The organism is Burkholderia sp. MSHR3999 (assembly GCF_000833595.1).
In the GTDB taxonomy this organism is placed as follows: Bacteria; Pseudomonadota; Gammaproteobacteria; order Burkholderiales; family Burkholderiaceae; genus Burkholderia; species Burkholderia ubonensis.
The window spans coordinates 1240561-1355903 of the sequence record NZ_JRFO01000001.1; the positions used below are offsets into that span (position 1 = coordinate 1240561).

Annotated in this window: 102 protein-coding genes, 3 tRNA genes and 2 pseudogenes (2 of these 107 only partly in view); 61 read left to right on the forward strand and 46 right to left on the reverse strand. The window is 67.8% G+C overall.

Annotation, left to right across the window (positions count from 1 at the left end; translation table 11 throughout):
* Positions 1-251: the 5' portion of an MFS transporter gene (locus KY49_RS05960; RefSeq protein ID WP_042583772.1), read on the reverse strand. The gene continues 1000 nt to the left of window position 1, outside the view; 251 of the gene's 1251 nt are visible here — the first part of the coding sequence; the start codon lies at positions 249-251; the stop codon falls past the left edge of the window.
* A 398-nt stretch (positions 252-649) separates the two neighbouring features.
* On the opposite strand from KY49_RS05960, the gene KY49_RS05965 reads away from it, so the two are divergent.
* Positions 650-2317 (forward strand): methyl-accepting chemotaxis protein, encoded by a 1668-nt coding sequence (locus KY49_RS05965; RefSeq protein WP_042583773.1) that lies wholly within the window; start codon positions 650-652, stop codon positions 2315-2317.
* A gap of 62 nt (positions 2318-2379) precedes the next feature.
* Here KY49_RS05965 and KY49_RS05970 read toward each other — a convergent pair whose 3' ends face one another.
* The 4 genes from KY49_RS05970 to KY49_RS05985 are packed head-to-tail and all read right to left on the reverse strand — an operon-like array spanning position 2380 to position 7328.
* The gene (locus KY49_RS05970) at positions 2380-3258 is read right to left on the reverse strand and encodes an efflux RND transporter periplasmic adaptor subunit (protein ID WP_042583774.1); all 879 of its coding nucleotides are present in this window, start codon (positions 3256-3258) and stop codon (positions 2380-2382) included.
* 12 nt (positions 3259-3270) lie between these two features.
* Positions 3271-3474, reverse strand: a complete 204-nt coding sequence (locus tag KY49_RS05975) for a DUF1656 domain-containing protein (RefSeq protein WP_010092591.1) — start codon at positions 3472-3474, stop codon at positions 3271-3273.
* A complete protein-coding gene (locus KY49_RS05980; RefSeq protein ID WP_042583775.1) occupies positions 3471-5675 on the reverse strand; it encodes an FUSC family protein in 2205 nt (734 codons plus the stop codon). The genes KY49_RS05975 and KY49_RS05980 overlap by 4 nt, the downstream gene beginning before the upstream one ends.
* 15 nt (positions 5676-5690) lie before the next feature.
* Entirely contained in the window at positions 5691-7328 is a 1638-nt protein-coding gene (locus tag KY49_RS05985; protein ID WP_082062303.1) for an efflux transporter outer membrane subunit, read from the reverse strand.
* A 157-nt stretch (positions 7329-7485) separates the two neighbouring features.
* On the opposite strand from KY49_RS05985, the gene KY49_RS05990 reads away from it, so the two are divergent.
* Both KY49_RS05990 and KY49_RS38050 read left to right on the forward strand, forming a co-directional pair.
* Positions 7486-8427, forward strand: a complete 942-nt coding sequence (locus KY49_RS05990; RefSeq protein WP_042583777.1) for a LysR family transcriptional regulator — start codon at positions 7486-7488, stop codon at positions 8425-8427.
* A gap of 119 nt (positions 8428-8546) precedes the next feature.
* Positions 8547-8702, forward strand: coding sequence for a hypothetical protein (locus KY49_RS38050; protein ID WP_010092586.1), 156 nt, complete (start codon positions 8547-8549; stop codon positions 8700-8702).
* A 14-nt stretch (positions 8703-8716) separates the two neighbouring features.
* On the opposite strand, the gene KY49_RS05995 is transcribed toward KY49_RS38050, so the two are convergent.
* Genes KY49_RS05995 through wrbA form a run of 4 tightly spaced genes read right to left on the reverse strand, consistent with a single transcriptional unit; the run spans position 8717 to position 12054 of the window.
* Positions 8717-9574, reverse strand: coding sequence for a metallophosphoesterase (locus tag KY49_RS05995; protein ID WP_042583778.1), 858 nt, complete (start codon positions 9572-9574; stop codon positions 8717-8719).
* A gap of 25 nt (positions 9575-9599) precedes the next feature.
* Positions 9600-11021 (reverse strand): FAD-binding oxidoreductase, encoded by a 1422-nt coding sequence (locus KY49_RS06000; RefSeq protein ID WP_042583779.1) that lies wholly within the window; start codon positions 11019-11021, stop codon positions 9600-9602.
* Between the two features lie 20 nt (positions 11022-11041).
* The gene (locus KY49_RS06005; RefSeq protein WP_042583780.1) at positions 11042-11443 is read right to left on the reverse strand and encodes a DUF2069 domain-containing protein; all 402 of its coding nucleotides are present in this window, start codon (positions 11441-11443) and stop codon (positions 11042-11044) included.
* Positions 11440-12054 carry an NAD(P)H:quinone oxidoreductase gene (gene wrbA, locus KY49_RS06010; protein ID WP_042583781.1) on the reverse strand — a complete coding sequence of 205 codons (615 nt, stop codon included), beginning with the start codon at positions 12052-12054 and terminating at the stop codon, positions 11440-11442. Before wrbA ends, KY49_RS06005 begins: the two co-directional genes overlap by 4 nt.
* A gap of 149 nt (positions 12055-12203) precedes the next feature.
* Here wrbA and KY49_RS06015 point away from each other — a divergent pair, with 149 nt between their 5' ends.
* Positions 12204-13532, forward strand: coding sequence for a YihY family inner membrane protein (locus KY49_RS06015; RefSeq protein WP_042583782.1), 1329 nt, complete (start codon positions 12204-12206; stop codon positions 13530-13532).
* Positions 13533-13539: 7 nt separating this feature from the next.
* Here KY49_RS06015 and KY49_RS06020 read toward each other — a convergent pair whose 3' ends face one another.
* Positions 13540-13857, reverse strand: coding sequence for an Mpo1-like protein (locus KY49_RS06020; protein WP_042583783.1), 318 nt, complete (start codon positions 13855-13857; stop codon positions 13540-13542).
* A gap of 148 nt (positions 13858-14005) precedes the next feature.
* Between KY49_RS06020 and KY49_RS06025 the strand changes: the two genes are divergently transcribed.
* The 3 genes from KY49_RS06025 (at position 14006) to aroC (ending at position 17798) form a co-directional block, all read left to right on the forward strand.
* Positions 14006-14470: a CBS domain-containing protein gene (locus KY49_RS06025; protein ID WP_042583784.1), complete on the forward strand. Its 465-nt coding sequence runs from the start codon at positions 14006-14008 to the stop codon at positions 14468-14470.
* 143 nt (positions 14471-14613) lie between these two features.
* On the forward strand, positions 14614-16548 hold the full coding sequence (locus tag KY49_RS06030) for an MFS transporter (protein ID WP_042583785.1): 1935 nt from the start codon (positions 14614-14616) through the stop codon (positions 16546-16548).
* 149 nt (positions 16549-16697) lie between these two features.
* Positions 16698-17798 carry a chorismate synthase gene (aroC, locus tag KY49_RS06035; RefSeq protein WP_042583786.1) on the forward strand — a complete coding sequence of 367 codons (1101 nt, stop codon included), beginning with the start codon at positions 16698-16700 and terminating at the stop codon, positions 17796-17798.
* Positions 17799-17927: 129 nt separating this feature from the next.
* Here the strand turns inward: aroC and KY49_RS06040 are convergent, their stop codons facing one another.
* Positions 17928-19601 (reverse strand): electron transfer flavoprotein-ubiquinone oxidoreductase, encoded by a 1674-nt coding sequence (locus KY49_RS06040; RefSeq protein WP_042583787.1) that lies wholly within the window; start codon positions 19599-19601, stop codon positions 17928-17930.
* A gap of 177 nt (positions 19602-19778) precedes the next feature.
* On the opposite strand from KY49_RS06040, the gene KY49_RS06045 reads away from it, so the two are divergent.
* Entirely contained in the window at positions 19779-20555 is a 777-nt protein-coding gene (locus KY49_RS06045) for an SDR family oxidoreductase (RefSeq protein ID WP_042583788.1), read from the forward strand.
* Positions 20556-20603: 48 nt separating this feature from the next.
* Positions 20604-21035, forward strand: coding sequence for an acyl-CoA thioesterase (locus KY49_RS06050; RefSeq protein ID WP_042584580.1), 432 nt, complete (start codon positions 20604-20606; stop codon positions 21033-21035).
* Between the two features lie 33 nt (positions 21036-21068).
* On the opposite strand, the gene KY49_RS06055 is transcribed toward KY49_RS06050, so the two are convergent.
* Positions 21069-21614, reverse strand: coding sequence for a PAS and helix-turn-helix domain-containing protein (locus KY49_RS06055; RefSeq protein WP_042583789.1), 546 nt, complete (start codon positions 21612-21614; stop codon positions 21069-21071).
* A gap of 227 nt (positions 21615-21841) precedes the next feature.
* On the opposite strand from KY49_RS06055, the gene KY49_RS06060 reads away from it, so the two are divergent.
* Both KY49_RS06060 and KY49_RS06065 read left to right on the forward strand, forming a co-directional pair.
* A complete protein-coding gene (locus KY49_RS06060) occupies positions 21842-22546 on the forward strand; it encodes a CoA transferase subunit A (protein ID WP_042583790.1) in 705 nt (234 codons plus the stop codon).
* Position 22547: 1 nt separating this feature from the next.
* A complete protein-coding gene (locus tag KY49_RS06065; RefSeq protein ID WP_042583791.1) occupies positions 22548-23189 on the forward strand; it encodes a CoA transferase subunit B in 642 nt (213 codons plus the stop codon).
* Between the two features lie 101 nt (positions 23190-23290).
* Here the strand turns inward: KY49_RS06065 and KY49_RS06070 are convergent, their stop codons facing one another.
* Genes KY49_RS06070 through KY49_RS06080 form a run of 3 tightly spaced genes read right to left on the reverse strand, consistent with a single transcriptional unit; the run spans position 23291 to position 25609 of the window.
* On the reverse strand, positions 23291-24007 hold the full coding sequence (locus tag KY49_RS06070) for an SDR family oxidoreductase (RefSeq protein WP_042583792.1): 717 nt from the start codon (positions 24005-24007) through the stop codon (positions 23291-23293).
* 32 nt (positions 24008-24039) lie between these two features.
* The gene (locus KY49_RS06075) at positions 24040-25053 is read right to left on the reverse strand and encodes a polysaccharide deacetylase family protein (protein WP_042583793.1); all 1014 of its coding nucleotides are present in this window, start codon (positions 25051-25053) and stop codon (positions 24040-24042) included.
* Between the two features lie 10 nt (positions 25054-25063).
* Positions 25064-25609, reverse strand: a complete 546-nt coding sequence (locus tag KY49_RS06080; RefSeq protein WP_042583794.1) for an ester cyclase — start codon at positions 25607-25609, stop codon at positions 25064-25066.
* Positions 25610-25746: 137 nt separating this feature from the next.
* Between KY49_RS06080 and KY49_RS06085 the strand changes: the two genes are divergently transcribed.
* The 13 genes from KY49_RS06085 to KY49_RS06145 all read left to right on the forward strand — a co-directional run bounded on the left by KY49_RS06085 (position 25747) and on the right by KY49_RS06145 (position 38742).
* Entirely contained in the window at positions 25747-26655 is a 909-nt protein-coding gene (locus KY49_RS06085; protein ID WP_042583795.1) for a LysR family transcriptional regulator, read from the forward strand.
* Positions 26656-26805: 150 nt separating this feature from the next.
* Positions 26806-27711, forward strand: coding sequence for an alpha/beta fold hydrolase (locus tag KY49_RS06090; protein ID WP_042583796.1), 906 nt, complete (start codon positions 26806-26808; stop codon positions 27709-27711).
* A gap of 66 nt (positions 27712-27777) precedes the next feature.
* Positions 27778-28131, forward strand: coding sequence for a RidA family protein (locus KY49_RS06095; RefSeq protein ID WP_042583797.1), 354 nt, complete (start codon positions 27778-27780; stop codon positions 28129-28131).
* Positions 28132-28179: 48 nt separating this feature from the next.
* On the forward strand, positions 28180-30417 hold the full coding sequence (locus KY49_RS06100) for a RelA/SpoT family protein (protein ID WP_042584581.1): 2238 nt from the start codon (positions 28180-28182) through the stop codon (positions 30415-30417).
* 88 nt (positions 30418-30505) lie between these two features.
* Positions 30506-30582: transfer RNA gene (locus KY49_RS06105), tRNA-Val, on the forward strand.
* 267 nt (positions 30583-30849) lie between these two features.
* Positions 30850-32757, forward strand: a complete 1908-nt coding sequence (gene thrS, locus KY49_RS06110; RefSeq protein WP_010092560.1) for a threonine--tRNA ligase — start codon at positions 30850-30852, stop codon at positions 32755-32757.
* Between the two features lie 49 nt (positions 32758-32806).
* Complete coding sequence (gene infC / locus KY49_RS06115; RefSeq protein ID WP_071734130.1) at positions 32807-33331, forward strand: translation initiation factor IF-3; 525 nt, start codon at positions 32807-32809, stop codon at positions 33329-33331.
* A gap of 190 nt (positions 33332-33521) precedes the next feature.
* On the forward strand, positions 33522-33719 hold the full coding sequence (gene rpmI, locus KY49_RS06120) for a 50S ribosomal protein L35 (protein ID WP_004191477.1): 198 nt from the start codon (positions 33522-33524) through the stop codon (positions 33717-33719).
* A gap of 30 nt (positions 33720-33749) precedes the next feature.
* Positions 33750-34109, forward strand: coding sequence for a 50S ribosomal protein L20 (rplT, locus tag KY49_RS06125; protein WP_004192938.1), 360 nt, complete (start codon positions 33750-33752; stop codon positions 34107-34109).
* Positions 34110-34258: 149 nt separating this feature from the next.
* Positions 34259-35272, forward strand: coding sequence for a phenylalanine--tRNA ligase subunit alpha (pheS, locus tag KY49_RS06130; protein WP_042583798.1), 1014 nt, complete (start codon positions 34259-34261; stop codon positions 35270-35272).
* A gap of 84 nt (positions 35273-35356) precedes the next feature.
* A complete protein-coding gene (gene pheT, locus KY49_RS06135) occupies positions 35357-37786 on the forward strand; it encodes a phenylalanine--tRNA ligase subunit beta (RefSeq protein WP_042583799.1) in 2430 nt (809 codons plus the stop codon).
* Positions 37787-37870: 84 nt separating this feature from the next.
* A complete protein-coding gene (locus KY49_RS06140) occupies positions 37871-38272 on the forward strand; it encodes an integration host factor subunit alpha (protein ID WP_042583800.1) in 402 nt (133 codons plus the stop codon).
* Between the two features lie 47 nt (positions 38273-38319).
* Positions 38320-38742, forward strand: coding sequence for a MerR family transcriptional regulator (locus KY49_RS06145; protein ID WP_042583801.1), 423 nt, complete (start codon positions 38320-38322; stop codon positions 38740-38742).
* Between the two features lie 77 nt (positions 38743-38819).
* On the opposite strand, the gene KY49_RS06150 is transcribed toward KY49_RS06145, so the two are convergent.
* A complete protein-coding gene (locus tag KY49_RS06150; RefSeq protein WP_042583802.1) occupies positions 38820-41033 on the reverse strand; it encodes a hypothetical protein in 2214 nt (737 codons plus the stop codon).
* Between the two features lie 310 nt (positions 41034-41343).
* Here KY49_RS06150 and KY49_RS06155 point away from each other — a divergent pair.
* The 3 genes from KY49_RS06155 (at position 41344) to KY49_RS06165 (ending at position 43834) form a co-directional block, all read left to right on the forward strand.
* Positions 41344-41420, forward strand: a tRNA-Pro gene (locus KY49_RS06155).
* A 360-nt stretch (positions 41421-41780) separates the two neighbouring features.
* Positions 41781-42992, forward strand: coding sequence for an outer membrane protein assembly factor BamC (gene bamC / locus KY49_RS06160; RefSeq protein WP_042583803.1), 1212 nt, complete (start codon positions 41781-41783; stop codon positions 42990-42992).
* A 551-nt stretch (positions 42993-43543) separates the two neighbouring features.
* A complete protein-coding gene (locus KY49_RS06165) occupies positions 43544-43834 on the forward strand; it encodes a putative quinol monooxygenase (protein WP_042583804.1) in 291 nt (96 codons plus the stop codon).
* A gap of 34 nt (positions 43835-43868) precedes the next feature.
* Here KY49_RS06165 and KY49_RS06170 read toward each other — a convergent pair whose 3' ends face one another.
* From KY49_RS06170 to KY49_RS06180, 3 genes are all read right to left on the reverse strand, one after another.
* Entirely contained in the window at positions 43869-44126 is a 258-nt protein-coding gene (locus KY49_RS06170) for a hypothetical protein (protein WP_042583805.1), read from the reverse strand.
* 138 nt (positions 44127-44264) lie between these two features.
* Complete coding sequence (locus tag KY49_RS06175) at positions 44265-44534, reverse strand: hypothetical protein (protein ID WP_042583806.1); 270 nt, start codon at positions 44532-44534, stop codon at positions 44265-44267.
* Between the two features lie 214 nt (positions 44535-44748).
* Positions 44749-45465, reverse strand: a complete 717-nt coding sequence (locus KY49_RS06180) for a YdcF family protein (RefSeq protein ID WP_042583807.1) — start codon at positions 45463-45465, stop codon at positions 44749-44751.
* Positions 45466-45623: 158 nt separating this feature from the next.
* On the opposite strand from KY49_RS06180, the gene KY49_RS06185 reads away from it, so the two are divergent.
* Entirely contained in the window at positions 45624-45941 is a 318-nt protein-coding gene (locus KY49_RS06185) for a hypothetical protein (RefSeq protein WP_010092548.1), read from the forward strand.
* 189 nt (positions 45942-46130) lie between these two features.
* Here the strand turns inward: KY49_RS06185 and KY49_RS06190 are convergent, their stop codons facing one another.
* Complete coding sequence (locus KY49_RS06190; protein WP_042583808.1) at positions 46131-46379, reverse strand: hypothetical protein; 249 nt, start codon at positions 46377-46379, stop codon at positions 46131-46133.
* A gap of 200 nt (positions 46380-46579) precedes the next feature.
* Positions 46580-46975 (reverse strand): annotated as a pseudogene (locus tag KY49_RS06195) (transposase); the annotation flags it as partial.
* A gap of 411 nt (positions 46976-47386) precedes the next feature.
* On the opposite strand from KY49_RS06195, the gene KY49_RS06200 reads away from it, so the two are divergent.
* The 9 genes from KY49_RS06200 to truB all read left to right on the forward strand — a co-directional run bounded on the left by KY49_RS06200 (position 47387) and on the right by truB (position 59288).
* Positions 47387-48289: a LysR family transcriptional regulator gene (locus tag KY49_RS06200; RefSeq protein ID WP_042583809.1), complete on the forward strand. Its 903-nt coding sequence runs from the start codon at positions 47387-47389 to the stop codon at positions 48287-48289.
* A 79-nt stretch (positions 48290-48368) separates the two neighbouring features.
* Positions 48369-49571 carry a pyridoxal phosphate-dependent aminotransferase gene (locus KY49_RS06205; protein ID WP_042583810.1) on the forward strand — a complete coding sequence of 401 codons (1203 nt, stop codon included), beginning with the start codon at positions 48369-48371 and terminating at the stop codon, positions 49569-49571.
* A gap of 272 nt (positions 49572-49843) precedes the next feature.
* The gene (gene scpB, locus KY49_RS06210; RefSeq protein ID WP_042583811.1) at positions 49844-50869 is read left to right on the forward strand and encodes an SMC-Scp complex subunit ScpB; all 1026 of its coding nucleotides are present in this window, start codon (positions 49844-49846) and stop codon (positions 50867-50869) included.
* 60 nt (positions 50870-50929) lie between these two features.
* Positions 50930-52609, forward strand: coding sequence for a 23S rRNA pseudouridine(2605) synthase RluB (gene rluB, locus KY49_RS06215; protein ID WP_042583812.1), 1680 nt, complete (start codon positions 50930-50932; stop codon positions 52607-52609).
* A 291-nt stretch (positions 52610-52900) separates the two neighbouring features.
* Positions 52901-53359 (forward strand): ribosome maturation factor RimP, encoded by a 459-nt coding sequence (gene rimP / locus KY49_RS06220; protein WP_010092540.1) that lies wholly within the window; start codon positions 52901-52903, stop codon positions 53357-53359.
* Positions 53359-54834, forward strand: a complete 1476-nt coding sequence (gene nusA / locus KY49_RS06225) for a transcription termination factor NusA (RefSeq protein ID WP_042583813.1) — start codon at positions 53359-53361, stop codon at positions 54832-54834. The genes rimP and nusA overlap by 1 nt, the downstream gene beginning before the upstream one ends.
* Positions 54835-54925: 91 nt before the next feature.
* Positions 54926-57832, forward strand: a complete 2907-nt coding sequence (infB, locus tag KY49_RS06230; protein ID WP_042583814.1) for a translation initiation factor IF-2 — start codon at positions 54926-54928, stop codon at positions 57830-57832.
* Positions 57833-57943: 111 nt separating this feature from the next.
* A complete protein-coding gene (gene rbfA, locus KY49_RS06235) occupies positions 57944-58342 on the forward strand; it encodes a 30S ribosome-binding factor RbfA (protein WP_042583815.1) in 399 nt (132 codons plus the stop codon).
* Between the two features lie 13 nt (positions 58343-58355).
* Positions 58356-59288, forward strand: a complete 933-nt coding sequence (gene truB, locus KY49_RS06240) for a tRNA pseudouridine(55) synthase TruB (protein ID WP_042583816.1) — start codon at positions 58356-58358, stop codon at positions 59286-59288.
* Positions 59289-59383: 95 nt separating this feature from the next.
* Here the strand turns inward: truB and KY49_RS06245 are convergent, their stop codons facing one another.
* The 4 genes from KY49_RS06245 to KY49_RS06260 all read right to left on the reverse strand — a co-directional run bounded on the left by KY49_RS06245 (position 59384) and on the right by KY49_RS06260 (position 64344).
* Positions 59384-60943, reverse strand: coding sequence for a DHA2 family efflux MFS transporter permease subunit (locus KY49_RS06245; RefSeq protein WP_042583817.1), 1560 nt, complete (start codon positions 60941-60943; stop codon positions 59384-59386).
* A gap of 28 nt (positions 60944-60971) precedes the next feature.
* Entirely contained in the window at positions 60972-62195 is a 1224-nt protein-coding gene (locus tag KY49_RS06250) for an HlyD family secretion protein (RefSeq protein WP_042583818.1), read from the reverse strand.
* 52 nt (positions 62196-62247) lie between these two features.
* The gene (locus KY49_RS06255; protein WP_042583819.1) at positions 62248-63762 is read right to left on the reverse strand and encodes an efflux transporter outer membrane subunit; all 1515 of its coding nucleotides are present in this window, start codon (positions 63760-63762) and stop codon (positions 62248-62250) included.
* An 84-nt stretch (positions 63763-63846) separates the two neighbouring features.
* Positions 63847-64344 (reverse strand): MarR family winged helix-turn-helix transcriptional regulator, encoded by a 498-nt coding sequence (locus KY49_RS06260; protein ID WP_042583820.1) that lies wholly within the window; start codon positions 64342-64344, stop codon positions 63847-63849.
* A 318-nt stretch (positions 64345-64662) separates the two neighbouring features.
* Between KY49_RS06260 and typA the strand changes: the two genes are divergently transcribed.
* The 6 genes from typA to KY49_RS06290 all read left to right on the forward strand — a co-directional run bounded on the left by typA (position 64663) and on the right by KY49_RS06290 (position 74352).
* On the forward strand, positions 64663-66489 hold the full coding sequence (typA, locus tag KY49_RS06265) for a translational GTPase TypA (RefSeq protein ID WP_042583821.1): 1827 nt from the start codon (positions 64663-64665) through the stop codon (positions 66487-66489).
* Positions 66490-66808: 319 nt separating this feature from the next.
* Positions 66809-69673, forward strand: a complete 2865-nt coding sequence (locus KY49_RS06270; protein ID WP_042583822.1) for a 2-oxoglutarate dehydrogenase E1 component — start codon at positions 66809-66811, stop codon at positions 69671-69673.
* Positions 69674-69806: 133 nt separating this feature from the next.
* On the forward strand, positions 69807-71084 hold the full coding sequence (gene odhB, locus KY49_RS06275; RefSeq protein ID WP_010092529.1) for a 2-oxoglutarate dehydrogenase complex dihydrolipoyllysine-residue succinyltransferase: 1278 nt from the start codon (positions 69807-69809) through the stop codon (positions 71082-71084).
* Positions 71085-71166: 82 nt separating this feature from the next.
* Positions 71167-72597: a dihydrolipoyl dehydrogenase gene (lpdA, locus tag KY49_RS06280; protein WP_010092528.1), complete on the forward strand. Its 1431-nt coding sequence runs from the start codon at positions 71167-71169 to the stop codon at positions 72595-72597.
* A 100-nt stretch (positions 72598-72697) separates the two neighbouring features.
* The gene (gene zapE / locus KY49_RS06285) at positions 72698-73795 is read left to right on the forward strand and encodes a cell division protein ZapE (RefSeq protein WP_042583823.1); all 1098 of its coding nucleotides are present in this window, start codon (positions 72698-72700) and stop codon (positions 73793-73795) included.
* A gap of 155 nt (positions 73796-73950) precedes the next feature.
* Positions 73951-74352 (forward strand): transposase, encoded by a 402-nt coding sequence (locus tag KY49_RS06290; RefSeq protein WP_042583824.1) that lies wholly within the window; start codon positions 73951-73953, stop codon positions 74350-74352.
* A gap of 107 nt (positions 74353-74459) precedes the next feature.
* On the opposite strand, the gene KY49_RS06295 is transcribed toward KY49_RS06290, so the two are convergent.
* The 4 genes from KY49_RS06295 to KY49_RS06310 all read right to left on the reverse strand — a co-directional run bounded on the left by KY49_RS06295 (position 74460) and on the right by KY49_RS06310 (position 79823).
* Positions 74460-74921, reverse strand: coding sequence for a DUF2147 domain-containing protein (locus KY49_RS06295; protein ID WP_042583825.1), 462 nt, complete (start codon positions 74919-74921; stop codon positions 74460-74462).
* 167 nt (positions 74922-75088) lie between these two features.
* On the reverse strand, positions 75089-76777 hold the full coding sequence (locus tag KY49_RS06300) for a ShlB/FhaC/HecB family hemolysin secretion/activation protein (RefSeq protein ID WP_042583826.1): 1689 nt from the start codon (positions 76775-76777) through the stop codon (positions 75089-75091).
* Positions 76778-76915: 138 nt separating this feature from the next.
* Entirely contained in the window at positions 76916-78187 is a 1272-nt protein-coding gene (locus KY49_RS06305) for a collagen-like triple helix repeat-containing protein (protein ID WP_042583827.1), read from the reverse strand.
* A gap of 43 nt (positions 78188-78230) precedes the next feature.
* The gene (locus KY49_RS06310) at positions 78231-79823 is read right to left on the reverse strand and encodes a collagen-like triple helix repeat-containing protein (protein ID WP_042583828.1); all 1593 of its coding nucleotides are present in this window, start codon (positions 79821-79823) and stop codon (positions 78231-78233) included.
* A 638-nt stretch (positions 79824-80461) separates the two neighbouring features.
* Here KY49_RS06310 and KY49_RS06315 point away from each other — a divergent pair.
* The 14 genes from KY49_RS06315 to KY49_RS06380 all read left to right on the forward strand — a co-directional run bounded on the left by KY49_RS06315 (position 80462) and on the right by KY49_RS06380 (position 94344).
* Positions 80462-80659, forward strand: a complete 198-nt coding sequence (locus KY49_RS06315; protein ID WP_306170140.1) for a Flp family type IVb pilin — start codon at positions 80462-80464, stop codon at positions 80657-80659.
* Positions 80660-80735: 76 nt separating this feature from the next.
* Positions 80736-81236, forward strand: a complete 501-nt coding sequence (locus KY49_RS06320; protein ID WP_042583829.1) for an A24 family peptidase — start codon at positions 80736-80738, stop codon at positions 81234-81236.
* Positions 81233-81703 (forward strand): TadE/TadG family type IV pilus assembly protein, encoded by a 471-nt coding sequence (locus KY49_RS06325; RefSeq protein ID WP_042583830.1) that lies wholly within the window; start codon positions 81233-81235, stop codon positions 81701-81703. The genes KY49_RS06320 and KY49_RS06325 overlap by 4 nt, the downstream gene beginning before the upstream one ends.
* 95 nt (positions 81704-81798) lie before the next feature.
* On the forward strand, positions 81799-82701 hold the full coding sequence (cpaB, locus tag KY49_RS06330; protein WP_042583831.1) for a Flp pilus assembly protein CpaB: 903 nt from the start codon (positions 81799-81801) through the stop codon (positions 82699-82701).
* 48 nt (positions 82702-82749) lie between these two features.
* A complete protein-coding gene (locus tag KY49_RS06335; protein ID WP_042583832.1) occupies positions 82750-84183 on the forward strand; it encodes a type II and III secretion system protein family protein in 1434 nt (477 codons plus the stop codon).
* A gap of 45 nt (positions 84184-84228) precedes the next feature.
* On the forward strand, positions 84229-85530 hold the full coding sequence (locus KY49_RS06340; protein ID WP_042583833.1) for a fimbrial protein: 1302 nt from the start codon (positions 84229-84231) through the stop codon (positions 85528-85530).
* 3 nt (positions 85531-85533) lie between these two features.
* Positions 85534-86889, forward strand: a complete 1356-nt coding sequence (locus KY49_RS06345; protein ID WP_042583834.1) for a CpaF family protein — start codon at positions 85534-85536, stop codon at positions 86887-86889.
* Positions 86882-87895, forward strand: a complete 1014-nt coding sequence (locus KY49_RS06350) for a type II secretion system F family protein (protein WP_042583835.1) — start codon at positions 86882-86884, stop codon at positions 87893-87895. Before KY49_RS06345 ends, KY49_RS06350 begins: the two co-directional genes overlap by 8 nt.
* A 4-nt stretch (positions 87896-87899) precedes the next feature.
* On the forward strand, positions 87900-88913 hold the full coding sequence (locus tag KY49_RS06355; RefSeq protein ID WP_042583836.1) for a type II secretion system F family protein: 1014 nt from the start codon (positions 87900-87902) through the stop codon (positions 88911-88913).
* A 34-nt stretch (positions 88914-88947) separates the two neighbouring features.
* Positions 88948-89823: a tetratricopeptide repeat protein gene (locus tag KY49_RS06360; protein WP_042584582.1), complete on the forward strand. Its 876-nt coding sequence runs from the start codon at positions 88948-88950 to the stop codon at positions 89821-89823.
* Between the two features lie 22 nt (positions 89824-89845).
* The gene (locus KY49_RS06365) at positions 89846-90202 is read left to right on the forward strand and encodes a DUF3613 domain-containing protein (protein WP_042583837.1); all 357 of its coding nucleotides are present in this window, start codon (positions 89846-89848) and stop codon (positions 90200-90202) included.
* A gap of 7 nt (positions 90203-90209) precedes the next feature.
* On the forward strand, positions 90210-92174 hold the full coding sequence (locus KY49_RS06370; protein WP_082062305.1) for a TadG family pilus assembly protein: 1965 nt from the start codon (positions 90210-90212) through the stop codon (positions 92172-92174).
* Between the two features lie 15 nt (positions 92175-92189).
* Positions 92190-93581, forward strand: a complete 1392-nt coding sequence (locus KY49_RS06375; RefSeq protein WP_010096289.1) for a sigma 54-interacting transcriptional regulator — start codon at positions 92190-92192, stop codon at positions 93579-93581.
* Positions 93582-93636: 55 nt separating this feature from the next.
* The gene (locus KY49_RS06380; RefSeq protein ID WP_042583839.1) at positions 93637-94344 is read left to right on the forward strand and encodes a DUF2968 domain-containing protein; all 708 of its coding nucleotides are present in this window, start codon (positions 93637-93639) and stop codon (positions 94342-94344) included.
* Between the two features lie 104 nt (positions 94345-94448).
* Here the strand turns inward: KY49_RS06380 and hfq are convergent, their stop codons facing one another.
* Positions 94449-95024, reverse strand: coding sequence for an RNA chaperone Hfq (hfq, locus tag KY49_RS06385; RefSeq protein WP_042583840.1), 576 nt, complete (start codon positions 95022-95024; stop codon positions 94449-94451).
* Positions 95025-95317: 293 nt separating this feature from the next.
* Between hfq and KY49_RS06390 the strand changes: the two genes are divergently transcribed.
* Positions 95318-95599 (forward strand): PXPV repeat protein, encoded by a 282-nt coding sequence (locus tag KY49_RS06390; RefSeq protein ID WP_042583841.1) that lies wholly within the window; start codon positions 95318-95320, stop codon positions 95597-95599.
* 36 nt (positions 95600-95635) lie between these two features.
* Here the strand turns inward: KY49_RS06390 and KY49_RS35190 are convergent.
* The 4 genes and pseudogenes from KY49_RS35190 to KY49_RS06405 all read right to left on the reverse strand — a co-directional run.
* Positions 95636-95827, reverse strand: a pseudogene (locus tag KY49_RS35190) (DUF1571 domain-containing protein); the annotation flags it as partial.
* 47 nt (positions 95828-95874) lie between these two features.
* On the reverse strand, positions 95875-97629 hold the full coding sequence (locus tag KY49_RS06395) for an AMP-binding protein (protein ID WP_042583842.1): 1755 nt from the start codon (positions 97627-97629) through the stop codon (positions 95875-95877).
* A gap of 85 nt (positions 97630-97714) precedes the next feature.
* The gene (locus KY49_RS06400; RefSeq protein ID WP_042583843.1) at positions 97715-98545 is read right to left on the reverse strand and encodes a TetR/AcrR family transcriptional regulator; all 831 of its coding nucleotides are present in this window, start codon (positions 98543-98545) and stop codon (positions 97715-97717) included.
* Between the two features lie 216 nt (positions 98546-98761).
* Complete coding sequence (locus KY49_RS06405; RefSeq protein WP_042584583.1) at positions 98762-99982, reverse strand: MFS transporter; 1221 nt, start codon at positions 99980-99982, stop codon at positions 98762-98764.
* A 245-nt stretch (positions 99983-100227) separates the two neighbouring features.
* Between KY49_RS06405 and KY49_RS06410 the strand changes: the two genes are divergently transcribed.
* The 3 genes from KY49_RS06410 to KY49_RS06420 all read left to right on the forward strand — a co-directional run bounded on the left by KY49_RS06410 (position 100228) and on the right by KY49_RS06420 (position 103259).
* Positions 100228-100770, forward strand: coding sequence for a GNAT family N-acetyltransferase (locus KY49_RS06410; protein WP_042583844.1), 543 nt, complete (start codon positions 100228-100230; stop codon positions 100768-100770).
* A 124-nt stretch (positions 100771-100894) separates the two neighbouring features.
* Positions 100895-101521 carry a ParB-like protein gene (locus KY49_RS06415; protein WP_042583845.1) on the forward strand — a complete coding sequence of 209 codons (627 nt, stop codon included), beginning with the start codon at positions 100895-100897 and terminating at the stop codon, positions 101519-101521.
* Positions 101522-101531: 10 nt separating this feature from the next.
* A complete protein-coding gene (locus KY49_RS06420) occupies positions 101532-103259 on the forward strand; it encodes a SulP family inorganic anion transporter (protein WP_042583846.1) in 1728 nt (575 codons plus the stop codon).
* Positions 103260-103264: 5 nt separating this feature from the next.
* Here the strand turns inward: KY49_RS06420 and KY49_RS06425 are convergent, their stop codons facing one another.
* The 12 genes from KY49_RS06425 to KY49_RS06480 form a co-directional block, all read right to left on the reverse strand.
* Positions 103265-104326, reverse strand: a complete 1062-nt coding sequence (locus KY49_RS06425; RefSeq protein ID WP_042583847.1) for a hypothetical protein — start codon at positions 104324-104326, stop codon at positions 103265-103267.
* Between the two features lie 46 nt (positions 104327-104372).
* The gene (gene zwf, locus KY49_RS06430) at positions 104373-105860 is read right to left on the reverse strand and encodes a glucose-6-phosphate dehydrogenase (protein WP_042583848.1); all 1488 of its coding nucleotides are present in this window, start codon (positions 105858-105860) and stop codon (positions 104373-104375) included.
* Positions 105857-106795, reverse strand: coding sequence for a carbohydrate kinase family protein (locus KY49_RS06435; protein WP_042583849.1), 939 nt, complete (start codon positions 106793-106795; stop codon positions 105857-105859). The genes zwf and KY49_RS06435 overlap by 4 nt, the downstream gene beginning before the upstream one ends.
* Positions 106796-106913: 118 nt before the next feature.
* On the reverse strand, positions 106914-107858 hold the full coding sequence (locus KY49_RS06440; RefSeq protein WP_010088973.1) for an ABC transporter substrate-binding protein: 945 nt from the start codon (positions 107856-107858) through the stop codon (positions 106914-106916).
* A 78-nt stretch (positions 107859-107936) separates the two neighbouring features.
* Positions 107937-108974, reverse strand: a complete 1038-nt coding sequence (locus tag KY49_RS06445) for an ABC transporter permease subunit (protein WP_042583850.1) — start codon at positions 108972-108974, stop codon at positions 107937-107939.
* A gap of 41 nt (positions 108975-109015) precedes the next feature.
* The gene (locus tag KY49_RS06450) at positions 109016-110569 is read right to left on the reverse strand and encodes a sugar ABC transporter ATP-binding protein (protein ID WP_042583851.1); all 1554 of its coding nucleotides are present in this window, start codon (positions 110567-110569) and stop codon (positions 109016-109018) included.
* Complete coding sequence (locus tag KY49_RS06455) at positions 110556-111806, reverse strand: ROK family protein (protein WP_042583852.1); 1251 nt, start codon at positions 111804-111806, stop codon at positions 110556-110558. Before KY49_RS06455 ends, KY49_RS06450 begins: the two co-directional genes overlap by 14 nt.
* 311 nt (positions 111807-112117) lie before the next feature.
* Positions 112118-112204: transfer RNA gene (locus tag KY49_RS06460), tRNA-Leu, on the reverse strand.
* Between the two features lie 82 nt (positions 112205-112286).
* On the reverse strand, positions 112287-113099 hold the full coding sequence (locus KY49_RS06465; RefSeq protein WP_042583853.1) for an ABC transporter ATP-binding protein: 813 nt from the start codon (positions 113097-113099) through the stop codon (positions 112287-112289).
* Positions 113092-114156, reverse strand: a complete 1065-nt coding sequence (locus KY49_RS06470; RefSeq protein WP_042583854.1) for a FecCD family ABC transporter permease — start codon at positions 114154-114156, stop codon at positions 113092-113094. Before KY49_RS06470 ends, KY49_RS06465 begins: the two co-directional genes overlap by 8 nt.
* On the reverse strand, positions 114153-115118 hold the full coding sequence (locus KY49_RS06475; RefSeq protein ID WP_230380773.1) for an alpha/beta hydrolase: 966 nt from the start codon (positions 115116-115118) through the stop codon (positions 114153-114155). Before KY49_RS06475 ends, KY49_RS06470 begins: the two co-directional genes overlap by 4 nt.
* A gap of 1 nt (position 115119) precedes the next feature.
* A protein-coding gene (locus tag KY49_RS06480; protein ID WP_042583855.1) for an ABC transporter substrate-binding protein crosses the window boundary here: on the reverse strand, positions 115120-115343 show its final stretch. 898 nt of this gene lie beyond the right edge of the window; 224 of the gene's 1122 nt are visible here — the last part of the coding sequence; the start codon falls outside the window, past its right edge; it ends in the stop codon at positions 115120-115122.

Below are 115343 nucleotides of genomic sequence, written 5' to 3' on the forward strand. Positions count from 1 at the left end.
AGCGACGCGGTGATCTGGTAGGTCAGCGTGATCAGGCCGATCTGCGCGAACGACAGCGCGAACTGGCTCTTGAGCATCGGATAGATCGCGACGATCAGCGACTGGATCATGTCGTTGAGCAGGTGCGAGAAGCTGATCGCGCCGAGCACCGGATAGACGGTGCGGGCCGCGGGGGCGGCAGGCGCCGCGTGCGGCAAGGGGGCGGCCGGCGCGGCCTGGCCGGCGGCGCGCGTGTCGAGGCTGGTTTCCATGTGAGCTGAGCGGGTTGGGGTAGCGGGACGCGCTCGGTGCGGACGGCGCGTTTGGATCGTTGCAGCGTCAAGCGAGTGTAATGTGGCGCGTTGTGAATGTCCGGCCAAGTTTTGTCGCAAATCAGACATCGAGGGGCGCATTGCCGCTCGCGCGCCTTTTTGGCCGGGTATAACGCTGGCGGTGTGCGCCGTGTCGGGCTGGGTCGTGCCGGATGCGCGTTTCACCGGACTCAAGGAATGCCGCCGGCTGCCGTAGAACCGACGAAACAACCAGACGGGCGCGCCGCCCCGGACGCCGGCCACGAGCCGCGCCGGGGCGGACGCGCGGGCGCGACAGCCATCGCGGTGAAGCCGGACCCGACCTTTCCGGCAGCGTGATCAAAATGGGGACTCTATCGATGAATGCAGCTTCACTGCGTCCGCAGGCGGGCGCTCCTGTCGACGCGCCGGGCGACGGCGCCAAGCGTGCCGCCCGGCGTGCGCGCCAACCCTGGAGCGTCAAGGCGACGCTGCGCGCCGCGTTCGCGGTGCTGCTGGCCGGCACGCTCGCGATCGGAGTGTTTTCGCTCGCGCAGATCAGCCGCCTGAACGGCTCGATCGCGTCGGTCTACGAGCAGGGGCACGTCGCGAGCCGTGCGGCGCAGGAAGTGCGGGCCGAAGTGCTGCGGGCGAGCCGCGCGCAGAAGATGCTGCTGACCGCGACGACCGCGAAGGAGCGCGACGAGCTCGGCGCCGAGATCGACGCGGGGCTCGCGTCGATCGGCAAGGCGCTCGGCGCGCTGCAGCGCGACGCGGACCCGGCCGACGCGGACGATTCGGCGCGGCTGCGCGCGTTCGCGTCGGCGGTCGGCGGCTGGAGCGGCCATCTGCGCGATTTCGTCACGCTGGTGCGCGCGCAGCCGCTCGACCTGTCGCAGATGAACTGGCAGGTCGGCACGCAGGACGTGTCGCTGCTCGTCGAGACGGGCAAGCTCGAGAAGCTCGTCGCCGAGCTCGTGAAGACGCGCGGCGCGAAATCGAAGGCGACGCTCGATGCGTCGTCGACGATCTTCTCGTCGTCGTTTGCGATGATCGCGGCGTCGACCGTCGCGCTGATCGCGCTCGCGATCGTGATCGCCGAGCGGGTCGTGCGCCGCCTCGTCGCGCAGCTCGGCGGCGAGCCCGCGTACGCGAAGGCGATTGCCGCGGACATCGCGCGGGGCGACCTGACGAAGTCGATCGCGCTCGACAGGCGCGACCGCGACAGCATGGTCCGCGCGCTGTCCGACATGCAGGCCGGGCTCGCGACGACGGTCTCCGAGATCGCCGTCAGCGCCGAGGCGATCGCGGCCGCGTCCGGCGAGATCTCGATGGGCAACCTCGACCTGTCGCAGCGCACCGAGCAGCAGGCGGTCGCGCTCGAGAAGACCGCGGCCAGCATGGAGCAGCTGACGTCGACGGTGCGCCAGAACGCGGAGAACGCGCGGCAGGCGAGCGCGCTCGCGGAGAACGCGTCGACGGTCGCGGAGGCGGGCGGCGAGGTGGTCAACCGGGTCGTCGCGACGATGAGCGAGATCGACGAGAGCGCGAAGAGCATCCGCGACATCATCGGCGTGATCGAGGGCATCGCGTTCCAGACCAATATCCTCGCGCTGAACGCGGCGGTCGAGGCGGCGCGTGCCGGCGAGCAGGGGCGCGGCTTCTCGGTGGTGGCGGGCGAGGTGCGCTCGCTCGCGCAGCGCGCGGCGACCGCGGCGAAGGAAATCCGCGCGCTGATCGGCGCGTCGGTCGAGCGCGTCGCGAACGGCGCGGCGCTCGCGCACGACGCGGGCCGCACGATGGGCGACGTGGTGCGCGCGGTGAAGCGCGTGACCGACATCATCGGCGAGATTTCGGCCGCGTCGAGCGAGCAGAGCGCGGGCATCGACGAGATCGGCCGCGCGGTCACGCAGATGGACGCCGGCACCCAGCAGAACGCGGCGCTCGTCGAGCAGGCCGCCGCCGCGGCGCGCGCGCTCGACGATCAGGCGCAGGCGCTGAAGGCGCTGGTCGGGCGCTTCCGGTTCACGGCGCCTGCCGGCGCCTGACGCGCGCGGCACGCGCCGGCAGGGGATTGCGGCGGCCCGGCGGCCCGGCGGGCCGCCGCGCGTTACGACTTCTTCTTCTGCTTGTCCGGATCGATGATGACCGTGCAGGTCGTGCCGGCCGACAGCAGCACGCCGTCGGGCACTTCGTCGATCTTGATCCGCACCGGCACGCGCTGCGCGAGGCGCACCCAGTTGAAGGTCGGGTTCACGTCGGCGACGAGGTCGCGGCTTTGCGGATTGTCGCGGTCGAAGATGCCGCGCGAGATGCTCTCGACGTGGCCCTTCAGCACGCCGCCGCTCATCAGCCGCATTTCGGCCGGCGCCCCGACGGTCACGCGCGGCAGCTTGGTTTCCTCGAAATAGCCGTAGACCCAGAACGACTGGCTGTCGACGATCGCGAGCTTGGCCTGGCCGGCCACCGCGTAGTTGCCCTTGAACGTCTGCAGGTTCGTGATGTAGCCGTCGACCGGCGCGACGACGCGCGTGCGCTCGAGATTGAGCTTCGCGGCATCGAGCGCGGCGAGCGCCTGCTGGTACTGCGCGTCGGCGCTCGTCGCGCTGTGCGCGGCGTTCTCGCGGTTTTCCTTCGACACGACGAGCGCGTCGAGGTCCGCGCGGCGGGCCGCGTCGTCGCGGCGCATCTGCAGTTCCGCGCGGCGGGCGGCGACGGCCGCCTGCGCCTGCTCGACCGCGATCTGGTAGTGCGACGGGTCGATCTGCATGATCAGGTCGCCTTTCTTCACGAGCTGGTTGTCGTGCACCGGCAGCTCGACGATCGCGCCCGACACGTCCGGCGCGACGTTGACGATCTCGGCGCGCACGCGCCCGTCGCGCGTCCACGGATCATCCATGTAGTGCACCCACAAAGAGCGCCCGATCAGTATCGCGACGATGAAGATGATGGCCGTCGCGACGAAGCCGAAGAGTTTTCGCAGGATCATGATGGTTGTGGTTCAACGGTAAACGGCGAGGCTCAGCCCGCCGCAGATGCAGACGAGAAGGCAGGCCCGGAACAGCGACGGGTGCCAGACGAGACGGTAGAGCCCGGTATAGGCGAGCAGCCGGTCGACGGCCCACGTCGCCAGCGCGCCGATGACGAACATCAGCACGACCGTGGGCATGTAGGCATCGAGGATGGCGAGTTCACGCGGCATCATGACGAGGTTCCTTGTTGGGGGGCGCGGCCGCGGTTCAGCGACGCGAGCGGCGATTCGGGATCGAGCAGCGCGGTGCGCACGAAATGCAGGTGGCTCAGGATGCGCTGCAGCCGGTGGCGTTCGTCGCGCGGCGGCGCGAGCGCGATCAGCGCGGCGAGCGCCTGCCGGGTCGCGTCGATCGCCGCGTTGGTGGCCGCGAGCGTCGCGTCGAAGCGGTCCGCGGCCGGTTTCTCGAACAGCGCGGAGAGGGTGTCGCGCATCGTGTCGATCGCGCTGCGCCACGGCGTTTCCGGCGCGTAGTGCGGGGCGGCCGGCAGCGCCGCGAGTTCGTCGCGCAGGTCGATCGCCGCGTTGCCGGCCTCGAGTACCGCGAACATCCAGCGCAGCGCGTCGCGCTGCACGTCCGGCTGATCGGCCGACAGCGTGTGCGCCTGGTACATCAGGTCGCGCGCGCCGCTCTCGAAGCGGGTGCGCAGGCCGGCGAGGCGTGCATGGCAAGCCGCGACGGCCTGGTGCCGCAGGTCCGCGAACAGGCGCTTCTTCAGCCACGGCGCGGTCGGCGGGAACAGCACCGCGAACGCGATCGCCGACGCGAGCATCGACAGCACGAGCGCGAGCGCGTCGTTCATGAAGCTCGACGGGTCGTAATGCGTGATGCTGTCCGGGCCGGCAAGGAAACAGAAGAAGATCAGGTAGCCCATGCCGTAGCCCGCGAGCTTCGGCTTCAGCGTCATATAAATGCCGATCGCGAGCAGCGGTGCGAGCGCCGCGCACAGCAGGACGAAGCCGTCGATCCGCGGGTAGATCCCGAACATCAGCAGAAAACCCGTGCAGACCGCGAGCGCCGTGCCGATAGCCATTTGCGCGGACATCGCGGTCGGGCGCGGCGTCGACGACGCGAGTGCGCAGGTCGCCGCTGCCGTCAGCACCAGCGTGACGCCGTTCGGCCAGGCGCTCTCGATCCAGAACCAGCCGAGCGCCAGGATCACCGTCGCGGTGCGGATGCCCGCGATCACGGCGGCCGTCAGATTGGTGCGCGGCTCGTAGCGCTCGATCCAGCGTTCGCGCTCGTGCGTCGCGGTCGCGAGCGACGCATAGGTCGCCGCATACGCCTGCAGGTCGGTGATGAAGCGGTACAGCAGTTCGGCGGCCGTGTCGAAGTCGAGCAGCGGGAAGTCGGGTTGCGTTTCGAGTTCCGCGCGCGTTGCGCGGATGCGGCGCGGCAGCGCATCGCGCCACGCGAGCAGTTGCTCGGCCGAGTGCGCGGCGTCGGCCGACGTGCGCACGGGGCCGCCGTTACGCATGAGCAGCGGTGCGATCTCGCGGAAATACGGTTCGATCGCAGCGATCGCGGCCTGCGCACCGGCAGCGTGCAGCCGGTTCATCAGCTGGTGCAGCGCGTGAAAGCGGCTCGATGCGCTCATGAACTCGCTGTTCAGCCGCGCGAGACGGCCGCTGCGCATGCGCGTGTCGGGATCCTCGAACACGGCCATGCTGCGCGCGGCCTCGAATCCGACCACGTCGGCGACGAAGCGGGTATGGATGGTTTCGATGTGCGCGCGGTCGAGCTGACCGGACAGCGCCGACGCGACGTAGTCGACGAAACTTCCGAAGCGCTTGCGTACCGTCGTGCGCATCTGCTCGCCCGTGTACTGCGGAAACACGAGCGCGCTGACGACGCCGGCCGACACGATCCCGACGATTACCTCGGAGACGCGCGTCATTGCGCTCATGAATGCGCCGTCCGGGTGTTGCGATGCGGGCAGGCCGATCAGCGCGGTCGTATAACCGGCGAGCAGGAAGCCGTAGCTGCGGAAGTTGCGGTTGCGCGCGGCGCCGGCCGTGCACAGCGCGATCCACAGCGCGATGGACAGCAGGAACAGCTGCGGCTGCTGCGGAAACAGCGAGACGAACGTGAGCGTCGCGACGAGTCCGAAGATCGTGCCTGCGACCCGGTAGAAACTCTTCGCGAACACGGCGCCGCTTTGCGGCTGCATCACGATGAACACGGTCGTCATCGCGGTCTTCGGCGCCGGCAGGTCGAGGCGCATCGACACGCCGAGCGCGATGAACGCCGCGAGCAGCGCCTTGACGAGATAGAGCCAGGCGACGCCGTCGGTGCGGGCCCAGTCGCCGAGCGCGGCGAGCCACGCGGACGGCGGATGGCCGGCGGGCGGGGAGGTGGAGGAGGTGGCTGGCATGACGAGCGCTCCGCGTTACCGGGCCGCCGGCGCGCGGGCCGCGTCGGCGCGTGCGAGCGGCGCGGCGCCGCCGGCTTTCGGATTCGACGCAGCGGCAGCCGGCGCCTTGGCGCCCGAGGTGGCGGCCGATGCTTTGGGGCCCGACGCTCCGGCGCCCGACGTAGCGACGCCCGACGCTTCGGCACCCGGCGTAGCGACGCCCGGCACATCCTCACCCGTCTCGACGCCGCCGCCGAGCGCGGCCATCAGCGCCGCGTGCGCGGACAGGCGCTCCGCGTCGATCCGCGCGGCCGTTTCCTGCGCACGCAACAGCTGCTGCTGCGCGACCAGCACGTTCACGTAATCGGTCAGGCCGCGGCGGAAGCCTTCGCGCGACAGCTGATAGCTGCGGTCGTTCGCGGCCACCGAGCGTGCGGCATCCTTCTTCTGTGTATCGAGCGAGCGGATTCGCACGACCTGGTCGGCGATGTCCTTGAGCGCGCCGACGATCGTCTGGTTGTAGCGCTCGACCGCCTGGTCGTAGCCGGCCGACGCCGCGCCGAGCTGCGCGCGCAGCCGGCCGCCTTCGAAGATCGGCAGCGACAGTGCCGGGCCGGCGGTCCAGCCGCCGTTCATCGCGCGCAGGAAGTCGGCGAACGGCGCGGTCACGCCGAAGCCGCCGACGGTTGCGAGCAGGTCGATGTTCGGATAGAACGCGGCCTTCGCGACGTCGATGCCGCGCGCCTGCGCGTCGACCGTCCAGCGCGCCGCGACGACGTCCGGCCGGCGGCCGAGCAGGTCGGCCGGCAGCGCGGACGGCAGGCCGGCCGGCGCGTCGAGCGCGAGCTTCGGCCGCGCGATCGAGTCGCCCGCGCCCGGCCCCTTGCCGGCGAGGGCGGCGAGCTGGTGGCGGGCGAGCTGGATCGCTTCCTCGTAAGTATCGATCTGGCGTTCGTAGTCGGGCAGCGTCGATTCCGCCTGGCTGACCTCGAGCTGCGTGCCGAGGCCGGCCTGCAGCCGCTTGCGCGCGAGGTCCGCGAGCGCGCGCTGGCGCTCGAACGTGTCGTGCGCGAGGTCGAGCAGCGCGTAGTTCATCGACAGCCCGACATAGGCGCGCACGACGTTGACCTCGAGTTCGAGACGCGCCGCGCGGGCGTCGGCCGCGCTCGCGTGCGCGACGTCGAGCGCGCGCTCGGTCGCGTTCTTGTCCTTGCCCCACAGGTCGAGGTGATACGACAGGCCGAGCGTGCCGGTGTTGTTCCAGGTGTCGGCGTTCGCGAGCGGCCCCGGGCCGTAGAACACGTTGTCCGGCCAGTGCTGGCGCATCAGCGACAGGTTGCCGTTGATCTGCGGCAGTTCGGCCGAGCGGGCGACGCGGGCCATCGCCTGCGCCTCGCGCACGCGCGCCTGCGCGGCGGCGAGCGTCGGGTTGCCGGCCTGCGCGGCGGCGATCCACGCGTCGAGCTGCGGATCGCGATACGCGCGCCACCAGTCGGCCGCGGGCCAGCCCGCATCGCGATCGGCCGCACGGATGGCCGCGCCGGCGTCGAGCGCGCCCGGATCGATCTGCGTGGACTGCGGCTTGTTGTCGCCCATGCTCGCGCATCCGGCCATTATTAATGAGACTGCAAGAACCGCGAGTGCGAGCGTCCCTTTTATTGCCGGAGACTGCACGATTTTCTCCCTTTCGGATATAGATGAGCCGAGTGGGATTATATTTTTAGGCAATTGCTGAATATACGGACAACGGTGCAAGTCATTTTTACAAAAGCTGAGATAATATTTGTTGGCGAGCGTGTAACAATCCTCCCCGATTCTCACGGGTAATGGCATGGATACGTTACAGAACATGCGGGTATTCATGCGCGTGGTCGATGCGGGCAGTTTCACCGCGGCCGCGCAGCAGATGAATTCGACGACCGCCTATACGTCGCGCGCCGTCTCGGACCTGGAGGCGCACCTGCGCACCCGGCTCCTGAACCGGACCACGCGCCGCATCGCGCTGACCGAGGCCGGCGAACGCTATCTGCAGCGCTGCGAACAGATCCTCGCGTATGTCGACCAGGCGGAAGCGGAGGCGAGCGACGCGCATGCGCGTCCGTCGGGCAAGCTGAAGGTGCACTGCTTCACGAGCCTCGGCCAGCACTACACGGTGCCTGCGGTGTCGCGCTATCGCGAGCGCTATCCGGACGTGCACGTCGACCTGACGCTCGCGCAGCGGATGCCGGACCTGCTCGACGAGGGCTACGACGTCGCGATCGTCGTCGGTCGCGACCTGCCGGATTCCGGGCTCGTGTCGCAGCGGCTCGGCGAATCGTACAGTGTCGTCTGCGCGTCGCCGCGCTACCTCGAGCAGCACGGCGTGCCGCAACAGCCGCAGGATCTCGCGCGTCACGCCTGTCTCGGCATGGTCGCGCCGGGCTTTCACTACGACGACTGGACGCTGTCCGGGCCGAACGGCGACGAGCATGTCGCACTGCCGGCGCCGCCGTTCCGCGTGAACGTCGCCGAAGCGCTCGCGGTGGCCGTGCGGGAAGGGATGGGCATCGGCGTGCTGCCGATCTACTCGGCGATCGCCGGGCTGCGCAACGGCCATTTCGTGCGCGTGATGCCCGAGTACCGGTCGCACGTGATGAACATCTACGCGCTGTATCCGTCCCGTCAGTATCTCGACGCGAAAATCCGGACCTGGGTCGATTTCCTGCGCGACGAACTGCCGGCGACGCTCGACGCCGACGAGGCTGCGCTGGAGCAGTTCACGCGCGCGACATGACGTCGCGGGATCGCGAAATCTGACGAGATTTGTCGTTCGCGCAACACTTTTTTACGGTCGTCCGGCGGACAGTTTGATACTGTCTGGCTCAGAGTGATCTGCAGCAATACGGAGAAGCAATGGATACGCACCTGATGATCGGCCTTGGAATCCTGTTCGGCGTGATCGGCGCCGTCGCGTCGCGCGACCTGCTGCGCGCAATGAAGGCGCGGCTGCAGCCGGCGCCGGTCCGGGTGCGGTCGGCGTCGGAAGCCGCGCGCCGCCTCGGGCGCTGAAGCGGCGGGGCGGTCTAGCGGATGGCCGCCTCGTCAAGCACGACGACCTTGTCCCACGCGAACGCGGTGTTTTCCAGTTCGCCGGTGCGCCGGCGAATGTAGCCGCGCGGATTGCAGACGACGCGCGTGCCGCCTTCCGTCACGTAATCGAATGAAGTATGCGTGTGGCCGTGCACCCAGAGGGCAACCGGCGCGCGCACCATCCCCGCCAGATCGTTGACGAACCCGGCCGACACCGGATCCTGCGCATAGCGCTCGGCGAGCGAGCGCCGGTGCGGTGCATGATGGGTCGCCACGATCGTCGTGCCGGCGAACGGCGCAGCCAGCTGTGCCTCGAGCCACGCCCGCGACCGGCGGTGCAGCGCGAGCGCATCGGCCGGCGTGAAATCGCGCTCCGCGCCGCGTTCCGGCGCATCGCTGCCCGCATGGACCGCCGCGTCGTGCGGCCACGTCACCTGGATCAGTCCCTTGAAATCGAGCATCACGCGCGACGCCGCGTCGATCGCGCGCGCGACGCTCGCATCGTCCGCGCCGAACAGCGCGAAGTCGGTCCACAGCGTCGTGCCGAGCACCCGGAAGCGCCCGGCCGGATCGACGTAGACGTCGTTGTTCAGGTAATGCACGTTGTCGAGCGCGCGCGCCGCGTCGCGCATCGCCGCCTCGAGCGCGCCGAACTCGCCGTCGTAGTACTCGTGGTTGCCGGGAACGTAGATCACCGGCACCTCGGGATCGAACGTCTCGGCGGCCCAGCGCAGGCCCTCCGCGTGGTTGTGGATGTCGCCGGCCAGCACGACGAGATCCGCGTCGGCATGGGGGATCACGTCGGGCAGGTTGCTTTCGAGATGCAGGTCGGACAGCACGCGGATCTTCACGAACGTCGCTCCGAAACAAGTGGCTTCAGCGTAGCACTTTGCCGGGGTTCATCAGGCCGCGCGGATCGAGCGCGGCCTTGAGCGTGCGCATCAGCCCGATCTCGACCGGCGACTTGTAGCGCTGCGCATCGTCGATCTTCAGCTGGCCGATCCCGTGTTCCGCGCTGATCGTGCCGTGATGGCGGTGCACGTTGTCGTAGACGATCCGGTTGACCGGCGCCTGATATTCGGCGAGGAACGCCTTCGGGTCGCCGCCTGCGGGCGTCTGCACGTTGTAGTGGAGGTTGCCGTCGCCGAGATGGCCGAACGTCACCATCCGCGCGCCCGGCGCCGCCTGCTGGATCGCCGCGTCGGTCTCGTCGATGAAGCGCGCGATCGACGAGATCGGCACCGCGATGTCGTGCTTGATGTTGAGCCCTTCGTCGGCCTGCGCGAGCGGGATGTGCTCGCGCAGGTCCCAGAACGCGCGCGACTGCGCGAGGTTCTCCGCGACCACCGCGTCGACCACGATGCCGGCCTCGAATGCCTCCTCCATCAGCTTCTCGGACAGCGCGCGCGCGTGCGCTTCGCTCTCGTTGTCCGACAGTTCGAGCAGCACCGTTTGCGGATGCGTGCGATCGAACGGGTAGCGCAGCTGCGGATAATGCTTGCCGACGAGCTGCATGCAGAAATCCGACATCAGCTCGAAGCCCGTCAGCAGCGGCCCGGCCGCGCGCTGCGCGAGCGCGAGGAAGTCGAGCGCCGCATGCGGCGATTCGAGTGCGGCAAGCGCCGTGACCTGCGCGGCCGGCTGCGGGTGCAGCTTCATCACGGCGGCGGTGATGATGCCGAGCGTGCCTTCGGCGCCGATGAACAGGTCGCGCAGGTCGTAGCCGGTGTTGTCCTTGCGCAGCCCGCGCAGGCCGTCCCAGATCTCGCCCTGCGGCGTCACGACCTCGAGCCCGAGGCACAGCTCGCGCGCGTTGCCGTAGCGCAGCACCGCGGTGCCGCCGGCGTTGGTCGCGAGGTTGCCGCCGATCGTGCAGCTGCCCTCCGCCGCGAGGCTCAGCGCGAACAGCCGGCCGGCGTCGCGTGCGCGGGCCTGCACGTCGGCGAGGATCACGCCGGCCTCGACGGTGATCGTGTTGTTGTGCGGATCGAGCGCGCGCACGCGATTGACGCGCGCGAGGCTCAGCACCGCCTGCCCGCCGCTCGCGTCGGGCGTCGCGCCGCCGGCCAGGCCCGTATTGCCGCCTTGCGGCACGAGCGCGACGCCGTGCAGGTTCGCGAGCTTCACGAGCGTCGCGACTTCGGCGGTGTTCGCCGGTCTCAGCACCGCGCACGCGGACCCTTTGTAGCGGCGGCGCCAGTCGGTCAGGAACGGCTCGGTGTCGTGCGCGTCGGTCAGTACGTAGTCCGCGCCGATCGCGTCGCGGCAGGCGGAAACGAAAGCTTCGGAAGATTTCATGGCGGTCGGTCGCGTATGGATCAGGGCGCGGCGCGCGATTTTTTCGCTGCGCGTTTGAACGGCGCGACGTACGCAAGCGCCGCCGCGAAGAAGCCGACGGCGAGCGCGGTCTCGCACCAGCCGAGCGTCGCGGACAGGCCGCGATCCGACATGCCGCGCACGACGCCTTCGGCGAAATAGACGAGGATCAGCATGCTCGCCCATTGCATCGTATAGATGTTACGCCGCCAGACGCCGGGCAGCGCGAGCGCGAGCGGCACCGCCTTGAGCATCAGCGCGGACCCGCCGGGCCGCAGCGGTGCGAGCCGCAGCTCCCACGCGAGCGACAGCGCGATCAGCGCGACGAGGCACGCGGCGGCGGCCAGCGCATGGCACGGCCGGGCGGCCTGAGCGGGGCGGGCGGCGGATTCGGGCGGGTTCATGCGGCGGCCCGCGCGTCGGCGAGGGCGCTGGCCGTGCGGGCCAGCCGGGCGCCGAGCGCGGCGGCCAGCGCCTTTTCGTCGGCGGACAGCCCGCCGGGCGCGGCGCGCTCGTGCCGCGACACGTGCGACGCGCCGTACGGCGTGCCACCCGTCTGCGTCGTGCTGAGCGCGGATTCGGTGTACGGGATGCCGACGATCATCATCCCGTGATGGAGCAGCGGCAGCATCATCGACAGCAGCGTCGATTCCTGGCCGCCGTGCAGGCTGCCGGTCGACGTGAACACGCACGCGGGCTTGCCGGTCAGCGCGCCGGACAGCCATTGCGGCGTCGTGCCGTCGAGGAAATACTTGAGCGACGCGGCCATGTTGCCGAAGCGGGTCGGCGAGCCGAGCGCGAGGCCCGCGCATTCCTCGAGATCGCGCAGTTCGGCGTACGGCGGGCCGTCGTCCGGGATCTCGGGCGCGGTCGCCTCGCATACGGCCGACACGGGCGGCACGGTGCGGATGCGCGCCTGCATGCCCGGCACGCTGTCGATGCCGTGCGCAATCGCGAGCGCGAGATCGCGCGTCGCGCCGTGACGGCTGTAATAAAGCACGAGGATGTCTTTCATGGGCAAAGGGGCGTTCTCGCGGCGGCGCCTGTGCGCGCCGTGCGCGAACCGCCCCTGCCGGATTGAGCGGCTATTATAGGGGCTGAAGCCGTCGTGCGAAGCGACGGTGCGCGCCGTACGGCGCAGCGGACGTCGAAGGAGGAAACCGTTTGCCGAAGTTGAGCGTCGATCTCGACACCATCAAGCGCCTCGCGCGCTTCGCCGCGAAACGCAGCGCCGAGGACCGCATCCCGCAGGTGGCGGGCAGCCTCACGTTCACGACGATGCTGGCGCTCGTGCCGCTCGTGACGGTGGCGTTCGCGCTGTTTACCGCGTTCCCGATGTTCGCGTCGTTCCAGATCTCGCTGCAGGGGTTCCTCGCCGATCACCTGATGCCGGCGCAGTTCAACGTCCAGATCTTCAAGTACCTGAACCAGTTCGCGTCGAAGGCGAAGGGCCTGACCACGGCGGGCCTGATCGTGCTCGTCGTCACGTCCGTGATGACGATGATGACGATCGAATCCGCGTTCAACCTGATCTGGCGGGTGCGCAAGCCGCGGCCGTTCGCGCAGCGGGTGCTCGCGTACTGGGCGCTGATCACGCTCGGGCCGCTGCTGTTCGGCGTGAGCCTGTCGATCTCGTCGTACCTGTTCACGCAGTCGCTCGCGTTCACCGGCGCGGCGCCGACGACGTCGGTCGTCGAATGGCTGCTGACGTTCGCGTCGCTGCCGCTGACGGTGCTCGCGTTCACGCTTCTTTACGTTTATCTGCCCAATTGCACGGTCGCGTGGCGCGACGCGGTAATCGGCGGGTTGTTCGCCGCGATCGCGTTCGAGCTTGCGAAGCGCGGCTTCGGGTACTACGTGAGGCGGATTCCGACCTACACCGCGGTGTACGGTGCGTTCGCCGCGCTGCCGGTGTTCCTGCTGTGGGTGTACCTGAGCTGGTTCATCGCGCTGCTCGGCGGGATGGTGACGTCGGCGTTGCCGGCGATCCGCGTCGGTCAGTTCCACCGCATCCACTATCCGGGCAGCGACCTGCTCGATGCGCTGGAACTGCTTGCGCGGCTCGGGCAGGCGCGCGCGGCTGGCAAGCCCGGCTATTCGGCGCTGCGGCTCGCGGCAATGTTGCGCTGCGACATCGAGACCGCGCAACGCTTGCTGGCGCTGCTGGAGGAGCGCGAGTGGGTGGCGCGGCTGGAAGGCGGCGACGGCGCGCAGCGTTACGTGCTGCTCGCGAACCCCGAGCAACTGACGCTCGCGCAACTGTTCGACGTGCTGGTGATCGACCGGACCGAGCTGACCTACCAGCTGCAGCGGCGCCGCACCCATGTCGACGGCGCGGCCTTGCTCGCGGTGCTGTCGAGCGACCGCTTCGACGTGTCGCTCGCGTCGCTGATCGCCGCACACCGGCACGCGGACGCGCATCCGGCCGCCGCGGCGATCGCGCCCGCGCCGGGGAGCGCGGACCCGCACGCGCGGCCGCCCCGCACCGCGTGAGCCACCGTCACAGCGGGATCTTGCCGGTGCAGATGTCCCTGAACATCACCCAGTCGCCCATCAGGCTGTAGATCGGGTGGCGGAAGGTGGCGGGGCGGTTCTTCTCGAAGAAGAAGTGCCCGACCCACGCGAACGCATAGCCGCACACGACGGCGGCCGGCAGCCAAAGCCAGTCGCCAGTCGCGATCGCCATCGCGACGCAGCCGATCACGCCGAGCGAGCCGATGAAGTGCAGGCGCCGCGACGTCAGGTTCTGGTGTTCGTTCAGGTAGTACGGGTAGAAATCAGCGAAGCTGGCGAAATGCTCAGTTTGCGAATGCGCCATGGCCGTCTCCTCGGGCCGCTGTCCATGAAGCCATTGTGCGGCGAGCGGCGGGCGGCCGCAAGCGTGCCGGCTGGCCTCCGCTTTCCTTTTGACAGGCTTTCCGATAGGATCGAAAGCCGGTTTTGCATATATGCATGAGGGGACTACGATGCGCGTCAGCGATATTCTGAAAGTCAAGGGCAACACGCTGTTCACGGTGACGCCCGATACGCCGCTGCGCGAAGCGGTTGATACGATGGCCGAACACGACATCGGTTCGCTCGTCGTGATGGAGTACGGCGATCTCGTCGGGATGCTGACGTTCCGCGAGATCATTCTGCGCCTGCGCGAAAACGGCGGCGCGATCGGCGAGGTCCAGGTCCGCAAGGTGATGGACGAGCCGCTCACCTGCACGCCCGAAACGGACGTCAACGAAGTGCGCCGGATGATGCTCGAGCGCCACGCGCGCTACATGCCGGTGCTCGACAAGAAGGTGCTGATGGGCGTCATTTCGTTCTACGACGTCGCGAAGACGGTCGTCGAGGCGCAGAGCTTCGAGAACCGGATGCTGAAGGCGTACATCCGCGACTGGCCGGAGCCGGAATCCGAAGCCCACAAGCCGGTCGCCGGCTGAACGCCGCGCCCGTGCCGCCCCGTCCGGCGCGGGTGCATCCTTCCAGCGCGGCGGCGCGGGCCAGGCCTGCGCCTGCGGCGCTGCCTCTCCTCCGATAACCAGGGCCCGCGCAGCTTCGCCGAGACGACGCGCGCATATTCCACATGAGCGATCACACGTCAGTCTCGTCAGAGCGCCGGAGCGAACGGCGCGCGCACGCCTCCCAGTTCGACCTGCTGCGCGAACGCCGCTTCGCGCCGTTCTTCACGACCCAGTTTCTCGGCGCGCTGAACGACAACGTCTTCAAGATCGGCTTCACGTCGCTCGTCACCTATCACACCGCGCGGTTTTCCGGCGTCGACGCGAAGACCGCCGCGTTCCTGATCTCCGCGATCTTCATCCTGCCGTTCGTGCTGTTCTCGGCGACGTCCGGGCAGATCGCCGACAAGTACGACAAGGCGCGCCTCACGCGCTTCGTGAAGTCCTTCGAGATCGTGCTGATGCTCGTCGGCGCCGCCGGCTTCGTCACGCACGGCGCGGCGCTGCTGTACCTGTGCACGTTCATGATGGGGATGCACTCGACGCTGTTCGGGCCCGTCAAGTATTCGTACCTGCCGCAGCACCTGGGCGAGCATGAGCTGGTCGGCGGCAACGGCCTCGTCGAGATGGGCACCTTCATCGCGATCCTGATCGGCACGATCATCGGCGGCGCGGCCGCGGGGCTGGCCGGCCGCGGCGAGCTCGTGCTCGCGGTGAGCTGCGTCGCGATCGCGCTCGCGGGGCGCATCGTCGCGCAGCGGGTGCCGCCGACGCCCGCGCCGCAGCCCGATCTCGCGATCAACTGGAACCCGGTCAGCGAAACGTGGCGCAACCTCGGGCTCGCGCGCCAGAACCGCACCGTGTTCCTGAGCCTGCTCGGCATCTCGTGGCTGTGGTTCGTCGGCGCGACGTTCCTCACGTCGTTCTTCAATTTCGCGAAGGACGTGTTGTCCGCGAGCCCCGACGTCGTCACGATCCTGCTCGCGACGTTCTCGGTCGGCATCGGCATCGGCTCGCTGCTGTGCGAGCGGCTGTCGCAGCGGCGCGTCGAGATCGGCCTCGTGCCGCTCGGCTCGATCGGCATCAGCGCGTTCGCGATCGAGCTGTATTTCGCGAGCCACGCGCTGCCCGCGCCCGGGCACCTGCTGTCGGTCGGCGAATTCCTGGCCGGCGCGCGCCACTGGCGCATCCTCGCCGACCTGTTCCTGCTCGCGATGTTCGGCGGCTTCTACAGCGTGCCGCTGTACGCGCTGATCCAGAGCCGCAGCGCGCCGACGCACCGCGCGCGGATCATCGCCGCGAACAACATCCTCAACGCGCTGTTCATGATCGTGTCGGCGGTGATGGCGATGGCGCTGACCAAGGCGGGCGTCAGCATCCCGGGCATCTTCCTCGTCACCGCGCTGCTCAACGTCGCGGTCGCGGCCTACATCTACCTGCTCGTGCCCGAATTCCTGCTGCGCTTCGTCGCGTGGGTGCTCGTGCATACGTTCTACCGGATCCGGCTCGTGCATGCGGAGCGGATTCCTGAGGAAGGGGCGGCGGTGCTCGTCTGCAATCACGTCAGCTATGTCGACGCGCTGGTGCTCGCGGCAGCGAGCCCGCGTCCGATCCGCTTCGTGATGGATCACCGGATCTTCAGGACGCCGTTCGCGAGCTGGGTGTTCCGGCACGCGAAGGCGATCCCGATCGCGCCGCGCCACGAGGATCCCGAGATGCTCGCGCGCGCGTACGACGCGTGCGTGGCCGCGCTGCAGGAAGGGGAACTCGTATGCATCTTCCCCGAGGGCAAGCTGACGAAGACGGGCGACATCAACACGTTCCATCACGGCGTGACGGAGATCCTCCGCCGTACGCAGGCGCCGGTGATTCCGATGGCGCTGCGCGGCCTGTGGGGCAGCGTGTTCTCGCGGCACGCGGATGCGCGCTGGCCGCGGCCCGTGAAGCGCGGCGTGATGAGCCGGCTGACGCTGGCGGTCGGCGAGCCGATGCCGGCGGCGCTCGCGACGCCGGAGGCGCTGCAGGCCGCGGTGGCCGAATTGCGCGGCGCGCGCAAGTAGCGGCGGGCAGGGCGGGGCCGCATCGCGCGGCCCGCGCCGCCGGGACGGCTGGCATAATGTAGGTCTTTCTATATTTCACGACTGGCAAGATATAGGTCTGTCTATATTTCGACAAACCGCTTGCCTATCTCTCTTTGGGCGGTTCCACCATGTCCGGCAATACTCTCGGCACGCTTTTCACTGTCACGACCTTCGGCGAGTCGCACGGTCCCGCGATCGGCTGCGTGATCGACGGCTGCCCGCCGGGCATGGGGCTGACCGAGGCCGACGTCCAGCAGGAGCTCGACCGCCGCAAGCCGGGCACGTCGCGGCATGTCACGCAGCGGCAGGAGGCCGACGAGGTCGAGATCCTGTCGGGCGTCTTCGAAGGCGTCACGACCGGCGCGCCGATCGCGCTCCTGATCCGCAACACCGACCAGCGCAGCAAGGACTACGGCAACATCGTCGAGACGTTCCGGCCAGGGCATGCCGACTACACGTACTGGCAGAAATACGGAATCCGCGACTATCGCGGCGGCGGCCGCTCGTCCGCCCGGCTGACCGCGCCGATCGTCGGCGCGGGCGCGGTCGCGAAGAAGTGGCTGCGCGAGCGGTTCGGCGTCGAGGTGCGCGGCTGCATGAGCGCGCTCGGCGAGATCGACGTGCCGTTCGTCGACTGGTCGCACGTGAGCGAGAACCCGTTCTTCGCGCCGAACGCCGACGTCGTGCCGCAGCTCGAGGCGTACATGGATGCGCTGCGCAAGGACGGCGACTCGATCGGCGCGCGCATCGACGTCGTCGCATCCGGCGTGCCGGTCGGCTGGGGCGAGCCGGTGTTCGACCGTCTCGACGCGGACATCGCGAAGGCGATGATGAGCATCAACGCGGTGAAGGGCGTCGAAATCGGCGCGGGTTTCGAGAGCGTCGCGCAGCGTGGTTCCGTACACGGCGACGAGCTGACGCCGGACGGCTTCGTCGGCAATCATGCGGGCGGCGTGCTCGGCGGCATCTCGACTGGGCAGGACATTACGGTGTCGATCGCGATCAAGCCGACGTCGAGCATCCGTACGCCGCGCCGGTCGATCACGAAGGCAGGCGAGCCCGCGATGGTGGAAACGTTCGGGCGTCATGATCCGTGCGTCGGCATCCGTGCGACGCCGATCGCGGAATCGATGCTCGCGCTGGTGCTGATCGATCATGCGCTGCGCCATCGCGCGCAATGCGGCGACGTCGAAACGCAAACGCCGAAGATCGCCGGCAGCGCGACCTGATACGACTCGGGGCCGCTGCGCAGAAGGCCGGCCGTCGAATCCATGTAAAACGGGGTGCTGCGTTGAGCAGCACCCCGTTTCGTTTGAGCGGCGAAAAAAACGCCGCTCGAGGCGGCGCTTTCCGGCGCGTCACATGTTCGGGTAGTTCGGCCCGCCGCCGCCTTCGGGCGTGACCCACACGATGTTCTGCGTCGGGTCCTTGATGTCGCAGGTCTTGCAGTGCACGCAGTTCTGCGCGTTGATCACGAGCCGATCGCTGCCGTCGTCGTTCTTCACGAACTCGTACACTGCCGCCGGGCAGAACCGCGCCTCCGGCCCCGCGTACGTGCGCAGGTTCACGTTCACCGGCACGTTCGCATCCTTCAGCGTCAGGTGCGCCGGCTGGTTCTCCTCGTGGTTCGTGTTCGAGATGAACACCGACGACAGCCGGTCGAACGTCAGCTTGCCGTCCGGCTTCGGATACTCGATCGGCTCGCACTGCGACGCCGGCTTCAGCATCTCGTGGTCCGCATGCTTGTGATGCAGCGTCCACGGCACGTTGCCGCCCATCACCTTCTGCTCGAGGCCGACCATCAGCGTGCCGAGGTACAGCCCCTTCGCCATCCACTGCTTGAAGTTGCGCGCGCGATACAGCTCGGTGTACAGCCACGACTGCTTGAAGGCGTCCGGATACGCATTCAGTTCGTCCGCCTGACGGCCGGCCTGCACCGCATCGAACGCAGCGTCGGCCGCCAGCATCCCGGTCTTGATCGCCGCGTGGCTGCCCTTGATCCGCGACGCGTTCAGGAAGCCCGCGTCGTCGCCGATCAGCGCGCCGCCCGGGAACACCGTCTTCGGCAGCGACATCAGCCCGCCCGCGGTGATCGCGCGCGCGCCGTACGACACGCGCTTGCCGCCTTCGAGGAACGCGCGGATCGACGGATGCGTCTTGTAGCGCTGGAATTCCTCGAACGGCGACAGGTACGGGTTCGTGTAGCCGAGGCCGACCACGAAGCCGACCACGACCTGGTTATTGTCCATGTGGTACAGGAACGAGCCGCCGTAGGTGTCGGACTTCAGCGGCCAGCCGGCCGTGTGGATCACGAGGCCCGGCTTGTGCTTGGCCGGATCGATTTCCCACAGCTCCTTGATGCCGATCCCGTACGCCTGCGGATCGGCGTTCGCGTCCAGCTTGAACTTCGCGATCAACTGGCGGCCGAGATGGCCGCGGCAGCCTTCGGCGAACAGCGTGTACTTCGCGTGCAGCTCCATGCCGAGCTGGAAGTTCTCGGTCGGCTCGTCGTCCTTGCCGATGCCCATGTTGCCGGTGGCGACGCCTTTCACGGAGCCGTCGTCGTTGTACAGGATCTCGGCGGCCGGGAAGCCCGGGAAGATCTCGACGCCCAGCGCCTCCGCCTGCTGGCCCAGCCAGCGCGTGACGTTGCCGAGCGAAATCACGTAGTTGCCGTGGTTCTTGAAGTTGTCCGGCAGCGCCCAGTTCGGCGTGGTGATCGCGCTCTTCTCGGACAGGAACAGGAAGCGGTCCTCGGTCACCTCGACGGTGAGCGGCGCGCCCCGTTCCTTCCAGTCGGGGAACAGCTCGCTGATCGCGCGCGGGTCCATCACCGCGCCCGACAGGATGTGCGCGCCGATTTCCGAGCCCTTCTCGAGCACGCAGACGCCGATCTCGGCGCCTTTTTCAGCGGCGAGCTGCTTGAGCCGGATCGCCGCGGACAGCCCGGCAGGGCCGCCGCCGACGATCACGACGTCGTATTCCATCGATTCGCGCGGGCCGTATTGCTCGATGAGGCTTGCGGGGGTCATTGGCGTTCCTCTAACCGTTAGAATGCTTTTATTCGGGAGCGTATTGTCTGCGAAACGAAACGCTTGCCGCAACAGCAGGGGGATAGATTAGCACGATCGTTCTATTTTTGTGCTAGGGTAACGCCGCATGGCGTCTGGCCGTCCGCGGCGGAGAAACGACATCGAAAGGGGTGCGCAATGGGTCGGTCGATCAATCTGGAAGGCAAGGTCGCGCTGGTAACGGGCGCTTCGAGCGGGCTCGGCCAGCGCTTTGCACAGGTGCTGTCGCAGGCGGGCGCGAAGGTCGTGCTCGCGAGCCGGCGCGTCGAGCGGCTCAAGGAGCTGCGCGCGGAGATCGAGGCGGCGGGCGGCGCGGCGCACGTGGTGTCGCTCGACGTCACCGATGTCCAGAGCATCAAGGCAGCCGTCGCGCATGCCGAAACGGAAGCCGGCACCATCGATATCCTCGTCAACAATTCGGGTGTGTCGACGATGCAGAAGCTCGTCGACGTGACACCCAGCGAATTCGAGTTCGTGTTCGACACGAACACGCGCGGCGCGTTTTTCGTCGCGCAGGAAGTCGCGAAGCGGATGATGATGCGCACCAACGGCAACGGCAAGCCGCCTTACCGGATCATCAACATCGCATCGGTGGCCGGCCTGCGCGTGTTCTCGCAGATCGGCCTGTACGCGATGAGCAAGGCCGCGGTCGTGCACATGACGCGCGCGATGGCGCTCGAATGGGGGCGTCACGGCATCAACGTCAACGCGATCTGCCCGGGCTATATCGATACGGAAATCAATCACTACCTGTGGGAAACCGAGCAGGGCCAGAAGCTGCAGTCGATGCTGCCGCGCCGGCGCGTCGGCAAGCCGCAGGACCTTGACGGGCTGCTGCTGCTGCTCGCGGCCGACGAGTCGCAGTTCATCAACGGCTCGATCATCTCCGCCGACGACGGCTTCGGCCTCGCGTGACCGGACGATTCACAGCAACAGCAACACTCAGCAACAAAGATGACTGCAATGAGCGATTACTCTCCTGTTTTCGAGATGTCGATGCCGATCCGCTGGGGCGACATGGACGCGTTCGGACACGTGAACAACACGGTCTATTTCCGCTACATGGAGCAGGCGCGGATTTCCTGGTTCGAGACGCTCGGCGTCGCCGGCGGCAACGGCGAAACGCAGGGGCCGGTCATCGTGACCGCGTCGATGGAATTCCTCAAGCAGTTGCATTACCCGGGCGACGTGATCGCGAAGATGTCGGCCGCGAAGCCGGGGCGCAGCAGCTTCGACACCGGCTTCGAGCTGACCCGCGCCGATGATCCGCACCACGTCTACGCGCGCGGCGCCGCGCGCTGCGTGTGGGTCGACTATGCGCTCGGCAAGTCGGTGCCGCTGCCGCAACTGCTGCGCGACACGATCGAGCGCGCGCTCGCCGCCAGGATCGGCTGAAGTCCGGGCGCGACCGCCGTTGCGTCGCGCCGCTCAATGGCCGAGCAGACGCTGCAGCAGCTCGGCCGTATTCCCCGTCCCGTACTTGCGCATCAGCCGCGCGCGATAGATGTCGACCGTGCGCGAGCTGATGTCGAGCACCCGGCCGATCTGCTTGCTCGTCTTGCCGGTCGCGAGCTGTGCGGCGATCTCGCGCTCTCGCGGCGTCAGCGCGACGGCCACCGGACGGGTCGCGCTCAGGTCCTCGAACGTCCAGACGCCGGCCGCGAGCGGCGCGGTGCGATCGAGCGCGCGGCCCGTCACGTGGCACCAGAACAGCTCGCCATCGGCGCGCTTCATGATCCGGTCGTCCGCATAGCTGCCGTTCACGACCATCACCCGCGAAATGCGCTCGCCGATCCGCTGGAATTCGTCCGGCGACGGGTAGAGCACCTCGTACGATTTCCCGATCAGGTCGGCGCGCGCGCAGCGGAAGATCGCCGCGACCGCGTCGTTGCAATCCTCGATCACGCGGTCGCGCGACATGACGAGGCCGATCGGCGCGAGATGGAAGGCGGTCTGGTAGTCGAGGGCGGGCATGGAAGCGGGCGAGCGATGGCAAATGCTTATGTATTTTTGCGTATTGTGCCGCATCCGCGCCGCATCGTACCCTTTCAGGCATCTCGCGGCGCTTGCCGCGGCACAAGAAGAAGCGCGTCGTCGCGGCAGGTGTTGCCGCGCATGCATAGAATGATGCGGCGGGCCCGCGAGCCACGCCGGCGCGCGAACCCGGTTTCGCTGGTTTCCATAGAGGAAGGGACATACAGATGAATAAAGTCTATCCAAGCGCGGCGGCCGCGCTGGAAGGGATCGTCCACGACGGACAGACCTTCGCGGTGGGCGGCTTCGGCCTGTGCGGCATTCCCGAGGCGCTGATCGGCGCGTTGCGCGATTCGGGCGTCAAGGGCATCACCTGCATCAGCAACAACGCGGGCGTCGACGGCTTCGGTCTCGGCCTGCTGCTCGAAACGCGCCAGATCAGGAAGATGATCTCGTCGTATGTCGGCGAGAACAAGGAATTCGAGCGCCAGTACCTGGCGGGCGAGCTGGAGCTGGAATTCACGCCGCAGGGCACGCTCGCCGAGAAGCTGCGCGCGGGCGGCGCCGGCATCCCAGCGTTCTTCACCAATACCGGCTACGGCACCGTGATCGCGGAAGGCAAGGAAACGCGCCAGTTCGGCGACCGCCACTACGTGCTCGAGCCGTCGCTGACGGCCGACGTCGCGCTCGTGAAGGCGTGGAAGGCCGACAAGTCGGGCAACCTGATCTATCGCCGCACGGCGCGCAACTTCAATCCGATGTGCGCGATGGCGGGCCGGATCACCGTCGCCGAGGTCGAGGAGATCGTCGAGAACGGCGAGCTCGATCCCGACCAGATCCACACGCCGGGGATTTTCGTGCAGCGGCTCGTGCTGAACGCGACGCCCGAGAAACGCATCGAACAACGCGTCGTGCGCGCGAAAGGAGACTGACATGGCTTGGAATCGTGACCAGATGGCCGCGCGCGCGGCGCAGGAACTGCAGGACGGCTTCTACGTGAACCTCGGCATCGGCCTGCCGACGCTCGTCGCGAACCACGTGCCGGAAGGCGTCGAAGTCTGGCTGCAGTCGGAGAACGGCCTGCTCGGCATCGGCCCGTCGCCGACCGAGGACGAAGTCGACGCCGACCTGATCAACGCCGGCAAGCAGACCGTCACGACGCTGCCGGGCTCGTCGATCTTCTCGTCCGCCGATTCGTTCGCGATGATCCGCGGCGGCCACATCAACCTCGCGATCCTCGGCGCGATGCAGGTCAGCAAGCAGGGCGACCTCGCGAACTGGATGATCCCCGGCAAGATGATCAAGGGGATGGGCGGCGCGATGGATCTCGTCGCCGGCGTGAAGCGCGTCGTCGTGCTGATGGAGCACGTCGCGAAGGGCGACCAGCACAAGATCCTCGAGGAGTGCACCCTGCCGCTGACGGGCGTCGGCGTGGTCGACCTGATCATCACCGATCTCGGCGTGATCGAAGTGACGCCGGCTGGCCTCAAGGTGATCGAGCTCGCCAACGGTGTCAGCGTCGACGAGATCCAGGCGAAGACCGGCGCACCGCTCGACGTGAGCGCGGTCGCGTAAGCGCGTCCGCCGCACCCTTCGGCGCCCCGCATTCCCGACGGAATGCGGGGCGCTTGTCATTCGGGCGCCGCGAATGAGCGGCCCACCGGCCGCGGCGCGCGTCACGCAATCGTGCCGCCGCCGTCGACCAGCACGGTCGAGCCGGTTGCGTAGGGCGTCGTCGCCAGATAGACGATCGCGTTCGCGACGTCCTCGGGCTGGCCGACGCGGCGGGCGGGCAGGCGTTGCGCGGCGTTCGCGAACAGTGCGTCGCGCGCGTCGGGGGCGAGCTTGTCCCACAGCGGCGTCGCGATCAGGCCCGGCGACACGGTATTCACGCGCACCGGCGCCAGTTCGAGCGCGAGGCCGCGGGCGAGCGCCTCGAGCGCCGCGTTGATCGCGCCCTGCAGCACGGACGACGCGCTCGGCCTTGCGCTAAGGAAACCCGACACGAAAGTCAGCGAGCCGCCCGGCGCGACGTCGATCGCGCGTGCGACGCGATACGCGCCCCAGAACTTGCTGTTCATCGCGGCTTGCGCGTCGTCGAACGGCAGCGACCGGACCGGGCCGGAGGCCGTCCGGGCGGCGGAGATCACGACGTGGTCGAACTGGCCGGCCCGCGCGCAGAACGCGTCGACGGCCGCGGTATCGGTGACGTCCAGCGTTTCGCGGCGCACCGGGCTGCCGGGCGAAGCCGCGACGACGGTCGCCTTGTGCGGGTCGCGCGACGCGATCGTCACGGTCGCGCCGCGTTGCGCGAAGGCTTGCGCGGCGGCGGCGCCGATGCCGGAGCTGCCGCCGACGACGAGGACTGTCCTGCCATTGAGTGAATCGTTCATGATGGTCGGTTCGGATGAGAAAGGGCGGTCGCTCAGATCGTTTCGGTTTCGCGCAGCGTCGACGGGCTGCTCAGCGCGTAGCGCGCGATGTCGTCCTTGCGCATGAAGGCCACGCCCGGATGCGACCGTGCGTAGCGCAGGAACGCGTCCCACGCGCGCACCATCTGCGGCGTGCCGCTGATCCGGTCGTGCGCGCTGATCGACATCAGCCGGCGCCGTTGCCCGGCTTCCGCGTACAACTGGTCGAAATCGAGCTTGATCTGTTCGACGAACATCGACGGCGAATAATTGCGGCCCTCGATCAGCAGGATGTCGTTGTTGCGCAGCGTGTACGGCACGACCACGAAGTCGCGTCCGTTGACCGCCTCGATGAACGGCTCGTCGCGGCTGACGTCGTCGATGTGATAGACGTAGCCGAGTTCCTGCAGCAGCGACAGCGTGTTCGGGCCGCGCCGCAGCCAGTTGCAGTTGTAGCCGATCGGCCGCTGGCCGGTCGCGGCTTCCACCATGTCGCGGGCGTCGAGCAGGAAGCGCCGTTCGTCGTCGCGGCTCATCGCGAATTGCGAGCGCCAGCTCGGCCCGTGCGCCGAGGCCTCGTGACCGCGCGCGACGATCTCGCGGGCCAGCTCCGGGCGATGCCGGACCGCCTCGCCGATCATGTGCGACGTGACCTTGACGTCGTGCCGGTCCCACAAGTCGAGCAGGCGCGGGATGCCTTCGCGGTAGCCGTACGCGAACCAGGTGCCGGACGCGAGGTCGGCGGGCACGGACGGCGGGAACGCGACGGGCGGAAACGGGCTGTCCGCGCCCTTGGGCGGCTGGCCGCCCGCTTCGAACTGCATCGAGATCGAGATCACGAGGCGGATGCCGTCGGGCCAGGACGGTCCCGCGCCGTGCGGCGCGGCAGGGGCCGTGCCGGCGGTCGCGGCGCCGGCCGTCGTGGCGGCCGCGCCGAGCGCGAGGCCGGCGGCCAGTCCCGCGCCGGCGCCTGCCTGTGCGAGAAACGTGCGTCGTCCGGGGCGCATGGAGGGATCGATGGGCGTCATCGCGGCATCCTCAGTTGGCGAGGCCAAGCTGGCGCATCAGCGTCAGGTTGTCCTCGATGTGCCAGTTGTCGGCGATGCGGCCGTCCGCGATCCGGTAGATGTCGGTCGCGATGAAGTCGACCGGCTGGCCGTGCCCGGCGGTGCCGTCGAAGGTCCCCGTGAAGTGCCCGCGAAAATGCAGGTGAACGACGACGCGATCGCCGGCCACGATCATCTGCTCGATCTCGCAACGCAGGTCCGGCACCGCCGCGCGCATCGTGCGGGAGGCGGCGAGCGGGCCCGGCAGCCCCTGGGCGCGTCCGGCAGGCAGCGTGCGGTCGGTGAAATCGGGGGCGAGCGCCGCGCGGGCGAGCGCTGCGTCGCCGGTGTTCCAGAACGTGCCGTAGCGGCGCGCGGCGAGAACCTGCGCGCTTGCCTGCGCGGCGGACTGGCCGGCGGCGACCGTCAGGTCGCGCGGTGTGACGAGTTCCTCGGCTTGCGCAGCCGTGGGCGGCAGCGCGGCCGCGACCAGCGCGGCGGCGAGCAGGCGGACGGTCGGGCGGAAAAGGGCGGACATCGGATTCTCCTGTTCGTGAAGAGGCGTCGGGTCAACGCGTGATGTACATGGTAAGTTTCCGTTTTTGACGTAAATACGGGCTGATCGCGAATGGATTATTCGAAAATTGGAAAGGTGAGCGACATGCGAGGGAAGCGGTGCTGATCGACGACCTGCCGGCGCTCGAAACCTTCGCGCGCATCGTGTCGGCGGGCAGCCTGTCGGCGGCCGCGCGAGAACTCGACCTGTCGCTGTCGGTGGTCAGCAAGCGGCTCGCGCACCTCGAGTCGCGGCTCGGCGTGCGCCTGCTGCACCGCACGACGCGGCAGCAGACGCTGACCGACGAAGGCGCGCAGTTCCACGCGCAGGTGCTGCGCATCCTGGCCGAAATCGAGCAGGCCGAAGTGCTGATGCAGGATCGGCGCGGCACGGTGAGCGGCCTGCTGCGCGTGACGGCGCCGGGCGAGCTCGGCCGCCTGCGGCTTGCGCCGCTCGTCGCTGAATTTCAGCGGCGGCATCCGCAGGTGACGGTGCAGCTGATGCTGACCGATTCGGTCGTCGACCTGCTCGCGCACGAGATCGACGTCGCCGTGCGGATCGGCAGCCTGGCCGACTCGTCGATGATCGCGCGCGAGCTCGCGCCGAACCGCCGCGTGCTGTGCGCAGCGCCTGCGTACGTTGCCGAGCACGGCGAGCCGGCGCATCCGGGCGAACTGTGCCGGCATCGCTGCATCGTGATGGGCGAGCAGCCGCGCGCCGAATGGCGGTTCAACGGCGACGGCGGCGCGCTCGAGGTCGAGGTGACGGCCGCGCTGCTGACGAACGACGGCGGCGCGGCGCGCACGCTGGCGCTGGCGGGCGCAGGCATCGCGCTGAAGTCGATCTGGGACGTCGGGCCCGATCTCGAGGCGGGCCGGCTCGTCCGCGTACTGCCTGCGTACGCGGCGCCGGCCGCGCCGTTGCACGCCGTGTATCCGGGCGGGCGGCATCTTGCGATGCGCGTGCGCGCGTTCGTCGATTTCGTGCGGGAGCGGTTGCAGGCCGAGTGGTGCTGGGGCGACGGCTGATGCGTTGCAGGGGCACGCGTGCGCGCACGATGCGGCGGCGCCCGCCCGGCGTCGAGACGGCTCCGTGAGCGGAAGCGGTCTACAATCGATCGCACCGGGCTGCGCGCCGTTCGCGCCGCTGCACAGTGCCCGTTCGACAGGATGCCAACTATGCCAACGATTTCAGCGAACCCATTGGTACCTCGCCAGCGGCGCGTGCAGTGCGCGAGCGCTGCCGGCCTTCACCACGTCGCGTACACCGAATGGGGCGATCCCGCCAATCCGCGCGTGCTGGTCTGCGTGCACGGGCTGACCCGCTCGGGGCGCGATTTCGACCGGCTCGCCGCGGCGCTTGCCGATACGTATCGCGTCGTGTGCCCGGACGTCGTCGGACGCGGCCGCTCGGACTGGCTCGCGGATCCGCGGCTCTACGCGATTCCGCAATACGTGGCCGACATGGTTACGCTGATCGCGCGCCTCGACGTCGAATCGGTCGACTGGTTCGGCACGTCGATGGGCGGCCTGATCGGTCTCGCGCTCGCGGGGCTGCCGGGCTCGCCGGTGCGGCGGATGATCGTCAACGACGTCGGCCCGCGGATCGAGCCGGATTCGCTCACGCGCATCGGCGAATACCTCGGCGTGCAGCCGCGCTTCGCGACCGAGCAGGAAGGCATCGATTACCTGACGTCGCTGTCGCTGCCGTTCGGCGCGCTCACCGGCGACGAATGGCGCGAGATCAACGCACCGCTGCTGCGCGAGCTGCCCGAAGGTGGTTGGACGATCCGCTACGACCCGCGGATCGCGGAGCCGTTCAAGGCGACGACGCCCGAGCTGGCCGCGCTCGGCGAGGCCGCGCTGTGGCGCGCGGTCGAAACGACGGACGCGACGCTGCTCGTCGTGCGTGGCGCGGCGTCCGACTTGCTGTCGCGCGAGACGGTCGCGGAAATGACGCGGCGCGGCCGGCATGTGTCGCACGCGGAAATTGCCGGCGTCGGTCATGCGCCGGCGTTCATGAGCGCGGACCAGATCGCGCTCGCGCGCGGGTTTTTCCTCGAAGAGGGCGCATCCGCGTCATAATATGCGGTTCGGCGGCGCGGGCCGCGCTGCCGGGTGATTCATCCATTCATTCAAGCGGAACATTCCATGGCAGTTACTCGTCACCACGTCGGCGCCCGTCTTTCCGAGATCGCGATTCACAACGGCACCGTGTACCTTGCCGGCCAGATCGCCGAAGACACGACCCAGGACATCAAGGGCCAGACGCGCGAAGTGCTTGGCCACATCGACCGCCTGCTCGCGGAGGCGAACAGCGACAAGGCGCATCTGCTGTCGGTGCAGATCTATATCTCCGATCTGGCGAACTTCGCGGGCATGAACGAAGAGTGGGACGCATGGGTCGCGCCGGGCAACACGCCGCCGCGCGCCACCGTCGAGGCGAAGCTCGCGGATCCCGCGCTGCTCGTCGAAATCGTCGTCGTTGCTGCGCAGCGGAGCTGACCTGAACCGAGCGTCGTCGCTGACGACCATGCTTCACCGGGCTGCATGATGACTGTCGATACCGTTTCCGCTTCCTCCGCCGCGTCGCCGTCGTTCGATGACGTGCTCGCGTTCGTGCGCGAGCATGCGGGCGACGCGCGCCTGTCGTCGGGCGAGCTGCTCGCCGACCACGCGGCCGGCACGGCGTCGATCATGGGCAAGTTGAACGTCGATCCGCCCGCAGTGCAGGCGGCGGCGCTGTTTGCGCTGACGCCGCACCTGAACGATCCGGAGCGCGAGCTTGCCGCGCGGTTCGGCGACGAAGTCGCACGCCTCGTGTCCGACGTGCGCAAGCTGCTGCGGCTCGGCACGGTCAGCCTGCGTGTCGCCCAGAACGCGGCGCCGGAGGCCGGACGCGACGCCGCGGTCGAGCGTCGCGCGCAGATCGAGGCGCTGCGCAAGATGCTGCTCGCGTTTGCGCAGGACATCCGCGTGGTGCTGATCCGGCTCGCGTCGCGGCTGCAGTCGCTGCGCTACTACGCGGCGGCGAAGGTCGCGCCGCCGCCGGACGTCGCGCGCGAAACGCTCGAGATCTACGCGCCGCTCGCGAACCGCCTCGGCATCTGGCAGCTGAAATGGGAGCTGGAGGATCTGGCGTTCCGCTTCGAGGATCCGGTCACGTACAAGCGGATCGCGAAACTGCTCGACGAGAAGCGCGTCGAGCGCGAGGCGTATGTCGCGGAGGCGATCGGGCGTCTGCAGCGCGAGCTGGCGGCCGCGCACATCCAGGCGGAGGTGAGCGGCCGGCCGAAGCACATCTACAGCATCTGGCGCAAGATGCGCGGCAAGGAGCTCGACTTCTCCGAGCTGTACGACGTGCGCGCGTTCCGCGTGATCGTGCCGGACATCAAGGATTGCTACACGGTGCTCGGCATCGTGCATCACCTGTGGCAGCCGGTGCCGAAGGAGTTCGACGACTACATCTCGCGTCCGAAGCCGAACGGCTACAAATCGCTGCACACGGTCGTGATCGGCGACGACGGGCGCGCGTTCGAAGTGCAGATCCGCACGCACGAGATGCACAACTTCGCGGAATACGGCGTCGCCGCGCACTGGCGCTACAAGGAGGCTGGCGCGCGCGGCTACGGCGGCCAGTTCTCCGCGAGCGACAAATACGACGAGAAGATCGCCTGGCTGCGCCAGCTGCTCGCGTGGAAGGACGACGTCGAGGACGGCGGGGGCGCGGCCGGCGGCAAGGCGTGGGCGCAGCTGCGCGAGACGACGCTCGACGACGACCACATCTACGTGCTGACGCCGCAGGCGCGCGTGATCGCGCTGCCGCAGGGCGCGACGCCGGTGGATTTCGCGTATCACCTGCACAGCGAGCTGGGCCACCGCTGTCGCGGCGCGCGCGTCGACGGCGCGATGGTGCCGCTCAACACGCCGCTCGCGAACGGCCAGACGGTCGAGATCGTCGCGGTGAAGGAGGGCGGGCCGTCGCGCGACTGGCTGAATTCGCAGCTCGGCTACCTGAAGAGCCCGCGCGCGCGGCAGAAGGTGCGCGCGTGGTTCAACGCAATCGAGCACGAAGAGAACATCGCGCACGGCCGCGCGCTCGTCGAAAAGACGCTGCAGCGCGAAGGCAGGACTTCGGTCAATCTCGACAACCTGGCGGCGAAGCTCGGTTTCAAGACGCCCGAAGAGCTGTTCTCGGTCGTCGGCAAGGAGGAGTTCAGCCTGCGCAACGTCGAGCAGGCGCTGTCCGATGCGCCGCCGCCCGAGCCCGCGCCAGAGGCGCCTGCCGATTTCGAGAAGCGCAGCAGCGGCGCGAGCGTCGCGCACGGCGCGTCGACCGGCGTGCTGGTGGTCGGCGTCGATGCGCTGCTGACGCAGCTCGCGCGCTGCTGCCGGCCCGCGCCGCCCGATCCGATCAGCGGCTTCGTCACGCGCGGCAAGGGGATGTCGATCCATCGCAGCGATTGCGCGACGTTCCGCCGGATGGCGGAGCGTGCGCCGGAGCGCGTGCTGCAGACCACCTGGTCCGCCGACGTGCTGGGCGGCCGCGGCGCGTCGGTCTATCCGGTCGACCTGATGATCGAGGCGACCGACCGGCAGGGGCTGCTGCGCGACATCTCCGAAGTGTTCGCGCGCGAGAAGCTCAACGTCGTCGGCGTGAAGACGCAGACTCGCCGCAATGCGGCATTCATGCAGTTCACGGTGGAGATCTCGAACTCGGCGCAGGTGCAGCGCGCGTGCACGCTGCTCGGCGAGGTGCAGGGCGTCGTCCGGGCCGGCCGGAAGGCGTGAGGCCGGGGCCGGATCGGCATTATTTTGCTGCGGTTGCATAAAAATGCTTGCCAAATGAATTACAGCTCCATATAATCTCAGCTTCTTCAGGCTCGTAGCTCAGCTGGTTAGAGCACCACCTTGACATGGTGGGGGTCGTTGGTTCGAGTCCAATCGAGCCTACCAACGAACAGGAGCATCCGGTTTCCGGGTGTTCGAAGCAGTAAAAACTCAACGCGTACAAGGCGAATACGGTTATGACACCGCGAACGTTGACCGAAACTACTTCGGAGCGACGCTAGTCGAGGAACGTTTTCGCCCTTGCGGTTTGAGTGAAGTATCGAATGCGGCCCCTCGAAAGCGGGGCCGCATTTTTTTTGTCGCGAAAATTCCGCGCGTGACTTTCATCGCGTGCTTGGTCTGCCGCCCACTGACGGCATCACGGAGATTGCTATGGTTTCGATACGCTTGCCTGACGGCTCAGTTCGACAATACGAGCATCCGGTGACGGTCGCCGAAGTGGCGGCCTCGATTGGTCCCGGTCTCGCAAAGGCTGCGCTCGGCGGCAAGCTCGACGGCGAGCTCGTGGATACGTCCGCGGTGATCGACCGCGACGCGTCGCTCGCGATCGTCACGGACAAGGATGCCGACGGTCTCGACATCATTCGCCACTCGACGGCGCACTTGCTCGCCTATGCGGTCAAGGAGCTGTATCCGGACGCGCAGGTGACGATCGGGCCGGTGATCGACAACGGCTTCTACTACGACTTCTCGTACCACCGGCCGTTCACGCCGGAAGATCTGGAAAAGATCGAAAAGCGCATGCAGGAGATCGCGAAGAAGGACGAGCCGGTGACGCGCCGCGTCGTGTCGCGCGACGAGGCGGCGGGGTACTTCCGCAGCATCGGCGAGAAGTACAAGGCCGAGATCATCGAGTCGATTCCGCAAAGCGACGAGATCAAGCTGTATTCGCACGGCGGCTTCACGGACCTGTGCCGCGGCCCGCACGTGCCGTCGACGGGCAAGCTGAAGGTCTTCAAGCTGATGAAGGTCGCGGGCGCGTACTGGCGCGGCGACTCGAAGAACGAGCAGCTGCAGCGCATCTACGGTACGGCCTGGACGAAGAAGGAAGACCAGGACCAGTACCTGCACATGCTCGAGGAAGCGGAAAAGCGCGACCACCGCAAGCTCGGCAAGCAGCTCGACCTGTTCCACATGCAGGAAGAGTCGCCGGGCATGGTGTTCTGGCACCCGAAGGGCTGGGCGCTATGGCAGCAGGTCGAGCAGTACATGCGCCGCCGCGTGAACGAGGCCGGCTACCTCGAGATCAAGACGCCGATGATCATGGATCGCTCGCTGTGGGAGGCGTCCGGCCACTGGCAGAACTACCGCGAGAACATGTTCACGACAGAGTCGGAGAAGCGCGACTACGCGATCAAGCCGATGAACTGCCCGGGGCACGTCCAGGTGTTCAAGCACGGCCTGCGTTCGTACCGCGACCTGCCGCTGCGCTACGCCGAATTCGGCTCGTGCCACCGCAACGAGGCGTCGGGCGCGCTGCACGGCCTGATGCGCGTGCGTGGCTTCGTGCAGGACGATGCGCACATCTTCTGTACCGAAGATCAGTTCATCTCGGAATCGATCGCGTTCAACACGCTTGCGATGAGCGTGTACAAGGATTTCGGCTTCGATCACATCGACATCAAGCTGTCGCTGCGCCCTGACCAGCGCGCGGGCACGGACGAGACGTGGGATCGCGCCGAGCAGGGCCTGCGCGATGCGCTGACGGCCTGCGGCCTCGCGTGGGAAGAGCTGCCAGGCGAAGGTGCGTTCTACGGCCCGAAGATCGAGTACCACATCAAGGATGCGCTCGGCCGATCGTGGCAGTGCGGTACGCTGCAGCTCGACATGGTGCTGCCTGAGCGCCTTGGCGCCGAGTACGTCGCCGAAGACAACAGCCGCCGCCGGCCGGTGATGCTGCACCGGGCGATCGTCGGCTCGATGGAGCGTTTCCTCGGCATCCTGATCGAGCACCACGCTGGTGCAATGCCGGTCTGGCTCGCGCCGTTCCAGGCAATTGTGCTCAATATCGCCGAAAGTCAGGCCGAATATGCGCAATCTTTGGCCCAAACGTTGCAAAAACAAGGGGTTAGGGCGGCGGCCGATTTGCGCAACGAGAAGATTAGCTATAAAATACGCGAGCACACGCTGGAAAAGGTGCCTTATCTGCTCGTCGTGGGCGACAAGGAGCGTGATGCGCAAACGGTAGCCGTGCGTGCCCGTGGCGGCGTCGATCTTGGCGTGATGCCGGTCGAAGCCTTCGTTGAGCGTTTGCAGGAAGACCTGCGCTCGTTCAAGTAACCGCCCTGGCAGCGCGGCTCGTTTTTTTAATTTTTAGAGGAAACGTAACATCGCTACTGATAAGTCGTCGCATCGCATCAACGGTGAAATCACTGCGCCGGAAGTGCGTCTGGTCGGGATCGAGAACGAACCGCTCGGTATCGTAAAACTCGCTGATGCTTTCCGTAAATCGGAAGAGCTGGATGTTGACCTGGTGGAAATCGCGCCTCAAGCGGTTCCCCCGGTCTGCCGCCTGATGGATTACGGCAAGTTCAAGTATCAGGAGTCCAAGAAGCAGCACGAAGCGAAGCTGAAGCAGAAGGTCATCCAGGTCAAGGAAGTCAAGTTCCGCCCGGGTACCGATGACGGGGATTACAACGTCAAGCTCCGCAATCTCGTGCGCTTCCTCGAAGAGGGCGACAAGACGAAGATCACGTTGCGTTTCCGCGGCCGCGAAATGGCTCACCAGGAGATCGGCATGCGGATGCTCGAGCGTCTGCGCACGGATCTCGAGGAAGTCGGCCAGGTCGAGCAGATGCCGAAGATGGAAGGGCGCCAGATGATCATGGTGCTCTCGCCGAAGAAAAAGAAGTAACGGGCCCGCGCGCGTCTCGCGCAGGTTCGGAAGTGGTTCGGCGCGTGGCCCGGTCAGGGCGGCGCGCCAACAATGACGGCGGCTGCGCAAGCGGTTCGCCGTACACAAGTGGACTGGGTTTCGAAGGGCGGGTCAAGGGCGCAAGCCAACCGCACACCCATCGCCATCTAATAAACTGGAGTTGTTCGTCATGCCTAAGATGAAGACCAAGAAGAGCGCTGCAAAGCGCTTCGTGGTGCGTCCGGGCGGTACCGTCAAGCGCGGTCAAGCCTTCAAGCGCCACATCCTGACCAAGAAAACCACGAAGAACAAGCGTCACCTGCGCGGCGCCACGGCAGTTCATGATTCCGATCTGAACTCCGTCCGCGCGATGCTCCCGTTCGCGTAACCCCTCAACTGATACTCTAAGGAGAGAAACATGCCTCGAGTCAAACGTGGGGTAACCGCACGGGCCCGCCACAAGAAGATCATCAACCTGGCCAAGGGTTATCGCGGCCGCCGCAATAACGTCTACCGCATCGCCAAGCAGGCGGTGATGCGCGCTGGCCAGTACGCGTACCGCGATCGCCGCAACAAGAAGCGTGTGTTCCGCGCACTGTGGATCACGCGTATCAACGCGGCAGTTCGCCAGCACGACATGACCTACAGCGTGTTCATCAACGGCCTGAAGAAGGCGTCGATCGAACTCGACCGTAAGGTGCTGGCCGACATGGCGGTGTTCGACAAGGCTGCTTTTGCTGCGATCGTCAAGCAGGTGAAAGCCGCCGTTGCAGCCTAATTGCGAAATTAGCACTGCGTGGTTAGTTGCAGCGATGTTCCGGTAGTCTCGGCCGCTGCAGCGAAAACGGGGCTCTTCCGAGCCCCTTTTTTGTTTGGTGGAGCGAATTCGCTCGCCAAGACCGAATGACGTTGGAAATGATGGGATCTATGGATCTGGACCAGATTGTCGCCGACGCGCAGCAGTCCTTCGAACAGGCTGCCGACATCACCACGCTCGAAAACGAGAAAGCCCGCTTCCTCGGCAAGTCGGGTGCGCTGACCGAGTTGCTGAAGGGCCTCGGCAAGCTCGATCCCGAAGCACGCAAGACCGAAGGCGCACGCATCAACGTCGCGAAGCAGCAGGTCGAAGCCGCGCTGAACGCGCGCCGTCAGGCGCTGGCCGACGCGCTGCTGAACCAGCGCCTCGCCGCCGAGTCGATCGACGTCACGCTGCCGGGCCGCGGCGCCGGTGCAGGCAGCCTGCACCCCGTGATGCGCACGTGGGAGCGTGTCGAACAGATTTTCCGCACGATCGGCTTCGACGTGGCCGACGGTCCCGAGATCGAGACCGACTGGTTCAACTTCACGTCGCTGAACAGCCCGGAGAACCATCCGGCGCGTTCGATGCAGGATACGTTCTACGTCGACGGCAAGGATGCCGACGGCCGTCCGCTGCTGCTGCGCACGCACACGAGCCCGATGCAGGTGCGTTATGCGCGCATGAACCGCCCGCCGATCAAGGTGATCGCGCCGGGCCGCACGTATCGCGTCGACAGCGATGCGACCCACTCGCCGATGTTCAATCAGGTCGAGGGGCTTTGGATCGACGAAAACATCAGCTTCGCCGACCTCAAGGGCGTCTATACCGACTTCCTGAAGAAATTCTTCGAGCGCGACGATATCCTCGTGCGCTTCCGTCCGTCGTATTTCCCGTTCACGGAACCGTCGGCCGAGATCGACATGATGTTCGAGCACGGCAAGAACGCCGGCAAGTGGCTCGAGATCTCCGGCTCGGGGCAGGTGCATCCGACCGTGATCCGCAACATGGGCCTCGATCCCGAGCGCTACATCGGCTTCGCATTCGGCAGCGGCCTCGAGCGCCTGACGATGCTGCGCTACGGCGTGCAGGACCTGCGTCTGTTCTTCGAGAACGACCTGCGTTTCCTGCGCCAGTTCGCGTAACGCGAGCCGCTGCGCCGACTTGTGCCCGTGCGCGCTTTGCAGCGAGCCGGGCGTCGATCCAACCCGTTTCGAACGTAGACATCCATGCAATTCCCTGAATCCTGGTTGAGAACCTTTGTCGATCCGCAGCTGACCACCGATGAGCTGTCGCACGCATTGACGATGGCGGGGCTCGAAGTCGAGTCGCTGAGCAAGGCCGCGCCGCCGACGTCGAAGATCGTCGTCGGGCGGGTGCTCGAAGTCGTCAAGCATCCGGATGCGGACAAGCTCAATGTCTGCCAGGTCGACGCAGGCACGGGCGCAACGCTGAACATCGTCTGCGGCGCGCCGAACGTGGCGCCGGGCATCAAGGTGCCGGTCGCGCTCGTCGGTGCGGAGCTGCCGCCCGCCGAAGAAGGCGGCAAGCCGTTCGCGATCAAGCTGTCGAAGCTGCGCGGCGTCGAGAGCCAGGGGATGCTGTGCTCGGCGCGCGAGCTGAAGCTGTCCGAAGATCACAGCGGCCTGCTGATCCTGCCGGAAGACACGCCGGTCGGCCAGGACATCCGCGACACGCTGAACCTCGACGACACCATCTTCGAAATCAAGCTGACGCCGAACAAGGCCGACTGCCTGTCGGTGTTCGGCATCGCGCGCGAGACGGCCGCGATCACCGGTGCGCCGCTCACGCCGGTCGACATCCGTCCGGTGCACGTCGAGCTCGACGAGACGCTGCCCGTGCGGATCGCCGCGCCTGACCTGTGCGGCCGCTTCTCGGGCCGCGTGATTCGCGGCGTGAACGCGCGCGCCAAGACGCCGCAGTGGATGGTCGAGCGCCTCGAGCGCGCCGGCCAGCGCAGCGTGTCGGCGCTCGTCGACATCTCGAACTACGTGATGTTCGAGCTCGGCCGCCCGTCGCACGTGTTCGATCTCGACAAGATCCACGGCGGCATCGAGGTGCGCTGGGGCAAGCGCGGCGAGTCGCTGAAGCTGTTGAACGGCAATACGGTCGAGCTCGACGAGACGGTCGGCGTGATCGCCGACAACGTCCAGGTCGAGAGCCTCGCGGGCATCATGGGCGGCGACAGCACGGCCGTCACGCTCGACACGACCAACATCTATCTCGAAGCGGCGTTCTGGTGGCCGGACAGCATCCGCGGCCGTGCGCGCAAGTACAACTTCTCGACCGATGCGGCGCACCGCTTCGAGCGCGGTGTCGACTACGCGACGACCGTCGAGCACATCGAGCGCATCACGCAGCTGATTCTCGAAATCTGCGGCGGCAAGGCCGGCCCGGTCGACGACCAGGCCGTCAACCTGCCGCAGCGCGCGCCGGTCAAGATGCGCGTGTCGCGCGCGAACCGTATCATCGGCGTGAAGATCGATGCCGACGAGATCGCGAACATCTTCACGCGTCTCGGCCTGTCGTTCGAGCGCGACGAGGACGTGTTCTCGGTCGCGCCGCCGTCGCACCGCTTCGACATCGAGATCGAGGAAGACCTGATCGAGGAAGTGGCGCGCATTTACGGTTTCGAGAAGATTCCGGCGCGTCCGCCGGTCGCGACGAGCGAAATGCGCGCGACCAACGAGACGCAGCGTTCGATCCACGCGATTCGTCACGCGCTTGCCGCACGCGACTACGCGGAAACGGTCAACTTCAGCTTCGTCGACGCGGAGTGGGAGCGCGATTTCGCGGGCAACGACAACCCGATCCGTCTGCTGAATCCGATCGCGAGCCAATTGTCGGTGATGCGCACGACGCTGTTCGGCAGCCTGATCGCCGTGCTGCGCCACAACCTGAACCGCCGCGCGGACCGCGTGCGCGTGTTCGAGACGGGTCGCGTGTTCCTGGCCGACTCGTCGGTCACGTCGGGCGAACTGGCGGTCGCGGGCTACGCGCAGCCGAAGCGCGTCGGCGCGCTGGCCTACGGCCCGGCGCTCGACGAGCAGTGGGGCGCGCCGACCCGCGCGGTCGATTTCTTCGACGTGAAGGGCGACCTCGAGGCGCTGCTCGCGCCGACGTCCGCGCGTTTCGTGAAGGCCGAGCATCCGGCGCTTCATCCGGGCCGCAGCGCGCGCATCGAAGTCGACGGCCGGGCGGTCGGCTGGATCGGCGAGCTGCACCCGCGCCTGATGCAGAAGTACGAGCTGCCGCACGCGCCGGTGCTGTTCGAGATCGACGCCGACGCGCTGATCGCGCGTGCACTGCCGGTGCCGACCGACGTGTCGAAATTCCCGCCGGTGCGCCGCGACATCGCAGTCGTGGTCGATCAGGCGGTCGAGGTCCAGGCGCTGTTCGACGAGATGAAGAAGGCGCTGGCCGACGACGCCTGCCGATTCGTTCAGAAGGTTGTACTCTTCGACGAATTTCGTGCAAAATCAAATACTTCCGGTGGACTCGCCGCGCACGAGAAGAGCCTTGCCTTCCGCGTGACGCTGCAGGACGCGGCCGGCACGCTACAGGACGAGGTCGTCGATCAGGCGATCCAGACGCTTGTCGAGCGGATGGCTCGTGTGGGAGCGCGCTTGCGCGGCTAAGGAGCCCGGGTTGCCCGGGTGCAATATCGCCCGGGCGGACGGCTCCCCATCGTGAGTTTTGATTTAACGCGCTGTATGGCAGATATGAACGACATGACCTCGAGTGAATTCGAAGCCCTCCTGACGGCGCAACGCAGCGCCATGAACCGCGACGTTTCGGCGCCGGCGTCCACGGAGACGCCGACCCTGACGAAGGCGGAGCTGGCGGAGCTGCTGTTCGACAGCGTCGGGCTGAACAAGCGTGAAGCGAAGGACATGGTCGAGGCGTTCTTCGAAGTGATCCGCGACGCGCTCGAGAACGGCGAAAGCGTCAAGCTGTCGGGGTTCGGCAACTTCCAGCTGCGCGACAAGCCGCAGCGCCCGGGCCGCAACCCGAAGACGGGCGAGGCGATTCCGATCGCCGCGCGTCGAGTGGTCACGTTCCACGCAAGCCAGAAGCTCAAGGCACTGGTCGAAAACGGCGCGGAGCCAAGCACCGCGCGCTGACGTCTCCCGCGCGGCCGCCGCGCACCTTTACCGATGGTTGACTGACGATGACCACGACGGTTGAGAAAGTCGTCTTGCCTCCGATTCCCGCGAAGCGCTACTTCACGATCGGTGAAGTCAGCGAACTGTGCGGTGTGAAGCCGCATGTGCTGCGCTATTGGGAACAGGAATTCACGCAGTTGCGGCCGGTGAAGCGGCGCGGCAACCGGCGGTATTACCAGCATCACGAGGTGCTGCTGATCCGGCGGATCCGCGAATTGCTGTACGAGCAGGGTTTTACGATCAACGGTGCGCGCAACCGGCTCGATGCGCCGGGGGGCGGCGAGCGCGGCCCGGCGCCGGAGGTCGAGCCCGACGCGCCGGGTGCGGAAGTGCGCACGGCCGCGTCGAGCCGGCCGAGTGCGACGGTCGACGTGGCCGCGTTGCGGCAGGCGCTGCTCGACGTCATCGAAGGATTGAAGCGCGGCTGAAGGCCGTTCGCGCATACGACGAAGCCCGGAAGGCGTTCAGCTTTCCGGGCTTTTTTGTCGCCGCTTGCCTGGACGATTCAGCGCGCGGCGAGCGGGTTCGGCCGTCCGAGGTCGACGACCAGCGTGCCGTCCGGCAGCATTCGCACCGAGCCTTGCGCGACCTGATTGCGGTAGCCGTACAGGTCGAAGCGCATCGGGCCGGCGTCGGCTGAATTCTGGATCAGCGCGCGCACGTTCAGTTCGAGCACGTTGAACATCTTCATGTCGCCGCCTTCCATCCACATGTAGCTGGGCGAGGAGATCGGCGGGTGCTTAGGCGCGGGCGCGTCCGGCACGCGCTGGAACGTCAGGCGCAGTCCGTCGCGCTCGACGGTGGCCGCAGCGAGCTTGCCGTTCAGTGCCGGCGGCGGGAACACGGTGTACTGGTCGAGCACGAGCGAGTCGCCGCGCAGCTCCGCACCGCGCCGCCGTAGCGGCGTCAACGATGCGAGCTCGACGCCGAGCGAGCGCAGCAGCTTCGCCTGCGGGATGCCGAGCACCGATACTTCGGTCGGCGAGAACGCCAGATGGCGGTCGTCGAGCACCGTGAGCGAGCCCTTCATGTCGGTCGGCAGCCAGACGCCCGGCACGTGGTTCCACAGCTTGATGCCGCCTTGCACGCGCAGGTTCCGGCCGTCGGCGCTCAATTGCAGCTGGTTGAGCGAGCGCGGCGAGTAGTCGAGCAGATAGTCGTTGAAGAGCGCCGACATCGCCTTCCACGATGCCACGACCGTGCCGCCGAGAATGCGGATGTCGTACTGGTTCGGGTCGTCGAGGTCGACGGGCTCGCCGGAACGCTTCGCGACGAGCTGCACGTCGAGCTCCTCGACGTGAAAGCCGATGTCGCCGGACAGGTTGAAATCGACGTTGCGCAGGTGAATCGACGGACTGCGGTTCGACACGCGCCGCTCGTCGAACGGTGCGTTCTTGCCGCGGCGCATTGCGACCTTCTGCATGCCCGTCCGTGTCGCGTCGCCGGCCGCGAGCGCATTGGCTTCCCAATGCAGGCGCACGTCACGCAGCGTGCTTTGCTGCGCGACAAGGAAGCTGTCGTTCAGGCGCGCGGCGGGATTGCCGAGCGCGGCGCCGCTTGGCGGGCCCGCATACGACGGCATCCGGATCACCATCGCGCCGCGCTCGTCGAAATTGAAATAGCCCGCGCAGACCTGCTCGCGGTAGTGGTACAGGTCGAAGACGAAATTCCGGCCGGGCTTGGCGGGATCGACCGGGCTGATCAGGATGTCGGCATTCATCGGCATCGAGCGCATGAACTTCACGTCGCCGCCGCGAATGTACATCGCCTGCTGCGGCGCGTTCGCCGGCATCGCGAAACCCGCGCGCGTGCCGTCGTCGAGCGTCAGGTCGAGCCCGGCGGGCGTCACGCGCAGCGCCGTAATCGCGATCTTCAGGTGAGGCGGCGGCATCAGCCGGTCGACCGACATCACGAGGTCGTCGCCGGAAAGGTGCGCAATCGGCGTGTCGACCTTGAGCAGATCGGCCATCTTCACGTTGGCGGCGCGCATCACCGGCTGCGCGTCGAGGCCCGAAACGCGCACGCCGGTCGGATGGAACACGAGCTGGCTGCCGTCGCGGATCGCGAGCGTGCCGGTCAGCGAGAACGGCGCCCAGCCGTCGCGCTGCATTTCGCCCTGCAGATGGATCACGCCGTCGCCGGTCGAGACGACGAGCTTGCGCAGCGGCGCGTTGCGATAACCGAAGATGTAGGTGTTGAAGAGCGCAGTCAGTTTCGCGCTGTCGAGCGTGACGGCGCCCTGATGCACGTCGATCTCGAAACTCGTCGGGTCGTCGAACACGATCGGCGCGCCGGCCTGCGTCGGTACGAGCGTCGCCGACAACTGGTGAATGAAGAAGCCGAGATTGTCGACGATGCGAAAGTCGACGTCGCGCAGGAACGTCATCGCGCCGTTCTGGCCGGAGTCGCGCAGCGTGAACGGGCGCGGCTGCGCGAGCCGGATCGATGCGAGCGACGGCACCGTGCGCGCGATCTGCTGTTCGCGGGCGAGGCGGTCGGCCTTCGCGCGCTCGATCGTCGTCGATGCGGCGCTCGCGTTGCCGTCGCGTTGCGCGGCCGGCTCCGCACAGCCCGCGCCGAGCAGGGCGAGCGCAAGTGCGCCGCAGCCCAGCGCATGCGTGGTCCGGCGTGATGCGGCGCCCGCAACGCGCTGCGTGCTGGAAATCAATCGGGGTGTTGCCAAAGGCGAGCGATGGCCGCGCCGGACCGCATTCCGCATCGTCTGTCTCCGTATCTTGTCTTGATCGTCCGCCGCATGCTCGCACCGGGCGCGGCATCCTGCGTCGATGCTGCGCAGTGTGGCATAGCGCGCTAGAGCGGCGTCACCAAACAGCGGGGGCGGGGACGAACGTGGCGGAGAGGCGATGCGGCAAAGGTTGCGGGGTGGGGCGCCGGCACGATCAAACGACCGTATGAACGTCGTTGCGAGTCGTCCGATGTGCGCAAATGGGCGCGTGCAAGATTCGTATTCAGAAAATGCATGCGACCCGTTCTAAACCGGGAAAGTGTCTGTTATACTTTCTCTCTTTCGGGGCGTAGCGCAGCCTGGTAGCGTACCTGCATGGGGTGCAGGTGGTCGGAGGTTCAAATCCTCTCGCCCCGACCAGATCAAAACCCGCGACAGCTAATGCTGTCGCGGGTTTTTCATTTTCCGGCTGCGTATCGGCGCGCGGTCAATTCTTTTTCTTTCCTCCGTCGTGCTTGGAGCACTTCGGGCAGCCATTCTCCTGCATGGCGGCGTGCCGGTGACGGGAGGTTCGAATCTTCCCGTCCCGAACCTGTAGAACCAACATCCGGCAAGGCTGCCGCGGTTTTTTCTTGTTGCGGACCACTCGTGCCCCGGGTCGACTGACCTCCGGCCGGCATTATGTATGCCCGCTTTTTGCACAGCCCGCCGTCGCACCGGTAAAATGCAAGGTTGATCCACGGAAAGCGCCGTGATTTAGCGGAAGAGGATTCCCAGAACATGACTGATCTTCGTCTTACCAAGCGGTTCGCTGCAGTGCTCGCCACCGGCGCGCTCGTTGCCGGTTGTAGTTCGCCGTCGCCCACGAAAGTGGACTACAAGAGCGACTCGAAATCGAAGGAGGTTTCGCTCGCAGTACCGCCCAACATGCTCGAGGAGACGGCCGATCAGCGCTCGTTGCCGCCGCAGGGCGGTGCAACCTCCCTGTCGGCGCTCCAGCAAGTCCAGCAGGCCGCGCCGTCCACCGATGCCGTCGTGCCGCCCGTGACGGGCATGCATATCCAGCGTGACGGCACCGAGAGCTGGCTCGTCATCGACGGCAAGAAGCCGGCCGACATCTGGCCGCAGGTCCGCCGTTTCTGGCAGGAACAGGGCTTCCTGCTTGTCGTCGACCAGCGCGACAAGGGCGTGATGGAAACCGACTGGAACGAAACCCATCCGCAGATCAACGACGGCCTGATCCGCAGCGTGATCTCGAAGGCGATGGGCAATTCGTACGTGACGGCCGAGCGCAACAAGTACCGCACGCGTCTCGACGTGGCGCCGAACGGCGGTACCTACGTGTTCGTCAGCCAGAAGGGGATGCGCGAGGCGCTGACCGGCCCGAACAACGATTCGAGCAAGTGGGAGCCGAAGCCGAACGATCCGGCGCTCGAGACGGAATACCTGAAGCGGCTGATGGCCGTCCTCGCGCAGAACGACCTGCGCGCGAAGAACGGCGAGCCGCCGATCGCGAATATCAGCGATACCCCGCCCGCGAAGGACAAGAAGGGCGCGGCGGACGCGTCGTCGAAGGCGGCGGCAGCGGCCATCGCGACGCAAAACGTCGCGCGTTCGTCGTCGCAAGGAACTGCCGATGCGAGCGATGCGGTGCCGTCCGAAGTCACGCTCGGCGAGCCGTACGATCGCTCGTGGCTGCGCGTCGGCCTCGCGCTCGATCGCGCCAACTTCACGGTCGACGATCGCGATCGCCAGAAGGGCCTGTATTTTGTGCGATACGTCGATCCGAAGGATTTGAGCGCCGCCGAGCAGGGTTTCTGGAGCCAGTTGTTCCACGGCAAGAAGGAAAAGCAGGCGAAGCAGTACCGGGTCAACGTGAAGGCGCTCACGCCGGATCAGACGCGTGTGGCGGTCGTGGACGAGTCGGGTGCGATCGATTCGTCGCAGCCGGCCCGTCAGATCATGGGGTTGCTGGTGAATCAGCTGCGCTGATCGCAACGCCCATTCTGCTGCATTCGGGAAAGCCCGCCAGTTTTCTGGCGGGCTTTTTTTTCGTTTCGGCGCCCGCTGCGTGCTGTCGTTTTTGTGTCGTTTCCGAATCGGTCCCCGCGACGTGACGTTACGTAACATTCGAGCGTTACGGGCGACAGGACGTATGTCATGCCACGTTGCTTCGAAAATTTCCCTTTTAAATCAATGCGATGGAGTCTATCAAGTCTCTGGCATGAAATCTGCTCTTCATAAGCAGATCATCAGGGCAGGGAGGATGGCGCCAGATCCCGGACACGCGTCGCGAGCGCGTGACAAACGGTATCGACGCCTCAAATGCCGGCGCAACCCGCGCTGGCGCAATCGATGACGATCCGCGCGCGTGCGCGGGTCTCGATGGCCCCGTCGCCTATCCTCGTAGGGCGACGGTTTTGCCCGCGCTTCCTGTGGAGCGCGGGCAATTTTTTTGGGGCGTCGATTATGTGCCGGGGCGCCGATACGGTCGCTGCGGGATTCGCGTATGCCCGATCTCTTTCGAGACCGAGGAGGCTGGGATGACGGAAATCGCAGTCGTCGCGCTGATCGTGGCGAGACCGGGTAAGGAGGAAAAGCTGCGTGCCGTGCTCGAAGGGATTGTCGAGCCGACCCGCAGCGAGCCGGCTGCGCTGCAATACGACCTGCATCGCGATCTGAAGGAACCTGCCCGGTTCGTGTTCGTCGAGCATTGGGCGAGCGAGGCGGCATTGGCTGCGCATGCGGGTTCCGCGCACATTCGCGCCTATCGCGAGGCGGCCGCGGACTGGATCGCGAGCTCGGAGCTCCGCGTATTGTCGAAGCTCGTCTGACGGCTGGGCGGCCGAACCGCCCGGCCGGCGGGCGTCAGTGCGACGTGTCGGGTACGTCGAGGATCAGGATGATCGTCCAGTCCGCGTCGCCATCGTGATGGTACTGGCGTTCGGCGACGATGAACGGCTGCTGCTTGCCTTGCGGGCCGAGAAAGAGCACGTCGCCTTCCATCGGCAGGCACTCGATCGGCGGGAGCGCGAGAAAGGCGTCATCCGAGCCGCGCGGCATCAGTTGCTTGATCTTGCGAGTGGCGGCTTCCGTCCACTCGATGTCGAGTTGAATGTTGCTCATGCTGTCCTCCGCACCAGGGTGCGTACGGGGTGGAAAAGTTCGGTGCGCGACTGTAGCACAGCGTACCGGCGCCGCAACCAAAAAAGCCGAACCCGGTTGCCCGGATTCGGCTTTTTTGCTTATGCAGTGCCGCGGAAGTTACTGGCTTGCCGCGTCGGCCGGAGCAGCCTTCTTGGCGGCCTTCTTTGCCGCCTTGTGGTGAGCTGCCTTCTTGCCGTGGTGTTCTTCGTGCATCGCCGGCTCGGCTGCCTGGGCAGCTTGCTGCTGCTGCAGGGCCTGCGCGCGTTGCTCGATCTCGGCGATCTTGGCCGGATCGGTGATGGTCTTGATTTCCGTGCTCTCTTGCGCATACGCTGCGCCAGCCAGCGCCGACATCGCAACCAGGATAGCCAGGGACGTCTTCTTCATTGCTTTACCTCCGCTAAGTGGTGATGAACCCGAGTGTTGCCGTTCAGTCTGGCGACCGCAATCGAGTGCGTGTCGAGTGTAACAAAAGTGACGGATCAATGCATTGGAACGGCGGCGCGGCGCAAGGCCGCGTTGAAGTCGCGCAACACTTGCCGCGCTTCGTCACGCGCGTGCCATGCGGCGCTGTGTTGCCGACGCATGTGTGAAGGTGTCCTCAGAACCACCCGAGCCGGCTGTACACGTGAAATTGCGCGATGCCGATCAATTCGTGCAACGCGTGCTCGGCGTTGATCAGATTCTGCCGGCGCGGCAGCCAGCCGGTTCGCGCGTCGCGCCGATTGGCGTAGACCGGCTGCGCGTCGATGCCGAAGTGCCGGAAATCGAGCAGCGCACGCCGCATCTGATAAGACGACGTGACGAGGATCGTCGCATCGACATGCCGTGAGCGTAGTATAGGCGTCGTGAACTTCGCATTTTCGTAGGTCGTGCGGCTGTTTGCTTCGAGCATGAGGTCGTGCGGGTCGACGCCTTGGGCGACGAGATACGGCGCATAGGTCGCGGCTTCGGTCGCGCCGTGCCGCTCGGGATCGCCGCCGGAGACGATGATCGTGCAACGTTCGGCGCGCTGTCGGCAATCGCGGTACAGCGCGGCGGTCTTGCGAATGCGGGGGAAGCCGTCCGTGCGCGGCTCGAGCCGTCCGTCGATGCGCCGCGTTCCCGTGCCAAGCAGGATCAGCACGGTTTGCCCGTGCATGTCCGGGTGTTCGACGGGTGTCACGCCCGCCTGCGACCATGCGATCAACGGCGCCGCGAGCCAGCCCGTCGCAAGCAGCCAGAACAGCGCGAAGGCGACGGCCGCGATCGTGCGTCGCCACTTGCGGCACAGCATGAAAACGACGAAGAGAAGTGCAAATGAATCGAACAGAATCAATTTGATTAGGGTATGGTGTCTTTTTATGGATGGCTGATGATCTGGCCCCGACTCGACGCCGAGCGTCCAGCCTCCTGAACCGGTGGCGGCGCCGGCGGGCGGAGACCCCGCCCGGCGCGCTGCCTGGCATTGTCGCTGCACTTTAAGAAAGAATCGAGATGGCCACGTATTCCAACGAAGCGGTGCTCGACGCGCTGAGGCGGGTGCAGTATCGCCAGGTGCCGTGGGCGCGTCGTCCGGGCGTGTTCGAGTATCTGCGGTCGCTCGGGCTGATGGACACGGTCAGGCAGAAGACCGTTGCGCCTGCACCTGGCTTTCACGCGCCGGTCGACATCGCCGTGCTGACCGACAGCGGCCGCGCCGAATTCGCGCGCCTCGAGCGCGACGAGAAATTGCCCGCCTGGACCGATCGCAGGATCGAGGATTACGCGCTGAGCGAAGCGAGCGCCGTCGCGATCCTCGAAAGCCGGCTGTAGCGCACAGGCCCGCCGGCAACTCGGCGAAAAAAAGCCCGTATCGCGAGGATACGGGCGTACCGGATACTTTTTGCTGCTGCCACGCTGTGCTCATGGCAACGATGTTGACTCGCCACGCATCGCGCAGTTCCCGGACGCAGGCAAATTCTTTGATGAAGACGGGCGGCGCGCCCGGTTACGGACGCCCGGTTAGGGATGGCGGCGCGACTCCTGCGGTGGCAGGCCGACGCGTGCGCGGGCATTGCTGGCGATGTCGCCGCGCAGATCGCCGCGCGGTACCGTCTGGTTGGACTGTTCGGCGCCGGGCGGCGCATGCAGATTGCCCTTGTGTTCCTCCTGGCGGTGCGGCTGCCTGGCGTGGTCGTCCGCGTGCACCGGCAAGGCAAGCGCCAGTGAAACGACAATGCCGCATGCCGCGAGCAGTGACATTGGTTTCATGGCGGGCTCCCTTCAAGCCGGCGATGCGGCTCGCTGATATGACGCTAAGGTAAGCGTGGGAGTGCAGGCTTGCTGTAAATATTGGTAAATAGATGTATCGCTGCGCGACAGTGAGGCCCGGCGACGCGGCCCGTTCCGCGTGGCCGTTGCCGAAAAGAAACCGGGCGGCCTCAGCCGCCCGGTTCGGTGTCCTTCCTTTACGCCATCTTGACCGGTGCGCGCCAGGATTCCGGATTGGTCCAGAAGGCGCCGCGCAGGCGGTCGCGGCTCGGTGGTGCGGGCGGCTTGGCCGCGCTTGCGCCGATGCGGCCGCGCAGCGAGATCTGCCGGCCGCTCGTGCCGAGTCGCTTGACGATTTCGGCGAGCGTGCCGTCGGCTTGCCACTCGTCGAAGCGGCGGCGGCAGGTCGGCGGCGACGGATAGCGCCCCGGCAGCTTCGACCAGCCTTCGCCGGTCGACAGCACCCACAGCACGGCATTCACCACCGAACGGGCTTCCACGCGGGGACGACCGCGGCGCTCACTCCGTGCGGGTTCCGAACAAAACAGACCCTCGACCAGCGCCCACTCGTTATCTCTCAAATCGTCGAACAGCATCATGTCCTCACCTCAGCGAAGCAAACTCCGGTGCGCTGCCCTGCGCCGCGCACTCTTCAAGCACTCGATCACCGAGTGCCGGGTGGGGGCGTCCAGTCCGCCGACGATGGATTTCAGACATTCCATCGAACGGAACCGCGCCCTGTGCGTCAGGTAAAAGCACGAAGCGTGCCACGTGGGAGGCATATCCCTCGAAAGCCGCTTGGCAGCGAGCTGACGGCTGCGTCAGCTAGGGGCGTATAAGACGCCAAAATAACCCGCCAGCAAATCGGGACAATCACCAATCTTGTGCAATTCGCCCGCACCGCGTGCGTTTGCGCGCATATTGCACCGCAGCGAAACATGTGCGACAGGTGCCGGATTCGCGCACTAGAATCGCGCATCGATGCCAGAGATTGATGAGGTCAGGACATGAACATCACGCTGCGCCAGCTTCGCGTATTCATCGAGGTCGCGCGGCTCAAGAGCTTCAGCCGCGCCGGCGACGAGATCGGGCTCACGCAGTCCGCGGTGAGTCGCTGCGTGCGGGAACTGGAGGCGGAGCTGGGGCTGAAGCTGATCGATCGCACCACGCGCGACGTGCAGTTGACCGACGTCGGCGGGAACCTGGTCGCGAGCGTGTCGCGTCTGATCGGCGATCTCGACGACACGCTGCGCGAGATTCGCGAAATCGGCGAGCAGCGCCGCGGGCGCGTGATCGTCGCCGCCAGCCCGACGATCGCGTGCCGGCTGATGCCGCGCGTCGTGGCGGCCTGCGAACGGCAGTTTCCGTTCGTCACGCTCGGCCTGCGCGACGACGTGCAGAGCGACGTGCTGCGCAAGGTGAAGTCGGGCGAGGTGGACTTCGGCGTCGTGATCGGGCCGCTCAGCGTCGCCGATCTCGTGAGCGAGCCGCTGATGACCGATTCGTTCTGCCTCGTGGCGCGCGCCGACCATCCGCTCGCGTCGCGCGCGGAGGTGCCGTGGTCGGCGCTGAACGGCGAGCGCCTCGTGCTGCTCGACCACGCGTCGGGCAGCCGGCCCCTGATCGACGCGGCGCTGGCCGCGCATCGGGTGAGCGCGACGGTCATGCAGGAGCTCGGGCATTCGGCGACGGTGTTCGGGCTCGTCGAAGCCGGCGTCGGCGTGAGCGTGCAGCCGTGGCTTTCGCTGCCGCTGCCGGCCGGTTCGACGCTCGTCGCGCGCCCGCTCACGCCGCGCGCGGAGCGCACCGTCGAACTGGTGCGCCGCCGCGACCGCTCGCTGTCTCCCGCCGCGCAGGCGATCTGGGAGCTCGTGCACCAGATGCCCGCCCGGGCCGAGGATCTCGACTGACGGCGCCGCCGGCCCGCGCCCGCCCGTCCGCCGTCAGCGCCGTTACACTGCGGAACATGTTCCTCCGGAGCGAGATCCGATGACGAATTCCTCTGGTTGCCGTCCGGCGACGGGCGAGCCGGCGGCGCGCGATGCGGTGCGGGACCTGCGGCCGTCGCTGATCCGGGAAGTGGCGAATGCCGGCTTCGGCGTGCCGGACGTGCTGCCGTTCTGGTTCGGCGAATCCGATCGCGTCACGCCGGGCTTCGTTCGCGACGCGGCCGCCGCCGCGCTGCGAGGCGGCGCGACGTTCTACACGCACAACCTTGGCACCGCGGCGCTGCGCGAGGCAATCGCGGCCTACGTGGGGGCGCGCCACGGCCCGACGACGGCGGACACGGTCGCCGTGACGAGCTCGGGCGTCAGTGCGCTGATGCTTGCCGCGCAGCTGCTCGTCGGTCCGGGCGATCGCGTCGTCGCGGTGACGCCGCTGTGGCCGAATCTCGTCGAGATCCCGAAGATTCTCGGGGCGCGGGTCGAGTCGGTGCCGCTGCGTCACGGCGCGACGGGCTGGCGGCTCGATGTCGACCGGTTGCTCGCGGCGCTGGCGCCCGACACGCGCATGCTGCTGCTCAATTCGCCGAACAACCCGACCGGCTGGACCATGTCGCGCGACGATCAGCGCGCGGTGCTCGCGCATTGCCGCCGTCACGGGATCTGGGTGGTCGCCGACGAGGTGTACGAGCGGCTTGCGTTCGACGAAGCTGGCGCGCCGTCGTTTCTGGACATCGCGTCGCGCGACGAGCGGGTCGTCGTCGTGAACTCGTTCTCGAAGGCGTGGGCGATGACCGGCTGGCGGCTCGGCTGGCTGGTTGCACCGGCGTCGGTCATGGGCGAGCTCGCGAAGCTCGTCGAATACAACACGTCGTGCGCGCCGGGCTTCGTGCAGGCCGCGGGCGAAGTCGCGCTGCGCGACGGCGAGCCGTTCGTCCGGTCGTTCGTCGCGGCGCTGCGTGATGCGCGCGATCATCTGATCGCCGCGCTGCGCACGCTGCCGGGCGTCGACGTGCCGCCGCCGCCCGGCGCGATGTACCTGTTCCTGCGCTTGCCCGGATCCGAGCAGAGTCTGGCATTCTGCAAGGCATTGGTGCGCGAGGCGGGGCTCGGCCTTGCGCCGGGATGTGCGTTCGGTCCCGAAGGAGAGGGGTTTGTGCGATGGTGCTACGCGTGCGACCCGGCGCGGCTGGATGCGGGCGTCGAGCGGCTGCGGCGGTTTTTGGCGACCAGGGCGGCGTCGCGCTGAAACGGGGCGGGACCGTTCCGGCGGGGCGAGAGCGGGCCGGCCCGACTCATCTTTACGCACTCGGCAATTTTGCGTAAGATGGCGCTCAGTCACGCGGTTCCCTCGTTGAATCGTGCTGTTCCGTCCGGTTTGGGCCTGGCTTGAAGTTGTTTCGCCGCCCCCGGTTCGTGCTCCCATCAATATGACCGATCAGAATCGGGCGAGCGCGTCTTCCGTTCCTTTCGTCTGTTTGTTGATCCGGTTCGTTTGACCACAGGGTCTGGCCTAGCTGCATGAATACCCAAGAGGCGAAGATCGTCCTCGAGACTGCTTTGATCTGCGCGCAGGAGCCGCTGAAGCTCGGCGATCTGCGCAAGCTATTTGCCGACAGCGTGTCGGCTGACACGGTCCGCACGTTGCTCGAAGATCTGAAACAGGAATGGTCCGGTCGTGGCGTCGAGCTGGTGGCGCTGGCGAGCGGCTGGCGCTTTCAGAGCAAGCCGGCGATGCGCAGCTTTCTCGACCGCCTGCATCCGGAGAAACCGCCGAAGTATTCGCGCGCGGTGCTCGAGACGCTGGCGATCATTGCGTACCGGCAGCCGGTCACACGCGGCGACATCGAGGAAATCCGCGGTGTCACGGTGAACACGCAGGTGGTCAAGCAGCTCGAGGATCGCGGCTGGATCGAGGTGATCGGGCATCGCGACGTGCCGGGGCGTCCGGCGCTATATGCGACGACCAAGCAGTTCCTCGACGATCTCGGCCTGAAGGCGCTCGACGACCTGCCCGCGCTCGAGGAGCCGGCTGCGAACATCGAGGCCGCGCTGCTCGCGCAGCATGCGATGGATTTCGAAGACGGCGCGCCGGCCGCGGAGGATGCGGCAGCCGCGGACGACGCGGCGGCGGATGCGTCCGGATCGGCGCAAGCGCCCGCGCGGCCCGCCGGCGCGGAGGCCGGCGGCGCCTCGGCGCACGAATCGCCGGACCGCGATACGCTCGCGGTTGAGGGTGCGGGAACAGAAGAAGCCGACGTCGAAGCAACGCCGGCCGGCGTGCGGCCCGTGCCGCTGCACGTGGAGTTGAACGAGAAAGATCGCAAGCCGGCCGCCGAAGCGGCAGCCGGCGACGGAGCGGAAGCGGTCGACGACATGTCCGGCGTGGCCGGGCCTGCCGACGCACCCCGTTCCCGTCCTGCGGACGACGAGATGACGGACGATACGTCCGACAGCCTCGCGGATGCCGTACGCAGCGCCAGCGCGCCCATCGGGGCGGACGAGCTGCCGGACGACGAAGCAGAACCTGAACAGCGTCGCGCCTGATCGCGGCCGATTCCATGCCGCGCCCGCGCCGGGCGCGAGACCTGACATTTTGAGGTTGTTTTGACTGATATCCACGATATTGAATCGTCCGCGCCTGCCGTGCAGGCAGCGCGCGCCGACGATGCGCCCGAGCAGGGCGGCTCGGCCGAGGGTGGCGACGAACGTCCCCGCCGCGGCCTGCGGCGCGGCCCGCGCAGCCTGATCGCGCGCCGCCGCGCGGCTGCGAAGTCGAAGGGTGCCGAGGGTTCGCCGCAGGGCGAGGAAGGTGCGGAAACGCCTGCCGCGGCAGCGGAAGCGCAGCCGCCGGCGCGGGCGCCGCGCAAGGAAGGCGCGGCGAAGGGCGGACGCAAGCCGGCGGCCAAGCGAGAAGGCGCGGCGCGCCAGGGCGGCCAGGGCAAGCGCGGTGGCGCGGCCAGTGCCGCCGGCACGACCGGCGAAGCGGCCCAGGACGACCTGTTCGCGTACGTGACGTCGCCTGCGTTCGACGCGGACAATTCCGCGGCGGGCAGCGGCGTGCGCGCGCCGATGCTGCGGCGCGGTCGCGGCCAGACGGCCAACAAGCGCGTGCTGTCGCCGGACGACGACGCGCCGAAGCTTCACAAGGTGCTGGCGGAAGCCGGCATGGGCTCGCGCCGTGAAATGGAAGAACTGATCGTCGCCGGCCGCGTGTCGGTGAACGGCGAACCGGCGCACATCGGCCAGCGCATCATGCCGACCGACCAGGTCCGGATCAACGGCAAGCCGGTCAAGCGCAAGCTGCCGAACAAGCCGCCGCGCGTGCTGCTGTATCACAAGCCGACGGGCGAGATCGTCAGTCATGCGGATCCGGAAGGCCGTCCGTCCGTGTTCGACCGCTTGCCGCCGATGAAGACGGCCAAATGGCTTGCGGTTGGCCGGCTCGACTTCAACACCGAAGGGCTGCTGATGCTGACGACGTCAGGCGACCTGGCGAACCGCTTCATGCATCCGCGCTACAGCGTCGAGCGCGAGTACGCGGTGCGGGTGGTCGGCGAGCTGTCCGAAGGCAACCGGCAGAAGCTGCTGCACGGCGTCGAGCTGGACGACGGCCCGGCCAACTTCCTGCGCATCCGCGATGGCGGCGGCGAAGGCACGAATCACTGGTATCACGTTGCGCTGGCCGAAGGCCGCAATCGCGAAGTGCGCCGGATGTTCGAGGCGGCCGGCCTGATGGTGAGCCGCCTGATCCGCACGCGTCATGGTCCGATCCCGCTGCCGCGCGGCCTGAAGCGCGGCCGCTGGGAAGAGCTCGACGAAGCGCAGGTGCGCAAGCTGATGGCGACGGTCGGCCTGAAGGCGCCGTCGGAAGAGAAGGGCAAGCGCGGTAGCGGTGGCCAGGCCGAGCGCCGCCAGCCCGACCCGATGCAGACGTCGATGGGCTTCATCAGCCGCGAGCCGGTGCTGACGACGCACGGCAACCTCGAGCAGCCGCGGCGTGGCCCGCGGCGCGGCGCGGCGGGCGGCTTCGCCGGCCCGAGCGGCTTCGGCGGCGGCATGCCGGGCATGTCGGGCGGCTACGGCGGCGGCCAGCGTGCGGGCGGCGGGCGCGACGTCGACGGCAACCGCGCGTCGTATGGCGCGGGCGGCAACAAACGTGGCGGCGGCGCCGGCAAGGGCGGCGGCAATCGCAACCCGAACGGCAATCGCGCGGAAGGCGCCGGCAACGGCGGCGGCGCGCGCGGCGGTCAGCGTCCGCAGCGGAATCGTTCGCGCGGCCGCTGAGCTGCGGATCGCGGCGCAACCTGCCGCGTCTCGCCGGCGAAATCGGTTTGAAGGTCCGGTTTTGCCGGCGGGCGCTTGGCGTTTGCGCCGAAAATCGCTATAATCGCAAAGTCGCTGGGCGTACGGATTCGATGTGCGGCTCAGGTGCGACCACCGGTAAGAAGATGGGCGTTCCGCCCATTTTTTTTTGCTGAAACGGTTAGGCATCTCGGGTAGCGCTTCCTGCGCCGGCTAAGGCGCGCGCCCGCGGGTGAATCGCGAGCGGCGGGCGCGAACACCTGAGAGGGCACTGTGCAACTGACGGAACTGATAGAAACCACGGTCACCGGACTCGGCTACGAGCTGGTGGATCTCGAGCGCACCGGGCGCGGCATGCTTTGCATCTATATCGACCAGCCTGCCGGCATTTCGCTCGACGATTGCGAAAAGGTCACGCGTCAGCTCCAGCACGTCTTGACGGTCGAAAACATCGATTACGAACGGCTCGAAGTCTCGTCCCCGGGGCTCGACCGCCCGTTGAAGAAGCTGGCCGACTTCGAGCGCTTCGCTGGCAGCGAAGCCTCCGTGACCTTGAAAAAGCCGCTGGACGGGCGCAAGACGTACCGGGGCATTCTGCACGCGCCGAACGGCGAAACGATCGGTTTGGAATTTGAGAGGAACAAGGGCGAGGCAGCCATGCTGGATTTCACGCTGGCCGATATCGACAAAGCCCGCCTGATTCCGCAAGTTGACTTTAGGAGCCGCAAATAATGAGTCGCGAAGTGTTGATGCTGGTGGATGCGCTGGCGCGCGAGAAGAACGTCGACAAGGATGTCGTGCTGGGCGCCCTCGAGGCGGCGCTCGCATCGGCTTCCAAGAAGCTGTTCGACGAAGGCGCCGAGATCCGCGTCCATATCGATCGCGAAAGCGGCGAGCACGAAACCTTCCGTCGCTGGCTCGTCGTGCCCGATGAAGCGGGCCTGCAGGAGCCGGATCGCGAGATCCTGCTGTTCGAGGCGCGCGAGCAGAAGGGCGACGTCGAAGTCGGCGACTACATCGAGGAGTCGGTGCCGTCGATCGAGTTCGGCCGCATCGGCGCGCAGGCTGCCAAGCAGGTGATCCTGCAGAAGGTGCGCGACGCGGAGCGCGAGCAGATCCTGAACGACTACCTCGAGCGCGGCGAAAAGATCATGACGGGCACGGTGAAGCGCCTCGACAAGGGCAACTTCGTCGTCGAATCGGGTCGCGTCGAAGCGCTGCTGCGCCGCGACCAGCTGATCCCGAAGGAAAACCTGCGCGTGGGCGACCGCGTGCGCGCGTACATCGCGAAGGTCGACCGCACCGCGCGCGGCCCGCAGATCGAGCTGTCGCGCACCGCGCCGGAATTCCTGATGAAGCTGTTCGAGATGGAAGTGCCGGAGATCGAGCAGGGCCTGCTCGAGATCAAGGCGGCTGCGCGCGACCCGGGCGTGCGCGCGAAGATCGGCGTCGTCGCGTACGACAAGCGGATCGATCCGATCGGCACCTGCGTCGGCATTCGCGGTTCGCGCGTGCAGGCGGTGCGCAACGAGCTCGGTGGCGAAAACATCGACATCGTGCTATGGTCGGAAGATCCCGCCCAATTCGTGATCGGCGCGCTCGCGCCGGCAGCCGTTCAGTCGATCGTCGTCGATGAAGAAAAGCACTCGATGGACGTCGTCGTCGACGAGAACGAACTGGCCGTCGCGATCGGCCGCAGCGGTCAGAACGTTCGCCTTGCCAGCGAGCTGACCGGCTGGCAGATCAACATCATGACGCCGGACGAGTCCGCCCAGAAGCAGGGCGAAGAGCGCGACCGGCTGCGTGCCCTGTTCATGGCGCGTCTCGACGTCGACGAAGAAGTTGCCGACATCCTGATCGACGAAGGCTTCACGAGCCTCGAAGAGATCGCTTACGTGCCGCTCAACGAAATGCTCGAGATCGAGGCGTTCGACGAGGATACCGTGCACGAGCTGCGCAACCGCGCGCGCGACGCGCTGCTGACGATGGCGATCGCCAACGAAGAAAAGGTCGAAAACGCGGCGCTGGACCTGAAGAGCCTCGACGGCATCACGCCGGAGCTGCTCTCGAAGCTGGCCGAACACGGTGTGGCCACGCGCGACGATCTCGCCGAGCTGGCAGTGGATGAACTGGTCGACATGACCGGGGTGGAAGAGGATGCCGCTAAGGCGTTGATCATGAAAGCACGTGAACATTGGTTCCAGTGAGAAATGACCATGGCGCACTGATTTGATGGCGGCCGTATGGCCTGACCCGATGCTAACCGCAAGGAATCGGTCCTTGCACTAAGAGGAATGAATGGCGAGTAACAACGTAGCCCAATTTGCCGCGGAACTGAAAATGCCTGCTGGTGTGCTGCTCGAACAGCTGCAGGCAGCGGGCGTCCAGAAAGCGAGTGAAGACGATGCGCTGTCCGAGGCGGACAAGGCGCGTCTGCTCGATCATTTGCGCAAGTCGCACGGCGCGACCGACGGCGACAAGCGCAAGATCACGCTGACCCGCAAGCATACGTCGGAGATCAAGCAGTCCGACGCGACGGGCAAGGCTCGCACCATTCAGGTCGAGGTCCGCAAGAAGCGCACGTTCGTCAAGCGCGACGACGTGGGCGATGTCGCGGATCAGGGTCAGGCACAGACCGCCGAAGCGGATGACGACGCGGAACTGAAGCGCCGCGAGGAAGAGGCGCGCCGCGAGGCCGAGCTGCTCGAGAAGCAGGCGCAGGAGCTGCGCGAGCGCCAGGAGCGCCTCGAGCGCGAGGAAGCCGAACGCCGCGCCCGCGAGGAAGCGGCCGAAGCGGAGCGTCGCCGCGCCGAGGAAGAGGCGGCGAAGCGCGCCGCGGCCGAAGCGGCGGCGAAGCAGGCTGCGGCCCAGCAGGCGGCAGCGGCCGAACAGGAAGCGCGCTCGCAGTCCTCGCAGGACGATGAGCGCGCGGCTGCCGAACGTGCGGCGCAGCGCGAAGCGGCGAAGAAGGCCGAGGACGCTGCACGCGAAGCGGCGGACAAGGCGCGCGCCGAGCAGGAAGAGATCAGCAAGCGCCGCGCGGCCGCCGAGGCGGAAGCGCGTGCGATCCGCGAGATGATGAACACGCCGCGCAAGGCCGTGGTCAAGGCTGTCGAGCCGCCGAAGCCGGCGGAGCCGGCCAAGCCGGCCGAAGCGAAGGGCACGCTGCACAAGCCGGCGAAGCCGGAGGGCGCGCAGGCGCGTCCGGCGGCGAAGAAGCCGGCCGGCGCAGCGCCGGCGGCGACGCAGGCGCCGGCTGGCGCGGGCGACCGCAACAAGAAGCCGGGCGCCGGCAAGGGCGGCTGGCAGGACGACGCCGCGAAGCGCCGCGGCATCAAGACGCGTGGCGACTCGAGCGGCGGCGTCGACCGCGGCTGGCGCGGCGGCCCGAAGGGGCGCGGCCGTCACCAGGAAAGCGCATCGTCGTTCCAGGCGCCGACCGAGCCGATCGTCCGTGAAGTGCATGTGCCGGAAACCATCTCGGTGGCCGACCTTGCGCACAAGATGGCAATCAAGGCCTCCGAAGTCATCAAGGTGATGATGAAGATGGGCCAGATGGTCACGATCAACCAGGTGCTGGACCAGGAAACCGCGATGATCGTCGTCGAGGAACTGGGCCACCGCGCGGTTGCGGCGAAGCTGGACGATCCGGAAGCACTGCTCGTCGAAGGCGAGACCGGTACCGACGCAGAGCAACTGCCGCGTCCGCCGGTCGTCACCGTGATGGGTCACGTCGACCACGGCAAGACCTCGCTGCTCGACTACATCCGCCGCGCGAAGGTCGCAGCGGGCGAAGCGGGCGGCATTACGCAGCACATCGGCGCGTATCACGTCGAAACGCCGCGCGGTGTCGTCACGTTCCTGGATACCCCGGGTCACGAGGCGTTCACGGCAATGCGTGCGCGTGGTGCGAAGGCGACCGACATCGTCATTCTGGTGGTGGCGGCCGACGACGGCGTGATGCCGCAGACGAAGGAAGCCATCTCGCACGCGAAGGCGGGCGGGGTGCCGATCGTCGTCGCGATCAACAAGATCGACAAGCCGGAAGCGAACCCGGACCGCGTGAAGCAGGAACTGGTCGCCGAAGGTGTCGTGCCGGAAGAATATGGCGGCGATTCGCCGTTCGTGCCGGTGTCGGCAAAGACGGGCACGGGCATCGACGATCTGCTCGAGAACGTGCTGCTGCAGGCCGAAGTGCTGGAATTGAAGGCACCGGTCGAGGCGCCGGCCAAGGGCATCGTGATCGAAGCGAAGCTCGACAAGGGCAAGGGCCCGGTCGCGACGATGCTGGTGCAGTCCGGTACGCTGAACCGCGGCGACATCGTGCTCGCGGGCACCGCTTACGGCCGCGTTCGTGCGATGCTCGACGAGAACGGCAAGCCGACGAAGGAAGCCGGCCCGTCGATCCCGGTCGAGATTCAGGGTCTGTCGGAAGTGCCGGGCGCAGGCGAGGAAGTGATCGTGCTGCCGGACGAGCGCAAGGCGCGCGAAATCGCGCTGTTCCGTCAGGGCAAGTTCCGCGACGTCAAGCTGGCGAAGCAGCAGGCGGCGAAGCTGGAAAGCATGCTCGAGCAGATGGGCGAAGGCGAAGTGCAGAACCTGCCGCTCATCATCAAGGCCGACGTGCAGGGTTCGCAGGAAGCGCTCGTGCAGTCGCTGCTCAAGCTGTCGACCAGCGAAGTGCGCGTGCAGATCGTGCACAGCGCGGTGGGCGGCATCAGCGAAAGCGACGTCAACCTGGCGACGGCATCGAAGGCGGTCATCATCGGCTTCAACACGCGTGCGGATGCGCAGGCGCGCAAGCTCGCGGAAGCCAATGGCGTCGACATCCGCTACTACAACATCATCTACGACGCAGTGGATGAGGTGAAGGCGGCGATGTCGGGCATGCTGGCGCCGGAGAAGCGCGAAGTCGTGACCGGCATGGTCGAGGTGCGCCAGGTGTTCAAGGTGCCGAAGGTCGGTACGGTCGCAGGCTGTATGGTCACGGACGGTATCGTCAAGCGGTCGTCGTCGGTTCGCGTGCTGCGCAACAACGTCGTGATCTTCACCGGCGAACTCGAGTCGCTGAAGCGCTTCAAGGACGACGTGAAGGAAGTCAAGCAAGGCTTCGAGTGCGGCATGTCGGTGAAGAACTTCAACGACGTCATCGAAGGCGACCAGTTCGAAGTCTTCGAAGTGACCGAAGTCGCGCGTACGCTGTAAGCATCGCGCATCGGCTCATGGGCGGGGCAGGCGTGGGCCTGTCCCGCCCATTTTCATGGCGGCGCGCCAAGGGCCGCCGCATTGTCCTGATAAACGCATCAGGGATCGATCATGTCCAGGAAACGTACTTCTCCCAATCGCAACGTGCAGATCGCCGACCAGATTCAGCGCGACCTGTCCGAACTCATCATGCGCGAGGTCAAGGACCCGCGCATCGGCATCGTGACCATCCAGAGCGTGGAACTCACGCCGGACTACGCGCACGCGAAGGTGTACTTCACGGCGCTCACCGGCGATCCGGAAAAGACGCAAGAGGCGCTGAACCATGCGTCCGGTCACCTGCACAACCTGCTGTTCAAGCGCCTGCACATCCATACGGTGCCGACGCTGCATTTCCACTACGATCAGACGATCGAGAAGGCCGTGGAGATGTCGCGCCTGATCAAGGAAGCGAACTCGACGCGCGCGCTGGACGACGACGAAACCGGCGCGCCCGCCAACGAAGATTGAGCTCGCCCGGCCTATGACGACAGCAGCATCCCAACGTCCGCGCGTGCCCCGGCGCGCGCTGGACGGCGTCCTTCTGCTCGACAAGCCGGTCGGCCTGTCGAGCAACGATGCCCTGATTCGCGCGAAGCGCCTCTACCTCGCGAAGAAGGCCGGTCATACCGGCACGCTCGATCCGCTGGCCTCGGGCCTGTTGCCGCTGTGCTTCGGTGAAGCGACGAAGTTCTCGCAGGACCTGCTCGAGGCCGACAAGACCTACGAGGCGACGATGCGCCTCGGCGTGCGCACCGCGACCGGCGACGCGGAAGGCGAGGTGCTCGACACGCGGCCGGTCGAATGCGACCGGGCGGCCGTGCAAGCGGCGCTCGAGCGCTTCACCGGCGAAATCGTGCAGGTGCCGCCGATGTACTCCGCGCTCAAGCGCGACGGCAAGCCGCTCTACGAATATGCGCGCGCCGGCCAGACGGTCGAGCGCGAAGGGCGCAACGTGACGATCCACCGGCTCGAACTGCTCGCGTGCGACCTGCCCGACGTGACGTTCCGCGTGACCTGCAGTAAAGGCACGTACGTGCGCACGCTCGCGGAAGATCTCGGCGAGGCGCTCGGCTGCGGCGCGCACTTGACGATGCTGCGCCGCACAGGGGTCGGCGCCTTGACGCTCGACCATGCGGTCACGCTCGATGCGCTGTCCGATGCCGACGATGCCGCGCGCGACGCATGGCTTCAGCCTGTCGACGCGCTGCTGTCGACGTTTCCGATGGTGCGGCTCGACGACGCGTGCGCGAAGCGCTTCCTGCACGGCCAGCGCCTGAAACTGTCGGAGATCGCGCGTATCGACGCGAGCGAAGGCGAGCGGGTGAGGGTCTACGATGCGACGCGGCTGCTTGGCGTGGCCCGCGCGGCGAATGGCGTGCTGGCGCCTGAACGGCTCGTCGTGACGGCGGCGTGAAGCCGCGCGGCGCGCCGGCATTGCCGGCGGCATGAAAAAAAGGCCCGGTCGTTGTCGACCGGGCCTTTTGTCTTGTGCGCCGGCGGGCGCTGCGTTCAGTGCGCCGCCGAGGCCGCCGCACCGGCGTCGCCGCCGCCCGCGCGTTCCGGTTTCGTGATCCAGATCAGTGCGATCAGCAGCACGAAGATCGCGGCCGAGATGTAGAACAGGTCGTTCACGCCGAGCTGCGCGGCCTGCTGCGTGGCCATGTTGTTGATCAGGCCATGCGCCTGCTGCTGGGTCAGGCCGAGATTGCCCATCTGCGTGACGGCCTGGTTGAACGTCGGGTTATACGCATTCGCCTGCTCGACCAGCTGCGCGTGATGGAAGTTGTTCCGGTGATCCCACGCGGTCTGGAAGATCGACGTGCCGATGCCGCCGCACATGATCCGCACGAAGTTCGACAGGCCCGACGCCGCGGGAATGCGGTGGCCGGGCAGGCCGGACAGCGTGATCGACACGAGCGGGATGAAGAAGCCGGCCATCGCGATGCCCTGCACGAGCGTCGGCAGCGTCAGCGACCATTCGTCGACGCCGGTCGTGTAGCGGGAGCGCATCCAGAAGCACAGCGCAAAGATCAGGAACGACGCAGTCGAGATATAGCGGGGATCGGTGCGCGGCAGGTACTTCCCGGTGAGCGGCGACAGCAGGATCGCGAACAGCCCGACCGGCGCCATCACGAGGCCGGCGTCGGTCGCGGTGTAGCCGATCTGCGTCTGCAGCCACAGCGGCAGCAGCACGAGGTTGCCGAAGTACAGCCCGTACCCGATCGACAGCGCGACCGTGCCGCCGGTGAAGTTCCGTATGCGGAACAGCGACAGGTCGACGACCGGATGCTCGGCGGTCAGCTCCCAGACGACGAAGAACGCGAACGCGATGACGGCGGTCAGCGCGAGCACGATGATGGTCGTCGACGCGAACCAGTCGAGATCCTTGCCCTTGTCGAGCATGATCTGCAGCGAGCCGACCCAGACGATCAGCAGGGCGAGACCCACGCCGTCGATCGGCGCGCGGCGCACGACCGACTCGCGCTGGCGGTAGATCATCCACGTCGCGATCGCGGCGGCGATGCCGACCGGGATGTTGACGTAGAAGATCCAGGGCCACGAGTAGTTGTCCGAAATCCATCCGCCGAGTATCGGGCCGGCGACGGGGGCGATCAGCGTCGTCATCGCCCAGAGCGCAAGCGCCATCGGCGCCTTGGCGCGCGGGTAGCTCGCGAGCAGCAGCGCTTGCGACAGCGGAATCATCGGGCCCGCGACGGCGCCCTGGATCACGCGCGACACGAGCAGGAACGGCAGTGTCGGCGAGAGTCCGCACATCCACGACGAAATGACGAACAGGATGATCGACGCGAGGAACAGGCGAACCTGTCCGAAGCGATCGGTGAGCCAGCCCGTCAGCGGCACGGAGATCGCGTTCGCGACCGCGAACGACGTGATGACCCATGTGCCCTGGTCGGCCGACACGCCGAGATCGCCCGAGATGGTCGGGATCGCGACGTTCGCGATCGACGTGTCGAGCACGTTCATGAACACGGCGAGCGACACCGCGATCGTCCCGATCAGGAGTTGCCCGCCCTGCAAGGGCGGGTGAGAGACAGGAGGCTGTGCCATGTCGATGGTCTTCCGGGAACGGAACGGATTACATCATCTTCGCGATGCTGCCTTGCTTCGCCACGGCCGGCGCCGGGGCCGACGCATTGCCGCCCGCGTTCTCCGCAACGATGCGCGCGATTTCGGCGTTCGCTTCGTCGCCGTACTTCGCGAACACGTCGGTCTGGTAGACCGTGTTCTGCGCGTTGCCGAGCTGGTTGCCGCTCTCGTCCTTGATGTTGACGTCGACCTGCATCGACAGGCCGATGCGCAGCGGGTGCTTTTCGAGGTCCTTCGGGTCGAGCTCGATCCGCACCGGCAGGCGCTGCACGACCTTGATCCAGTTGCCGGTCGCGTTCTGCGCGGGCAGCAGCGAGAATGCGGAGCCGGTGCCGGCCGAGAAGCCGATGACCTTGCCGTGATAGACGACCGACGAGCCGTAGATGTCGGCCGTCAGCTCGACCGGCTGGCCGATGCGCATGTGGTTGAGCTGGACTTCCTTGAAGTTCGCGTCGACCCACACGGCGTTCAGCGGCACGACCGACATCAGCGGCGTGCCCGGCGACACGCGCTGGCCGACCTGCACCGAGCGCTTCGCGACGTAGCCGGTCACGGGCGCGGGCAGCGTGTTGCGCGCGTTGGCGAGATATGCGTCACGGACCTTCGCGGCCGCGGCGAGCACGTTCGGGTGCGACGCGATCGTCGTGTTCGCGGTCAGCGCGCGGTTCGACGCGAGCTGCTGCTGCGCGGTGTCGAGCGACGCCTGCGCGCTCTTAACCGCGTCACGCGCGTGCGAGATCTCTTCCTGCGACACGGCGCCGGTCTGCGCGACCGCAAGGCGGCGGCGCAAGTCGTCCTCGGCGCGCGACAGGTCCGACTGGCGCAGCGCAACCTGCGCACGGTACTGGTCGTCGTTGACGAACAGGCCGCGCACCTGGCGCACCGTCTGCGCGAGGTTCGCCTCGGCCTGCTGCAGCGCGACCTGCGAATCGGCCGGGTCGAGCAGCACGAGCGAATCGCCGGCCTTGACGGTCTGCGTGTCGTCGGCCTTCACCGCGATCACGGTGCCCGTGACCTGCGGCGTGATCTGCACGACGTTGCCGTTCACGTAGGCGTCGTCGGTCGATTCGTGGAAGCGTGCGACGAGGAAGTAGTACAGCCCGTAGGCGATGGCCGCGATCACGATGACCGCGACGAGCAGCGTCATCATCCGCTTGCGCTTGCCGTTACTCTGCGCCTGGGCGCTGGCGGCGTTTTGTTGAGGGTCGCTCATGGCGATTTTCTCCGTCCGTTGTTTCGAGTGTCTGCGTAGTGGTCGTGCCGATTCAGTTCGCGGCCTGTTGCGCGGCCTTGGCCTGCGCGGTGCGCTGTTCGGCATCGGGTGCGGCGAGGCGGGTGCCGGTGGCGTCGAAGCCGCCGCCGAGCGCCTTGATCAGCGCGAGCTGCATGTCGCGCCGCCGCATCTTCAGGTTGGTCACGGTCTGTTCCGATGCGAGGCGGTTGCTGTCCGCGTTCAGCACCTGCAGTTGCGGCGACAGGCCGGCCTTGTAGCGGATCACCGCGAGGTCGTATGCCTTCGTCGACGCGTCGAGCGCCCGCTGCGCGTCGTCCATTTGCCGATCGATCGCGCGGATCGACGCGACCTGCGTCGCGACGTCGTTCAGTGCGCTGATCAGTGTCTGGTTGTAGTTCGCGACCGACAGGTCGAAGTCCGCATAGCGGCCCTTGAGCTGCGCGCGCAGCGCGCCGCCGTCGAAGATCGGCAGGTGGACCGCCGGGCTGAACTGCGCCTGGCGGCTCGCGAAGTTCAGGAATTTGCCCCAGCCGAACGCATCGAAGCCGAAGCCCGCCGCGAGGTTCACGTCGGGGTAGAACTCGGCTTTCGCTTCCTTCACGTCGTGCATCGCGGCTTCGACCTGCCAGCGCGCGGCGACGATGTCGGGGCGCCGCGACACGAGATCGGCGGGCAGGTTGTCGGGCAGCGCGACGGCGCCGCCCGGATTCAGCACCGGCGCGGCGATCTGCAGGCCGCGGTCCGGCCCCTTGCCGAGCAGGGCGGCAAGCTGGTAGCGAACGCTCGTGATCTGGCCGTCGAGGTCGGACAGCGACGCCTGGGTCGTCGCGATGTTGCCGCGCGCGGTCTGCCGTTCGACGTTGGTGTCGAGGCCGGCCGTCACGCGGCCGTCGGTGATCTTGCCGACCGTCTGGCGGTTGACGATCTCGCGCTGCGCGATGTCGCGCAGCGCATAGAGCTGCGCGAGCGAGTTGTAGGTGCGGGCGATCGACGACGCGAGCGTGATGCGCGCCTGCTGCATGTCGGCCTCGGCGGCCTTTTCCTGCGACACGGCGGTGTGCAGGCGCTCGCGGTTCTTGCCCCACAGATCGAGGTCCCACGACGCGCTCGCGAGCGCGTTGTTCTCGCTGTACCACTGGCCGCCCAGCGGCGGCGGGAAGAGCGCGTTGCTCGAATACAGCTGGCGATTCCACGAATAGCTGCCTTCGACCTTCGGCAGCAGCGTCGAGCGCGACGACTCGATGTACGACGACGCCTTCGCGATCCGCGCCTGCGCCTGCGCGATCGACGGATTGTCGGCGAGCGCCTCGTCGATCAGCTTCGGCAGCTGCGGGTCGCCGAACCCGGTGGCCCAGTCGAGCGACGGCCACTTGCCGCCCTGGGCGGGCAGGCTCTGCGCGGTTTCGAATTGCGACGCCGGGGCGATCTGCTTGTCGCTCTTGATGCCGAAGTAGTTCGCACAGCCCGTCAGCGCCAGCGCGGCGACCGCGGCGGCGATGGCGGACCGGTGCGATCCGGCGCGCATGAACAACGGAGAGGATTTCATCGCGCTGATCCCTGACTCGGAATGAATAATGGACACTGCAAGGATTTCCTTACATTAATCTGTCAAAGATGATTGTTGTTGCAATTATTGCGGCGAGCTGCCGCCGGTCGTCTCGCACGCATTGCCGAGAATGCGGCGCAGCATGCTTTTCAGGAAGCCGACTTCCTCGGGCGTGAAGCCGTCCAGCAGCTGGTCGAGCACGCTGCGGAAGATGGCCGGCAGGCGTTCGGCGAGCGCGCGCCCTTCGTCGGTCAGTTCGAGCCGCACGACGCGCCGGTCCTCGATGCTGCGCACGCGCGACAGCAGGCCGCGCTTCTCGACGCGGTCGAGCAGGCGCGTCACCGCGCTCGCGTCGATCCCGTATTCGCGGGCGAGTTCGGCGGCCGTCGAGCATTTGCCGACCGCGATCATGAACAGCATGCTGGCCTGCGTGCCGGTGATGCCGAGTTCTCCTTGCGTGCGCTGTGTGACGAGGTTGGTCATCAGCGATTTCACGCGCGACATCAGATAGCCGACGCTATCGTTCACCTGATAAGTCGAAAGCGAGACGGACTGCGGCTGGGAAGAGGAAGGGTCCGACATAAAACCGTGAAGCTGCAATAGTTGACTAGGCAGTAGTGTAGGTGCAAATGCTTGCTGCGGCAAATATTAACCGAACGGCCTTGGGTGTGCAGGGCGCTGCCCAATGCCCTATGCCGGAGAGGGTTTTTGTCAGGTGGCGGGGCGGGCGCCCGGCGCATTGGCGGACGGGGATCGCGGCCCCGGTTTGTTGCGGCGCAGCGCGCGGACCGTTCGCGTCATTCGCGCGTGCTATACTTTGCGGTTTCCAAGTTGTGCATCGCGCACGCACGTGACCAACGGGCGTGCGTATTTGCGCACCCAATCGATTTTCAGGTTTCTATGACCCGCGCCCTTCGCAACATCGCCATCATCGCCCACGTCGACCACGGCAAGACGACGCTCGTCGACCAACTGCTTCGCCAGTCCGGCACCTTCCGCGAGAACCAGCAAGTCGCCGAGCGGGTGATGGACTCGAACGACATCGAAAAGGAGCGCGGGATCACGATTCTCGCGAAGAACTGCGCGGTCGAATACGAAGGCACGCACATCAACATCGTCGACACCCCGGGGCACGCGGACTTCGGCGGTGAGGTCGAGCGCGTGCTGTCGATGGTCGACTCGGTGCTGCTGCTCGTCGACGCGGTCGAGGGCCCGATGCCGCAGACGCGCTTCGTGACGAAGAAGGCGCTCGCGCTCGGCCTGAAGCCGATCGTCGTGATCAACAAGGTCGACCGCCCGGGCGCGCGCATCGACTGGGTCATCAACCAGACCTTCGACCTGTTCGACAAGCTCGGTGCAACCGAGGAGCAGCTCGATTTCCCGATCGTCTACGCATCGGGCCTGAACGGCTACGCGTCGCTCGATCCGGCCACGCGCGAAGGCGACATGCGCCCGCTGTTCGAGGCGATCCTCGAGCACGTGCCGGTCCGCCCGGCTGACCCGGAAGCGCCGCTGCAGCTCCAGATCACGTCGCTCGACTATTCGACGTACGTCGGCCGGATCGGCGTCGGCCGCATCACGCGCGGCCGCATCAAGCCGGGCCAGCCGGTCGTGATGCGCTTCGGCCCGGAAGGCGACGTGCTGAACCGCAAGATCAACCAGGTGCTGTCGTTCAAGGGCCTGGAGCGCGTGCAGGTCGAGTCGGCCGAAGCGGGCGACATCGTGCTGATCAACGGCATCGAAGACGTCGGCATCGGCGCGACGATCTGTGCGGTGGACACGCCGGAAGCGCTGCCGATGATCACCGTCGACGAGCCGACGCTGACGATGAACTTCCTCGTCAACTCGTCGCCGCTCGCGGGCCGTGAAGGCAAGTTCGTGACGAGCCGCCAGATCCGCGATCGCCTGATGAAGGAGCTGAACCACAACGTCGCGCTGCGCGTGCGCGATACGGGCGACGAGACGGTGTTCGAAGTGTCGGGCCGCGGCGAACTGCACCTGACGATCCTGGTCGAGAACATGCGCCGCGAAGGCTATGAGCTCGCGGTGTCGCGTCCGCGCGTCGTGATGCAGGAAATCGACGGCGTGAAGCACGAGCCGTACGAACTGCTGACGGTCGACGTCGAAGACGAGAACCAGGGCGGCGTGATGGAAGAACTCGGCCGCCGCAAGGGCGAAATGCTCGACATGGCGTCGGACGGCCGCGGCCGCACGCGTCTCGAATACCGGATTCCGGCGCGCGGCCTGATCGGTTTCCAGAGCGAATTCCTGACGCTCACGCGCGGCACGGGTCTGATGAGCCACATCTTCGACTCGTACGCGCCGGTCAAGGACGGCTCGGTCGGCGAGCGCCGCAACGGCGTGCTGATCTCGCAGGACGACGGCGCGGCGGTGGCGTATGCGCTGTGGAAGCTGCAGGATCGCGGCCGCATGTTCGTGAAGCCGGGCGACGCGCTCTATGAGGGCATGATCATCGGCATTCACAGCCGCGACAACGACCTCGTCGTGAACCCGATCAAGGGCAAGCAGCTCACCAACGTGCGCGCGTCGGGCACCGACGAAGCCGTGCGTCTCGTGCCGCCGATCCAGATGTCGCTCGAATACGCGGTCGAGTTCATCGACGACGACGAACTGGTCGAAGTGACGCCGCAGTCGATCCGCCTGCGCAAGCGTCACCTGAAGGAGCACGAGCGTCGCCGCGCAAGCCGCGAAGCCGCAATCGACTGAGCGCGTCGAAGCGACTCAGGGCAACACGAAAAAAGCCGCCTCCGGGCGGCTTTTTCGCATCCGCGCGGCGTGCAGGCAGGTAGGCTGCAAAACAATGTTTCAGCGGCATGTGGCAATCCGGCAAAACCCCGCCACACGGTGCTTTCAGGCACATTTCTGCGTGAACTCTGGTAACGGTTCTGTGATATGCTGCGCGCACGCAAGTTTTAGGTCCTTCCAAGCAAGACTTGATTCGCAATCCGCTAAACGGTCAGGCCGTGTCGCGGAAGGTTGAGCAACCCGCTATTTCTCGAGAAGCTCGAAGAAAGGTGAGCGTAAAATGTCAGATGTAATGAAGCAGTTTCAGCTGAACTCGTATCTGTTCGGCGGCAATGCTTCGTACGTAGAAGAATTGTACGATGCATATCTCGATAATCCGGCGTCAGTGCCCGAGAACTGGCGAGAGTATTTCGATGCGCTGCAGAACGTGCCTGCGACGGACGGTACGAGTGCCAGCGACGTCGCGCATTTCCCGATCGTCGAGTCGTTTGCGCAGCGCGCGAAGGCCAATGCCTTCATCCCGCGCGAAAGCGGCGCCAATCTGGCTACGGCGCGCAAGCAAGTCCACGTCCAGTCCCTCATCAGCGCATATCGCTTCCTTGGCTCGCAATGGGCCAATCTCGATCCCCTGAAGCGTCGCGAACGTCCCGCCATTCCCGAACTCGAACCCGCGTTCTACGATTTCTCCGAGGCCGACCTCGACCAGACGTTCAGCGCGAGCAACCTGTACCTCGGTTTCGACCAGGCTTCGCTGCGTGACATCGTCAAGGGTCTGCGCGACACGTACTGCGGCACGATCGGCGCCGAGTACATGTACATCAGCGATCCCGAGCAGAAGCGCTGGTGGCAGGAGCGCCTGGAATCGACCCGCGCGACGCCGAATTTCACGGTTGACAAGAAGAAGCACATCCTGAACCGCCTGACGGCTGCCGAAGGCCTCGAGCGCTACCTGCACACCAAGTACGTCGGCCAGAAGCGCTTCTCGCTGGAAGGCGGCGAAAGCTTCATCGCGGCGATGGACGAAGTCGTCCAGCACTCGGGCAAGAAGGGCGTGCAGGAAATCGTCATCGGCATGGCCCACCGCGGCCGCCTGAACGTGCTCGTGAACACGCTCGGCAAGATGCCGGCCGACCTGTTCGCCGAATTCGAAGGCAAGCACGTCGATGACCTGCCGGCCGGCGACGTGAAGTACCACAAGGGCTTCTCGTCGGACGTGTCGACGGAAGGCGGCCCGGTCCACCTGTCGCTCGCGTTCAACCCGTCGCACCTCGAAATCGTGAACCCGGTGGTCGAAGGCTCGGCGAAGGCGCGGATGGACCGTCGCGGCGACGAAGACGGCCTGCAGGTGCTGCCGGTGCAGATCCACGGCGACGCGGCCTTCGCAGGCCAGGGCGTCGTGATGGAAACGCTGAACCTCGCGCAGACGCGCGGCTACGGCACGCACGGCACGCTGCACATCGTCATCAACAACCAGATCGGCTTCACGACGTCCGACCCGCGCGATGCGCGCTCGACGCTGTACTGTACCGACGTCGTCAAGATGATCGAGGCGCCGGTGCTGCACGTGAACGGCGACGATCCGGAAGCCGTGATCCTCGCGACGCAGATCGCGATCGACTACCGGATGCAGTTCCACAAGGATGTCGTGATCGACATCGTCTGCTTCCGCAAGCTGGGTCACAACGAGCAGGACACGCCGGCGGTCACGCAGCCGCTGATGTACAAGAAGATCGCGCAGCACCCGGGCACCCGTGCGCTGTACGCCGAGAAGCTCGTGCAGCAGGGCGTGATCAGCGCGGAAGACGCCGACGGCTTCGTGAAGGCGTACCGCAAGGCGATGGACGACGGCCACCACACGGTCGATCCGGTCCTGTCGAACTACAAGAGCAAGTACGCGGTCGACTGGGTGCCGTTCCTGAATCGCAAGTGGACGGACGCAGCCGACACGGCGGTGCCGCTCGCCGAGCTGAAGCGCCTCGGCGAACGCATCACGACGGTGCCGGAAAACTTCAAGGTCCACCCGCTCGTCGAGCGCGTGATCAACGACCGCCGCAACATGGCGCGCGGCGACCAGCCGCTCGACTGGGGCATGGCCGAGCACCTCGCGTTCGCGTCGCTCGTCGCGTCGGGCTACGCGGTGCGCCTGACCGGCCAGGACTCGGGCCGCGGCACGTTCACGCACCGTCACGCGGTGCTGCACGACCAGAACCGCGAGCGCTGGAACGACGGTACGTACGTGCCGCTGCAGAACGTCGCCGACAACCAGGCGAAGTTCACGGTGATCGACTCGGTGCTGTCGGAAGAGGCGGTGCTGGGCTTCGAATACGGCTACTCGACCGCCGAGCCGAACACGCTCGTGCTGTGGGAAGCGCAGTTCGGCGACTTCGTCAACGGCGCGCAGGTCGTGATCGACCAGTTCATCTCGTCCGGCGAAGTGAAGTGGGGCCGCGTGTCGGGCCTGACGATGCTGCTGCCGCACGGCTATGAAGGCCAGGGCCCGGAGCACTCGTCGACGCGTATCGAGCGTTTCCTGCAACTGTGCGCGGACCACAACATGCAAGTGGTCCAGCCGACGACGCCGGCGCAGATCTTCCACCTGCTGCGCCGCCAGATGATCCGCCTGTTCCGCAAGCCGCTGATCGTCGCGACGCCGAAGTCGCTGCTGCGTCACAAGGAAGCCGTGTCGGACCTGTCGGAACTGGCAAAGGGCTCGTTCCAGCCGGTGCTCGGCGAAACCGACGGCGGCATCGACGCGAAGAAGGTCAAGCGCGTGCTGGTCTGCTCGGGCCGCGTGTACTTCGACCTCGTCGCGCATCGCCGCGAAGCGAAGGCGAACGACGTTGCGATCATCCGTATCGAACAGCTGTATCCGTTCGCGCACAAGCAGTTCGAAGCTGAACTGAAGAAGTACGAGAACGCGACCGAAGTGGTCTGGGTGCAGGACGAGCCGCAAAACCAGGGCCCGTGGTTCTACGTCGAACACCACCTGAAGGAAGGCATGAAGGAAGGGCAGAAGCTGGCATACAGCGGCCGTCCGGCTTCGGCCTCGCCGGCGGTCGGCTACTACGCGAAGCACTACGAGCAGCAGAAGGCCCTCATCGAAGGTGCTTTCGGCCGCCTGAAGAGCGCATCGATCGCGAAATAACCGACGTCAAGCGAAACGGGAAGGCGCGCAGCGCTTTCCCGAATCTTTTGGTCCGCAGGACGCGCATCGCGCCGCATCGGCCTGAAGAATCGCCAGCTCGTCATTACCCAGATTAAGCATCCAGGAAAATCACATGGCTATCGTAGAAGTCAAGGTCCCCCAGCTTTCGGAGTCGGTTTCGGAAGCCACCATGCTGCAGTGGAAGAAGAAGCCCGGCGAAGCCGTCGCGCAGGACGAAATCCTGATCGAACTCGAGACCGACAAGGTCGTGCTCGAAGTGCCGGCGCCGGCCGCCGGCGTGCTCGCGCAAGTGCTGCAGAACGACGGTGACACGGTGGTCGCCGACCAGGTGATCGCGACGATCGACACCGAAGCGAAGGCAGGCGCGGCCGAAGCAGCGGCGGGCGCTACCGAAGTCAAGCCGGCAGCCGCTCCCGCTGCTGCCGCACCGGCCGCCCAGCCGGCCGCCGCCGCGACGGCGTCGAGCACGGCGGCTGCATCGCCGGCCGCATCGAAGCTGCTGGCAGAGAAGGGTCTCGCCGCGGGCGACGTCGCCGGCTCGGGCCGCGACGGCCGCATCACGAAGGGTGACGTGCTGTCCGCCGGCGCGCCGAAGGCCGCACCGGCCGCCGCACCGGCGAAGACCGCCGCGGCGAAGGCGTCGCTGCCGGACGTGAAGGTGCCGGCGTCGGCAACGACGTGGCTGAACGACCGTCCGGAGCAGCGCGTGCCGATGTCGCGCCTGCGTGCGCGTATCGCCGAGCGTCTGCTCGAGTCGCAGCAGACCAACGCGATCCTGACGACGTTCAACGAAGTGAACATGGCTCCGGTCATGGAACTGCGCAACAAGTACAAGGACAAGTTCGAGAAGGAACATGGCGTGAAGCTCGGCTTCATGTCGTTCTTCGTGAAGGCGGCCGTCCACGCGCTGAAGAAGTTCCCGCTCGTGAACGCGTCGATCGACGGTAACGACATCGTCTATCACGGCTACTTCGACATCGGTATCGCCGTCGGCTCGCCGCGCGGTCTCGTGGTGCCGATCCTGCGCAACGCCGACCAGATGAGCCTCGCCGACATCGAAAAGAAGATCGCGGAATTCGGCCAGAAGGCGAAGGACGGCAAGCTGTCGATCGAGGAAATGACGGGCGGCACGTTCTCGATCTCGAACGGCGGCGTGTTCGGCTCGATGCTGTCGACCCCGATCATCAACCCGCCGCAATCGGCAATCCTCGGCGTGCACGCAACGAAGGAGCGCCCGGTCGTCGAGAACGGCCAGATCGTGATCCGTCCGATCAACTATCTGGCGCTGTCGTACGACCACCGGATCATCGACGGCCGCGAAGCGGTGCTGTCGCTCGTCGCGATGAAGGATGCGCTCGAGGATCCGGCACGCCTGCTGCTCGACCTGTAAGCCACGCCACCTGCATTGACCCGCTCCGCACGGGCGCGCGACCTCGCGCGCCCGTGCGCACGCACAAGAAGAAAGGATTGCCATGTCCAAGGAATTTGACGTCGTCGTGATCGGCGCCGGCCCCGGCGGCTACATCGCCGCGATCCGCGCCGCTCAACTGGGCAAGACCGTTGCCTGTATCGAAAAGTGGAAGAACCCGGCCGGCGCGCTGAAGCTCGGCGGCACCTGCCTGAACGTGGGCTGCATCCCGTCGAAGGCGCTGCTCGCGTCGTCGGAAGAGTTCGAGAATGCGTCGCACCACCTCGCCGACCACGGCATCAGCGTCGACGGCGTGAAGATCGACCTCGCGAAGATGCTCGGCCGCAAGGACGGGATCGTCGAGAAGATGACGTCCGGTATCGAGTTCCTGTTCAAGAAGAACAAGATCACGTGGCTGAAGGGCCACGGCAAGTTCACCGGCAAGACCGACGCCGGCGTACAGATCGAAGTGAGCGGCGAGGGCGAAACCGAAGTCGTCACCGCAAAGAACGTGATCATCGCGACGGGCTCGAAGGCGCGTCACCTGCCGGGCATTCCGGTCGACAACAAGATCGTTTCGGACAACGAAGGCGCGCTGACGTTCGACTCGGTGCCGAAGAAGCTCGCCGTGATCGGCGCGGGCGTGATCGGCCTCGAGCTCGGCTCGGTGTGGCGCCGCCTCGGCGCCGAAGTGACGGTGCTCGAAGCGCTGCCGGCATTCCTCGGCGCGGCTGACGAAGCGCTCGCGAAGGAAGCCGCGAAGCTGTTCAAGAAGCAGGGCCTCGACATTCACCTCGGCGTGAAGATCGGCGACGTGAAGGCGACGCCGGACGGCGTGTCGATCGCGTACACGGACAAGGACGGCAACGCGCAGACGCTCGACGCCGACCGCCTGATCGTGTCGGTCGGCCGCGTGCCGAACACCGACAACCTCGGCCTCGAGGCGATCGGCCTGAAGGCGAACGAGCGCGGCTTCATCGACGTCGACGACCACTGCCGCACGGCGGTGCCGAACGTCTACGCGATCGGCGACGTGGTGCGCGGCCCGATGCTCGCGCACAAGGCGGAAGACGAAGGCGTGCTGGTCGCGGAAGTGATCGACGGCCAGAAGCCGCACATCGACTACAACTGCATTCCGTGGGTGATCTACACGTACCCGGAAATCGCATGGGTCGGCAAGACGGAGCAGCAGCTGAAGGCGGAAGGCCGCGAGATCAAGAGCGGCAAGTTCCCGTTCTCGATCAACGGCCGCGCGCTCGGCATGAACGCGCCGGACGGCTTCGTGAAGATGATCGCGGACGCGAAGACCGACGAGCTGCTCGGCGTGCACGTGATCGCGGCGAACGCGTCGGACCTGATCGCGGAAGCCGTGGTGGCGATGGAGTTCAAGGCGGCGTCGGAAGACATCGCCCGCATCTGCCATCCGCACCCGTCGATGTCGGAAGTGATGCGCGAAGCGGCGCTCGCCGTCGACAAGCGCTCGCTGAACAGCTAACGCGCATTGACGCGCCGGCCCGTCCTGCGGCCGGCGCAGCGGTCCTACGACGAAGGCGGGCGGGGTTTCCTGCTCGCCTTCGTCTTTTCTGGTTTGCCCGATGAACGTCACCGAATACTACGCGCGGGAGCTGACCACGCGCGGTTACCAGTCCGACTCCGCGCAGCGCGCGGCGATCGATCGCCTGCAGCGTTGCTACGACGAGTGGGTGGCCTACAAGGCGCGCCGCTCGAACGCGTTCAAGAAACTCATCATTCGTCCGGACCTGCCGCGCGGGGTCTACATGTGGGGCGGCGTCGGGCGCGGCAAGAGCTTCCTGATGGACAGCTTCTATGCGGTCGTGCCCGTGCAGCGCAAGACGCGCCTTCATTTCCACGAGTTCATGCGCGAAGTGCACCGCGAGCTCGAGGAACTGAAGGGGCAGGCCGATCCGCTCGACGAGCTGGCGCGACGCATCGCGAAGCGCTATCGGCTGATCTGCTTCGACGAGTTCCACGTATCGGACATCGCCGACGCGATGATCCTGTACCGGCTGCTCGACCGGCTGTTCACGAACGGCGTGCAGTTCGTGATGACGTCCAACTACGATCCGGACGACCTGTATCCGGACGGCCTGCATCGTGACCGGATGCTGCCGGCGATCGCGCTCATCAAGAACAGGCTCGACGTGCTCAACGTCGACGCGGGCGTCGACTATCGCCAGCGCACGCTCGCGCAGGTGCAGATGTACCACACGCCGCTCGGCGCTGACGCGGATCGCGCGCTGCGCCACGCGTTCGCGCAGCTCGCCGCGGTGCCCGACGAGAGCCCGATCCTGCACATCGAGAAGCGCGAGCTGAAGGCGTTGCGCAAGGCCGACGGCGTCGTGTGGTTCGATTTCGCGACGCTGTGCGGCGGGCCGCGTTCGCAGAACGACTACCTCGAGCTCGCGAGCCGCTTCCATGCGATCGTGCTGTCCGAGGTGCCGCAGATGTCGCCGCGGATGGCGTCGGAGGCGCGCCGCTTCACGTGGCTGATCGACGTGCTGTACGACCACAAAGTCAAGCTGCTGATGTCCGCCGCAGTGCCGGCCGAACAGTTGTACGTCGAAGGGCCGATGGCCAACGAATTCACGCGGACGGTCTCGCGGATCGTCGAGATGCAGTCGAAGGAGTATCTCGAGACGCCGCGCCGCATCGTCGATACTTCGTTGACCTGAGCGCGAGCGATCGATGCGGCGTGCGAAGTTGCGGCATTCAATGGTTAATTCCAGTTAAATCGATGTCATCTCGCCGCAATTTCGGATTAGTCTTATATTCAACCCCGGGTTGAGCCGATATCGTTGCGTCATGGTTCCTAAGGCTGGAGATGTCCATGACACCGTATCGCGATCTAACCGACGACGAGTGGAAGCGCGTCACGTCGCTTCTGCCGGAATTGCAGCCGCGCACCGAGTTGCGTGGCCGGCCGCTCGCCAACACACGCGCCGTGCTGAACGGCGTGCTCTGGGTGATCTACAGCGGCGCGACCTGGTCGGCGATGCCGCGCCGCTACCCGTCGTACCAGACGTGCCATCGCCGCTTCAAGGTCTGGCATGAAACCGGCGCGCTGATGCACGTGATGCGCGCGCTCTATGGCGAGGCGGGCATCAATCTGTGCAACACGCTCGCTACGCGGATGCGCAAGCACGCGCAGTCGAAGGCAGCGCAAGCGCGCAGCGTGGCGATGCCGACACCGCGCGCGTATCGGGCGGAAGCACTGAAGCGCGCAGCGTGATTGCCTGCATTGCACGCTTGTCTCGTCCCGAAATGAAATCGGCCTGCGACATTGTCGCAGGCCGATTGACGTGATGCGGCGCGTCGTTGCGCGCAGATCGTAAGCCGTTACTGCTGGCGAACCCAGGTCTGTGACCGGCCGATCAGCGACACGCCGATATAGCCGCGCACGACCAGCTTCTGACCACCGTCGTCCAGCGTCATCTTGCACTTGTAGACCTTGCCGTTCTCGGGGTCGAGGATGTTGCCGCCATCCCAGTGGTCGCCATCCTTCTTCATCGCCTTGATGATCGTCATGCCCTTGATCAACTGATCCTTGCGTTCGTCCGTGCATGCGGTGCAGCGGCGATCTGGCGTGTCGTTCGCGCCAAGGCCCTTGACGACCTTGCCCGACAGCGTGCCGTCCGAATCCTCGGCGATCTGCACGAGCGCTTTCGGCTTGCCGGTATTGTCGTCGATCGTCTGCCACGTGCCGATCGGGCTGTCGGCTTGCGCAAAGGCGTGCGTAGCACAAGCGAGCAGTGCGCCGGCCAGGGCCATCGCACGCAACGGGCGGGTCAGGTGAGTCATCGTCGTCCTCCTTGTTTTGCATGTCGTTTTCGAACCGCTCGCACGACCGTCTGCATGGGACGGTGGCATGTTGCGAGCTTCCGGCAGAATACGTGAATCCAGGCGTCGCGTTTGATAGAGGTGACTCTAATCGAAACACCCCGCGCGGCGGGCCGCGCGGGGCGCAATCAATTGAGCTGGTACGAGAAGGATGCGTTCACGCGCGGGCTGCGCGACGCGCTCTCGAGCGGCGCGTCGCCGACCGGTTTCGCGACGGACAGGTCGAGGCTGTAGTAGCGGCTGTCGGTCAGCCGCACGCCGATGCCGACCGACGACAGCCGGCTCGGCGACGGCGTGCCGGCATGCAGGTAAATGCGCGCCATGTCGTACGCGATGTACGGCGTGATCGACTTCAGGTACGTCCAGCCGGGCGAGAACGCGCGATTGACCTCGAGCGACATGCCCCATCCCGAATCGCCCGACGTCTCGCCCGGCTGATAGCCGAGCGCATAGCGCTGCGCGCCGAACGAGATCTGCTCGGACGTCGGCAGTGAATTCGGGCTGTACTGGCCCGTCAGCGAGACCGACGTGCCGATCCGGAACGGCCATTCGTTGGTCTGTGTGAACGTCGCGCCGGTGCGCACGAAGGTCAGCGAAATCGGGCTCGGCACCGACGTCGTGGTGTTGCCGACGCTGATGTCCTGCGCTTTCGACGCGCCGAGAATGTCGAAACCCTTCGCGACGTTCACGCTCAGCTTTCGCACCTGCGTCGGGCTCACGCTCGTGTAGTCGAGCTGCATCTGCAGCACGCGAACCTGCGTCCGGTTGTCGAGCGTCGCCCCGTTGATCTGGTTCTGGTAGCGATCCTCGTTGTGCGACGCGTAGCCGGACACGGTGCCGAGCAGGCTGCGCTGGTTGTTCAGCAATAACGGGTAGGATGCCGAAAGACCGAGCTTTTCGTTTTTCACCGTGCGCTGGACGTACGACGGCAGGCCCGGGTTGTCGGCCGGCTTGCCGCGGTACGTGCTGGCATCGAGACGCGTGACGAGCCCGCTGCTGCCGACCGGCACCGCGCCGCTGAACGCAAAGTAGGTCTGCTTGTCCCGCCCCGGCGGCGCCAGCGCGGAGATGCTCAACTGCTCGCCGAACGACGTGAGGCCGTTTTCGGTCGCGGTGATGAGGCCTTGCACGCCGGGGTGGTTGAAGTCGATCCCGGTGCCGACGTTGAACGGCTTGCGATCGACGTTCAGCTCGAGCGTCGTCGCGCCGTCGGTGCTCTGCGGCGGCGGCACGTTGGCCTTCACCGACACGCCGGGCAGCAGGCCGAACGTGTTCACGTAGCGCTCGAACGTCGCGCGGCGCAACGGACGATCGGCGGTGATGTGCGCGGCGATCGCGCGGATCTTCGATTCCATCGCGCCGGGCTTGCCGGTGACCTTCACGTCCGCGACATAGCCCTCGACGACGGTCACGCGCACGACGCCGTTTTCGAAGGTCTGCGCGGGGATGAACGCGAACGACAGCGCGTAGCCGCGATCCTGGTAAAGCTTCGTCACGCCGTTGGCGGTCTCGATCAGCTCGCCGATCGTGATGTCCTTGCCGACGAGCGGCGTGAAACGGCGCGAGATCTCCTCGAACGGCACCGACTTGACGCCTTCGACCTGGAACGTGGCCGGCGTCAGGTGACGCGAGAGCAGTTCCTGCAATTGCGGCGCCTGGGGCGCGACCTGCACGGTCACGTTCGGCCCCTTCTTCGGCGCATTGATCTGCGGAAGCGAGTCGACCGGGTTGCCGGCGATGCGCGTCTGCGCCTGTGCCGTGCCTGCCGCCGCCGTGATGGCGAGCAGCATCATCCATTTATCGCGTCTGGATTTCATTGTTGTTCCTCGTTGGCCTTGCTTGTCGTCTTCTAATGTCCGCACGCGGCGCCGATGGCGCCGCGCGTGGTGTGCCGCGTTGCCGGTTCTGATCGGATCGACTGCGCGTTCGCTCCGGCCGCAAATGCGCAGGTATCCTTACTTGCCGACGCCGCCCAGCGTGCCCAGCAATCCCGTGACCGGCGCGAGCAGACCGGTCGATCCGCCCGACGTCGACCCCGTCGCGCCGCCGGCCAACGACGTGATCGGTGCGAGCGGGCTCGACGATCCCCCGGTGCTCGCCGCGCTGCCCGCTGCGCCCGTGACGGTATTCAGCAAACCCGTAACGGGCGCGAGCGGGCTTGTACTGCCCGTGCCGCCCGTCGCGCCGCCGAGCGCGCCCGTGAGCGGGCCGAGCGGCGTCGAGCCGAGACCCGACAACAGGCCGCCGAGCGGGTTGGTCGAGCCCGATGCCGTGCCGCCCGGCGAGCCGCTCTGCACGTTGGCCGTCGAGCCGCCGACGAGGCTCGTGATCAGGCCGGGGATCGGCGCGGCGCCATTCGGGCCGTTCGGATTGACGAGGCCGCCGGCGTTGGTCACGGTGTTGCCGACCGACGTGACGAGCTGGCCGACGTCGCCGACGAGCGGCTGGCTCGACGTGCCCGCGACCTGCTGGCCGGCCGCGCTGATCGCGCCGCCGACCTGGCCGAGCAGGCCGGAAACCGGCTGGCCGAGGCCCGTCGTCGTGCCGACCTGCTGCGTGAGCTGGCCGGCCGTGATGACGAGCGGCGTGATCGCCGAGCTGAGCGGCTGCGTCACCTGCTGCACGGGGCCCGACGACAGCGTGGAGCCGATCGTGTTGCCGGCGGCGCCGAGGCCGTTGGCGACCGTGTCGAGCACCGTGCCGACCGGGGACGTGACCGGCGCGAGCGGCGCCAGCGGGCCGGTGCCGAGCGCCTTGACCGTCGCGCTCAGCCCGGACACGGTGTTGCTCGTCGCGCCGACGACGTTGCCGAGGCCGGCCACCGTCGTACCGACCGGGTTTTGCGTGGAGCCGATCTGGCCGAGCCCGTTGCTGACGGCGTCCGCCGCTGCGCCGAGGATCGTGCCCGTGCTCGACACGGTGCTGCCGAGGCCTTGCGTCACGCCGTTGCCGAGGCCCGGCACGCTCACGTTGCCGATCGTGCTGCCGAGATCCGAGGTGGTCTGGCCGAGCGTGCTGACGACGCCCTTGGTGCCCGTCGATCCGCTGCTGGTGCCGCTCGTGCTGGGGTTGTTCGTGCCGCTCGTGGTGCTGCCGTTGGCGCTGGCCGGCGGCGCGTTCACGCCGTTGCCGCCGCAGGCGGCGAGCAGGCAGGCCGCGGCGAACGCGGTGAGGGGAACGCGCCACTGGCGCAGCGCGGCCGACGTGAGAGTACGTTGCTGGGACATGGTTGACTCCTCGCAGTCTTGTCGATGAATGGAACGAGCGGATTTACTTGTGAGTGCCGCCGAGCAGGCCGCCGATCAGCGACGTGACGGGGGCGAGCGGATTCGACGACGTGCCCGAGCTCGTCACTGCGCCGGTGCCGCCGGCCAGCGCCGGTGCGCCCGACGTCGCGCCGCCGGCCGCGCCGGTGACCGTGTTCAGCGCCCCGGTGACCGGCGCGAGCGGGCTGGCGCCGCTGGAGCCGCCTGTCGCGCCGCCGAGTGCGCCGGTGACGGTCGAGACGAGACCCGTGACCGGCGCGAGCGGGCTGGCGCCGCTGGAGCCGCCCGTCGCGCCACCGAGCGCGCCGGTGACGGTCGAGACGAGACCCGTGACCGGTGCGAGCGGGCTGGTGGAGCCGCCCGTCGCGCCGCCGAGTGCGCCGGTGACCGTGGAGACGAGACCCGTGACCGGTGCGAGCGGGCTGGTGGAGCCGCCCGTCGCGCCGCCGAGCGTGCCGGTGACGGTCGAGACAAGGCCCGTGACCGGCGCGAGCGGGCCGCCGGAGCCGCCCGTCGTGCCGCCGAGCCCGCCGGTGACGGTCGACACGATGCCCGTGATCGGCGCGAGCGGATTGGTGACGCCGCCGCTGCCGCCGGTCAGCAGCCCGCCGACCGCTTTCACGGTATTGCCCGTCGACGACACCGTGGTGCCGAGGCCGCTCGTGACCGGGTTGCCGCCCGTCGACGCGATCATTGCGCCGGCCTGGTTCAGGCCGTTGCCGAGCGTGCCGAGCAGCGTGTTGACCGGCGCGCCGAGACCGGTTGCGGAGCCAACCGTCTGGGTCGTGTTGCCGACCATCGTCGTGATCGGCGTGATCACGGAACTGACGGTCTGCGTGACTTGCTGGATCGGGCCGGCCGACAGGGCGTTGGTGAGCGTGTTGCCGCCGTTCGCGACGGTGTTGCCGACCGTCTGCACGAGGCCGCCGACGGCGCCGGTCACGGGCGCGAGCGGCGACAGCGGGCCGCTGCCGAGGCTCGTGACGAGATTGCCGGTCTGCGTGACCGCGTTGCCGAGCTGATTGACCACGCCGCCGGTGCTGGCCACCGTGACGCCGACCGGGTTGCTCGTCGCGCCGAGCTGGCCGAGCCCGTTGCCGAGGCCGTTGCCGAGCGCGGTCACCGCGCCGCCGACGCTTTGCACGATGCCGCCGGCCGCTTGCGTCGTCTGCGGGTTGACGCCCGGCAGCGTCTGGCTGCCGACCACGGCGCCGAGACCCGACACGGTCGAACCGACGCCGGTCACGATGTTGCTGCTGCTGGCGAGCACGTTGCCCACCGCGTTCGACGACACGCCCGACGTGCCGCTCGTGCCGCTGGTCGTCCCGCTCGTCGTGCCACTGGTGCTGCCGCTGGTGCTACCACTCGTTGAACCGCTGGTGCTGCCGCTCGTGCTGCCCGACGTGCCGCTCGTCGAGCCCGACGTACCGCCGCCGGACGTGGAAATCGAATCGCTGCCGCCGCCCGAGTTCGAGCCGCCGAGGCCCTTGCTGATCGAACCGGAGCCGCCGCAGGCGGACAGGGAAAGCATGGCTGCCACGGTGGCCGTGATCAGAGTCGTCCGGAGCGCGCCATGAGGGATAACCTGAGTGTCCATTTCGTCCTCGCATTAAAACTGATGTTGTGTTGAGTGGTGCGCGGACTACTCTGCAACTGTCGTGCCATTTCGACGATCGACGGTTCGATGACGGGTTTTAAACGGGGTATTTCCTTATGGGAAAAGGGCTTACGCGAATCGAAAGATTGTTGAAAATGTTTGAGCGGCCGGAACCGGGGGCGATTTCAGCCGGTTCGTAACGTAACGTCACATCACTGGCGTTACGCGAGCGACGTAACGTGCGGGCAGGAGGGCGGGAACGGTCGTGCTGTTTTATAGGTGGATTAGATGTGCACATCTAACCTATCGTAAGTCCTATGTGTAAAACGTACCGGGACGCCGTACAAATAGGGTGCTACGCGTCGATTTTTCGATCAGGATTGTTAAAAGAGGTTGGAAATTAAAAGGGTTCGGAGATAAGATTCGTGGCACTTGTAAGCTTTGTACGGTTCGGTACACACGTGCGAGGAGATGAATGACGCGAATGTTAATTTCCATCAAATGATGATCCGCGTCGTGCAAGACGCGCTATAAAGAATGGGCATCCGATCGTTGTCACGGCAAGTGTGGCAAACGGCGCGGAGCCAGGCCGGATATGCGAGGTCCCAACCTTCGTAAATGCGGCCAGAGAAACAAACATACAGGCACGAGGAAATAAAATGAAAGCAATGATGATTCGCTTCCTCAAGGAGGAAGACGGGGTGACCGCGATCGAATATGGTCTGATCGCCGGTCTGATTGCTGTTGCCATCATGACGAGCGTCACGGATATCGGCACTCGACTGGGTCTGGTGTTCACCAACATCTACAACCAGCTGGCAACCGCCGCGGGCTGATCGCTGCGTTCGGCAGTCGTGGCGAGCGAGTCGCGATCGCGACTCGCTCGTAGTCGCACGCGCGTCCGGTTTCGACATGGCACTCCTGTTCAGCATCGGCATTTTCTTCGCTTGGGCGATGCTTGTCGCACTCGGCGATATCCGCTTTCGACGCGTATCGAATTCGCTGGTCGTCGCGGGATTGATTGCGGGATTCGCAAGCACATTCGCGCATGCCAATCCATTCGGCATTTTCCCGAGGCAGGCATTAATCGGCATGCTGGTCGGGGCAGTCAGCCTTTTTCCCTTTTTCGCCTTTCGCGTCATGGGCGCAGCGGACGTGAAGGTATTCGCGGTGCTCGGCGCATGGTGCGGCGTGCATGCGCTGTTCTGGCTATGGGCGGTCGCGAGCATCGCGGCGGGCGTGCATGCGCTTGCGCTGATGGCGATGTCGAACACGTCGATCGGCGCGCTGCGGCGGCGCGGCGCGCCCGCGATGTCGTTGGGCGGCCGGCGCGCGACGCCGTATGCCGCGTGCCTCGTGGCGCCGGCGGCAGGGTGGCTCGCGCATCTCGTCGCGTCAGGGGGCCTGCAATGACGACGCAGCGGCAGCCGTGCGCACGACGGCGCCAGCGGGGCGCGACGGCGGTCGAGTTCGCGCTCGTGTTCCCGCTGTTCTTCGTGATCTTTTACGCGCTCGTGTCGTACGGGCTGATCTTCGCGATCCAGCAGAACCTGACGCTGGCCGCGACCGAAGGTGCGCGGGCGGCGCTGAACTATGTGCCCGAGGCGAACGGCCAGGGGGCGCAGGCGCTGCAGGACCGCGCGAGTGCAGCCCGCAGGGCCGCGCAGAACCTGACCCGCTGGCTGCCGAACGTCGTGGTGCCGGCGCCGTCCTCGGCGGCGTGCAGCTACGACGCGTCGATGTACTGCGTGACGGTCACGGTGACCTACCCGTATGCGCAATATCCGCTGGTGCCGTCGCTGCCGCTGCTCGGCCTCGTGTTGCCGAGCGCGCTGACGAGCACGGCGACCGTGCAGATCAATCCGGCGACCATCCTGTGACGCAGCATGCGCGACGCGACCCCGATGCGTGAACCCCGATCCGCACTTCGACACGACCGACACAACACCATCACAGACGGCACTCGACACTCACCATGGCGAACAACCTGACCAAAATCATCGCCGGCCTGCTGATTGCGATCGCAGTCTTGCTGGGCATCTACGCATGGATGCTCGGGCGCGGTCCGGCCCGAGCGCCGGCGCCGGTCGTGGCGCAGGCCGCGGTGACGAAGACGGTGCCGCTCGTCGTCGCCGCGCGCCTGCTGCCGGCCGGGCAGGCGATCACCGCCGACGGGCTGAAGATCGTGCAGGCGCCGATGTTGCCGGCGGGCGCATTCAGCGATCCGGACGCACTCGTCGGCCGCGTGCCGGCGAACGACATCCTCGACGCGTCGCCGGTGCTCGCGGCTGCGCTGACGTCGGGGCTCGCGGACCAGGTGGCGCCCGGCGAGCGGGCGGTCGCGGTCAGGGTGGATGAAACGAGTGCGGTCGGCAACCGGCTGCGGCCCGGCAACTTCGTCGACGTGTTCCTGAACCTGAAGCGCGAGGGTGGCGCAGGCGGCCAGGCCGGCTCGGAAATTCCGCGTACGCAGGCGCGCCTGCTGCTGTCGAAGGTGCGCGTGCTGGCGTTCGGCGATGCGACGCCCGATCGCGACGGCGCGGCGGGACCGACGAGCATGGCGCGGACCGCGGTGCTCGCGGTGCCGACCGCGCAGGTCGACGCGCTGACGCTGGCCGACGCGAACGGCCGCCTGACGCTCGCGCTGCGCAATCCGCACGATGACGAAATCGCCGCGCAGACCGTCGCGATGCGCACGATGGGCGAGCTCGGGCCGTCGGCCGTGGCGGCCACGGGCGTCGCGCTCGACGAGCTGTCCGCGTCGCGCGCGCGCAGCACGCCACGCGAGCCGGCCGCGCCGCGCGCGCCGGTCGTGGCGCGGCCGGGCGGCGGCATCGAAGTGATACGTGGCGGGCGGGCCGAAACGGTCGCCTATTGAACAACTTCTGAACGACAACCCGCACGGTCATCGAAAGCAGCGACACAAATGAAGAACACACTGATTGCATTCGCGATTGCCATCTGGACCCTGACAGGCGCGACGCTGGCCGCGGCGGCAGGCGCCGGCGCATCGATCGATCTCGCCGTCGGCTCGCAGCGGCAGATCGCCGCCGGGCGCGCGCTGCAGCGGGTGGCGGTCGGCGACCCGTCGGTGGCCGACGTGCTGATCATGAAGGGCAGCCGCGCCGGCGCCGTGCTGCTGGTCGCGAAGGCGCCCGGCTCGACGAACGTGATGCTGTGGGAGCGCGGCCGCGACGAGCCGATGGTGTGGAACGTCAACGTCGTCGACGCGGCCGCGCATGCGGTGCTCGACAGCTCGACGCCCGACGCGAAGGCGTATGGCGACGTCGCGGTGCTGTCCGGTTCGGCGGCATCGCTCGACGCGCACGAGCGTGCTGCCGCGATCGGCCAGCACATGGCCGACAAGGGCGGCGCAGCGGCCGGCGGAAACTGGGGCGCGGGGGACGCGGGCGCGACCGGCAAGCGCGGCGGCGGCGCGAGCGGAACGCTCGGCAAGGCTGGCAAGGGCGGCGCGGTGATCGACGCGTCGACGGTCGGCGGCCGGAATACCGTGCAGGTCGACGTGCGCGTCGTCGAATTCAGCCGCTCGGTGCTGAAGGAGGCCGGGCTGAACTTCTTCAAGCAGAGCAACGGCTTTGCGTTCGGTGCGTTTACCGCCGGCGGATTGCAGTCGATCACTGGCGCGGCGACCTCCGCCTTCCAGGCGACGGCCGGCATTCCGGTCGCCTCAGCGTTCAACCTCGTCGCGAACTCGGCAGGCCGCGGCATCTTCGCGAACCTGTCGATTCTCGAAGCGAACAATCTCGCGCGGGTGCTCGCGCAGCCGACGCTCGTCGCGCTGTCCGGCCAGAGCGCGAGCTTCCTCGCGGGCGGCGAGATCCCGGTGCCGGTGCCGCAGGCGCTCGGCTCGACGGCGATCCAGTGGAAGCAGTACGGCGTCGGCCTGACCCTCACGCCGACGGTGCTGAGCCCGCGCCGCATCGCGCTGAAGGTCGCGCCCGAATCGAGCCAGCTCGATTTCCTGCACGGCGTGACGATCAACAGCGTCGCGGTGCCCGCGATCACGACGCGCCGCGCCGACACGACGGTCGAGCTCGGCGACGGCGAGAGCTTCGTGATCGGCGGCCTGATCGATCGCGAGACGATGTCGAACGTCAGCAAGGTGCCGGTGCTCGGCGACCTGCCGATCATCGGGGCGTTCTTCAAGACGCTCAACTATCAGCAGAACGACAAGGAGCTGGTCATCATCGTGACGCCGCACCTCGTCGCGCCGATCGCGAAGGGCGCCTCGCTGCCGGCCACGCCGGGCGAGCTGTCCGAGCAGCGCGACGGCCCGGTGTGGCGGTCGTACCTCGGCGGCATTGCATCGCCCGACGCGGCGCCGGGGTTTTCGAAATGAACGCGTGGCGCGCCGTCGCGCGCTGTCTGACCGGGGATGTCCCATATGAACGCGAGAACCCATTCGTTGGCTGAGCCCGCCGTGACCGACTACTTCGTCTGCGCGTCGCAGCACGACCGGCATATCGGCTGGCTCGGCGAGACCCTGGTGCCGGCCGGCGCGGTGGAGGCCGCGCCGCTCGATCCGGCCGCGCTTGCACAGCGCATCGCGGGGCTCAATCCCGCGATCGTCTTCATCGATTTCTCCGGCGCGCAGGCGGCGGCGAGCGCGGCCGCCGCCGTGGTGCGGGCCGCGCATCCGGGGCTGCCGGTCGTCGCGCTCGGCACGCTTGCCGAACCGGAAAGCGCGCTCGCCGCATTGCGGGCGGGCGTGCGCGACTTCATCGACGTGTCCGGCGCCGCCGAAGACGCGCTGCGCATCACGCGCGGGCTGCTCGAGCACGCCGGCGGCGGCGAGCCGGCGAACCGTCACGGCAAGCTGGTCGCGCTGCTCGGCGCGCGCGCCGGAATGGGCGTGAGCACGCTGGCGGCGAACCTGTCGGTCTGGCTGCACAAGCGCGGGTCGGCGGGCGCGGCCGACGGCGCGGCAATCGGTGCATCAAGCGGTGCATCGAGCGGCGGCGCCGCCGCGTCGCGCGGCCGGCAGACGGCGCTCGTCGACCTCGGGCTGCCCACCGGCGACAGCGCGCTGTTCCTCAACACGCGCTGCGAGTTCCACTTCGTCGAGGCCGTGCGCAACCTGCGCCGCATCGACCGCACGTTCGTCAACACCGCGCTGACCCGCCATGCGAGCGGCGTCGCGCTGACGACACTGCCGCCGAACCTCGCCGACCTGCGCGAGGTGTCGTACGCGTCGTGCGTCGGCCTGCTGAACCGGCTGCGCGCGTTCTTCGACCAGCAGCTCGTCGATCTCGGCGGGTTCTCGAACCGGGAATTCGTTGCGCAGATCGCGGCGGCGTCCGACGAGGCGTGGCTCGTCTGCGACCAAAACGTCGCGTCGATCGTGTCGGCGGTCGACCTGCTCGAGGGGCTGCGCGATGCGGGCGTCGACAGCGGCAAGATGCGGCTCGTCGTCAACCAGTACGACCCGGCGCTCAGCCTGACGCCGACCCAGATCGCCGATCGCCTCGGCGTCGCGCTGCTGGCGACGCTGCCCGCACGCCGCGTGCCGATCGGCCAGGCGGCGAACCAGGGCCGGCTCATCGTCGACACGGCGGAGCGCGACCCGTACGTGCGCGCGCTCGAGCCGCTCGCCGAGCGGCTGGCGGGCGCCGCCGCCGCACCGCGCGCCGCGTCGGGTCTTTCCGCGCTCAAGCGCTTCATTCAACCTTCGTCCAGGCGATCGTAAGCGATGGCACACGACATTCAATTCGCCGACGGCGCCGCGCCGTTCTCCCAGACGCAGCAATTCCACGACATCAAGGATGCCGCGCACGAGCATCTGCTCACGCGGATCGAGGAGCTGGGCGCCGAATTCGGACGCTGGTCGCGGCAGGCGATCAATCAGTTCGTCGACCTGGAGATCGACAGCTTCGTGCGCCTGCGCCGCATCCCGCTCAACGAGAACGAGGTGCGCACGATCGCGGAGGCGCTGACGAAGGAGCTCGCCGGCTTCGGGCCGATCGAGGACCTGCTCGCCGATCCGCACGTCGAGGACATCCTCATCAACGGCTACAAGGACATCTACGTGTCGCGCCACGGCGTGCTGGCGAAGCTGCCGGTGCGCTTCACCGACAACGCGCACCTGCTGCGGATCGTGCGGCGCATCCTCGCGCCGATCGGCCGCCGCCTCGACGAATCGAATCCGATGGTCGATGCGCGGCTGCCGGACGGCGGGCGCGTGAACGTCGTGATCGAGCCGCTGTCGATCGACGGGCCGGTGGTGTCGATCCGCAAGTTCCGCAAGGACCCGCTGAAGCCGGCCGACCTGCTCGCCAACAGCACCTTCAACGAGGAGCTCGGTGCGCTGCTGGAGGCGGCGGTCGAGGCGCGCTGCAACATCCTCGTGTCGGGCGGCACGAGCTCCGGCAAGACGTCGCTGCTCAACGCGCTCGCGTTCCACATTCCCGAGCCCGAGCGCGTCGTCACGATCGAGGACACGGCCGAGCTGTCGCTGAACCACCCGCACGTGGTGCGGCTCGAGAGCCGGCCGGGCGGCTTCGACGGCACCGGCGTCGTGACGATCCGCGACCTGCTGCGCAACACGTTGCGGATGCGGCCGGACCGCATCATCGTCGGCGAAGTGCGCGGCGGCGAAGTGCTCGAGATGCTGCAGGCGATGAACACCGGGCACGACGGCTCGATGGGCACCGTGCACGCGAGCTCGCCGCGCGAGTGCCTGTACCGTCTCGAGATGCTGGCCGGCTTCGCCGGGTTCCAGGGCACCGAATCGAGCCTGCGCCGGCAGATCGCGAACGCGATCGACTTCATCGTGCAGATCGGCCGGCTGTCGAACGGGCGGCGGCGAATCCTGTCGATCACCGAGGTCACGGGGCTGTCGGACAACATCATCGCGACGCAGGAGCTGTACCGCTACGAAGCGCGCGTGACGCCCGAAGGCGACGAAGTCGACCACTGGGAATCGCTCGGCATCCACCCGCATTCGCCGAAGCTCGCGCGCTTCCGCCAGACGCTGTCGGGCGGCGGGTTCGGCGGAGGTGGCTTCGGCGGCGACGGCTTCGGCCGCGGCGGAGGCTTCAATGTCTAGCCTGATGGTCGCCGCGCTGGCGCTCGCGCTCGTCTGCATCGCCGCCGCGCTGCTGCTGTGGCGGCACGGCGAGCTCAGGCGCGCTCGCGCGGATGCGCAGCGCTTCATTGACAGCCGGATCGAGCCGGCCGCGCGCGCGGGGGGCACGACGCAGGGGGCGTCCGCGCCGGGCGCACGGGCGGCGCAGGCGTCCGGCGGAACCGGCGCGCGCCCGGCCGCCCCGGCGTCGGGACCGGCGAGCGCATCGCGCTGGGTGCACTGGCGCGACCGGCTCGCCGAATACCTCGACCATCTCGCGAGCCGCGCCGGGATCGAGGATGCGCGCGGCAAGGGGCTGCTCGCGCTGGCGGCGCTGGCCGCCGTCGCGCTCGTCGCAGGGCGGACCGGCGGGCTGCTCGGCAGTGTCGCGGCGCTCGCGGCCGGCCTCGCGCTGCTCGCGTTCTGGCTCGTGTCGCGGATTCATCGCCGCCGCCTGCAGATCGTCCGGCAGCTGCCGTCGTTCCTCGACGGGATCGTGCGTCTCGTGACGCTCGGCAACAGCGTGCCGGCCGCGTTCCAGGCCGCGCTGCTGACGACCGAGGCGCCGTTGCGCGGCTGCCTCGACGTCGTGTCGCGGATGCTGCGCACGGGCGTCGAGATCGATCGCGCGATGGTGCATATCGCGAAGGTCTATCACACGCGGGAGTTCGAACTGGTCGGGTCGGTGCTGCGGCTGTCGGTGCGCTACGGCGGCCGCGCCGACGTGATGCTCGAACGCATGGCGGTGTTCATGCGCGATCTCGAGCAGGCGGAGCGCGAACTGGTGGCGATGTCGTCGGAGACGCGGCTGTCGGCCTGGGTGCTGGTGATGCTGCCGATCGCGATCGGCGGCTTCGTGATCGCGACGAATCCGTCCTATCTCAGTTCGATGTGGAACGACGACAGCGGGCGCGCGTACCTGTATCTGGCCTTCATCATGCAGATCGCGGGCGGCGCCTGGCTGTACCGGATGTCCCGGCTCAGGTGATGCGATGACGCCCAATCAACTCGGATCGATTGCGCTCGTGCTCGGCGCGCTCGGCGTGCTGCTGCTGGCCTGGCTGGCGCTGCGGCGCGCGGGCGCGGAGTCGCGCAGCCGCCGCGCGCTGGCCGATGCGCTGGACCGCCGCGCGGCCACGCTCACGGCGGCGGGCGCGCGCCCCGCGCCGGACGGCGCCGCGCCGCCGCTGCCGAAGCGCGAGACGCCGGCGGCCGCCGGGCGGCGCGCGCGTGTCGCGCAACTGCTCGAGCGGATGTCGACGGCCGGCGCCCGCTGGCTCGATACGGGGTTCGGCCGGCACATCGTGGCCGACGAGGACCGCCGGCTGCTCGAACAGTGCGGTTATGTCGACGCGCGCACGCGCGGGCTGTTCCTGAGCGCGCGGCTGGCCGGCGCGCTCGTCGCGCCGGTGCTGTTCCTCGCCTTCGTCGGGCCGCGCCTGCACGGCGGCCGCTGGGTGCTCGGTCTCGTGCTGGCGTTCGTCACGGGCTTCATGCTGCCGAAGATCCTCATCCGGCGGCGCGCGGCCGCGCGCCGGCAGGCGGTCGTCGACGAGCTGCCGCTGCTGGTCGACATGCTGCGCCTGCTGCAGGGCGTCGGCCTGTCGCTCGACCAGAGCCTGCAGGTCGTGACGAACGATTTCAGGGGGATGATGCCGGTGCTGTCGTCGGAGATGGGCATCGCGCAGCGGCAGTTCGCGGCCGGCCGCACGCGTGAGCAATCGCTGCAGCGGCTGGCGTCGGGCTTCGACAACGAGGACCTGCGCGCGATCGTGCGCCTGATGATCCAGGTCGACAAGCACGGCGGCGCGGTGCAGGAGCCGCTCAAGCAGTTCGGCGACCGGCTGCGCGAGGCGCGCCGCGCGATGCTGCGCGAGCGCATCGGCCGCCTGACGGTGAAGATGACGGGCGTCATGATCGTCACGCTGCTGCCGGCGCTGCTGATCGTGACGGCAGGCCCCGGGATGATCTCGGTGATGCACGCGCTGTCGCTGGCGCAGCACTGACGCGGCGAATGCACGGCGAATGCGAGGAATGAAGATGAAGCGGATCGGTGGAATCGTGAAACTGGCGGGCGTGGCGGCGCTGGCGGGGCTGCTCGCCGCCTGTTCGTCGTTCAAGGAAAGCGGGTATGGCGTCGGCGTGCAGGCGGAGCGCGCCGCGCTGATGGATGCGGCCGGCCGCAAGCAGGCCGCGCCCGATACGCCCGCCATGTATCTCGGCCTGATCGAGCGGATGCAGGCGCAGGGGCTGTATTACGCGTCGCTCGCGCACATCGACGCGTACGAGAAGCAGTACGGCGCGTCGCCGGAGTCGACGTTGCTGCGCGCCGACGCGCTGCGCATGACCGATCAGCCGGCCGCGAGCGCGGCCGTCTATACGCAGTTGCTGAACACGCCGCTTGCCGCGCGCGGGTATCGCGGGCTCGGGCTGATCGCCGGCGCCGCGGGAGACTTCGAGCGCGCCGCGCAGGCGTTGTCGCAAGCGTCGGTGCTCACGCCGACCGACGCGTCGATGCTGTCCGATCTCGCGTACGCGAAGCTGCGCTGCGGCGACGTGCAGGGCGCGCGCGTGCCGCTGATGAAAGCCGCCGAGCTCGACCAGAGCAATCCGAAGATCATCAGCAACGTGATGCTGTACCTGCTGGTGTCCGGCCACGCGCGCGACGCGCAGAAGTTGATGGGCCAGCAGAAGCTGCCTGCGGAGATCCGCAACGACATCCGCAACGACGCGGCGCGGATCGCAGCCGCCGCGCGCGCGTGGCGGCGACCGGTGGCCACGCCGGCCGCGATGGCCGTCGGCTCGGGCAGCGTCGTCGACATGCGCGGCAGCGGCGACGCGAAGGGCGGCGCGCCGGTCGCGAGCATCCAGGGATTCGATTCAACCGCGCCGCTGCTGCAGCGGTTCGCGCAATGACAAGACGTTCGGGGGAACCGACATGAGCGACAACGACAAGAACCTCGACCGGTGGATGCGCGTGCGCCGCGCCGCTGCGCTGGTCGCGCTGCTCGGCGCGGCGGCAAGCGCGCAGGGCCAGCAGCCGGCCGGGAATGCGACCTTGAATTCGACCGTCAATGCGGCCGAGATCGGCCGCTCGACCGACGCGTGGCTCGCGCTGCAGCGGGACAATCGGGCGGCCGGTCCGGACTTGCCGATGCTCGGCGACGCGGCGTCGCTCGCGTACCAGCGCTATCTCGACTCGTTCAAGAACAAGATTCCGGATTCGATGGGCTCGCCGCTGGGCTCGGGCGGCGGCGCATCGTCCGGCGGACAGGGCTCGGCGCAAGCGTATTGAGGCGGCGATGAGCACGGCTCGATTCCCCGGATGCCGCCCGGCCGGGCGCGACCGCGTGCGGATGCGCGGCCAGCGCGGCGCCGTGTCGGTCCTGGCGACCGTCTGGGTGCTCGTCGCGCTCGTGACGCTGGGCGCGATCGACATCGGCAACCTGTTCTTCCAGCGGCGCGACCTGCAGCGGATCGCGGACCTGTCCGCGCTGGCCGCGGTGCAGTCGCTCGACCCGTCCGATACGTCGTGCGGCGCGGCGAACACGGCCGCGCTGAACAATGCGCGGGAGAACGAAACGTCGAACACCGTGACGACGGGCGCGCCCGCGCGCGGGCAAGACCAGGTCGCGGCGACCTGCGGCCGCTGGGATCCGCAGGTCTATGCAGGCCAGCCGGCGTACTTCGCGCCCGCCGCGAGCGGGATGACGCAGCTCAACGCCACGCAGGTGACGGTCACGCGCACGATGCGCTATTCGTTCCTCGGCGTCGTGTCGATGCTCGGCGCGGGGCCGGGCACGATGTCGGCCACCGCGACCGCGCGCGCGAGCGCGATCGACACGTTCTCGATCAGCGCGACGCTCGCGAGCGTCGATCCGGTCTGGCTCAACGGCATCCTGTCGGCGTTGCTCGGGACGAGCGTCAGCCTCACGCTGGCCGACTATCAGGCGCTCGCGGGCGCGAACATCAAGCTGCTCGGCATCTCGACCGCGCTCGGCGCCGGGACGGTGAACGGGCTCGTGGATCTGTCGGTGACGGTGCCGACGCTGATCGGCAACCTGAGCGCGTACGTCGGCGCATTGCAGGCCGGCGGCGGCAACGGCCCGGGCTACGTGGCGCAGCTGCAGGCCGCGTCGACGGCGCTCGGCAAGCTGGCGGGCGCCAGCGTCGGCAACACGACCGTCGTCGTCGCCAATGCGCCCAACGCGCTGCTGAACATCAGTCTCGGCAATCCGCAGTCGGGCGCCGACGCGCAGGTCAACCTGCTCGACCTGCTGACGACGGCCGCGCAGGTGGCCGCGTACAACAAGGGGCACGCGGTGTCGCTGAACACCGGCGTCACGCTGCCGCTGGGCGCGAGCGGCTTCAATGTCGTGTCGCTGCAGCTTCAGGTGCTGAATCCGCCGTCGATCGCGGTCGGCGAGGCGGGGCTGCTGCCGAACGGGACGTGGCGCACGCAGGCGTCGTCGGCGCAGATCGGGGTGTACCTGAACGTGCAGACGCCGAGCATTCCGATCACCGGCGCGCTGGGCCTCAGCGGCTTGATCGACCTCACGCTGAGCGGCATCGACCTGCCGATTTACCTGCTCGTCGGCGGGCCGGCCGTGGCGAGCCTCGCGGCGACGAAGTGCGGTTCCGCCACCACGCCGAGCACGACGACGATCGTCGCGACGCCGGGCATCGCGAAGCTGTGCATCAGTGCGCCGCCGTCCGGCACGCTGAACCTGTCCAACGTGAGCACCTGTCCGCCTGCCGGGACGCTGCAGTTGCTGAACCTGCAGGCATCGACCCTGTTGTCTCCGCCGGTGTCGCTCGGGGTCAGCGCGTCGATCTCGAACCCGGTGCTGCAGATCGTCGGCACCGCGTCGTCGAGCGCGCCGTACGCGGGCTACCCGTCGGCCACGCCTTACCACTTCTGCAACGCGCCGGCCGGCCTGGCGACCCCGGTGTCGTGCGGCAGCGGCTGGGTGAGCCCGTCCACCGCGTCGAGCCCGAACAGCTACTGGACCACCTACGTGAACAACCTCGGCGCGTCGCTCGGCACGGCGCTCAGCAACATCAACCTGAACGCGATCACGATCCTCGGCATTCCGATCCCGCTCGGCCCGCTGCTCAACGCGATCGGCAGCCTCGTGCTGCAGCCGGTGCTGTCGGCGCTCGATGCCGTGCTCGTGCCGATCCTCGGGCTGCTCGGCGTCCAGGTCGGCCAGGCGACCGTGCATCAGATCTCGCTGACCTGCAACGCAGCGCAACTCGTCAACTGAAGAAGCCTCCGAAGAATGAGAACCACGCCCGCAATCGAAGAGCTCGACCTGTACGTCTGGGAAGGCAAGGCGGACATCGTCGACCGCGTCGCCCGGTGCATGGCGAGTTTCGACGTCGAAGTGATCCGCGCCGACAACGCGGAACTGTCGCCCGAGCGCGCTGCGATGCGCCCGTCGCTGGCGATCATCAGCGTGACGATGATCGAGACCGGCGCCGCGTTCCTGCGCGACTGGCAGGCCAACATCGGCATGCCGGTCGTCTGGGTCGGCGCCGCGCGCGACCACGACGCGTCGCAGTATCCGCCCGAGTATTCGCACATCCTGCCGCTTGACTTCACCTGCGCGGAACTGCGCGGGATGGTCGGCAAGCTCGTCACGCAGCTGCGCGCGCACGCCGCGCAGACGCTGCAGCCGTCCGAGCTCGTCGCCCACTCGGAATCGATGCAGGCGCTGCTGCGCGAAGTCGACACGTTCGCCGACTGCGACACCAACGTGCTGCTGCACGGCGAAACCGGCGTCGGCAAGGAACGCATCGCGCAACTGCTGCACGAGAAGCACTCGCGCTACCGGCTCGGCGAATTCGTGCCCGTCAACTGCGGCGCGATTCCGGACGGCCTGTTCGAGTCGCTGTTCTTCGGCCACGCGAAAGGCTCGTTCACCGGCGCGGTTGTTGCGCATAAAGGGTATTTCGAGCAGGCCGCGGGCGGCACGCTGTTTCTCGACGAGGTCGGCGACCTGCCGCTCTACCAGCAGGTCAAGCTGCTGCGCGTGCTCGAGGACGGCGCGGTGCTGCGCGTCGGGGCGACGTCGCCGATCAAGGTCGATTTCCGTCTCGTCGCCGCGAGCAATAAGAAGCTGCCGCAGCTCGTCAAGGAGGGGCTGTTCCGCGCCGACCTGTATTACCGGCTCGCGGTGATCGAGCTGAGCATCCCGTCGCTCGAGGAGCGGGGCGCGGTCGACAAGATCGCGCTGTTCAAGTCGTTCGTCGCGCAGGTGGTCGGCGGCGAGAAGCTCGCGCAGCTGCCCGACCTGCCGTACTGGCTCGCGGACGCCGTCGCCGACAGCTATTTCCCCGGCAACGTGCGCGAACTGCGCAATCTCGCCGAGCGCGTCGGCGTGACGGTGCGGCAGACGGGCGGCTGGGACGCCGCGCGGCTGCAGCGCCTGGTCGCGCATGCGCGCAGCGCCGCGCAGCCGGTGCCGGCGGAGAGCGCGGCCGAGGTGTTCGTCGACCGCAGCAAGTGGGACATGAGCGAGCGCAGCCGCGTGATCGCCGCACTCGACGCGAACGGCTGGCGCCGCCAGGACACCGCGCAGCAGCTCGGCATCAGCCGCAAGGTGCTGTGGGAAAAAATGCGCAAATACCAGATCTTCGACGAGGAGCCTGAGACCCGCGATAGTGAGTAAATAATGAGATAATGCCCCGCAGAATTACAACGACTCGAAGCGGGAATAACATTTCATGAGCCAGATGACGGGGTTGGGAAGGGCGTGCGCGCTGGTCGCACTGCTCGGAGGCATGCAGGGCGCATTCGCGCAAGGTTTGGCCGGCACCGCGAGCCCGGCCGCGCAGCCGGTGGAGCCGGCGTCGGCGCCGGTCGCGGCGATTCCGGCGCTCGACGCGCAGGCGCAAACGCCGATGCAGGCCGGTGATGCGACCGGTCCGAGCACGGTGGACGAGCTGCAGCGCCAGATCCAGGCGCACTCGCTGACGGAGATGCGCACGAACTACAACGGCAGCTACGGCGCGAGCCTGCTGTTCAACGTGAAGGACGGCGCCTATTTCGTCGCGCTGTTCCAGCAGAAGGCGTTCTGGCGCGTGATCAAGACCTACAACGAGGTGCGGGCGGAGGCGATCTACCGCGATTTCTCGCGGCAGGCCGAGCATCTGGCCGTCAACGAACTGCGCGCGGCGAAGCTCGAAGCGCAGAAGGCGCAGACGGATCGCCAGATCGAGGTCGCGCAGGAGCGGGCGAAGCGTCTGCAGGCGGACTTGTCGATTGCGCGCGAGCAGCAGGCGGCCGTCACGGATCGCCAGAAGACGGTGCGCAGCGAGACCGCGGCGCTGCAGGCGCAGCAGGCCGAACTGCAGGCGCAATTGCGCGCGCTGAAGCAGCAGGTGCGATCGTTGCAGCATGAGGCCTACGCCGGCTTGCCGCACGTGCGTTGAGCGTCGTGGTGTGTGGCATTCGACGGCATGCCGCGGCGGCGCGACGAAGAAAAAAGGGCAAACCCGCGGGTTTGCCCTTTTGCGTTATTGGCCGTTACTGGCCCTTACTGGCCGTCCGGCACGATCCGGCGGCGGCGGGTGACGATCACCGGCCCGTTGTTGCTGCGCGATTCCGACGGCGCGGAGGAGGCGGGCGAGTCGCCGGCGTCACGCGGCGCGCCGTAGTTTTCACGAGGTTCGCGCGGCGCGCCGTAGCTTTCACGCGGCTCGCGCGGCGCGCCATAGCTTTCACGCGGTTCGCGCGACCCGTAGTCGCCACGCGATTCGCGCGATCCGTAGCCGTCGCCGCGCGATTCGCGGGAGCCGCCGTGCGAGCCGTACGGGCTGTGTCCGCCGCCTTCACGGCCGCCGGGACGCCCGCCGCCGCCCGGGCGCGGGCCGCGCGGGCCGCCGCCGCCGGGGCGCGAACCGCCGGTGTCGAGCTGGATGGTGGAAATCGCACGCTTGTAGATGCCCTGCAAACCCACGGGGGTGCGCAGCATCACCAGGTACTGGTCGAACGACTCGATGCATCCCGTCAGGCGAATGCCGTTGACGAGATAGATTTCAACGCGCTTACGTTCCTTGCGCGCGGAATTGATGAAGTCGTTTTGCGGATGGGATTCTGCGGGATTGGCCATTGAGATGCGGCAGGAGCCTGCGTCAGAAGTATGTTGTGCGTGTGTGTGGCGTGGAATCCACAAGGTATTTGTGCGGGATTCTACCCTGTTCGATCCCGATGCGCGCGCTCACGATTGTGTCGAACCGTAACCCACTATAGACGGTTCCGGGCATTTCCGCGATTCGGCCAAACGGCCAACGCCGTTTTGTTACGTCGCGTTACGACTCTCGCAGCGCCGTTGCACCTGAACGCGCGCCGCTCCACTACAGTCTCCGCGCACGCCGGCGAGCCGGCATCTCGGAGGTCCAGAACATGAACAAGAGGCGAATGGCAGGGTGGGTAGCGGGCGTCGCGCTGCTGGCGTCCGGCAGCGCGATGGCGGGTCACGTCGACGTCGGGATCGGCATCGGCGTGCCGGTCGCGCCGGTCTATGTCGAGCCGGCGCCGGTCTATGTCGCACCGCAGCCGGCGGTGGTCGCGTATCCGGGCTACGGGTACGGCTACTACGGCGATGACGACGACGACCGCTACCGCAAGTGGCGCAAGCACTACTACAAGCACTGGCACAGGCACCACGACGACGATGACGATTGAGCGCCGCACGCGCCGGCGCCCCCGCGCCGGCGCGCGTCAGAACGCGTAAGCCGGATTCTTCGGATCGAACGCGGCTGCGTCGAACGAAGCCGGCGCGATCTTCTCGATGACGATCCGCTCGAACAGCCGCCCGTCGTTGTCATACGATTCGACGGTCCGGAACCACGGCGCGTGCGGATCGAGCCCCAGCACTTCCTTCTTCGCATGGAACCGCGGTCGGCGCGACGGCGCGCACTTCCTTCGTTCATCGACCAGGCTCCCGGAGCGACGCGGATTCAGCCTTGCCTGCCGGCCTTGAGCTTCGCGAGCTCCTCGTCGCGCAGCGCGCGGCGCAGGATCTTGCCGACGTTGGTCTGCGGCAGCGCATCGCGGAACTCGACGAGCTTCGGCATCTTGTAGCCGGTCAGGTTCTTGCGGCAGTGCGCGAGCACGTCGTCGGCGGTCAGCGCCGGGTCGCGCCGGACGACGAACACCTTGATCCGCTCGCCGTGCACTTCGTCAGGAATGCCGATCGCGGCGGCCTCGCTGATGCCCGGGTGCATCACCAGCACTTCCTCGATCTCGTTCGGATACACGTTGAAGCCCGACACGAGGATCATGTCCTTCTTGCGGTCGATCAGGCGTACGAAGCCGCGCTCGTCCATCACGCCGATGTCGCCGGTGCCGAGCCAGCCGTCGGCGTCGATCACCTTCGCGGTTTCCTCGGGGCGCTGCCAGTAGCCGCGCATCACCTGCGGGCCGTGCACGCACAGCTCGCCCGGCTCGCCGATGCCGGCCCAGGTGCCGTCCTCGCGCCGCAGGCGCACGACGGTCGACGGCGCGGGCAGGCCGATCGAGCCGCTGAATGCGGCCATGTCCTGCAGGTTCACCGGGTTCATCGTGACGATCGGCGAGCATTCGGTGAGCCCGTAGCCCTCGATCACCGGCCGCCCCGTCACCTGCTGGAAGCGTTCCGCGACCGCGCGCTGCATCGCCATGCCGCCCGCCATCGCGAGCTTGAGCTTCGAGAAGTCGCGGTTGCGGAATTCCTCGTTGTCGAGGAACGCGTTGTACAGCGTGTTGATGCCGGTGATCCCCGTAAAGGTCTCGTGACGGATGATCTTCATCACCATCTTCGTGTCGCGCGGGTTCGCGATCAGGATGTTGCGCCCGCCGAGGCCCATGAAGATGAACGCGTTCACGGTCAGCGAATAGATGTGATAAAGCGGCAGCGGCGTGAGCACCGTCTCGATGTCGCCCGTCACCTGATCGGCGATCCATGCCTTCGCCTGCAGCAGGTTCGCGATCAGGTTGCCGTGCGTGAGCATCGCGCCTTTCGCGACGCCCGTCGTGCCGCCCGTGTACTGCAGGAACGCGAGATCGTCGCGCGTCAGCGGCACGGGCCGCGGCTTGCCGCGCGCGCCGAGCGCGAGCGCCGCGCGCAGCCGCACGGCCTGCGGCAGGTGGTAGGCGGGGACGAGCTTCTTCACGTGCTTCAGCACGACGTTGATGAGCCGGCCCTTCAGGTTCAGGCCGTCGCCGAGCAGGTCGCCGAGCGCGGTGACGATCACGTTCTTCACCGACGTTTGCGGCAGCGCATCCTGCAGCGTGCGCGCGAAGTTCTCGAACACGACGATCGTCTGCGCGCCGCTGTCCTGCAGTTGATGCGCGAGCTCGCGCACCGTGTACAGCGGATTGACGTTGACGACGATCGCGCCGGCCTTCAGCGTGCCGAACAGCGCGACCGGGTACTGGAACGTGTTCGGCAGCATGATCGCGACGCGGTCGCCGGGCTTCACGCCGAGGCCCTGCAGGTACGACGCGAATGCCGCGACCTTCCGCGCGAGCGCGCCATAAGTCATCGACGCGCCGGCGCTCACGTACGCGACGCGCTCGGCGAACTGCGTCGTGCATTCGTCGAAGAACTGCACGAGCGACGCGTACCGCGTGACGTCGATCTCGTGCGGCACGCCGGGCGGATACGACGCGTACCAGATGCCGTCGGTGTTCGGCGGCGTCTGCGTGGCGGCCGGCGCTGCGGGAGAGGGCATGGGAGGCTCCTGGATTTTGATCTCGAAGGTAAGGCGGACGGCGTGCGGCGCGGCTGCGAGTGGCAGCCGCGCAAGGCGGCCGCCGTCAGGTTGCGTGATGCAGCGTCGTGTCGTCGGCCGGCGTGTCGGCGGGCGCGGCCGGCGTGACCGGCACCGAGGGCGCCGCGGGCACGAGGTCGTTCGCGCCCGCGTCGTCGAGCACCGCCGCGAAGATCGCGAGCTGCGCGCTGTCGGGCAGCGGCGCCTTCAGCGCGGCGACGATCAGCGACGACAGCCGCGCGATCATCTGCACGTCGTTCATCTTGCGGCCTTGCGAGAACTCGTCTATCAGGCTTTCGGTCTCGGCGCCCGCGAGCGCGCCGGACAGCGCGCCGATCGCGAAGTGCAGCCGCCAGCCGAGCTCCGCGCGCGGCAGGTTCGGCAGCGCGCGCTGGAACGCGTCGAAGAAGCGGACCGCGACGCTCGCGTAGTGCGCGGTCAGGAAGTTGCGCACGAACGGCGACGGGTCGGTGTATGCGCGGCCGATCAGCCGCAGGAATGCGCGGCCGCCGCGCTCCGGATCGCGCGATGCCTTCAGCGCGGGGATGAACATCGCGCCGAGCACGTGTTCGCACGTGACGTGCGCGCCGAGCTGCGCGTCGAAGTGATCGAGGATGCGCAGCCGCTCCTGGTTGAGCTGATCGAGCCGCCGCGACAGCATCGCGTGGATCAGCGCCTCCTTGCTGCCGAAGTGATAGTTGACCGCCGCGAGATTGACTGCCGCGCGCGACGTGATCTGCCGCATCGACATTGCCTCGAAGCCGTGCTCGACGAACAGATCCTCGGCCGCATCGAGGATGCGCGCCTTCGTTCCGCCGGTTTGCCGGTTGCCGGACGGCCGCCCCGCGGACGGCCGTCCCACCTGACCCGCTGCCATGTTCCGCCTCCCATGCCGACTCGCGCGGACGCGAACCGGCGATTCGAATTTGTAATTCAAACAAGCGTTTTTATTAAGATAAAAAGGCGCGGGCCGCGCGGGCAAGCGCTGAATCTGGACAGAAACCTCTAGATCGATGTGCAGGTGCGGCAAGATCGCCGCGCGGCCTCCGCAGGCCGGGACGCGCGGCATGGTGCGTCGCGTCATCCTGCTCGCTCAGCCGACGGCGCTACGCGTATTGACGGATTGCGTCATGTCGACGCCCCGTCGTTCCGGGCTGAACATGATCAGGACTGCGATCACGATCGCGACGGTGCCGCACACGAGCGCGAGCGCGAAGCTGTAGTTGTTGCCGTGCGAGACCGCGACCGACGCCTGCATCGTCGCGTTGCCGGACGCGAGCAGGTTGCCGAGCTGGTACACGAAGCCGGGGAACGTTGCGCGGATTTCGTCGGGGGAAATCTCGTTCAGGTGGACCGGAATGATGCCCCATGCGCCCTGGACCGAGATCTGCATCAGGAACGCGCCGGCGGCGAGCGCGAGCGGGCCGCTCGAGTAGGCCCACAGCGGCAGCACCGGCAGCGCGATCAGCGCGGCGACGAGGATCGTGCGGCGCCGGCCGAATTTCTCGGAGGCCGCGCCGAAGGTCAGCCCGCCGACGATCGCGCCGATGTTCAGCACGATCGTGATCCACGACACGGTGTGCGGATCGAAATGGTGCTGCTCGCGCAGGAAGGTCGGATACAGGTCCTGCGTGCCGTGCGAGAAGAAGTTGAACGCCGTCATCAGCACGACCGCGTAGATCGCGAGCTTCCAGTTCTGCTGCAGCGTGGTCGAAAGACGCGGGCGAGGGCGCTGCTCCATCTGCTTCCAGGCCGGCGATTCGGGCACGCTCGTGCGCACGTACAGCACGAGCAGCGCCGGCAGCACGCCGACCATGAACATCCCGCGCCAGCCGATGGTTTGGTAGAGGATGCCGAACACGACCGACGCGAGCAGGTAGCCGCTCGGGTAGCCGGCCTGCAGCAGCCCCGACACCGCGCCGCGCGCATGGGTCGGCACGGTCTCCATCGTCAGCGCGGACCCGACGCCCCATTCGCCGCCCATCGCGACGCCGAACAGCGCGCGCATCACGAGCAGCACGGCCAGGCTCGGCGCGAAGCCGGACGCGAGCTCGAGCAGCGAGTAGCACGCGATGTTGATCATCAGCGTCGGGCGGCGGCCGTAGCGGTCGGCGAGCCGGCCGAAGATCAGCGCGCCGAGCGGGCGCATCGCGAGCGTCAGCGTCAGTGCGAACGCAACGGCCGGGATGGTCGAATTGAACTCGGCCGCGATGTCCTTCAGCACGAAGACCATCAGGAAGAAGTCGAATGCATCGAGCGTCCAGCCGAGATAGGCGGCGATCGTGACGTTGCGTTGCTCGCGGGTCCAGCTCATGGCGGACGTCTCCTGGTTGGCGTGCGCCGTGCGGTTTCGCATGCCTGCGCCGCCCGGCCGGCGCGCTGCGCGGGGGCCTCCATCGAGTGTAGGTCGCCGCGTCGCGCGACGCGGCCGAATCGGGAATAATCCCTACGAAATGGTCTGTTTCCGGCGGCGCAATGCCTGAGCGCGACGTGTCGGAACGGCCGCTGTAGTGTTTTTGTAATTCGACGGCGCACGCGTGCGCCGGCTCAGGAGTCCCGATGACCGCATGTCCCGCCGCTGCGCTGCCCGCACTCGAAACCGCCCGACTGTGGCTGCGCCCGCGCGTGCTCGCGGATCTCGACGCGTGCCTGGCGATGGACCGCGATCCCGAAGTCACGCGCTACATCGCCGGGCCGTGGCACGACCCGGTCGAGCACCGCCGCTTCGTCGAGCACCGGATCACGCGCGACTATCCGCCGGGGCTCGGCTACTGGTCGATCTTCGAGAAGGCCGCGCCGGATGCGTTCGTCGGCTGGGTGCTGCTGATTCCCGACTACGTGGGCGGCGCGCGCGACGTGGAGATCGGCTGGCGGCTCGTGCGTAACGCGTGGGGGCGCGGCATCGCGAGCGAAGCCGCGGCGGCCCTCGTGCGCCACGCGTTCGACACGGTGCGCCTGCCGCGCGTGATCGCCGACATCGCGGCGGCCAACGCCGGCTCGCTGAACGTCGCGCGCAAGCTCGGCATGCGCCGCGTCGGCGTCGTGCAGGACGGCATCCCGTACATGCGCTACCGGCTCGAGCGCGACGATCTGCGCAGGTAGCGGCCGAGCATCGGCGTGCGGTTGTCATGGATCGTCAAATCCGGGCAGGCGAGGGATGCGCGGTATTAACGCCGTGCAGGTTCAGGAGTATCGTTGCCGGAATTTGTCGACAGAGGGCTCGATCATGTCACTCGGCCGCGATGTTCATCTCATTCCCGTTAAGCTCGACGCGCTGCGCCCGACCCAGATGACGGTCGGCTATCGCGAGGTGAAAGCGAAGCGCAAGCACTGGAAGACGCTCGGCAAGCGCGAACGCAAGGCGGCGATCGATTCGCACTGGTTTCCCGCGGTCGTCGGCCCCGACGGCCGGCATTTCATCACGGATCACCATCATCTCGGCCTCGCGCTGATCGAGGAAGGCGAGACGACCGTGAAGGCGATGCTGCTGAAGGACCTGTCTTGGCTCGACGAGACGATCTTCTGGCGGATGATGGAGCACAACCAGTGGGTGCACCCGTTCGGCGCGGACGGCGCGCGCCGCGATTATGCGGATCTGCCGAAGGTGCTCACGGGGCTCGAGGACGATCCGTACCGCAGCCTCGCGGGCGAGCTGCGCACCGCGGGCGGCTACGCGAAGGACGCGACGCCGTTCAGCGAATTCCTGTGGGCCGACTACCTGCGGCTGCACGTGACACCCGACCAGATCCGCAAGAACTTCGACAAGGCGCTCGCCGCCGCGATGAAGCGCGCGCACGAGCAGGACGCGCGCTACCTGCCCGGCTGGTCGGGCGTCATCGTCACGAAAACCTGACCGCCGCGCGATGCCGACCGCCCGCACGCCGCCAGTCCATCCCGACGCCGGCCCGCAGCACGCCGACCATTTCGCCGCGCTCGGCGAGTCGCCGCCGCCGCGCGCGCAGCGCATCGGCCGCGACGCGCTGGCCGGCGTGTCGATCGCGGGCCTGCTGATTCCCGAGGCGGTCGCCTACGCGGGGCTCGCGAACCTGCCGCCGCAGGCCGGCCTGATCGCGCTGCTGTCGGGGCTCGTCGTCTACGCGCTGACGGGCAGCAGCCGTTTCGCGATCGTGTCGTCGACGTCGTCGTCGGCCGCCGTGCTCGCGGCGACGGTGTTCGCCGAATCGGGCACGGGGCTCGCCGCGCAGCTCGCGCTCGCGGCCGCGCTCGTCGCGATGACGGGCGTGCTGTTCATCCTCGCGGGCGCGCTGCGGCTCGGCGGCATGTCGGATTTCGTCGCGCGGCCCGTGCTGCGCGGCTTCACGTTCGGGCTCGCGCTCACGATCGTCGTCAAGCAGCTGCCGAAGATCCTCGCGATCAAGGTGCAGCACAGCGATGCGCCGCGCGTCGCGTTCGACCTGATCGCGGGCGCCGCGCACGCGAATCTCGCGAGCGTCGCGCTCGGCGGCGGGGCACTCGCGCTGCTGTTCGCGCTCGGGCGCCGCTCGCGCGTGCCCGCGACGCTGGTCGTGATCGTGCTGTCGATCGCGGCCGGCTACGTGGTCGACTGGCAGCGCTACGGGATCGCGATCGTCGGCCACATCGACTTCCAGCACGTCGCGTTCGGGCTGCCGACCCTCGATCGCAACGCGTGGATGCAGACCACCGAACTCGCGTTCGCGCTGATGCTGATCCTTTACGCCGAATCGTACGGCTCGATCCGCAATTTCGCGCTGAAGCACGGCGACGGCGTGTCGCCGAACCGCGACCTCGTCGCGCTCGGCTGCGCGAATCTCGTGTCGGGGCTGCTGCACGGGATGCCGGTCGGCGCCGGCTATTCAGCGACTTCCGCGAACGAGGCGGCGGGCGCGCAGTCGCGCTTCGCCGGGCTGTGGGCGGCCGGCGTGATCGCGCTGATCGTCTGGCTGCTGCTGCCGCAACTGTCGCGCACGCCCGAGCCGGTGCTCGCGGCGATCGTGATCTTCGCGGTCAGCCATTCGCTGCATCCGTCGGTGTTCCGGCCGTACTGGACCTGGCATCGCGACCGGCTCGTCGTGATCGCCGCGCTGCTCGCGGTGCTGGTGCTCGGCGTGCTGCACGGGCTGCTCGCCGCGATCGGCGTGAGCCTGCTGCTGACGCTGCGCAAGCTGTCGGAGCCGAACGTGAGCGTGCTCGGCCGGCTGCGCGACAGTCACGACTTCGTCGACGTATCGATCCACGAGGACGCGAAGCCGGTGCCCGGCGTGCTGATCGCGCGGCCGGAGGCGCAGCTGTTCTTCGCGAATGCGGACCGGATGCTGAACCGCGTGCGCGCGCTCATGATGGCGGCGCCGGATACGCACACGGTGCTGTTGAGCCTCGAGGAGACGCCCGACGTCGACGGCACGACGATCGAGTCGCTGCGCACGTTCGCCGCGGAATGCGCGGCGCGCGGCCAGCGCTTGGCGATGGTGCGCCTCAAGCTGCATGCGCTGCACGCGCTGCATCGCGCGGCGGACGATACGCTGCGCGCCGACGCGATGTCCGAGCTGAGCGTCGACGAGAGCCTGCAGCAGCTGCAGGCGTCGGGCCGCACGGCGACGGCTGACGCCTGACGGCGTCAGCGCGCTTCACGCACGTCGAGCACGTCGAAGCGATACGCGATCTCGAGCGGCCGCGCCGGATCGAGCGTGACAGCGGTCGCCACGCCGCGAGCGTTGATCGGGTTCGGCGCGAGCGATGCCGCGCAACCCAGCTCGAATGCGCTCGCAACCGGCTCGACGCCGACGCAGAGATTGCGCCCGTTCCACGGCGCATGGGTCCTGCCGCGATTGCTGATCCACAGCAGCAGCGACGGCAGCACGGCGGCATCCCACGTCAGGCGGCAGGCCGTGCCGGCCACCTCGTCATGCAGCGTCACGCCGCCGTCGATCCCGCACAGCTGCACGATTTCCTCGGTCGCGTCCGCGAACGGCAGCCGGTCGAACGCGCGATGGCCGCCGTCGGCGAGCGGCACCCGGTCGAGGGTCTCGAACGTCGCGCCGGGGCGGCCGAGCGACACGCCGGGCTCCGGTCCGCCCGGATGCACGACGCCGAAGCGGAACGCGTCCGGCTCGATGCGAAACGCGCCCGCGAGCGCCGGCAGCGCGAGATTCGGATGCAGGCCGATGGGACGGCGCGCACCGGCGCGCGCATCGATCCGCAGCACGACGTCGAGCGCGGGGCGGTGCGGGTCGGCGCGGATCGTGCGCGTGAGCCGCGCGATCGGCGAGCCGGCCGGATAGTCGAGCGCGATCTCGATGTCGAGCGCGCCGCGCCGCACGCAGGTCCATTGGCCGATGCAGCCGTAGCCGTGCTGCAGGTCGTCGCTCGGGTCGAGCGGCGCGTCGTGCGCGGCGACGGGCGTCGCGACCGCGTCGCGCCAGCCGTCGGCGAGACCGTCCGCCGGCAGCCCGGCGTCCGCATACGGCACGCCGAACGGCACGCACGCGAATTCGCTGCGCATCACGCCGAGCAGGCCTTCGGGCCGGGGCGCGGGTTCGTCGAGCCACGGCGGCTCGTAAAACGGCCGGACGATGCGATCGCCGACGACGAACGCGACGCCGCCGAGCATGCCGCCTTGCGCATGCACGTCGAACGCGCCGTGCGCCCATTCGAGATGCCAGACAGATTCGGATTCCATGAGATCGTTGCGTGAATGCTGAGAGCGTTGAAGGCGGCGCGGCCGGTCAGTTTTCTTCCTCGCGCCAGCACGTGCCGTGCCGCGCGAGTAGCGCGCTCGCCGGCGCGGGGCCCCAACTGCCGGCCGCGTAAGGCTTCGGTGCGGGCGCGCGTTGCGCGGCGTCGGCGAGGATCGGCGCGACCCAGCGCCACGCGGCTTCCTGTTCGTCGCGGCGCACGAACAGCGCGAGGCGTCCCGCGATCACGTCGAGCAGCAGGCGCTGATAGGCTTCCATCCGGTTTTGCTGGAAGAAGCGGTCGAACGCGAGATCGAGGTGCACGCCCTGCAGCGACATGCCGAGCCCCGGCTGCTTCGCGAGCGTGCTGAGCCGGATCGCTTCGTCGGGCTGCAGGCGGATCGTCAGCCGGTTCGAGCCGGGCCGCAGCGCCGCGGCGCCGAGCGCCGAATGCGGCACCGGCCGGAAGTTGACGACGATCTCGGCCACGCGATCGGCAAGCCGCTTGCCGGTGCGCAGGAAGAACGGCACGCCGGCCCAGCGCCAGTTGTCGACCTCGGCCTTCAGCGCGATGAAGGTCTCGGTGGCGCTGTCGGCCGCGATGCCCGGCTCGTCCCGGTAGGCCGGCACGGCCACGCCGCGCACCGCGCCCGCGCGATACTGGCCGCGCACGACGCTGCGGGCAATGTCGTCGCCGGCGAGCGGCTTCAGCGCGCGCAGCACGCGCAGCTTCTCGTCGCGCACCGCATCCGCGTCCATCGATTGCGGCGGCTCCATCGCGATGATCGCGAGCAGTTGCAGCAGGTGGTTCTGCACCATGTCGCGCAGCGCGCCGGTCTGGTCGTAGAACGCGCCGCGCCCGCCGACGCCGAGTTCTTCCGCGACGGTGATCTGGATGTTCTCGATCCATTCGCGCCGCCACAGCGGCTCGAACATCACGTTGCCGAAGCGCAGCGCGAACAGGTTCTGCACCGCTTCCTTGCCGAGGTAGTGATCGATCCGGTAGATCTGCTCCTCGCTGAAGATCGTGCCGACCGCGTCGTTGATCGCGGCCGACGACGCGAGATCGTAGCCGAGCGGCTTTTCGAGCACGACGCGCGAAGACGGCGGCGCGAGGCCCGCCGCCGCGAGCGAGCGGCAGATCGGCACGAACAGCGACGGCCCGGTCGCGAGATAGAAGATGCGCCGGCCCGGCATCGGCTCGAGCGCGTCGCGCAGGCGCGCGAACGCGTCCGGGCGGCTCGCGTCGAGTTCGACGTAGGCGAGCCGCTCGACGAAGCCGCGCCATGACGCCGTGTCGAACGACGCGGCATCGACGTGCGGGCGCACGGACGCATCGACCCAGCGCAGGTAGCCGGCATGGTCGAACGGATTCTGCGCGACCGCGACGATGCGTCCGGCGCTCGCGAGCAGGCCGTCGCGATGCGCGGCGTACAGCGCCGGCAGGATCTTGCGCATCGCGAGGTCGCCGGTGCCGCCGAACAGCACGAACGCGAACGCGGACGGGTCGCGCGATGCGGATGCGTGGGCGGCGTTCATCGCGGCAGACTCGCGGCAATGCCCGACGCGTCGAGCCGTTCGGCCACTTCGGCGGCCGTCGGCGCATAGGCGCCCGGATGCGCGCACGCGACTGCCGCGCAGGCGGCCGCGTAGCGCAGGTGCTCGGCGGCCGGCGCGTCGGGGCGCATGAGCAGGCTCGCCATCCAGCCGCCGACGGTCGCGTCGCCGCAGCCGACGGTATCGGCGACCTCGGTCGGGAACGCCGGCTGGAACAGCGTGTCGCCGCCGTGGAACAGCTGCATGCCGGCCGCGCCGCGCGTGACGAGCACGGCCGCTTCGGGCGCCCACGCGCGCAGTTGCGCGATGGCGGCGGCCTCGTCGAGCTCGGGGAACAGGCCGAGCAGGTCTTCGTCGGACACCTTGATGGTGTCGGCGAGGCCCGCCAGCCGGCGCAGCGTCGCGCGATACGACGGATCGGCCATCGGCGCGCGGAAGTTCGGGTCGAACGAGATCCGCTTGCCGGCCGCGCGCGCGGCCTGCGCGATGTCGATGAGGCGCGATGCGAGCGGCTCGCGCACGACGCCGAGCGAGCCGACGTGCACGATGTCCGCCGCCTCCAGCGCGCCGGCGGGCAGGGCGGCCGGATCGAACGCGAGATCGGCGCTGTTCTCGCCGATGAAGAAGTAGTTCGGCGGCTGCTTCGACACGACCATCGCGAGCAACGGCGCGCGGTCGACCTGCCGGATGAAGCGCATGTCGAGTCCGGCTTCGGCGCTCTTGCGCATCAGCTCGTCGCCGAAGATGTCGCGGCTGACCGTGCCGGCGAAGCCGGTCGGCACGCCGAGCCGGGCGCCGACGCGCGCCACGTTCCAGCACGAGCCGCCGGCGACGCTGTGCCAGTGCTGCGCGTCGTCGCGGATGAAATCGGTCAGCGCTTCGCCGAATACGACCAGGCGGGGAAGGTTCGTCGTCATGTCTGGGCGTCACGCCGCGAGGTCGCGCCGTGCCTTGTTGCGGTTGTTCGGTTGACGGGAGCCGTCGTGCGGCCCGGCCGGCGCGGGCGCGGTGCGGCCCGCGCCCGCGCCGGGCGGGTCAGTGCGGCGCGCTCCAGCCCTTGTAGCTCTTCACGTTGTCGCGCGTGATGAGCGCAGGCTCGATCAGGATCATCGGATTGGCGGGCTTCTGGCCGTTCATGATCCCGTAGCCGACGTTCACGGCCTGCTGCGCCATCGCCCACGGGTCCTGGCTGGACGACGCCTGCACGAGCGTGTTGCTCTTGAGCGCGGTCTCGATGTCGGGCGCGCCGTCGACCGACGTGATCACGATGCCGGTGCGGTTCAGCTGCTTCGCGGCGAGATCGCTGCCGACGGCCTGCGGATCGTTGATCGTGAACACGCCGTCGAGCTTCGGAAAGCGCGTCAGGTAGCCCTGCATCGCGTTCATCCCGCCTTCGCGCGAGCCCTTGCCGTCCTGGTCGGCGGACAGCAGCTTGATGCCCGGATTCTTCGCGAGCACGGCCTTGCAGCCGTTCACGCGGTCGACCACCGCCGACACCTGCGGGCCGTTCTCGATGATCACGTTGCCCTTGCCGTTGAGTTTCTTCGCGAGGAAGTCGCACGCGAGCTCGCCGGCCTTCACGTTGTTGGTCTGCACGGTCGCGTTCGCGCCGGCCGCCGCGACGTCGACCGCGATCACCGTGATGCCGGCCGCCTGCGCCTTCTTCACCGCGGGCTCGATCGCCTTCGGGTCGGCCGCGTTGAGCAGGATCATGTCGACGTGCGCGGAGATGAAGTTGTCGATCTGCGTGAACTGCTTGTTCAGGTCGTAGTCGGCCGACACGGCCGTGACCTTCGCGCCCGGGTTGATCTGCTTCGCGCGCGCCTCGGCGCCTTTCGCGATCGTGACGAAGTACGGGTTGCCGAGCGAGCCGACCGTGATGCCGATCGACTTCAGCGGCTTGTCGGCCGCGTGCGCGGCGGCCGTCGCGAACGCGAGCGCGCAGGCGATGCCGGTCAGGACAGCTTGGGGCTTGAACATGTCGTTGTCTCCGTGAGGTCCGTTGGACGGCGGGCGCAGGAGGACCTGCCTGCGCCCCGATGGATGAAAGAGGGAACGTCAGGTGCGGGCCGAGTCGCGCTGGCGGTAGCGGTCGAGCGCGACCGCGCCGATGATCACGAGCCCCTTGATGATGTATTGCCAGATGTCGGACACGCCGAGCAGCACGAGCCCGTTGGTCAGCACCGCGATGATCAGCGCGCCGATCAGCGTGCCGACGATCGAGCCGACGCCGCCGACGAAGCTGGTGCCGCCGAGGATTACCGCGGCGATCGCGTCGAGTTCGTACGACTGGCCGAGCTGCAGGCCGTTGGCCGCATAGAGCCGCGCGGCCGACATCACCGCGCCGAGGCCGGCGAGCAGGCCCGACGCCGCATAGACGAACAACTGGATCGCGCGCACGTTGATGCCCGACAGGCGCGCGGCTTCCGGGTTGCCGCCGACCGAGTAGATCCGCATGCCGAGCACGGTGCGGCGCAGGATGAACCACGATGCGACGATCACCGCGCCGGCGATCACGACGAGCCACGGCACGCCGAGGATCGAGCCGTTGCCGATGAACGCGAACGGCAGTTGCGGATTGAAGATCGTCGTGTCGTTGCCGATCAGCCGCGCGACGCCGCGCACGGCGGTCAGCGCGCCGAGCGTGACGATGAACGGCGGCAGGCGCAGCAGCGCGATCAGCCCGCCGTTGACCGCGCCGAACACGAGGCCGACCGCGAGCGCGGCCGGCACGCCGAGCCAGCCCCAGTTCGGGATGTTCGACGCGAGCAGCGCGGCGACCGCCGCGGCGGCGAGCACGGAGCCGACCGACAGGTCGATGCCGCCCGTCAGGATCACGAACGTCATCCCGGCGGCGAGCACGATGTTGATCGATGCCTGCTGCGTGACGATCGACAGGTTCTGCAGCGTGAAGAAGCCGTCGGTCAGGAAGCCGAAGCCGACGCACAGGAGCAGCAGGACCGGCAGCATGCCGGCGGTGCGCATCAGCGCCTGCATGCGCGCGCGGTGCTCGCCGAGCCGCACCTGCGGCGCGCGCTCTTGTACCGGATGGGCCGGCGCGGAAGCGAGGTTCCGCTGCTTGGTCGGGTTGATCATTTCGGTAGCCTGAATGTAAGGTGAAAAATAAGCGGCGGCGCTCAGTGCACGATCGCCGGTTCCGTTTGCGAGCCGGTGGCGAGCGCGATGATCGCTTCCTGCGTGATCGGCGCGCCGGTGTAGCCGCCGAGTTCGCCGGCGATCTCGCCTTCGCGCATCACCAGCACGCGGTCGGCGACGCCGATGATTTCCGGCAGCTCGCTCGAGATCACGATCACGCCGACGCCCGCGCGGGCGAGCTCGTTGATGATCCGGTAGATCTCGGATTTCGCGCCGATGTCGACGCCGCGGGTCGGCTCGTCGAGAATCAGCACGCGCGGCTTCGTTTCGAGCAGGCGCGACAGCAGCACCTTCTGCTGGTTGCCGCCCGACAGCGCGCCGACGTTGACGTTCGCGTGCGGCACGCGGATCGACAGCGACGCGATCGCGTCGCGCGCACGCGTGGCGCCGCGCGCGAGGTCGAGCTTGCCGAGCCGGGCGTCGCGGCCGCACACCGAGATGTTGATGTTGTCGCGCACGCTCATGTCGAGGAACAGGCCCTGGCGCTTGCGGTCTTCGGTCAGGTAGACGAGGCCGGCGTCGATCGCGTCGCGCGGCGAGTGCGCGCCGAAGGTCCGCTCGTCGATCGTCACGTCGCCGCGCGTGCGCGGCTCCGCGCCGAAGATCAGCCGCGCGAGCTCGGTGCGGCCCGCGCCGACGAGCCCAGCGATGCCGAGCACTTCGCCCGCGTGCAGGTCGAGGCTGCAGCCGCGCACGCGGCCGCCGTCCGCGACGTCGCGCACCGACAGCAGCAGGTGCCCGCGGTCGTACGGCGCATGTTCCTTCTTGTAGAAGCCCGAGATGTCGCGGCCGACCATCATTCCGACCAGCCGCTCGGCCGACAGCGACGCGCGCTCGAGCGTGCCGACGTAGGCGCCGTCGCGCAGCACCGACACGCGGTCGGACAGCTCGTAGATTTCCGCCATCCGGTGGCTGATGTAGATGATCGCGAGGCCTTCCTCGCGCAGCTGGCGGATCAGCCGGAACAGGCGCTCGGTCTCGCGCGACGACAGCGGCGTCGTCGGCTCGTCCATCACGAGGATGCGTGCGCGCGTGTGGACGGCGCGCGCGATCTCGACCAGCTGCTGCTCGGCGATCGACAGCGTGCCGACCGGCGTGTCCGGCCCGAACGTCGCGCCGAGCCGCGTGAGCACGTCTCGGCAGCCGCGCGACATCGCCGCGCGGTCGATCGTGCCCCAGCGGCGGTTGCCGCGCCGCAGCTCGCGGCCGACGTAGATGTTCTCCGCGACCGTCAGGTTCGGCGCGAGGCACAGCTCCTGGTAGATCACCGCGACACCCGCGTCGCGCGCGGCGAGCGGCCCGTCGACGTCGATGCGCGCGCCGTCGATCAGGATCTCGCCGCCCGCGTCGGCCTGGTACGCGCCCGACAGGATCTTCATCAGCGTCGACTTGCCCGCGCCGTTCTCGCCCATCAGCGAATGGATCTCGCCCGGATAGACGGTCAGGCTCACGTTGTCGAGCGCGCGCACGGCCGGGAACGTCTTGCTGATCCCGCGCATCTCGAGCAGCGGACGGGGCGACTCAGATCGCGACATGGTTGACCTCCTGCGATTGCGCGCCTGCACCCTTGAGGATGCCGGCCCGCGGGGAGAAGTTGAAGAACATCGGCAGCGTCGCGGCGCCGATCGCGCCGGCGTCCGCGCCGAACGTGCCGCGCACCAGCGTCGGCGTGCCGCGCGCCTCCGGCGCGGTCGCGACGAGGGCGGCGCGCAGGCGGGTCGTCACCGCGTCGATCAGGCCGGCGTCGGTGTCGGCGTCGAGCACGACGAACGGCGCGTCGATGACGCACAGCACGGCGCGCAGCGCCGGCGCGAGCGCATCGACGCAATCGTCGATCCATTCGTCGACGGCGGGCAGGCCGCGCGCGATGCACGCCTCGAGGTCGGCGCGGTTGTCGACGCGCTCGCCGCCGTGGCGCAGGTGGCGCACCAGCGCGTGCAGCGATGCGCGCGCGAGCAGGATGTCCCACGGGCCGCGCGGCGGCGGCGCCGACGGCAGGCGGCTCGGCGGCACCGGCATCACGCCGATGTCGCCCGCGTTGCCGGTGACGCCGCGCAGGCAGTCGCCGTCGATCGCGATTCCGCCGCCGATCGCGGGCCCGATGAACAGATAGATGAAATCGTCCTGCTGGCGGCCGAAGCCGTAGAACAGTTCGGCGATCGCGGCCGCGTTGCCGTCGTTCTCGCCGAACACCGGCAGCGCCAGCGCGCGCCCGAGCTCGCTCGCGAAATCGACGTCTTCCCACGGGCGGAACGTGTCGGGCGCGAGGCCGAGCTCGCGCATCCAGCTGCCGAGGTTGTACGGCTGCGCGACGCCGATGCCCGTCAGGCGCTCGCGCTCGTGCGCGGGGAGCAGGGCCTGCATCGTGGCGATGTCGCGCCGGACGATCTCGAGGACCTCGGCGGGCGGCGGCAGCAGGGTGTCGTGCGAGACGCGGCCGAGCACGTCGCCGGCGAAGTTGACGAGCGCCGTCTCGATGCGCATCCGGTCGAGGTGGACGCCGATGCCGAACGCGCCGCGCGGGTCGAGCCGGATCAGCGACGCGGGCTGGCCGCGCTGGCCTTCGACGCGGCGGCCGGTGAATTCGATCAGCTTCGCGTCGACGAGCGACGTGATGATGCTGCCGACGGCCGTGCCGGTCATGTTCGCAAGACGGGCGAGATCGGCCTTCGACGCGCTGCCCGCGCGACGCAGGGTCTTCAGCAGCAGGCGCTCGTTGTAACGGCGCACGTTGGCTGAATTGCTGCCCTGGCCGATGTGCGGGCTTCGCATGGCGTCTCCTTCCATGGCGCCGGTGTCCGGCGCATTAAATAAATCACGTTGATTTATTTAACCGCGAGGCGGTCGGCGTGTCAGCCTAGGGAAATCCCGGGCATGGGGAGGGCGCGGCGGCGACAGGAAACTGCGTGGGGAAGATCGGCCCGTACGCGAAGATGGCGCGAGACGGTGTGCGAGATGAAGGAGGCCGGCATGCAGCCGGTTTTTCAGGGGGAGAGGGGCTAGGACAAAGAGCGCGCAGGCGCTTTGCTTCCTGGGCCAGAAATGAAAAAGGCCGGCTAGAAGCCGACCTTTTTGAAAACAGATGGTGCCCAGGAGAGGACTCGAACCTCCACGATGTTGCCACCGCTAGGACCTGAACCTAGTGCGTCTACCAATTCCGCCACCTGGGCACGTTTCGCTTGATGCTGCATTCGCGAAAGACCGCAATTATAGAGCAGTTGCGAAGGCTGTCAACAGATTTTTTGCACCCGCTCAAAAAACCTCGGCGTGCGCGTCGGAAGACGTCGCGCGTTCGGCGAGCGTCACGTAGTCGCCCGACACCGTGCGCTCGACACGCGCGTCGACGCGGTATGCGCGTCGCAGGTTCGCGGGCGTCAGCACGTCGGCGACGCCGCCATCGGCCACCACGCCTTCATGGCCGAGCAGCACGAGACGATCGCAGAAGCGGGCCGCGAGATTCAGGTCGTGCATCGCGACGAGCGCAATCGCGCCGCGCCGCGTGACCGCATCCCGCATGGCCTCCAGCGCGAGCAGCTGCCAGCGCAGGTCGAGCGCGCTCGTCGGCTCGTCCAGCAGGAGCAGCGGCGTGTCGCGCACCAGCACCTGCGCGAGCCCGACCATCTGGCGCTGTCCGCCCGACAGCCGGTCGAGCGGCGTCGTCGCGAGCGCATGCAGGTTCAACTGCGCGAACACGCGTTCGAGGCGGGCATCCTGCCCGTCGGCCGACAAGCCGCCGCAGGTCGCGCGCAGCGCGCCGCGCACCGCCTCGTAGACGAGCAGCGACGTCGGCTGCGGCAGCGTCTGCGGCAGGTAGCCGACGCGGCGCATGTGGTCGCGGCGCGCGCCGCGCAGCAGGTCGTGCCGGTCGAGCGTCGCGGCGCCGCGCGCGGCGACGAGGCGGGCGAGCGCGCGCAGCAGCGTCGATTTGCCCACGCCGTTCGGGCCGAGCAGCGCGACGGCGCTGCCGGGCGGCACCGGCCGCAGCGACAGCCGCGCGAGGATCGTGCGCGCGCCGTATGCGACGTCGAGCCCGTCGATGCGCAGCGCGTGTGGCAGCTTATCCATCGAGCCTCCTGCGGCGGCTGATCAGCGTCATGAAGAGCGGCACGCCGACGAGCGCGGTGATGATGCCGATCGGCAGCACGACGCCGTCGACGAGCGTCTTGCTGAGCACCGACGCGGCCGACAGCATGATCGCGCCGGCGAGCGCCGCGCCGGGCAGGTAGTGGCGGTGGTCGTCGCCGACGAGCAGCCGCGCGACGTGCGGGCCGACCAGGCCGACGAAGCCGATCGTGCCGACGAACGACAGCGCGGTCGCCGACAGCAGGCTGATGCGCACGAGCGTGACGAGCCGCAGCCGCTCGACCGCAATGCCCATGCTGCGGGCCTGTTCCTCGCCGGCGCGCAGCGCGGTCATCGACGCGACGCCCGGCGCGCTCCACAGCATGCCGGCGGCGAGCACGCACGCGAGGATCGCGATCTTGCTCCAGGTCGCCCGCGCGAGGCTGCCCATGCTCCAGAACACGATCTGCTGGAGCGCGTTCGCATCGGCGATGAACTGCAGCAGCCACAGCAGCGCCTCGAAGCTGAACATCAGGCCGATGCCGAACAGCACGACGGTTTCGGTCGTCGCGCCGTGCCGCCACGCGAGCCAGACGATCAGGAGCGTCGCGGACAGCGCGCAGCCGAACGCGCCGAGCGACAGCGCGAGGTTTTCGTTCCACAGCACGAGGTGCCAGCCGGAGATCACGACCAGCGACGCGCCGACGCTCCCCGCCGCGGCGATGCCGAGCGTGAACGGGCTCGCGAGCGGGTTGTTCAGCACGGTCTGCATCTCGGCGCCGGCGAGCCCGAGCGCCGCGCCGACCAGCACCGCCATCAGCGCGTAGGGCAGGCGCACGTTCCACAGGATCACGCGCTGTTCGAGCGGCAGCGCGTCCGGACGGAACAGCCCGGTCACGATATCCGCGACCGGGAACGACGACGGGCCGGTCGCGATGTCGACGATCAGCAGCGCGACGAGCACGCAGGCCAGCATCGCGAGCGCGCCGACGCGCCGCGCGGCGATTGCCCGGTAGCGGACCCGCAGCGACGCGGACGGGACGGGGGCGGCTGCGCTCATGCGGCATCCTCGCGCTGGACCGGCGCGCACGCGACGCGCACCGCGAGCGCGGCGCTCGGCATCACGACGCCGCCGTGATCCTCGCCGTCGATCAGCCGGAACGTCGCGGCGAGACCGGGGCGGCGGCCCACGCGCTGCACGAAGTCGCGGGCCGAGCTGACCTGCTTGCGCGCCTGCTGCCGGCGCATGCGCTCGGGGTCCGGGTTCGGCGCGCCTTCCTCGAGGCTGCCCGCGGTCACGACGACGCGCAGCGCCGGGTCGAGCGGCGCCGCCTGCGCGGCGAATCGGTCGGCATACGGCAGCAGCGCGCGCTCGCCCCACCAGATCGACGGGCTCGCGGCGACGTAGCGCCGGAACAGGTGCGGGCGCGTCAGCAGCGCATACAGCGTCAGCAGGCCGCCGTACGAGTGGCCGAACAGCGTCTGCCGGCCGGCGTCGATCGGCCACTGGCGCGCGAGCCACGGCTGCACGTCGTGCTCGATGAAGTCGAGAAAGCGGTCCGCGGCGAGACCCTGTCCGTCCGGCAGCGGCGCGAGCGTGTAGTCGTCGGCGCGCGCCTGCATGTCGTACGGCGCGTCGGTCGGATAGCCGATGCCGATCACGATCGGCGCGGGTTCGCGCGCGGCGTCGGGCCGCGCCGCGCGATTGCGCGCGAGCGGCGCGGCGAGCGGGAACAGCGCGTTGCCGTCGAGCACGACCAGCACCGGATGCGGCCCGCTCGCCGAGCGCTCGGCCGGCAGCGCGACGAACAGGCGCCGGCTTCGGCCGGCGACCGTCACGTCGAACTGGCGGCTGGCGGGGAGCCGGACGGGCGGCGCGTCGGCGGCGGCCGGCCATGCCGACGCATGCGACACCTTTGATGCGGCGCCGGCGCACGCGCCGCGGGTCGCGAGCGCGCCCGCGAGGCCGGCGAACAGCAGGCCGCGACGCATGGGAAGCACGGGGGAGGGATGCCCGCTCATTTCACGATCCTTCCTGAATCCAGTACTCGCCGTTCAGCGCAACCGGCTGGAAGCGGCGCACCATCGTGTCGAACGTGCGACGCGGATCGAGATCCGCGAACAGGTCCGGATGCAGCCACTTCGCCATCGCCTGCACCGCGACGACATTGAACGGCGAGTTGTAGAAGTGATGCCAGATCGCATACGCGCGACGTTCGCGCACCGCGCGCAGCGGCGCGATCGTCG

Coding starts and splice junctions, on each gene's coding strand:
- KY49_RS06440 (WP_010088973.1), bottom strand. CDS start 107,858: ATGTTCAAGCCCCAAGCTGTCCTGACCGGCATCGCCTGCGCGCTCGCG.
- KY49_RS06335 (WP_042583832.1), top strand. CDS start 82,750: ATGAAGAACACACTGATTGCATTCGCGATTGCCATCTGGACCCTGACA.
- KY49_RS06340 (WP_042583833.1), top strand. CDS start 84,229: ATGAACGCGAGAACCCATTCGTTGGCTGAGCCCGCCGTGACCGACTAC.
- KY49_RS06320 (WP_042583829.1), top strand. CDS start 80,736: ATGGCACTCCTGTTCAGCATCGGCATTTTCTTCGCTTGGGCGATGCTT.
- KY49_RS06300 (WP_042583826.1), bottom strand. CDS start 76,777: ATGAAATCCAGACGCGATAAATGGATGATGCTGCTCGCCATCACGGCG.
- rpmI (WP_004191477.1), top strand. CDS start 33,522: ATGCCTAAGATGAAGACCAAGAAGAGCGCTGCAAAGCGCTTCGTGGTG.
- aroC (WP_042583786.1), top strand. CDS start 16,698: ATGTCCGGCAATACTCTCGGCACGCTTTTCACTGTCACGACCTTCGGC.
- pheT (WP_042583799.1), top strand. CDS start 35,357: ATGCAATTCCCTGAATCCTGGTTGAGAACCTTTGTCGATCCGCAGCTG.
- KY49_RS06350 (WP_042583835.1), top strand. CDS start 86,882: ATGTCTAGCCTGATGGTCGCCGCGCTGGCGCTCGCGCTCGTCTGCATC.
- KY49_RS06030 (WP_042583785.1), top strand. CDS start 14,614: ATGAGCGATCACACGTCAGTCTCGTCAGAGCGCCGGAGCGAACGGCGC.
- thrS (WP_010092560.1), top strand. CDS start 30,850: ATGGTTTCGATACGCTTGCCTGACGGCTCAGTTCGACAATACGAGCAT.
- lpdA (WP_010092528.1), top strand. CDS start 71,167: ATGTCCAAGGAATTTGACGTCGTCGTGATCGGCGCCGGCCCCGGCGGC.
- KY49_RS06200 (WP_042583809.1), top strand. CDS start 47,387: ATGAACATCACGCTGCGCCAGCTTCGCGTATTCATCGAGGTCGCGCGG.
- zwf (WP_042583848.1), bottom strand. CDS start 105,860: ATGAACGCCGCCCACGCATCCGCATCGCGCGACCCGTCCGCGTTCGCG.
- KY49_RS06175 (WP_042583806.1), bottom strand. CDS start 44,534: ATGAAGAAGACGTCCCTGGCTATCCTGGTTGCGATGTCGGCGCTGGCT.
- KY49_RS06475 (WP_230380773.1), bottom strand. CDS start 115,118: ATGAGCGGGCATCCCTCCCCCGTGCTTCCCATGCGTCGCGGCCTGCTG.
- KY49_RS06365 (WP_042583837.1), top strand. CDS start 89,846: ATGAGCGACAACGACAAGAACCTCGACCGGTGGATGCGCGTGCGCCGC.
- KY49_RS06295 (WP_042583825.1), bottom strand. CDS start 74,921: ATGACTCACCTGACCCGCCCGTTGCGTGCGATGGCCCTGGCCGGCGCA.
- KY49_RS06170 (WP_042583805.1), bottom strand. CDS start 44,126: ATGAGCAACATTCAACTCGACATCGAGTGGACGGAAGCCGCCACTCGC.
- KY49_RS06255 (WP_042583819.1), bottom strand. CDS start 63,762: ATGAAATCCTCTCCGTTGTTCATGCGCGCCGGATCGCACCGGTCCGCC.
- KY49_RS06270 (WP_042583822.1), top strand. CDS start 66,809: ATGTCAGATGTAATGAAGCAGTTTCAGCTGAACTCGTATCTGTTCGGC.
- KY49_RS06305 (WP_042583827.1), bottom strand. CDS start 78,187: ATGTCCCAGCAACGTACTCTCACGTCGGCCGCGCTGCGCCAGTGGCGC.
- KY49_RS06020 (WP_042583783.1), bottom strand. CDS start 13,857: ATGGCGCATTCGCAAACTGAGCATTTCGCCAGCTTCGCTGATTTCTAC.
- KY49_RS06185 (WP_010092548.1), top strand. CDS start 45,624: ATGGCCACGTATTCCAACGAAGCGGTGCTCGACGCGCTGAGGCGGGTG.
- KY49_RS06325 (WP_042583830.1), top strand. CDS start 81,233: ATGACGACGCAGCGGCAGCCGTGCGCACGACGGCGCCAGCGGGGCGCG.
- KY49_RS06055 (WP_042583789.1), bottom strand. CDS start 21,614: ATGCCCGCCCTCGACTACCAGACCGCCTTCCATCTCGCGCCGATCGGC.
- KY49_RS06005 (WP_042583780.1), bottom strand. CDS start 11,443: ATGAACCCGCCCGAATCCGCCGCCCGCCCCGCTCAGGCCGCCCGGCCG.
- KY49_RS06145 (WP_042583801.1), top strand. CDS start 38,320: ATGACCACGACGGTTGAGAAAGTCGTCTTGCCTCCGATTCCCGCGAAG.
- KY49_RS06345 (WP_042583834.1), top strand. CDS start 85,534: ATGGCACACGACATTCAATTCGCCGACGGCGCCGCGCCGTTCTCCCAG.
- KY49_RS06050 (WP_042584580.1), top strand. CDS start 20,604: ATGAGCGATTACTCTCCTGTTTTCGAGATGTCGATGCCGATCCGCTGG.
- KY49_RS06410 (WP_042583844.1), top strand. CDS start 100,228: ATGACCGCATGTCCCGCCGCTGCGCTGCCCGCACTCGAAACCGCCCGA.
- KY49_RS06045 (WP_042583788.1), top strand. CDS start 19,779: ATGGGTCGGTCGATCAATCTGGAAGGCAAGGTCGCGCTGGTAACGGGC.
- KY49_RS06390 (WP_042583841.1), top strand. CDS start 95,318: ATGAACAAGAGGCGAATGGCAGGGTGGGTAGCGGGCGTCGCGCTGCTG.
- KY49_RS06090 (WP_042583796.1), top strand. CDS start 26,806: ATGCCAACGATTTCAGCGAACCCATTGGTACCTCGCCAGCGGCGCGTG.
- KY49_RS06065 (WP_042583791.1), top strand. CDS start 22,548: ATGGCTTGGAATCGTGACCAGATGGCCGCGCGCGCGGCGCAGGAACTG.
- rplT (WP_004192938.1), top strand. CDS start 33,750: ATGCCTCGAGTCAAACGTGGGGTAACCGCACGGGCCCGCCACAAGAAG.
- KY49_RS05970 (WP_042583774.1), bottom strand. CDS start 3,258: ATGATCCTGCGAAAACTCTTCGGCTTCGTCGCGACGGCCATCATCTTC.
- zapE (WP_042583823.1), top strand. CDS start 72,698: ATGAACGTCACCGAATACTACGCGCGGGAGCTGACCACGCGCGGTTAC.
- nusA (WP_042583813.1), top strand. CDS start 53,359: ATGAGTCGCGAAGTGTTGATGCTGGTGGATGCGCTGGCGCGCGAGAAG.
- KY49_RS06465 (WP_042583853.1), bottom strand. CDS start 113,099: ATGGATAAGCTGCCACACGCGCTGCGCATCGACGGGCTCGACGTCGCA.
- KY49_RS06395 (WP_042583842.1), bottom strand. CDS start 97,629: ATGCCCTCTCCCGCAGCGCCGGCCGCCACGCAGACGCCGCCGAACACC.
- KY49_RS06070 (WP_042583792.1), bottom strand. CDS start 24,007: ATGAACGATTCACTCAATGGCAGGACAGTCCTCGTCGTCGGCGGCAGC.
- KY49_RS06205 (WP_042583810.1), top strand. CDS start 48,369: ATGACGAATTCCTCTGGTTGCCGTCCGGCGACGGGCGAGCCGGCGGCG.
- KY49_RS38050 (WP_010092586.1), top strand. CDS start 8,547: ATGGATACGCACCTGATGATCGGCCTTGGAATCCTGTTCGGCGTGATC.
- KY49_RS06075 (WP_042583793.1), bottom strand. CDS start 25,053: ATGACGCCCATCGATCCCTCCATGCGCCCCGGACGACGCACGTTTCTC.
- truB (WP_042583816.1), top strand. CDS start 58,356: ATGACGACAGCAGCATCCCAACGTCCGCGCGTGCCCCGGCGCGCGCTG.
- KY49_RS06375 (WP_010096289.1), top strand. CDS start 92,190: ATGAGAACCACGCCCGCAATCGAAGAGCTCGACCTGTACGTCTGGGAA.
- KY49_RS06445 (WP_042583850.1), bottom strand. CDS start 108,974: ATGATCAACCCGACCAAGCAGCGGAACCTCGCTTCCGCGCCGGCCCAT.
- KY49_RS05980 (WP_042583775.1), bottom strand. CDS start 5,675: ATGCCAGCCACCTCCTCCACCTCCCCGCCCGCCGGCCATCCGCCGTCC.
- cpaB (WP_042583831.1), top strand. CDS start 81,799: ATGGCGAACAACCTGACCAAAATCATCGCCGGCCTGCTGATTGCGATC.
- KY49_RS06060 (WP_042583790.1), top strand. CDS start 21,842: ATGAATAAAGTCTATCCAAGCGCGGCGGCCGCGCTGGAAGGGATCGTC.
- wrbA (WP_042583781.1), bottom strand. CDS start 12,054: ATGAAAGACATCCTCGTGCTTTATTACAGCCGTCACGGCGCGACGCGC.
- KY49_RS06260 (WP_042583820.1), bottom strand. CDS start 64,344: ATGTCGGACCCTTCCTCTTCCCAGCCGCAGTCCGTCTCGCTTTCGACT.
- KY49_RS05965 (WP_042583773.1), top strand. CDS start 650: ATGAATGCAGCTTCACTGCGTCCGCAGGCGGGCGCTCCTGTCGACGCG.
- KY49_RS06360 (WP_042584582.1), top strand. CDS start 88,948: ATGAAGCGGATCGGTGGAATCGTGAAACTGGCGGGCGTGGCGGCGCTG.
- KY49_RS06355 (WP_042583836.1), top strand. CDS start 87,900: ATGACGCCCAATCAACTCGGATCGATTGCGCTCGTGCTCGGCGCGCTC.
- KY49_RS06150 (WP_042583802.1), bottom strand. CDS start 41,033: ATGCGGAATGCGGTCCGGCGCGGCCATCGCTCGCCTTTGGCAACACCC.
- KY49_RS05990 (WP_042583777.1), top strand. CDS start 7,486: ATGGATACGTTACAGAACATGCGGGTATTCATGCGCGTGGTCGATGCG.
- hfq (WP_042583840.1), bottom strand. CDS start 95,024: ATGGCCAATCCCGCAGAATCCCATCCGCAAAACGACTTCATCAATTCC.
- KY49_RS06095 (WP_042583797.1), top strand. CDS start 27,778: ATGGCAGTTACTCGTCACCACGTCGGCGCCCGTCTTTCCGAGATCGCG.
- KY49_RS06310 (WP_042583828.1), bottom strand. CDS start 79,823: ATGGACACTCAGGTTATCCCTCATGGCGCGCTCCGGACGACTCTGATC.
- KY49_RS06425 (WP_042583847.1), bottom strand. CDS start 104,326: ATGGAATCCGAATCTGTCTGGCATCTCGAATGGGCGCACGGCGCGTTC.
- KY49_RS06025 (WP_042583784.1), top strand. CDS start 14,006: ATGCGCGTCAGCGATATTCTGAAAGTCAAGGGCAACACGCTGTTCACG.
- KY49_RS06290 (WP_042583824.1), top strand. CDS start 73,951: ATGACACCGTATCGCGATCTAACCGACGACGAGTGGAAGCGCGTCACG.
- odhB (WP_010092529.1), top strand. CDS start 69,807: ATGGCTATCGTAGAAGTCAAGGTCCCCCAGCTTTCGGAGTCGGTTTCG.
- KY49_RS06040 (WP_042583787.1), bottom strand. CDS start 19,601: ATGACCCCCGCAAGCCTCATCGAGCAATACGGCCCGCGCGAATCGATG.
- KY49_RS06455 (WP_042583852.1), bottom strand. CDS start 111,806: ATGCGAAGCCCGCACATCGGCCAGGGCAGCAATTCAGCCAACGTGCGC.
- KY49_RS06245 (WP_042583817.1), bottom strand. CDS start 60,943: ATGGCACAGCCTCCTGTCTCTCACCCGCCCTTGCAGGGCGGGCAACTC.
- typA (WP_042583821.1), top strand. CDS start 64,663: ATGACCCGCGCCCTTCGCAACATCGCCATCATCGCCCACGTCGACCAC.
- KY49_RS06370 (WP_082062305.1), top strand. CDS start 90,210: ATGAGCACGGCTCGATTCCCCGGATGCCGCCCGGCCGGGCGCGACCGC.
- rbfA (WP_042583815.1), top strand. CDS start 57,944: ATGTCCAGGAAACGTACTTCTCCCAATCGCAACGTGCAGATCGCCGAC.
- pheS (WP_042583798.1), top strand. CDS start 34,259: ATGGATCTGGACCAGATTGTCGCCGACGCGCAGCAGTCCTTCGAACAG.
- KY49_RS06080 (WP_042583794.1), bottom strand. CDS start 25,609: ATGTCCGCCCTTTTCCGCCCGACCGTCCGCCTGCTCGCCGCCGCGCTG.
- KY49_RS06405 (WP_042584583.1), bottom strand. CDS start 99,982: ATGAGCTGGACCCGCGAGCAACGCAACGTCACGATCGCCGCCTATCTC.
- KY49_RS06165 (WP_042583804.1), top strand. CDS start 43,544: ATGACGGAAATCGCAGTCGTCGCGCTGATCGTGGCGAGACCGGGTAAG.
- KY49_RS06000 (WP_042583779.1), bottom strand. CDS start 11,021: ATGAAATCTTCCGAAGCTTTCGTTTCCGCCTGCCGCGACGCGATCGGC.
- KY49_RS06420 (WP_042583846.1), top strand. CDS start 101,532: ATGCCGACCGCCCGCACGCCGCCAGTCCATCCCGACGCCGGCCCGCAG.
- scpB (WP_042583811.1), top strand. CDS start 49,844: ATGAATACCCAAGAGGCGAAGATCGTCCTCGAGACTGCTTTGATCTGC.
- KY49_RS06470 (WP_042583854.1), bottom strand. CDS start 114,156: ATGAGCGCAGCCGCCCCCGTCCCGTCCGCGTCGCTGCGGGTCCGCTAC.
- KY49_RS06415 (WP_042583845.1), top strand. CDS start 100,895: ATGTCACTCGGCCGCGATGTTCATCTCATTCCCGTTAAGCTCGACGCG.
- KY49_RS06250 (WP_042583818.1), bottom strand. CDS start 62,195: ATGAGCGACCCTCAACAAAACGCCGCCAGCGCCCAGGCGCAGAGTAAC.
- KY49_RS06400 (WP_042583843.1), bottom strand. CDS start 98,545: ATGGCAGCGGGTCAGGTGGGACGGCCGTCCGCGGGGCGGCCGTCCGGC.
- KY49_RS06450 (WP_042583851.1), bottom strand. CDS start 110,569: ATGTCGCGATCTGAGTCGCCCCGTCCGCTGCTCGAGATGCGCGGGATC.
- KY49_RS06190 (WP_042583808.1), bottom strand. CDS start 46,379: ATGAAACCAATGTCACTGCTCGCGGCATGCGGCATTGTCGTTTCACTG.
- KY49_RS06435 (WP_042583849.1), bottom strand. CDS start 106,795: ATGACGACGAACCTTCCCCGCCTGGTCGTATTCGGCGAAGCGCTGACC.
- infB (WP_042583814.1), top strand. CDS start 54,926: ATGGCGAGTAACAACGTAGCCCAATTTGCCGCGGAACTGAAAATGCCT.
- KY49_RS06100 (WP_042584581.1), top strand. CDS start 28,180: ATGACTGTCGATACCGTTTCCGCTTCCTCCGCCGCGTCGCCGTCGTTC.
- bamC (WP_042583803.1), top strand. CDS start 41,781: ATGACTGATCTTCGTCTTACCAAGCGGTTCGCTGCAGTGCTCGCCACC.
- KY49_RS05975 (WP_010092591.1), bottom strand. CDS start 3,474: ATGATGCCGCGTGAACTCGCCATCCTCGATGCCTACATGCCCACGGTC.
- KY49_RS06140 (WP_042583800.1), top strand. CDS start 37,871: ATGAACGACATGACCTCGAGTGAATTCGAAGCCCTCCTGACGGCGCAA.
- KY49_RS06380 (WP_042583839.1), top strand. CDS start 93,637: ATGAGCCAGATGACGGGGTTGGGAAGGGCGTGCGCGCTGGTCGCACTG.